98 protein-coding genes and 7 tRNA genes (2 of these 105 only partly in view) are annotated in these 114309 nt (G+C 69.3%); 60 read left to right on the top strand and 45 right to left on the bottom strand.

The features are described 5' to 3' along the window. Positions 1 to 645, top strand: partial view of an AI-2E family transporter gene (locus tag LZ199_RS31830; RefSeq protein ID WP_253997516.1) — the 3' portion only. 504 nt of this gene lie to the left of the window's left edge; 645 of the gene's 1149 nt are visible here — the last part of the coding sequence; its start codon lies beyond the left edge, outside the window; the stop codon is at positions 643 to 645. A 50-nt stretch (positions 646 to 695) separates the two neighbouring features. Here LZ199_RS31830 and LZ199_RS31825 read toward each other — a convergent pair whose 3' ends face one another. Continuing rightward, positions 696 to 2354: a lamin tail domain-containing protein gene (locus LZ199_RS31825; RefSeq protein ID WP_407667269.1), complete on the bottom strand. Its 1659-nt coding sequence runs from the start codon at positions 2352 to 2354 to the stop codon at positions 696 to 698. 193 nt (positions 2355 to 2547) lie between these two features. Continuing rightward, positions 2548 to 3018, bottom strand: a complete 471-nt coding sequence (locus LZ199_RS31820) for a YqaA family protein (protein WP_253997515.1) — start codon at positions 3016 to 3018, stop codon at positions 2548 to 2550. Positions 3019 to 3256: 238 nt separating this feature from the next. Here LZ199_RS31820 and LZ199_RS31815 point away from each other — a divergent pair, with 238 nt between their 5' ends. Further along, positions 3257 to 4408 (top strand): oxygen-binding di-iron domain-containing protein, encoded by a 1152-nt coding sequence (locus LZ199_RS31815; protein WP_253997514.1) that lies wholly within the window; start codon positions 3257 to 3259, stop codon positions 4406 to 4408. A gap of 40 nt (positions 4409 to 4448) precedes the next feature. Then, a complete protein-coding gene (locus LZ199_RS31810) occupies positions 4449 to 5510 on the top strand; it encodes a serine/threonine-protein kinase (RefSeq protein WP_253997513.1) in 1062 nt (353 codons plus the stop codon). Here the strand turns inward: LZ199_RS31810 and LZ199_RS31805 are convergent. The 3 genes from LZ199_RS31805 to LZ199_RS31795 all read right to left on the bottom strand — a co-directional run bounded on the left by LZ199_RS31805 (position 5494) and on the right by LZ199_RS31795 (position 8530). Further along, the gene (locus LZ199_RS31805; protein ID WP_253997512.1) at positions 5494 to 6168 is read right to left on the bottom strand and encodes a hypothetical protein; all 675 of its coding nucleotides are present in this window, start codon (positions 6166 to 6168) and stop codon (positions 5494 to 5496) included. The two genes, LZ199_RS31810 and LZ199_RS31805, sit on opposite strands and share 17 nt — an antisense overlap. 1 nt (position 6169) lies before the next feature. Further along, entirely contained in the window at positions 6170 to 6877 is a 708-nt protein-coding gene (locus LZ199_RS31800; RefSeq protein ID WP_253997511.1) for a DUF2339 domain-containing protein, read from the bottom strand. A 288-nt stretch (positions 6878 to 7165) separates the two neighbouring features. Beyond that, a complete protein-coding gene (locus LZ199_RS31795) occupies positions 7166 to 8530 on the bottom strand; it encodes an MFS transporter (RefSeq protein ID WP_323389998.1) in 1365 nt (454 codons plus the stop codon). Positions 8531 to 8600: 70 nt separating this feature from the next. On the opposite strand from LZ199_RS31795, the gene LZ199_RS31790 reads away from it, so the two are divergent. The 3 genes from LZ199_RS31790 to LZ199_RS31780 are packed head-to-tail and all read left to right on the top strand — an operon-like array spanning position 8601 to position 10962. Then, entirely contained in the window at positions 8601 to 9545 is a 945-nt protein-coding gene (locus LZ199_RS31790; RefSeq protein WP_253997510.1) for a LysR family transcriptional regulator, read from the top strand. Between the two features lie 52 nt (positions 9546 to 9597). After that, positions 9598 to 10386 (top strand): endonuclease/exonuclease/phosphatase family protein, encoded by a 789-nt coding sequence (locus tag LZ199_RS31785; protein ID WP_253997509.1) that lies wholly within the window; start codon positions 9598 to 9600, stop codon positions 10384 to 10386. Positions 10387 to 10416: 30 nt separating this feature from the next. Beyond that, positions 10417 to 10962: a TfoX/Sxy family protein gene (locus LZ199_RS31780; protein WP_253997508.1), complete on the top strand. Its 546-nt coding sequence runs from the start codon at positions 10417 to 10419 to the stop codon at positions 10960 to 10962. Here LZ199_RS31780 and LZ199_RS31775 read toward each other — a convergent pair. Together LZ199_RS31775 and LZ199_RS31770 are read right to left on the bottom strand one after the other, a co-directional pair. Beyond that, on the bottom strand, positions 10949 to 12592 hold the full coding sequence (locus LZ199_RS31775; RefSeq protein WP_253997507.1) for an AMP-binding protein: 1644 nt from the start codon (positions 12590 to 12592) through the stop codon (positions 10949 to 10951). The genes LZ199_RS31780 and LZ199_RS31775 overlap by 14 nt on opposite strands. Then, complete coding sequence (locus tag LZ199_RS31770) at positions 12589 to 13476, bottom strand: Fpg/Nei family DNA glycosylase (RefSeq protein WP_253997506.1); 888 nt, start codon at positions 13474 to 13476, stop codon at positions 12589 to 12591. Before LZ199_RS31770 ends, LZ199_RS31775 begins: the two co-directional genes overlap by 4 nt. Before the next feature lie 183 nt (positions 13477 to 13659). Here LZ199_RS31770 and epsC point away from each other — a divergent pair, with 183 nt between their 5' ends. Beyond that, positions 13660 to 14505, top strand: coding sequence for a serine O-acetyltransferase EpsC (epsC, locus tag LZ199_RS31765; protein WP_253997505.1), 846 nt, complete (start codon positions 13660 to 13662; stop codon positions 14503 to 14505). A 46-nt stretch (positions 14506 to 14551) separates the two neighbouring features. Next, positions 14552 to 15475 carry a cysteine synthase A gene (cysK, locus tag LZ199_RS31760; RefSeq protein WP_253997504.1) on the top strand — a complete coding sequence of 308 codons (924 nt, stop codon included), beginning with the start codon at positions 14552 to 14554 and terminating at the stop codon, positions 15473 to 15475. Positions 15476 to 15481: 6 nt separating this feature from the next. Here cysK and LZ199_RS31755 read toward each other — a convergent pair whose 3' ends face one another. Further along, a complete protein-coding gene (locus LZ199_RS31755) occupies positions 15482 to 16618 on the bottom strand; it encodes an aminotransferase class V-fold PLP-dependent enzyme (RefSeq protein ID WP_253997503.1) in 1137 nt (378 codons plus the stop codon). Between the two features lie 148 nt (positions 16619 to 16766). Here LZ199_RS31755 and LZ199_RS31750 point away from each other — a divergent pair, with 148 nt between their 5' ends. The 4 genes from LZ199_RS31750 to LZ199_RS31735 all read left to right on the top strand — a co-directional run bounded on the left by LZ199_RS31750 (position 16767) and on the right by LZ199_RS31735 (position 21365). Then, complete coding sequence (locus tag LZ199_RS31750) at positions 16767 to 18365, top strand: c-type cytochrome (RefSeq protein ID WP_253997502.1); 1599 nt, start codon at positions 16767 to 16769, stop codon at positions 18363 to 18365. A gap of 344 nt (positions 18366 to 18709) precedes the next feature. Continuing rightward, positions 18710 to 19996, top strand: a complete 1287-nt coding sequence (locus LZ199_RS31745; RefSeq protein WP_253997501.1) for a LamB/YcsF family protein — start codon at positions 18710 to 18712, stop codon at positions 19994 to 19996. Continuing rightward, a complete protein-coding gene (locus LZ199_RS31740) occupies positions 19993 to 20874 on the top strand; it encodes a 5-oxoprolinase subunit C family protein (RefSeq protein ID WP_253997500.1) in 882 nt (293 codons plus the stop codon). Before LZ199_RS31745 ends, LZ199_RS31740 begins: the two co-directional genes overlap by 4 nt. A gap of 14 nt (positions 20875 to 20888) precedes the next feature. Then, positions 20889 to 21365, top strand: coding sequence for a GNAT family N-acetyltransferase (locus tag LZ199_RS31735; RefSeq protein WP_253997499.1), 477 nt, complete (start codon positions 20889 to 20891; stop codon positions 21363 to 21365). Positions 21366 to 21368: 3 nt separating this feature from the next. Here the strand turns inward: LZ199_RS31735 and LZ199_RS31730 are convergent, their stop codons facing one another. Beyond that, positions 21369 to 22598: a sensor histidine kinase gene (locus LZ199_RS31730; protein WP_253997498.1), complete on the bottom strand. Its 1230-nt coding sequence runs from the start codon at positions 22596 to 22598 to the stop codon at positions 21369 to 21371. Between the two features lie 444 nt (positions 22599 to 23042). On the opposite strand from LZ199_RS31730, the gene LZ199_RS31725 reads away from it, so the two are divergent. Genes LZ199_RS31725 through LZ199_RS31710 form a run of 4 tightly spaced genes read left to right on the top strand, consistent with a single transcriptional unit; the run spans position 23043 to position 27816 of the window. Further along, complete coding sequence (locus tag LZ199_RS31725) at positions 23043 to 23594, top strand: RNA polymerase sigma factor (RefSeq protein ID WP_253997497.1); 552 nt, start codon at positions 23043 to 23045, stop codon at positions 23592 to 23594. Continuing rightward, positions 23591 to 24325, top strand: coding sequence for a hypothetical protein (locus tag LZ199_RS31720; RefSeq protein WP_253997496.1), 735 nt, complete (start codon positions 23591 to 23593; stop codon positions 24323 to 24325). The genes LZ199_RS31725 and LZ199_RS31720 overlap by 4 nt, the downstream gene beginning before the upstream one ends. 49 nt (positions 24326 to 24374) lie before the next feature. Then, positions 24375 to 24908: a hypothetical protein gene (locus LZ199_RS31715; protein WP_253997495.1), complete on the top strand. Its 534-nt coding sequence runs from the start codon at positions 24375 to 24377 to the stop codon at positions 24906 to 24908. Position 24909: 1 nt separating this feature from the next. Further along, positions 24910 to 27816: a CHAT domain-containing tetratricopeptide repeat protein gene (locus tag LZ199_RS31710; RefSeq protein WP_253997494.1), complete on the top strand. Its 2907-nt coding sequence runs from the start codon at positions 24910 to 24912 to the stop codon at positions 27814 to 27816. Between the two features lie 5 nt (positions 27817 to 27821). On the opposite strand, the gene LZ199_RS31705 is transcribed toward LZ199_RS31710, so the two are convergent. From LZ199_RS31705 to LZ199_RS31695, 3 genes are all read right to left on the bottom strand, one after another. Beyond that, on the bottom strand, positions 27822 to 28901 hold the full coding sequence (locus LZ199_RS31705; protein ID WP_253997493.1) for a hypothetical protein: 1080 nt from the start codon (positions 28899 to 28901) through the stop codon (positions 27822 to 27824). A gap of 92 nt (positions 28902 to 28993) precedes the next feature. Next, a complete protein-coding gene (locus LZ199_RS31700) occupies positions 28994 to 29728 on the bottom strand; it encodes an amino acid ABC transporter ATP-binding protein (protein ID WP_253997492.1) in 735 nt (244 codons plus the stop codon). Between the two features lie 8 nt (positions 29729 to 29736). Then, entirely contained in the window at positions 29737 to 31206 is a 1470-nt protein-coding gene (locus tag LZ199_RS31695; RefSeq protein ID WP_253997491.1) for an ABC transporter permease subunit, read from the bottom strand. A gap of 118 nt (positions 31207 to 31324) precedes the next feature. Between LZ199_RS31695 and LZ199_RS31690 the strand changes: the two genes are divergently transcribed. Next, a complete protein-coding gene (locus LZ199_RS31690; RefSeq protein ID WP_253997490.1) occupies positions 31325 to 32683 on the top strand; it encodes a hypothetical protein in 1359 nt (452 codons plus the stop codon). Between the two features lie 39 nt (positions 32684 to 32722). Here the strand turns inward: LZ199_RS31690 and LZ199_RS31685 are convergent, their stop codons facing one another. Further along, positions 32723 to 34327 (bottom strand): sigma 54-interacting transcriptional regulator, encoded by a 1605-nt coding sequence (locus tag LZ199_RS31685; protein WP_253997532.1) that lies wholly within the window; start codon positions 34325 to 34327, stop codon positions 32723 to 32725. 214 nt (positions 34328 to 34541) lie between these two features. Here LZ199_RS31685 and LZ199_RS31680 point away from each other — a divergent pair, with 214 nt between their 5' ends. The 5 genes from LZ199_RS31680 to LZ199_RS31660 all read left to right on the top strand — a co-directional run bounded on the left by LZ199_RS31680 (position 34542) and on the right by LZ199_RS31660 (position 38528). After that, positions 34542 to 35096: a peroxiredoxin gene (locus LZ199_RS31680; protein ID WP_141641619.1), complete on the top strand. Its 555-nt coding sequence runs from the start codon at positions 34542 to 34544 to the stop codon at positions 35094 to 35096. 6 nt (positions 35097 to 35102) lie between these two features. Next, complete coding sequence (locus tag LZ199_RS31675) at positions 35103 to 35627, top strand: carboxymuconolactone decarboxylase family protein (protein WP_253997489.1); 525 nt, start codon at positions 35103 to 35105, stop codon at positions 35625 to 35627. A gap of 130 nt (positions 35628 to 35757) precedes the next feature. Beyond that, the gene (gene dps, locus LZ199_RS31670) at positions 35758 to 36234 is read left to right on the top strand and encodes a DNA starvation/stationary phase protection protein Dps (protein ID WP_253997488.1); all 477 of its coding nucleotides are present in this window, start codon (positions 35758 to 35760) and stop codon (positions 36232 to 36234) included. Between the two features lie 175 nt (positions 36235 to 36409). Beyond that, the gene (locus tag LZ199_RS31665; protein WP_253997487.1) at positions 36410 to 37216 is read left to right on the top strand and encodes a hypothetical protein; all 807 of its coding nucleotides are present in this window, start codon (positions 36410 to 36412) and stop codon (positions 37214 to 37216) included. Positions 37217 to 37262: 46 nt separating this feature from the next. Next, entirely contained in the window at positions 37263 to 38528 is a 1266-nt protein-coding gene (locus LZ199_RS31660) for a pyridoxal phosphate-dependent aminotransferase (protein WP_253997486.1), read from the top strand. Positions 38529 to 38590: 62 nt separating this feature from the next. Here LZ199_RS31660 and LZ199_RS31655 read toward each other — a convergent pair whose 3' ends face one another. Beyond that, positions 38591 to 38995, bottom strand: coding sequence for a hypothetical protein (locus tag LZ199_RS31655; RefSeq protein ID WP_253997485.1), 405 nt, complete (start codon positions 38993 to 38995; stop codon positions 38591 to 38593). 193 nt (positions 38996 to 39188) lie between these two features. Between LZ199_RS31655 and LZ199_RS31650 the strand changes: the two genes are divergently transcribed. Further along, positions 39189 to 40466: an MFS transporter gene (locus LZ199_RS31650; RefSeq protein ID WP_253997484.1), complete on the top strand. Its 1278-nt coding sequence runs from the start codon at positions 39189 to 39191 to the stop codon at positions 40464 to 40466. Between the two features lie 97 nt (positions 40467 to 40563). On the opposite strand, the gene LZ199_RS31645 is transcribed toward LZ199_RS31650, so the two are convergent. The 6 genes from LZ199_RS31645 to LZ199_RS31620 form a co-directional block, all read right to left on the bottom strand. Further along, positions 40564 to 42828, bottom strand: coding sequence for a hypothetical protein (locus tag LZ199_RS31645; RefSeq protein ID WP_253997483.1), 2265 nt, complete (start codon positions 42826 to 42828; stop codon positions 40564 to 40566). A 159-nt stretch (positions 42829 to 42987) separates the two neighbouring features. After that, on the bottom strand, positions 42988 to 43278 hold the full coding sequence (locus LZ199_RS31640) for a hypothetical protein (protein WP_253997482.1): 291 nt from the start codon (positions 43276 to 43278) through the stop codon (positions 42988 to 42990). A 119-nt stretch (positions 43279 to 43397) separates the two neighbouring features. Further along, a complete protein-coding gene (locus LZ199_RS31635) occupies positions 43398 to 44546 on the bottom strand; it encodes a zinc-dependent alcohol dehydrogenase (RefSeq protein WP_253997481.1) in 1149 nt (382 codons plus the stop codon). 112 nt (positions 44547 to 44658) lie between these two features. Continuing rightward, the gene (locus LZ199_RS31630; RefSeq protein ID WP_253997480.1) at positions 44659 to 45330 is read right to left on the bottom strand and encodes a DNA-3-methyladenine glycosylase family protein; all 672 of its coding nucleotides are present in this window, start codon (positions 45328 to 45330) and stop codon (positions 44659 to 44661) included. 73 nt (positions 45331 to 45403) lie between these two features. Next, positions 45404 to 45892 carry a hemerythrin domain-containing protein gene (locus tag LZ199_RS31625; RefSeq protein ID WP_253997479.1) on the bottom strand — a complete coding sequence of 163 codons (489 nt, stop codon included), beginning with the start codon at positions 45890 to 45892 and terminating at the stop codon, positions 45404 to 45406. Positions 45893 to 45952: 60 nt separating this feature from the next. Next, the gene (locus LZ199_RS31620; protein ID WP_253997478.1) at positions 45953 to 47464 is read right to left on the bottom strand and encodes an FAD-dependent oxidoreductase; all 1512 of its coding nucleotides are present in this window, start codon (positions 47462 to 47464) and stop codon (positions 45953 to 45955) included. 456 nt (positions 47465 to 47920) lie between these two features. On the opposite strand from LZ199_RS31620, the gene LZ199_RS31615 reads away from it, so the two are divergent. From LZ199_RS31615 to LZ199_RS31605, 3 genes are read left to right on the top strand one after another with little or no spacing between them, the layout of a single operon-like run. Then, a complete protein-coding gene (locus LZ199_RS31615; protein ID WP_253997477.1) occupies positions 47921 to 50035 on the top strand; it encodes a PAS domain-containing sensor histidine kinase in 2115 nt (704 codons plus the stop codon). Beyond that, a complete protein-coding gene (locus LZ199_RS31610) occupies positions 50032 to 50442 on the top strand; it encodes a response regulator (RefSeq protein ID WP_163868129.1) in 411 nt (136 codons plus the stop codon). The genes LZ199_RS31615 and LZ199_RS31610 overlap by 4 nt, the downstream gene beginning before the upstream one ends. A 9-nt stretch (positions 50443 to 50451) precedes the next feature. Beyond that, entirely contained in the window at positions 50452 to 51441 is a 990-nt protein-coding gene (locus tag LZ199_RS31605) for a GvpL/GvpF family gas vesicle protein (protein ID WP_253997476.1), read from the top strand. Here the strand turns inward: LZ199_RS31605 and LZ199_RS31600 are convergent. The 5 genes from LZ199_RS31600 to LZ199_RS31580 are packed head-to-tail and all read right to left on the bottom strand — an operon-like array spanning position 51424 to position 57511. Further along, the gene (locus tag LZ199_RS31600) at positions 51424 to 52527 is read right to left on the bottom strand and encodes a hypothetical protein (protein WP_253997475.1); all 1104 of its coding nucleotides are present in this window, start codon (positions 52525 to 52527) and stop codon (positions 51424 to 51426) included. The genes LZ199_RS31605 and LZ199_RS31600 overlap by 18 nt on opposite strands. Then, complete coding sequence (locus LZ199_RS31595) at positions 52524 to 54395, bottom strand: Gldg family protein (RefSeq protein ID WP_253997474.1); 1872 nt, start codon at positions 54393 to 54395, stop codon at positions 52524 to 52526. The genes LZ199_RS31600 and LZ199_RS31595 overlap by 4 nt, the downstream gene beginning before the upstream one ends. Further along, a complete protein-coding gene (locus LZ199_RS31590) occupies positions 54392 to 55114 on the bottom strand; it encodes an ABC transporter permease (RefSeq protein ID WP_253997473.1) in 723 nt (240 codons plus the stop codon). Before LZ199_RS31590 ends, LZ199_RS31595 begins: the two co-directional genes overlap by 4 nt. Further along, positions 55111 to 56040 carry an ABC transporter ATP-binding protein gene (locus tag LZ199_RS31585; protein WP_253997472.1) on the bottom strand — a complete coding sequence of 310 codons (930 nt, stop codon included), beginning with the start codon at positions 56038 to 56040 and terminating at the stop codon, positions 55111 to 55113. The genes LZ199_RS31590 and LZ199_RS31585 overlap by 4 nt, the downstream gene beginning before the upstream one ends. A gap of 52 nt (positions 56041 to 56092) precedes the next feature. Next, positions 56093 to 57511 carry a TIGR01777 family oxidoreductase gene (locus LZ199_RS31580; protein ID WP_253997471.1) on the bottom strand — a complete coding sequence of 473 codons (1419 nt, stop codon included), beginning with the start codon at positions 57509 to 57511 and terminating at the stop codon, positions 56093 to 56095. Between the two features lie 30 nt (positions 57512 to 57541). On the opposite strand from LZ199_RS31580, the gene LZ199_RS31575 reads away from it, so the two are divergent. The 3 genes from LZ199_RS31575 to LZ199_RS31565 all read left to right on the top strand — a co-directional run bounded on the left by LZ199_RS31575 (position 57542) and on the right by LZ199_RS31565 (position 60508). Then, positions 57542 to 58513, top strand: coding sequence for an L-threonylcarbamoyladenylate synthase (locus LZ199_RS31575; protein ID WP_253997470.1), 972 nt, complete (start codon positions 57542 to 57544; stop codon positions 58511 to 58513). Between the two features lie 157 nt (positions 58514 to 58670). Then, positions 58671 to 59252, top strand: coding sequence for a hypothetical protein (locus LZ199_RS31570; RefSeq protein ID WP_253997469.1), 582 nt, complete (start codon positions 58671 to 58673; stop codon positions 59250 to 59252). A 233-nt stretch (positions 59253 to 59485) separates the two neighbouring features. Beyond that, the gene (locus tag LZ199_RS31565) at positions 59486 to 60508 is read left to right on the top strand and encodes a hypothetical protein (RefSeq protein WP_253997531.1); all 1023 of its coding nucleotides are present in this window, start codon (positions 59486 to 59488) and stop codon (positions 60506 to 60508) included. Here the strand turns inward: LZ199_RS31565 and hemH are convergent. The 6 genes from hemH to LZ199_RS31535 all read right to left on the bottom strand — a co-directional run bounded on the left by hemH (position 60444) and on the right by LZ199_RS31535 (position 68808). Continuing rightward, positions 60444 to 61550, bottom strand: a complete 1107-nt coding sequence (hemH, locus tag LZ199_RS31560) for a ferrochelatase (protein ID WP_253997468.1) — start codon at positions 61548 to 61550, stop codon at positions 60444 to 60446. The genes LZ199_RS31565 and hemH overlap by 65 nt on opposite strands. Continuing rightward, positions 61550 to 61936 carry a Co2+/Mg2+ efflux protein ApaG gene (gene apaG, locus LZ199_RS31555; protein ID WP_253997467.1) on the bottom strand — a complete coding sequence of 129 codons (387 nt, stop codon included), beginning with the start codon at positions 61934 to 61936 and terminating at the stop codon, positions 61550 to 61552. Before apaG ends, hemH begins: the two co-directional genes overlap by 1 nt. Positions 61937 to 62002: 66 nt before the next feature. After that, positions 62003 to 62953 (bottom strand): TerC family protein, encoded by a 951-nt coding sequence (locus LZ199_RS31550; protein ID WP_253997466.1) that lies wholly within the window; start codon positions 62951 to 62953, stop codon positions 62003 to 62005. A 111-nt stretch (positions 62954 to 63064) separates the two neighbouring features. Further along, positions 63065 to 65203, bottom strand: a complete 2139-nt coding sequence (gene glgX / locus LZ199_RS31545; protein ID WP_253997465.1) for a glycogen debranching protein GlgX — start codon at positions 65201 to 65203, stop codon at positions 63065 to 63067. Beyond that, a complete protein-coding gene (treY, locus tag LZ199_RS31540; protein ID WP_253997464.1) occupies positions 65200 to 68301 on the bottom strand; it encodes a malto-oligosyltrehalose synthase in 3102 nt (1033 codons plus the stop codon). The genes glgX and treY overlap by 4 nt, the downstream gene beginning before the upstream one ends. 189 nt (positions 68302 to 68490) lie before the next feature. Beyond that, positions 68491 to 68808: an SWIB/MDM2 domain-containing protein gene (locus LZ199_RS31535; RefSeq protein ID WP_163868142.1), complete on the bottom strand. Its 318-nt coding sequence runs from the start codon at positions 68806 to 68808 to the stop codon at positions 68491 to 68493. A 322-nt stretch (positions 68809 to 69130) separates the two neighbouring features. Here LZ199_RS31535 and LZ199_RS31530 point away from each other — a divergent pair, with 322 nt between their 5' ends. The 5 genes from LZ199_RS31530 to LZ199_RS31510 all read left to right on the top strand — a co-directional run bounded on the left by LZ199_RS31530 (position 69131) and on the right by LZ199_RS31510 (position 77934). Next, complete coding sequence (locus tag LZ199_RS31530; RefSeq protein WP_253997463.1) at positions 69131 to 70111, top strand: NAD-dependent epimerase/dehydratase family protein; 981 nt, start codon at positions 69131 to 69133, stop codon at positions 70109 to 70111. Positions 70112 to 70197: 86 nt separating this feature from the next. Continuing rightward, positions 70198 to 70863 (top strand): HAD family hydrolase, encoded by a 666-nt coding sequence (locus LZ199_RS31525; RefSeq protein ID WP_163868144.1) that lies wholly within the window; start codon positions 70198 to 70200, stop codon positions 70861 to 70863. Positions 70864 to 70877: 14 nt separating this feature from the next. Then, positions 70878 to 72488: a lactate racemase domain-containing protein gene (locus tag LZ199_RS31520; protein ID WP_253997462.1), complete on the top strand. Its 1611-nt coding sequence runs from the start codon at positions 70878 to 70880 to the stop codon at positions 72486 to 72488. Between the two features lie 8 nt (positions 72489 to 72496). Next, entirely contained in the window at positions 72497 to 76909 is a 4413-nt protein-coding gene (locus LZ199_RS31515) for an AMP-binding protein (protein WP_253997461.1), read from the top strand. After that, positions 76906 to 77934 carry an NAD-dependent epimerase/dehydratase family protein gene (locus LZ199_RS31510; protein ID WP_253997460.1) on the top strand — a complete coding sequence of 343 codons (1029 nt, stop codon included), beginning with the start codon at positions 76906 to 76908 and terminating at the stop codon, positions 77932 to 77934. Before LZ199_RS31515 ends, LZ199_RS31510 begins: the two co-directional genes overlap by 4 nt. Positions 77935 to 77980: 46 nt before the next feature. Here LZ199_RS31510 and LZ199_RS31505 read toward each other — a convergent pair whose 3' ends face one another. From LZ199_RS31505 to LZ199_RS31495, 3 genes are all read right to left on the bottom strand, one after another. Further along, entirely contained in the window at positions 77981 to 79534 is a 1554-nt protein-coding gene (locus LZ199_RS31505; protein ID WP_253997459.1) for an MFS transporter, read from the bottom strand. A 264-nt stretch (positions 79535 to 79798) separates the two neighbouring features. Next, the gene (locus LZ199_RS31500; protein WP_253997458.1) at positions 79799 to 79954 is read right to left on the bottom strand and encodes a hypothetical protein; all 156 of its coding nucleotides are present in this window, start codon (positions 79952 to 79954) and stop codon (positions 79799 to 79801) included. A gap of 2 nt (positions 79955 to 79956) precedes the next feature. Further along, the gene (locus LZ199_RS31495; protein WP_253997457.1) at positions 79957 to 80835 is read right to left on the bottom strand and encodes a diguanylate cyclase; all 879 of its coding nucleotides are present in this window, start codon (positions 80833 to 80835) and stop codon (positions 79957 to 79959) included. A 227-nt stretch (positions 80836 to 81062) separates the two neighbouring features. Here LZ199_RS31495 and glgC point away from each other — a divergent pair, with 227 nt between their 5' ends. Both glgC and LZ199_RS31485 read left to right on the top strand, forming a co-directional pair. After that, positions 81063 to 82292, top strand: coding sequence for a glucose-1-phosphate adenylyltransferase (gene glgC / locus LZ199_RS31490; protein ID WP_253997456.1), 1230 nt, complete (start codon positions 81063 to 81065; stop codon positions 82290 to 82292). A 6-nt stretch (positions 82293 to 82298) separates the two neighbouring features. Then, positions 82299 to 82832 carry a GNAT family N-acetyltransferase gene (locus LZ199_RS31485; RefSeq protein WP_253997455.1) on the top strand — a complete coding sequence of 178 codons (534 nt, stop codon included), beginning with the start codon at positions 82299 to 82301 and terminating at the stop codon, positions 82830 to 82832. Here the strand turns inward: LZ199_RS31485 and LZ199_RS31480 are convergent. The 4 genes from LZ199_RS31480 to add form a co-directional block, all read right to left on the bottom strand. Then, positions 82825 to 83292, bottom strand: coding sequence for a hypothetical protein (locus LZ199_RS31480; protein WP_253997454.1), 468 nt, complete (start codon positions 83290 to 83292; stop codon positions 82825 to 82827). The genes LZ199_RS31485 and LZ199_RS31480 overlap by 8 nt on opposite strands. A gap of 127 nt (positions 83293 to 83419) precedes the next feature. After that, positions 83420 to 84844: an RtcB family protein gene (locus LZ199_RS31475; protein ID WP_253997453.1), complete on the bottom strand. Its 1425-nt coding sequence runs from the start codon at positions 84842 to 84844 to the stop codon at positions 83420 to 83422. Between the two features lie 291 nt (positions 84845 to 85135). Further along, positions 85136 to 85915: an SDR family NAD(P)-dependent oxidoreductase gene (locus tag LZ199_RS31470; RefSeq protein ID WP_253997452.1), complete on the bottom strand. Its 780-nt coding sequence runs from the start codon at positions 85913 to 85915 to the stop codon at positions 85136 to 85138. Positions 85916 to 86020: 105 nt separating this feature from the next. Then, positions 86021 to 87184, bottom strand: coding sequence for an adenosine deaminase (add, locus tag LZ199_RS31465; RefSeq protein ID WP_253997451.1), 1164 nt, complete (start codon positions 87182 to 87184; stop codon positions 86021 to 86023). A 95-nt stretch (positions 87185 to 87279) separates the two neighbouring features. Between add and LZ199_RS31460 the strand changes: the two genes are divergently transcribed. Beyond that, positions 87280 to 88317 (top strand): outer membrane protein assembly factor BamB family protein, encoded by a 1038-nt coding sequence (locus LZ199_RS31460; protein WP_323389989.1) that lies wholly within the window; start codon positions 87280 to 87282, stop codon positions 88315 to 88317. Between the two features lie 235 nt (positions 88318 to 88552). Here the strand turns inward: LZ199_RS31460 and LZ199_RS31455 are convergent, their stop codons facing one another. Continuing rightward, on the bottom strand, positions 88553 to 90877 hold the full coding sequence (locus tag LZ199_RS31455) for an ATP-dependent helicase (RefSeq protein ID WP_253997449.1): 2325 nt from the start codon (positions 90875 to 90877) through the stop codon (positions 88553 to 88555). A gap of 114 nt (positions 90878 to 90991) precedes the next feature. On the opposite strand from LZ199_RS31455, the gene LZ199_RS31450 reads away from it, so the two are divergent. From LZ199_RS31450 to LZ199_RS31435, 4 genes are all read left to right on the top strand, one after another. After that, positions 90992 to 91477, top strand: coding sequence for a PaaI family thioesterase (locus LZ199_RS31450; protein WP_253997448.1), 486 nt, complete (start codon positions 90992 to 90994; stop codon positions 91475 to 91477). Positions 91478 to 91603: 126 nt separating this feature from the next. Next, positions 91604 to 92248, top strand: coding sequence for an RNA polymerase sigma factor (locus LZ199_RS31445; protein WP_253997447.1), 645 nt, complete (start codon positions 91604 to 91606; stop codon positions 92246 to 92248). Beyond that, positions 92241 to 92798, top strand: a complete 558-nt coding sequence (locus LZ199_RS31440) for an anti-sigma factor (protein ID WP_253997446.1) — start codon at positions 92241 to 92243, stop codon at positions 92796 to 92798. Before LZ199_RS31445 ends, LZ199_RS31440 begins: the two co-directional genes overlap by 8 nt. Positions 92799 to 92809: 11 nt before the next feature. Next, a complete protein-coding gene (locus LZ199_RS31435) occupies positions 92810 to 93976 on the top strand; it encodes an AraC family transcriptional regulator (RefSeq protein ID WP_253997445.1) in 1167 nt (388 codons plus the stop codon). A 54-nt stretch (positions 93977 to 94030) separates the two neighbouring features. Here the strand turns inward: LZ199_RS31435 and LZ199_RS31430 are convergent, their stop codons facing one another. After that, positions 94031 to 95218 (bottom strand): hypothetical protein, encoded by a 1188-nt coding sequence (locus LZ199_RS31430; RefSeq protein ID WP_253997444.1) that lies wholly within the window; start codon positions 95216 to 95218, stop codon positions 94031 to 94033. A 46-nt stretch (positions 95219 to 95264) separates the two neighbouring features. Continuing rightward, positions 95265 to 95936, bottom strand: a complete 672-nt coding sequence (locus LZ199_RS31425) for an RNA polymerase sigma factor (protein WP_253997443.1) — start codon at positions 95934 to 95936, stop codon at positions 95265 to 95267. Between the two features lie 433 nt (positions 95937 to 96369). Here LZ199_RS31425 and LZ199_RS31420 point away from each other — a divergent pair, with 433 nt between their 5' ends. The 4 genes from LZ199_RS31420 to LZ199_RS31405 all read left to right on the top strand — a co-directional run bounded on the left by LZ199_RS31420 (position 96370) and on the right by LZ199_RS31405 (position 100593). Beyond that, positions 96370 to 97077, top strand: coding sequence for a metallophosphoesterase (locus LZ199_RS31420; protein WP_253997442.1), 708 nt, complete (start codon positions 96370 to 96372; stop codon positions 97075 to 97077). 309 nt (positions 97078 to 97386) lie between these two features. Further along, positions 97387 to 99153 carry a vWA domain-containing protein gene (locus LZ199_RS31415; protein WP_253997441.1) on the top strand — a complete coding sequence of 589 codons (1767 nt, stop codon included), beginning with the start codon at positions 97387 to 97389 and terminating at the stop codon, positions 99151 to 99153. A gap of 29 nt (positions 99154 to 99182) precedes the next feature. Then, positions 99183 to 100202, top strand: a complete 1020-nt coding sequence (locus tag LZ199_RS31410; RefSeq protein WP_253997440.1) for a hypothetical protein — start codon at positions 99183 to 99185, stop codon at positions 100200 to 100202. A gap of 19 nt (positions 100203 to 100221) precedes the next feature. After that, positions 100222 to 100593: a hypothetical protein gene (locus tag LZ199_RS31405; protein ID WP_253997439.1), complete on the top strand. Its 372-nt coding sequence runs from the start codon at positions 100222 to 100224 to the stop codon at positions 100591 to 100593. Positions 100594 to 100601: 8 nt separating this feature from the next. On the opposite strand, the gene LZ199_RS31400 is transcribed toward LZ199_RS31405, so the two are convergent. The 3 genes from LZ199_RS31400 to nfi form a co-directional block, all read right to left on the bottom strand. Beyond that, the gene (locus LZ199_RS31400) at positions 100602 to 101099 is read right to left on the bottom strand and encodes a DUF2267 domain-containing protein (RefSeq protein WP_253997438.1); all 498 of its coding nucleotides are present in this window, start codon (positions 101097 to 101099) and stop codon (positions 100602 to 100604) included. Positions 101100 to 101203: 104 nt separating this feature from the next. Further along, positions 101204 to 103546, bottom strand: a complete 2343-nt coding sequence (locus tag LZ199_RS31395; RefSeq protein WP_253997437.1) for a GMC family oxidoreductase N-terminal domain-containing protein — start codon at positions 103544 to 103546, stop codon at positions 101204 to 101206. A gap of 192 nt (positions 103547 to 103738) precedes the next feature. Then, positions 103739 to 104440, bottom strand: a complete 702-nt coding sequence (gene nfi / locus LZ199_RS31390) for a deoxyribonuclease V (protein WP_253997436.1) — start codon at positions 104438 to 104440, stop codon at positions 103739 to 103741. A 296-nt stretch (positions 104441 to 104736) separates the two neighbouring features. Here nfi and LZ199_RS31385 point away from each other — a divergent pair, with 296 nt between their 5' ends. The 15 genes from LZ199_RS31385 to LZ199_RS31315 all read left to right on the top strand — a co-directional run bounded on the left by LZ199_RS31385 (position 104737) and on the right by LZ199_RS31315 (position 113447). After that, entirely contained in the window at positions 104737 to 105765 is a 1029-nt protein-coding gene (locus tag LZ199_RS31385) for a hypothetical protein (protein ID WP_253997435.1), read from the top strand. Positions 105766 to 105800: 35 nt separating this feature from the next. Next, positions 105801 to 107153, top strand: coding sequence for a hypothetical protein (locus tag LZ199_RS31380; protein ID WP_253997434.1), 1353 nt, complete (start codon positions 105801 to 105803; stop codon positions 107151 to 107153). Positions 107154 to 107261: 108 nt separating this feature from the next. After that, positions 107262 to 108371 carry a hypothetical protein gene (locus LZ199_RS31375; RefSeq protein WP_253997433.1) on the top strand — a complete coding sequence of 370 codons (1110 nt, stop codon included), beginning with the start codon at positions 107262 to 107264 and terminating at the stop codon, positions 108369 to 108371. Positions 108372 to 108511: 140 nt separating this feature from the next. Next, positions 108512 to 109807 (top strand): S8 family peptidase, encoded by a 1296-nt coding sequence (locus tag LZ199_RS31370; protein ID WP_253997432.1) that lies wholly within the window; start codon positions 108512 to 108514, stop codon positions 109805 to 109807. A 198-nt stretch (positions 109808 to 110005) separates the two neighbouring features. Beyond that, positions 110006 to 110254 (top strand): hypothetical protein, encoded by a 249-nt coding sequence (locus LZ199_RS31365; RefSeq protein ID WP_141642248.1) that lies wholly within the window; start codon positions 110006 to 110008, stop codon positions 110252 to 110254. Between the two features lie 9 nt (positions 110255 to 110263). After that, complete coding sequence (locus tag LZ199_RS31360; RefSeq protein WP_253997431.1) at positions 110264 to 110845, top strand: HesA/MoeB/ThiF family protein; 582 nt, start codon at positions 110264 to 110266, stop codon at positions 110843 to 110845. A gap of 97 nt (positions 110846 to 110942) precedes the next feature. Next, positions 110943 to 111101 carry a hypothetical protein gene (locus LZ199_RS31355; RefSeq protein WP_253997430.1) on the top strand — a complete coding sequence of 53 codons (159 nt, stop codon included), beginning with the start codon at positions 110943 to 110945 and terminating at the stop codon, positions 111099 to 111101. 92 nt (positions 111102 to 111193) lie between these two features. Next, positions 111194 to 111279, top strand: a tRNA-Tyr gene (locus LZ199_RS31350). Between the two features lie 50 nt (positions 111280 to 111329). Next, positions 111330 to 111400, top strand: a tRNA-Ile gene (locus LZ199_RS31345). Positions 111401 to 111407: 7 nt separating this feature from the next. Beyond that, a tRNA-His gene (locus LZ199_RS31340) sits at positions 111408 to 111478 on the top strand. Between the two features lie 79 nt (positions 111479 to 111557). Beyond that, a tRNA-Lys gene (locus LZ199_RS31335) sits at positions 111558 to 111628 on the top strand. A gap of 20 nt (positions 111629 to 111648) precedes the next feature. Continuing rightward, positions 111649 to 111719 (top strand) — tRNA-Gly (locus LZ199_RS31330). A gap of 19 nt (positions 111720 to 111738) precedes the next feature. Next, a tRNA-Gln gene (locus tag LZ199_RS31325) sits at positions 111739 to 111810 on the top strand. Positions 111811 to 111829: 19 nt separating this feature from the next. After that, positions 111830 to 111901 (top strand) — tRNA-Asn (locus LZ199_RS31320). A 991-nt stretch (positions 111902 to 112892) separates the two neighbouring features. Next, positions 112893 to 113447, top strand: a complete 555-nt coding sequence (locus LZ199_RS31315; protein WP_253997429.1) for a hypothetical protein — start codon at positions 112893 to 112895, stop codon at positions 113445 to 113447. Positions 113448 to 114226: 779 nt separating this feature from the next. On the opposite strand, the gene LZ199_RS31310 is transcribed toward LZ199_RS31315, so the two are convergent. Then, positions 114227 to 114309, bottom strand: partial view of a HEPN domain-containing protein gene (locus LZ199_RS31310; protein ID WP_253997428.1) — the 3' end only. 715 nt of this gene lie beyond the right edge of the window; only the last 83 of its 798 coding nucleotides appear in the window; its start codon lies off the right edge, out of view; its stop codon occupies positions 114227 to 114229.

The following is a 114309-nucleotide window of genomic DNA, read 5'->3' as shown; positions in this document are numbered from 1 at the left end:
ATGCTCATCGCCCTGTTCTTCTTCCTCACGGACGGGCGGGAGCTGGTGCAGTGGATTGAGAGCGTGTCTCCGCTGCGGCGCGGCGAGACGCTGGAAATCATGCGCGAGTTCCGCAGCGTGTCCGGCGCGGTGCTGCTGTCGTCACTGGCTACCGCGGGCGTGCAGGCCTTCGCCGCGCTCATCGGCTTCCTGATTGTCCAGGTGCCCGCGCCGCTGTTCTTCGCGGGCGTCGCCTTCTTCATGGCGCTCATCCCCGCGGTGGGCGCCGCGATTGTGGTGCTGGCGGCCTCGGCGCTCATGTTCTTCAGCGGACACCCCTGGGCCGCGCTGTTCCTGGCCATCTGGGGCACGGTGGTGGTGGGGCTGGTGGACAACGTCGTCAAGCCGCTGCTCGCCAAGCGCGGCATGCACCAGCACGGCGCCATCGTCTTCTTCTCGCTGCTGGGCGGCCTGGCGGCGTTCGGCACGGTGGGCCTGCTGCTCGGCCCGCTCATCGTCGCCTTCTTCCTGGCCCTGGTCCGCATCCACGAGCGCGACTACGGCCGCAACCACCCCGGCCCCGGCAGCCCGAGCACGCCCGGCCCCCAGGATGGACGAGGCCCTCCCCAAGAGGCGCTCGCGTCCCAGGCCCACGACAGCCACTGACGACCGCCGCGCTCCCCGTCTGGAGCGAGGAGCGCGGTGCTACGCTTTCGTCAGAACGACGCGCCGCTCGCGCGCCGGCCCGGCGAGGCCGACAGGCTGGACAGGCTGGACAGGCTGGAGTGCAGCACGAAGGTAGCGCTCGAGCCGATATCCGGGCTGCGGTTCGCGGAGACCCCATCGGTGCCGGCCATGGCGGCCGACAGCGTCGCCGTGGACACCACCGTGCCCGACGCGTTCTTCACCGTCACGGTGTCACCGCTGTTCGACAGGCCCAGCGTGCCCGTGGACGCGGCCACCGCGCCCGGCGTGCCCGACGGGATTCCCGCCGCGCCACCGAACACCACCACCACGCCGCCCGCCGCCACCGAGGCGCCGCTGGGGAACGTGTGCCGCACGCTCGCGGCGTCGGACACCGTCCACCCCGCGATGCTCAGCGCCGCCGTGCCGGTGTTGACCAGCTCCACGAACTCGCCATTCACGTCCGAGCCGGCCTCGTTCACCATCACCTCGTTGATGATGAGGTTGCCCGTGCCGCCGCTGCCGCCCGTCGCAATCGAGAAAGTCGAGTTGCTGGTGTCGGTGATGCTGGAGTTGGACGTGTCCGTCACGCGCACCCGCGCGGTGGTGCTCGCGGTGGCCGGCAGCGTCCACGAAAGGCTCCCCGCCGAGGCGGACGTGCTCGACGACAGCGTCGTCCAGGTGCTGCCGTTCAGCGTGTACTCCACCCGCACGTTCGCCACGTTCGACGACGTCCACGTAATCGTCCGCGCGCTGCTCGTCGTCCAGCTCTCACCGCCGTTGGGCGACGTCACCGTCACGCTGGCCGACACCGAGTCGCTAGGGATGAGGAAGTCCTTGATGATGCCCATGTGCTGCATGCCGGAAGCGCCGCTGTCACCGGAGACCGCGGGGGACAAGTCGCCGATGGGCGAGTACACCCGCGTGTCCACGACGAGGCCGTTGGCGAACGAGCTGCCGCCGATGACCACCGACGTCTGGTACTGCCGCAAGTCACTGTCCACCAGCACGTGGTCATAGGGGCTGTTGCGGCCCGCGTTGGTGTTGGTGTTGCCGTTGCGGTCGGCGGGGTACGGGCTGGCGGTGGAGACCACCTGCGAGAAGGTGCTGAAGCACGCCTCGGAGCGACTGCTGGTGTTGAAGTCGCCGCCGATGACCAGGTAGTCCCCCGCGGGGATGTTGGCCTGGATGCGGCCGACCAGGCTGGACGCCTCCGAGTTGCGCGTGCTGGCGTTCGACGTCAGCAGGTGCACGCTCACCGCCCACAAGTCCTTGGGCCCCGGGATGTCGATGCGCGCCCAGGCGAAGTCGCGATTGGTGACCTGCGGGTCATCCCACTCGCCCGAGGCGATGATGGGGTAGCGGCTGATGATGCCGTTGGGAATCTGCGCGCCGGCCTCGCGGTAGTACGAGAAGCCCGAGCCGAACGCCGTGTTCACGAAGCTCCGGATGTCCGCGGCGGAGTCCGTCAGGTAGTTGAACTCCTGAATCATGATGATGTCCGCGTCCGTGCCCTGGAAGATGCGGATGCCGTGGCCCGGGTCATAGTCCTGTCCGTTGCCGCTGGAGAGGTTGGCCGCCATGACGCGCAGGCGCACGCTGGCCAGTGAGTCCTCGCGCTCGGTGAGCGGGGCCTGCTCGGAGACGGGCTCCTCGCCGCCGCAAGCGGCGAGTCCCATGAAGAGCGACATGAGCCAGAAGCGCCACGACGACAGCACACGCGTGGATACGGCGAGGTTGTTTCGCACGAGGTCCGGTCCTGCTCCCGGTAGAGGAGCTGTTGAGTAGTCGGGCAATCAGTGCCCAAGGCCACAGCCTCAACTTACCCGGATGTCGTGTTGGGACGGCGCGTGAAACACGATTGAAACATGACGTGCCATCGCCCTACAGGGATGCCGCGGTGGAGATGGCGACAAATGCGTAACGCAAGCCCTTGCCCAGGGTGACGAACACGATGAAGGGCAAGGGCTTCACGCCCACCACGCCACCGGCGATGACGAACGCGTCGCCGATGATGGGCAGCCACGACATCACCAGCGCGGGCGCGCCCCAGGTGCGCAGCCGCGCCTCCACCTTCTGCATGCGGGGCCCCTCCTTCTCTCGCCGCCGGGCGTACCAACGCCCCAGGGGCCCACCTCCGCCGCGCGCCACCCACAAGCCCAGCACGTAGAGCGACAGCGCGCCGAGCACGTTGCCCACCGTCGCCACGCCCATGGCCAGCATCGGTGGGGTGCCGCCATAGATGAGCGCGGCGAGCAGCGCCTCGGAGGGCACCGGCACCACGGAACCCGCCAGCATCGCGACGAGGAAGAGACCTGGGAGCCCCCAGGTGGTGAGCATGGCTGCGTCGGGCATGGTGGGGTGGGTGCGAGAGGCCCCAGCAGTGTGCCACGCGAGAGCAGTTGGCGAGGAGATTCCTCGAAACCGCCTGCTCCCACCCCGCGTGCGAGCGTGTGCACCGCACGAAATGCGTGGCCCTGCTCGCGGACGCAGGGCTTGCGCGCGTGACGAGAGGCTTCGAGACGGAGAGGGCGGCGGCGCACCGCTTGCTATGGGCGGAAACCATCACCTCCCCCCGAAGGAACTCCGCGTCATGAGCAGCAGCGACCTTCCCGCGCCGAGCCTGAGCAACGACCTCCGCATCGTCCCCGTGGAGATTGCTCCCGAGACGTTCTGGGTGGGCAAGCGCGAGCCCGGGAACATCTTCTACGCCAACCCCTACCTCCGGCGGTTCCGGGGCACGGACGCGAAGACGCAGCGGGCCGCGGAGTTCAACCTCCTCATCGACCCCGGCTCCAGCAGCGACTTCTCCACCATCCACACCAAGGTGACGTCGCTCATCGGCGGCATGGAGCGGCTGTCGGCCCTGTTCATCAACCACCAGGACCCGGACGTGGGCTCGTCGGCGAGCATCATCTCCGCGCGCTATGCGCCCCGGGCAGGCCTGCTCTGCTCGGAGGACACGTGGCGGCTCATCGTCCACCAGAACCTGCCGCGCAACCGCTTCATCCCCACGGAGAAGTTCGCGCAGGGCCTGAGCGTACCCACCGGACACAAGCTGTTGCCGGTGCCCTCGCCCTTCTGCCACTTCCGGGGCGCGGTGATGCTCTATGACCCGCAGACGCGCGTGCTCTTCACGGGTGACTTGTTCGGCGGCCTCACCGACGCCAACGCCAAGGGCCTGTGGGCGGATGAGTCCGACTGGGCGGGCATCCGCGCGTTCCATCAAATCTACATGCCGGTGAACGCCGCCCTGGCCCGCGTCGTCGCCACCATCCGCAAGCTCACGCCGGCGGTGGAGATCATCGCGCCGCAGCACGGCCGCGTCATCCGAGGCCCGCTGGTGCAGCAGTTCCTGGAGCGCATGGAGAAGCTCCAGGTGGGCCTGGACATCATGGACGAGGCGCAGGACCGCACCCACCTCCAGGCCTGGAACTCGGTGGTGGACCGCGTGCTGGCGCTGGCGCGGGGCTACCTGGGCGACTCGGTGGACGTGAAGCTCGGAGCCAGCGAGGACCTGGCGGACACGTCGACGTTCGAAGGGAGTCGACTGGTGGTGAACAGGCTGGGCAAGTGGACCGTGGAGCACGTGGTGGACGTGCTGTGCAAGGGCGAGCCGCCTGAAATCGCCGGGCCCATCATGGTGGAGGCCACCAGCGCCGCCGCCGAGTACAACCTGCCCACGCCGCACCTGGACATCGAGGGCGCGGGTGCGCCGTCGCACATCTCGCTGTTGGACCCTTGAGCGCAACGGCTCGGGGCCAATGGACACCGAGGGAGAAGCGGTGGGCTCGACGGAAGAAGACTCCGGAGGCGTGGTGTACCTCGGAGGGCTGTCGCTGGAACCGGCGGTGACGGGAGCGCGGACACCGCCTCCCGTGCCCGTGACGACGCCGCCTCCCGTGTCGTTGGCGGAGACGCTGCGCGCGGTGACGCCCGTGTCACCGCATGGGACGTTGCTGCAGGGCATTCCCACGCCCGCGCCCGTGCCGGCCGCGTTGGTGCGCGGACTGCTGCCGGGACAGCTCGTGGCCGAGCGCTACCGGGTGGAGCGCTGGCTCGGCGCGGGAGGCAGCTCCACGGTGTACGAGGCGGTGGACCTGCACCAGGGTCAGCGCGTGGCGCTCAAGGTGCTGGCGACACCGCATGCGGAGCCATCCACGGTGGCGCGCTTCCGTCAGGAGGTGGAGCACGCGCGGGCCCTGGAGCACGTGAACATCCTGCGCGTCTTCGACGTGGGCCTGGATGGAGACCGGCACTTCCTCACGGTGGAGCTGCTGGACGGCGTGGACCTGCGCCACCGGATGCTGGAGCGACGGCCCACGCTCGCGCAGACGCTGCGCTGGCTCACCCACGCGGCCGTCGCGCTGGAGCACGCCCATGGTCGGGGCGTGCTGCACCGGGACGTGAAGCCCGCCAACCTCTTCATCACCCGTGCGGGGGTGCTGAAGCTGATGGACTTCGGCCTCGCCAAGAGCGCCCACGTGGCGGGGACGACGACGCAGGGGACGGTGCTCGGCACGCCGGAGTACATGGCGCCCGAGCAGGTGATGGGCAGCCCTCCCTTGTCCCCCGCCACTGATTTGTACGCGCTGGGCGTGGTGGCCTACGAGCTGTGCACGGGACAGCTTCCCTTCCGACACACGGACCCGGTGCCGCTGATGTTCCTGCACGTGCAGCAGGCGCCGGTGCCGCCCACCACGCTGCGCCCGAGCCTGCCGGGGCCATATGAGCGCGTGGTGCTGAAGCTCCTGGAGAAGCGGCCCGAGGACCGGTACGCCAGCGCGGCCGAGCTGCGCTCCGCGCTGGCGAAGCTGTGGCCCTGGGCGCTCAAAGAATCGGCTTGAGCGCGGCGGTATTGAGTCGCAGTCCGAGCTGGGGCCAGCGGGACGTGCGTGGGGTGAGGTCCGGCTGCTGGCACAGCGTGAGGACGCGCCCGCCCCCCGGGTGGAAGAAGTAGAGCGAGCGCGCGACCTTGAACTCGCTGGGGAGCGCTGCGTCGCGCTCGGGCCAGACGCGGCGGGTCGCCCACCAGGACTCCACCACGGGCCGCTCGCGCAGGTGGTAGTGGACCTCCACCACCACGGAGCGCACCTCTTCCGAGCCCCACTCCAGCATGAGCTTCGCGCCTGGGATTCTCCGCTCATCGAGCAGGTGGAGGGGACGGGCCCCCGCGTAGGCGATGGCATCCACCTTGGCGCCTCGCAGGGACGAGAGGAAGTCGAGCTCCAGGCGCGTCGTCCCTGGTTGGACCTCGAAGCGGAAGGCCATGCGGCCCGTGCTCACGTGCTGACCACCGAAGTACGTGCCCACGTTGGCCTCGCGCACGAGGGCCGGCTCTCCCGTGCGGAACTGGTCCACGTCCGCTGGCGCGGCCAATTGGGGCCCGGCCTCGGGAAGCTCCACGCGCTTCCAGCCCGGCGTCGCATCCTCGTGAGCCCAGCAGGGCGCGGGTGTCGCCTGCGTCAGCCACAGCGCGCCCATCCAGGAGAGCAGGGGCCCCATGTCACGCGCTCCGGGCGTTGGCCGGAGTGGACCGCGCGGAGAGCCAGGCCGTGCCGAGCATCAGCACGCCCGCGGCGGCGAGCCCCGCCACGCGCAGGGTGCCATCGAGATTCGCGGTGTCGTAGAGGAGCGTCTTGCCCACGGAGATGGCGACGAAGCAGAAGCCCGCGTCGCGGATGACGGGGATGCTCCGCTTGCGGCCCAGGAACACCATCACCACGCCGATGACGAGCCAGCCCAGCGTGAGCACCAGCCGACGCGCGATGTGGTCCTCCGCGACGCCCAGGGTGAGGAAGTGGAAGTAGAAGGCCCAGGTCGCGGCGATGGTGGCGGCGGTGAAACCAAACCAGACGAGCACATCGCGGACGCGCTCCAGCGTCGTGTCACTGTTCCGCTGCGTGCGCGGCAGCATGACGACGGAGGTGATGAGCGTCAGCGCGAGCCCCACGAGGAGCAGCGGCTGCTTGGTCGCCGCGTACCACAGACCGCCCGTCACGGAGGTGGCGAGTACTGCGATGGGGAAGACCAGCAGTCCTCCGCGAGGAACCGACAGGAAGGCCAGGGCCAGCGTCACGCAGGCCGCGACGATGAGGAGCGCCTCCGCGGGCACGTGGAGGTCCCTCCAGAGGAACACCGCCGCCAGGGCAAGCAGCGCACCGCCCAGTCCACCCAGCACCTTCACGTCCCACTTCGCCATCATCTCCGTCATCGCGAGTCCTCCAACGCCAACCCACGGCGTGCATGGAGGTTCCGACTGCATCCGTCCTGCCAAGCGCTGACGCACGTCGTCACGCGCGTTTACGCGACATGGCGAAGTCATGGTGTGCAGCGCACGGCACACCCTGGGGACGACGCTGCACACGACACTGGATAGAGCCCTTCGCGGGCTGGCGAAGTGTTGTGTCACGTGGCGTGCGGGAGTTCAGGCCTCGCTGGTCAGGTTGCCGGGCGCGGCCAGCATCAACGTCACAATGCCCGCCAGCATGTCCGAGACGATTCAGGGCTCGTTGGTCATCTTGCCCGGAGCGGCCACGGCCAGCATCAACGCCACCGTGCCCGCCAGCGCGCCAGCAATCGCGAACTGGAGCGCGAAGTGGCCTCGGGCGAGCGCCAGCGCGGCCACTGTCAGCGAGCCGCCCAGCAGTCGCGTCGCATAGAGGCTGCTCGTGACGATGCCCCGGTGGTGCCAGGGCGCGCGTGACTGCGGGCCGATGAGCGAAGTGCTCGCCGCCGGCCCCAACCCCATGCCCAGCACCGCGAGCGAGACGAGCGCCGCGGGCGTTCCCCAGTCATACGCCGCGGTGAGCGCCAGCAACCCGGCCCCCGTCGCCGCCACCGCGAAGCCCACGCCCGCGCTCAGCCGCATTCCTCCGCGCACCAGCAGCTTCACGCCGAACGTCGAGCCCACCGACCACCCCAGCAACATCGGCAGCAGCGTCAGGCCCGCGACGATGGGCGTCTGTCCACCCTGCTCCGTCATCCACAGCGGCACCCACGCCGCCATGCTGTACAGCAGCGCGCCACCCGCGATGCCACCCGCCACACCACTGAGCACGGTGCGGTCCTTCAACAGCTCCATCGGCAACAAGGGCGCCTCGGACCCGCGCTGCTGGTACACCAGCCCCGCGCCCACCACCACCGCGCCCAACAGGCACAGCCAGCGCAGCTCCGCGTGGCCCGGCTCCAGCGAGAACAACAGCAACGCCGCCGACGAACCCGCGAGCACCGGGCCCCAGCGGTCCAGCTTCACGTCCGTGCGACGCGGCGGGTCCCGATAGGAGAGGTACAGCAACAGCGCGGCGAACAGGCCCACGGGCACGTTGACCAGGAACACCCACCGCCACGAGGCGTGCATCACCAACCAACCGCCAATGAGCGGCCCCACCGCGTTGCCCGCGCCCCAAGCTCCGGTGAAGAGCCCCTGGACGGCCGCGCGCTCGCGTAACGTATAGAGGTCCGCGCTGATGGTGAGCGTGGTGGGTTGGAGCGCGCCCGCCCCCAGGCCCTGCAACACGCGGAAGGCAATGAGCCCCTCCACCGAGTGGGCGAGCCCGCACAGCGCGGAGCCGACGAGGAACAACCCCATGCCGGCGAAGAAGACCGGCTTGCGGCCCAGCCTGTCCGCCAGCTTGCCGGAGATGAGCACGCCCACGGTGGAGGCGAAGAGGAACGCGGAGAAGACCCACGAGTAGAGGTGCTGTCCGCCCAGCTCGCGGGTGATGGTGGGCATGGCGCTGGTGACCACCGTGCCCTCGAAGGCACTGACCACCAGGGCCAGCAGCACCGCGCCAGTGGCCATCCGCCGCGCCGCACCCGGCCGGGCGGAAGACACCGGCTCCACCGTCAAGCCGCTTCCATCCATTGCACACGTGTAACCGGGGGCTCCCCATGCGGAAATCGCAACTTCCGCATAGACTTCATGCGGATTCCGCATGACCCACGAACAACTCCAAGCCTTCCTCCGAGTGGCCCAGGAGGGCCGGCTCTCCCAAGCGGCCCGACGCCTGGGCCTGTCCCAGTCCGGCCTGTCCCGGCAGCTCCAGTCGCTGGAGGCGGAGCTGGGCACTCGCCTGCTCGTCCGCACGCCCGGGGGCGCGGTGCTGACGGATGCGGGGGAGCGATTCCTGCCCCACGCCCGGCGCGCGCTGGACGCCCTGGCGGCGGGCACCTCCGAGTTGGAGCGGCTGTCGGGCACACCTCGCGGTCCGGTGTCGCTAGGCACGCTGCACACGGTGGGGGCGTACCTGTTGCCGGACATCATCCCCGCATTCGCTCGGAAGTATCCGGAGGTGCGGCCCCGGCTCAGCGAGGACATGGCGGCGACGCTGGAGGAAGGCGTGGCCCGAGGGGCGCTGGACCTGGCCATCCTGTCCCTGCCCGTGCGGCGCGCGGACCTGGTGGCGCAGAAGCTGTGGGAGGAGGTGCTGATGCTCGCGGTGCCGCGTGGGCATCGGCTCACGAAGAGCAGTCGACCGGTGTCGCTCGGGGACGTGGTGGAGGAGACGTGGGTGGTCATCCCCAGCATGAGCGGCACGCGCGCGCTGGAGGCGGAGTGCGAGGCTCGCGGCGTGACACCCAGGGTCGCGATGGAGACAGACAACGCGGAGGCGATGCGGCGCATGGTGGAGCGCGGGCTGGGCATCGCGCTGGTGCCGGAGCTGATGGCTCGGGACCATGCCTCGCGTGGGTTCGACGTGGTGCCGCTGGTGAAGAGTGGCCTGAAGCGACAGGTCGCGCTGGTGCACCGGGGCGAGGGCTATCTCACGTCCGCGGCGCGCGAGCTGAAGACCTTCATCGTGGAGAGCGTGCGCGCGATGCCGGAGCCCTGGGGGGCGGGCAAGCGCGGAGGGGCCCCCTCGGTACAACGGGTGCGGTAGCCTGTCGTGGATGGGGCCGATGTCTGGAGCCCCCGGGCGAGAGGGAGGCCGCATGTCGCTGAAGGTGATGACGTTCAACGTATTGCAGGGAGGCGAAGAGCGATTCGACGACATCGTCACGTTCCTCGCTCGGGCCTCGCCGGATGTGCTGGTGCTCCAGGAGTGCCTGGGCTGGGACGACGGCGGGCGACTGCGCCGGGTGGCGGAGGCGCTGGACGTGCCGCAGGACGACGCGCACCTGGTGCTGGGCCAGTCCCGCTCGCGCGCCAGCGGGCGTTGCTACCACGTCGCGGTGGTGAGCCGCCCTCCCCTGCGCTCGCTGCGCATCCACAATGACCGGCACTTCCTGGGCCACTGCATCGTCGAGTGCGAGCTGGAGGCGAGCGGACCGGTGACGCTGTTCGGCACGCACTTCGACGCGCACCACGAGAAGCTCCGGTACGTGGAGGCGCGCTACCTGCGCTCGCTCATCGACCCGGCGAAGTTCCGTGAGGGGCAATATCTGTTGGCCGGGGACCTCAACTCGCTGTCGCGCAGGGACCCGTACCCGGTGGACCTGGAGGACAGGCTGCGGCGGGCGGGGACGGACAAGTACGGACATCCGCCGCGCTTCGACGTCATCGACGATGTGGAGGACTTCGGCTGGGTGGACACGCTGCCGACGCGGGCCGCATCCACACGGTGGGTGACGGCGCGGCGCAACCGGGGTGGCGTCACCATCGACTACCGCACGGACTATGTCTTCGCGTCGCCGCGCATGGTGGAGCGGTTGGTGTCGGCGGAGGTCATCGACGTGGGGGACACGTCGGACCACAACCCGCTGGTGGCCACGTTCCGCTAAGAAGCAGCACGGTGACGAAGGAGGAGCACGGTGGCTCGGACGGACAGCTTCGTGGAGTACACGCTGGAGTTGCTGGAGAAGCTCGGGCCGGTACAGGCGCGGCGGATGTTCGGAGGGTGGGGCCTGTACTTCGGAGGGCGCATGTTCGGCCTCGTCGGCGATGGCCAGCTCTACTTGAAGACGGACGACGTCACCCGACCGGACTTCCAGGCCGCGGGGTGCCGCCCCTTCATCTATGAGGGCGGAGGCCGACGCATCGAGATGAGCTACTGGACGGCGCCCGCCGACGCGAACGATGACGCCTATGAGTTGCTGCCCTGGGCACGCCGCGCCGTCGACGCGGCGGCGAGGGCCGCGCTGAAGAAGGCGCCGAAGAAGAAGCCCGCCGAGAAGAAGGCCCCACTCCCGGCGGCGAGCAAGGCCCCGGCGAAAGCAAAGCCGAAGGCCACCGCGAAGAAGGCCCCGGCAAGGAAAGCGAAGCCGAAGGCCCTCGCGAAGAAGTCGGCGGCGCCCCGGAAGCAGCCCGTCGCCAGGAAAAAAGCCGCGCGCAAGAGTCCCCGCGTCACGCGGTCTTGATGGACGAGGCCGCCTCCAGGCCCAGCTCCGCCACGGAGACCTCGCGCATCCGGAACTTCTGCACCTTGCCCGTCACCGTCATCGGGAACGCGTCCACCAGCTTCCAGTGGCGCGGCACCTTGAACGACGCGATGCGGCCCGTGCAGTGCTTCGTCAGCTCCTCGGGCGTGAGCGTCACGCCCGGCTTCGGCTTCACCCAGGCCATCACCTCCTCGCCGTACTTCACGCTCGGCACGCCGATGACCTGCGCTTCACTCACGCCCGGGTGCGTGTGCAGGAACTCCTCCACCTCGCGCGGGGAGATGTTCTCCCCTCCCCGGATGATGAGGTCCTTGATGCGGCCGACAATCCGCACATAGCCCTCCGCGTCCATCGTCGCCAGGTCGCCGGTGTGCATCCACCCCGCCGCGTCCACCGCCTTCGCCGTGGCCTCCTCGTTCGCCCAGTACCCCAGCATGACGCTGTACCCGCGCGTGCACAGCTCCCCCGCCGCCCCACGAGGCACCACCGCTCCCGTCTCCGCGTTGATGACCTTCACCTCCAGGTGCGGATGCACGCGCCCCACCGTGGACACCCGCTTGTCGAACGGGTCATCCAGAGAGCTCTGCGTGGACACCGGCGACGTCTCCGTCATCCCGTAGCAGATGGTCACCTCGCGCATGTTCATCCGCGACTGCACCTGCTTCATCACCTCCACCGGACACGGCGAGCCCGCCATGACTCCCGTGCGCAGCATCGTCAGGTCGAACTCACCGAAGCGCGGGTGGTCCAGCTCCGCGATGAACATCGTGGGCACGCCATACAGCGACGTGCACTTCTCCGCCTGCACCGTCTGGAGCACCGCCAGCGGGTCGAACGCCTCACCCGGAATCACCATCGTGGCGCCATGTGACGTACAGGCCAGGTTCCCAATCACCATGCCGAAGCAGTGATAGAAGGGCACGGGGATGCACACCCTGTCCTGGGGGCCGTATTTCAGCGCCTCGCCGATGAAGTACCCGTTGTTCAGCACGTTGTGGTGCGACAGCGTGGCGCCCTTCGGAAAGCCTGTCGTCCCGGACGTATACTGGATGTTGATGGGGTCATCGAACTGGAGCGACGCCTCGCGGTCCTCCAGCGTGTGCTCGCTCACGTGCTTCGCGTTGGAGAGCAACAACCGCCAGTCGTCATCCAACACCAGCGCCACGCGAAGCTGGGGACAGCGCGGACGGACCTCCTCCAACATCGACCGGTAGTCCGTCTGTCGGAAGCCGCGCGACAGCAGCAGCACACTCGTCCCCGACTGGTTGAGCGAGTACTCCAGCTCCGCCGTGCGATAGGCCGGGTTGAGATTCACCAGGATGGCGCCGATGCGCGCCGTCGCATACTGCGTCACCACCCACTCGAAGCGATTGGGAGACCAGAGCCCCACGCGGTCCCCCTTCTCCACGCCCATGGCCAACAGGCCCTTCGCCACCTGCGTGGTGATGTCCCACAGCTCCCGGTATGTCGCCCTGTATCCCTGGGAGACGACGACGAGCGCCTCCCGGTCCCCATGGCGCTCCACTGTCCTTCGCAGGTTCTGCCCAATCGTCTCCCCCAGGAGCGGGGTGGCGCTGGTGCCATGGACATACGAGGGAGTCTGGCTCATTCGCCCATCGTCACGCCGCCAGCGGGGTCGAGCAAGCGCCCCTGCCGCTTCGCCGGCTTCTTCACGCGGCGCGGACGGAGCACCGCGTCCACCCCCTGACACCCCGCGCAGAAGAAGAGGCCTCGCGCCGCCAGCTCCTGGCGACGCACCTTCGCGCCACACCTCGGACACGGCAGCCCCGCCCTGCCATACACACAGAAGCGCTCCGCGCGCTTGCGCCCCGGCACCCCCTCCGGCACGGGCGGCGCGCCCGGCGTGACGATGTGCCCGTCCCGCGACGCATCCGCCAACAACCTCCGCAGCACCTCCCACAGCCGCGCGAAGCCTTCTTCATCCAACGCCCCCGCCGGCATCAACGGCGGCAACCGCGCCAGGAACAGCCCTTCCGCGCGGAGGATGTTGCCCACGCCGGACAGGCGCTCCTGGTCCAGCAGCGCCTGCGCCAGCGGCTGTCGTCCGCGACACAGCAACTCCCTCGCCCGCTCCACGGACGCATCCGGACGCAACGGGTCCTCTCCCAGCCTCTCGCGCAGCGTCGCCTCGTCCTCCGGCGTCAGCAGCTCGCAGGCCTGCGGCCCGGACAGGTGCAACGTCGCGTGAGGCGACGACAGCCGCAGCCGACACGCCTCGGATGGCACCGGCGCCCCGCTCCGGAAGTGGCGGATGTTCCCGAACAGCCCCAGGTGCACATGCCACCGCACGCCCCCCTCGAAGCCATAGAACAGGTGCTTGCCGTGGGCCTCCACGCGCTGGAGCACCCGGCCGCTCAGGGCCCGAGCCCCCTCCGTGAACCGGCCCTGGGGCGAGTCCGCCATGAAGCGCCGCCCCGCCAGCCAGCGGCCGTGGACCCGCGCCACCCGGTGGATGATGTTCCCTTCAGGCATCCCCCTGGGTAACGGGCGGGCACCCCGGGCGCCCACGGCCCCCTCCCCCCGGCCGGGCACCAGCCAGGGCAGCCCCCGGGCGCCCCGCGCTGTCCACTTGTCCCACACCGGCCTGAACTTCCGCGCCAAACGGGGATTCAAGTGGTGCGGCCCCACCACGCACCGCATTAAATGGAGGGGTTCATGGATGACTCCAACGCCAGGCTTGTCGCCGCGCTGCTGGAAGCCCGACAGCGCCACTGCTTCCCCCCGGACGTGCGGCGGGCGGCCCCCGAGTTCGTCGCACAGGTCCTCGGGCTGCTGTTCCCCCACTTCGCCGAGCGCCTGGAGTGTACCGCCGCCGCCGTCCGCCGGGACGTCACCACCGTGGAGGCCAGCCTCCACCGCCTGCGCGAGACGCTCGCCCCCCTCTACCCGGACATCAACCCGAGCATCCCCTCGCGCTTCATGGAGCGGCTGCCGGACCTGTACGACTGGCTCCGCCAGGACTCCCAGGCCATCTTCGACGCGGACCCCGCGGCGCGCTCGGTGGACGAGGTCATCCTCACGTACCCGGGCTTCCAGGCCATCGCCATCTTCCGCGTGGCCAATGCGCTGCACGGGCTCGGCTTCCCGCTGCTGCCGCGCCTACTCACCGAGCACGCCCACCAGCGCACCGGCGTGGACATCCACCCCGGCGCCACCATCGGCCGCCGCTTCGTCATCGACCACGGGACGGGCGTCGTCATCGGCGAGACGACCGTCATCGGCAACAACGTGACTGTCTACCAGGGCGTCACGCTGGGCGCCCTCATGGTGGAGAAGGCCCTGGCCGACAAGAAGCGCCACCCCACGATTGAGGACGACGTCGTGGTGTACGCCAACGCCACCATCCTCGGAGGGGAGACGGTGGTGGGACACGGCAGCATCATCGCCGGCAACGCGTGGCTCACGCAGAGCATCCCTCCGGGTTCGGTCGTCACCCGCCGCAGCGAGATTCGCCCCCGTGGGGCCGACGGCGTCATGGACGCCATCGAGTTCCACATCTGATGCGTTCCGCAGCACCCCACCCGCGCAGCCCCCGACGAGGCCCGACATGAAGGCGAACAACATCCTGGAGACCATCGGCAACACGCCGCACGTGCGTATCAACCGGCTGTTTCCGTCCCGTGTCACCGTCCACATGAAGCTGGAGCGCGCCAACCCGGGCGGCAGCATCAAGGACCGCATCGGCCTCGCCATGATTGAGGACGCGGAGAAGAAGGGCATCCTCAAGAAGAACAGCATCATCATCGAGCCCACCAGCGGCAACACCGGCATCGGCCTGGCCATGGTCGCCGCGGTGAAGGGCTACAAGCTGGTGCTCGTCATGCCGGAGTCGATGAGCATCGAGCGCCGTCGCCTCATGGCCGCCTATGGCGCCACGTTCGAACTGACTCCGCGCGCCCTGGGCATGAAGGGCGCCATCGCCCGCGCCAACGAGCTGGTCTCCCAGGTCCCCGACGCGTGGATGCCGCAGCAGTTCGAGAACGAGGCGAACATCGAGGTGCACAAGCGCACCACCGCGCAGGAAATCCTCAACGACTTCCCGGACGGGCTCGACTACCTGATTACGGGCGTGGGCACCGGCGGCCACATCACCGGCTGCGCCGAGGTGCTCAAGAAGCACTGGCCCAAGCTGAAGGTCTTCGCGGTGGAGCCCGTCAAGTCGCCCGTCATCAGCGGCGGTCAGCCCGGCCCCCACCCCATCCAGGGCATCGGCGCGGGCTTCATCCCGAAGAACCTGCACACGGACATCCTGGACGGCTCGGTGCAGGTGGCCGAGGAAGACGCCTTCGAGTTCACCCGCCGCTCCGCGCGGGAGGAGGGCATCTTCGTGGGCATCTCCTCCGGCGCCGCGCTGTCCGCGGTGAACCAGAAGCTGGGCGAGATGCCGGACAACAGCCGCGTGCTGTGCTTCTGCTACGACACCGGCGAGCGCTACCTGTCCATCGACACGCTCTTCCCCTCGCAGACCTGAGCCGCGTCAGCCGCCGTAGCCCCGGACCAACTCCACCAGCCGGTCCAGCTCCTCGGGCAGGTTGTAGAAGTGGGGCGACAAGCGGATGCGTCCCCGGCGCACCGAGTGGGCGACGTGGTGCTCGGACAGGTAGGCCCCGAGCGCCCGCGCCTGCGCCCCGGGCGGCAGGAACGTGAGGATTCCCGCGCGCTGCTCCGGCGCGGGCCCCACCTCGCAGCCCAGCGCGAGCAGCCCCTTCTCCACGTGCGCGAGCAGCTCGCGGATGCGCGCCTCGATGTTCTCCACGCCCACCTCCTGGAGCAGCTCCAGCGCGGCGCCCAGCGCATAGAGGCCCGGGTACGCGGCGCTGCCTTCCTCGAACTTGCTCGCGTCGGGGCGCAGCTCGAAGTGGGTGCGGTTGAAGTTCCAGGCGTCGGTGGTGCTGCGCCAGCCCACCAGCACGGGGCGCAGTCGCGGCAGCACCTCCTTGGCCACGTACAGCACGCCGATGCCGGAGATGCCGAGCATCCACTTGTGGCTGTCCGCGCTCAGGAAGTGGATGCGACACTTCTTCACGTCCACCGGGACACAGCCGACGCTCTGGATGCCGTCCACGCAGAAGAGGACACCCGCGCGCTCGCACACCGCGCCCACCGCCTCCAGGTCCGTGCGGTGGCCCGTGGCGAACTGCACGGAGGACACCGCCACCAGTCGCGTGCGCGGCGTGAGGGCCTGGGCCACCGCCTCCGGGGTGACGCCACCGGACGGCGCCTCGATTTCGCGCACCACCACGCCCCGGTCCTTGAGGTGCAGCCACGGGTAGACGTTGGAGGGGTACTCCAGCGACGTGGCCACGGCCACCTCGTCTCCCGGCTTCCAGTCCAGGCCCTCCGCCACCAGGCCCAGGCCGTGGCTGGTGTTGCGCACGAAGGCAATCTCCCCGGGCTCGGCGTGGAGGATGCGGGCCGCCAGCGCGCGGATGCGCTCGCAGTGGGCCTCCCAGCCGCGCTCATGACGGATGCCGTGGTAGACGAGGTCGTCCATCCACTCGCGCACGGCCTCGGCGGCGCGCAGGCTGGTGGGCGCCACTCCGGCGTGGTTGAAGTAGAGCTGCTCCTGAAGCACGGGGAACAGGGCGCGGTAGGACTCGAGGGGACGCGTCATGCGGCCGAGTCTAGCCAGCCGTCTTCCCGGACGTCGGACGACCTGCCCGGCCTCGCGGGCTCGCGTTCACCCGCCATCAGGCTCCCCCTCCCAGGAGCGTGGGTGGATGAGATATGCATCGGGCCCCTGTCGGAAGTGAGGGCTGCGCATGCATCGCGAGGTCCGCGGTACCTTGAGGAGCACGTTGCTGCTGAGCCTCCTGTTGGCGGGCTGCGCCAGCACCGTCAAGGCGCCCTACCCGCCCATCCGCGCGGACACCTCGCCGGCGGCCCTGGCGCGCGGCGCGGCCATCTTCCATGCGAGCTGCGAGGCGTGCCACCGGGGCGGAGACACCGACACGGCCTCCGGCGCGCCGCTGCACGAGCTGCCGTCGTACATGGGGAGCTTCCACTCGTCGAACCTCACCTCCCACCCCACCGCGGGCATTGGCGCGGCGAAGGACGAGGAGCTGGCGCGCGCCATCCGTTACGCGGTGAGTCGCGACGGGCGGCTGATGGTGATGCCCAGCTACGGCATGGGGGACAAGGACCTCGCGGCGGTGCTGGGCTTCCTGCGCTCGGAGCATCCGCTCTTCAAGCCGGATCCGACTCCGGCGCCGCGCTCGGAGTTCAGCTTCATTGGAGGGCTGGGCTTCCGCGTCATCATGGGCAACGAACCGGTGCAGCGGCCTCCCCTCGGCATCCCCGTGCCGCCCAAGGCCCCCACGGTGGAGTACGGCCGCTACATGGCGCATGACGTCTACGATTGCGCCTCGTGTCATACGCCGGGCTTCAGTCCGAACAAGACCTCGGGCGACGACGTCTTCGAGGGAGGCATGGCCTTCAAGGACCCCGAGGGCCAGGAGGTGCACTCCAGCAACATCACCTTCCACGCCACGGGGCTCGCGTACTGGACGCAGGAGGACTTCACCCGCGCGGTGCGGGATGGGATTGCGCCGGATGGCTCCCCGATTCGCTCGCCCATGCCTCGCTTTCGCGGCATGGATGAGGAGGAGGCCAAGGCGCTGTATGACTTCCTGCGCTCGGTGCCGCCCCGGAAGAACAACGTGGAGGGCGCGCGTCCCCGGCTCACCGCCACGACGCCCCGCCCCGACTGGGTGGCCACCGAGACTCCGAGGGCCGACGACGAGGCCGCGACGGACGAGCCCGCGCCCACAACCGTGCAGGGCTCCAGCGTTGCGAGTCCCACCGAGCCCCCGTCATCGCCCACGAGCGTCGCGACCCCTGGCACCGGCACGACGCCGGAGGGACAGACGTCGAGCGTCGCCACGGTTGGCTCGGGAACGGCTTCCGGTGGAGTGAGCGCTGGAGACGGGACGCAGACGGGAGCCTCGACCAGCCCGTCGCGACCGAGCCCCCCCGCGCCCTCCTCGCATGCATCCACGGGAACCTCCGTGTCGCCCACTCCACGCGGCGGTGAGTCCACGTCGGTGGCAACGAGCGCCGCGACACCCAAGCCCCCACGCAAGCCCCGGCTCGTGGCTGCCCGCGTGGATGCCCCGAAGCTCTTCACGCAACTGGGTTGCGCGGGCTGCCATGCCCCGGGCGCGCGCTATCATGACCGGCTTGCTCGCGCGCCTGGCCGCTCCGAAGCGGAGCTGGTGCGCTGGGTGCGCAACCCGGAGAAGTTCCTTCCCGGCACGCCCATGCCCACCTATGCGGAGCTGCTCGACGAGCCCACCGCGCTGGCGCTGGTCCGCTGGGTGAAGGCTGGAGGCCCGGCCACCCTCACGCCCGTGTCTCACTGAATCGCCCATAACCCAGGGTCAGCTCCGTTCGTGTGAAGGCATGTCACGTCTGGCGCGAGCAGACACGCACGGGCAGCCCCGGCGCTCACGCGCTCAGCGCGCGTGCTCCAGCACACGGCGACTGAAATCCGGACGAAATGACCGGAGAAAGCGGCGCCCCCCGTATCTGGGTGGAGGTTCCTCGGGGTGTCATTCGACACGCCGGGGCGCGTGCCACCCCGGTGCCAACCGGCCCCTGCCCCGGGGTGGTGCGTGTCATCTCCCGAGCCTTTCGCCCCGTCGGCCGTCGCGGCCACGGTGGGGAGAAGGCTGCGTCCGGGACGCGGCTCGCATAGCGTGGACGCATGACGGAGTGCCTCCTCAACATCGACCTGGGTGAGCTGCCCGACGAGGATGCGCGGCTCTATGCGCTCGCCCAGGTGGCCAACATCGCCTGCGGCGCGCACGCCGGTGACGACGCCTCCATGCGCCGGGCGCTGGAGCTGTGCGCGCGCCATGGCACCCGCGTCGGCGCGCATCCGTCCTACGAGGACCGCGAGAACTTCGGACGGCGTGCGCTCGATGTGCCCCCTGAAGTCCTGCGCGGACAGGTGGCGGGCCAGTGCTCGCGACTGGCCAGGCTGGCCCAGGAGCAACGGATACCGGTCGTCTACGCCAAGCTCCACGGCGCGCTGTATCACGCGGCCAATGCGTCACCCGTGCTGGCGCGCGCGGTGGTGGAGGGAATCGTCGAGGCGCTGGGCTCGGACATCACGCTCATCGCCCCCGCCCAGGGCTGCCTGCACGACGCCGCGAGGAACGCCGGCCTGTCCCATGCGCGCGAGGGCTTCGCGGACCGGGGCACGCTGCCGGATGGCTCGCTGATTCCCCGAGGACAACCCGGCGCCGTGCTCACGGACGCCGCCCGGGTGCGTGAGAACACCGTGCGGCTGGCGACCCAGGGCACCGTCGATACAGTCTGTGTGCACGGCGACACGCCCGGCGCGGTGGAGCTGGCCCGCGAGGTGCGCTCCACGCTGGACGCGCTGTCGCTCCACGTCGAGCCGCTGGGAGACGGCGCGCTGCGACTGACGCTGCCCGACAGCCTGGAGCGAAGGGCCGCGCGCGAGGTGCTGCGCGCCCTGCCCCGCGTGGTGGACGCCGTCGTCACCGAGGAACACGCCTGCGTGTACTTCGACCCGGATGCGCCTCCCGACGAGCCGCGACTGGCGCTGGCGCGACTGCTGCGCGAGACGGTGGCCCCGCCGGAGCAGACCCTCATCACGTTGCGCATGCGCTACGACGGGCCGGATTTGGAGAAGGTCGCCGCGCGCGCGGGCCTGTCCGTGGACGAGGTGGCCCGCCTGCATGCGGCGCGCGAGTACACGGTGCGCTGCGTGGGCTTCCTGCCGGGCTTCGCGTACCTGGGTGAGCTGGACTCGCGCATCGTCGTCCCGCGACTTCCCACCCCGCGCATGCGCGTGCCAGCGCTCGCGGTGGGCATCGCTGGCGCGCGCACGGGGGTGTATCCCTTCGCGTCGCCCGGGGGCTGGAACCTGATTGGCACAGCGCTGGACTTCACGGCCTTCCACCCGGACCGGGGCGCGGTGTTGCAACTCGGTGACCGGGTGCGCTTCGAGCGGGTGGGATGATGGCGGGCTGGCTGGATATCGTGGGGATGGGAGGGCCCGCCACGGTGCAGGACGGCGGGCGGCCGGGGCAGATGCACCATGGCGTCCCTCCTGGCGGCGCGCTGGTGCCGGAGCTGCTCGCTCGCGCCAACCGCGCCGTGGGCAACCCGTGGGGCGCGGCGGCGCTGGAGTGCCTGGGTCCCCTGGAGCTGCGCGCGCGAGGCAGGGCCCTGCGCATCTCCGTGGATGGGCGTGACGCGCGAGCGCTGGCCGATGGAGAGAGCCTCCGGGTGCCCGCGCCCGAGCGCGCCAGCGTCTGCTACGTCGCGGTGGACGGTGGCCTGGACGTGCCGGAGGTGCTGGGTGGACGCGGCACGCTGCTGGTGGCGCGACTGGGCGGGCATGAGGGGCGCGTGCTGAAGCCTGGGGATTCACTTCCCTTGGGTGAGACTCGCGGCCCGCCGGAATCGGTGGACACGGACGCGGTCTGGGATGACGCGGCGCCCATCCGGCTGGTGCTCGGGCCCGACACGGAGAACTTCGACGCGCTGATGGCGGCCTCGCTGCTGGGCAGCACCTTCACCGTGTCGAGCGCGAGCGACCGCGTGGGGATGCGACTGCAAGGCCCCGCGCTGGCGCACGGCGACGAAGGCGCGAGCACCTCCCGTCCCATGGCTCGCGGCGCCATCCAGGTGACGCTGTCGGGTGAGCCCATCATCCTCGGGCCGGACCACCCCACCACCGGTGGATATCCGCTCATCGCCACCGTCATCCGCGCGGACTGGGGTCGGCTCGGCGCGCGGCGCCCCGGGGCCACCGTGGAGTTCCACGCCGTCAGCCAGGACGAGGCTCGCGACGCGTGGCGAGAACACCTGCGGCGCTTCCGTGGCGGAGCCTGAGCAGGAACAACCGCATGGAGCTTCGCACCCCACGGCTCGTCCTCCGGGACTTCCAGCGCGAGGACACCCCGAGCGTCTTCGCCTATCAGTCCAAGCCCGCGTACCTGAAGTACTACGGCCAGCCGCCACCGACGGAGGAGGACGTCATCGCCTTCGTCGCCCTGCTGTGCCGCTGGGCGGAAGAAGTCCCCCGCGCGAAGTACCAGCTCGCCATCACCGTGGAGGGCCGCGTCATCGGCACCTGCGGCGTGCGCAAGGCGGCACCCGACGACACCGTCGCCGAGTACGGCTGCGAGCTGGACCCGGCCTGCTGGGGCCACGGCTACGCGCGCGAGGCCTCACGCGCCCTGCTCGAATACGCCGTCCAGTCGCTCGGCGTCACCCGGCTGTTCGCGCTCACCCAGCCCGGCAACCTCGGGGCCATCCGGCTCGCGGAGTCACTCGGCTTCCTCCGCGTCGCCGACGGCCGCTACGAGCGCATCCACCCCTGACGCTCACCCTTCCATCGGGAGCGTGAAGGTGAACGTCGTCCCCAGCCCGACCTGGCTTTGCACGCGCACCGCGCCGCCGTGCGCCTCGACGATGCCCCGGGTGATGGAGAGCCCCAGCCCCACGCCGCTCCCCGGTATCTGCGTCGTCGGCCGCTGGACGCGGTCGAACAGGACGGGCAGGACTTCCGGCGCGATTCCCGCGCCCGTGTCCGCCACGCTCAGCTCGACACGGTCATCGTGGACCTCCGCCATGACGGTGATGAGTCCACCGGCGGGCGTGAAGCGGACGGCGTTGCCCACCAGGTTGGAGAAGACCTGGTGGATGCGGTCTGGATCACACGGCACGTCGACATCCCGCTCGGGCAGCCGCAGCTCCAGGCCAATGCCGCGCTCCTGCGCCAGCGGCCCCAGCTCCGACGCCTGCTCCATGAGCCGAGAGAGCGCCAGCGGCACGCGGCTCACCCGGAAGCCACCGGCCTCGATGGCCGCGAAGTCGAGCAGGTCATGGATGAGCCGCTCCATCCGCAGCGCCGAGCGATTGAGGGTGTCCAGGTGGTGCCGCGCGCGCCCGTTGAGCGGCGCCAGCAGGGGCGCCAGGAGCGACGACGTCATGGCGATGACGCCCAGCGGATTGCGCAAGTCGTGGGACACCATCGCCAGCAGCTCGCCGCGCAGGCGTGTCTCCGCCTCGGCGGCCCGCCGTGCCGAGCGCTCCGCCTCGTACAGCCGCCCGTTCTCCACCGCGACGGCCGCGGAGTCCGCGAGCGCCTGGAGCAGGGAGACCTCCCGTATCCCCGGCACCCGACGCTCCGCCCAGTACGCACCAATGGCGCCCACCGGGTCCGCGCGACGCACCGGCACCATGACCAGGCTCTTCACGAACGTGGTGCGGTAGACGTCATGCGGGATTCGCTCATCCGCGTAGATGTCCTCGATGACCGCGGGCTCCCGGTTCAAGATGGCCCACCCGGAGATGCACGAATGGATGGGAAACCGACACCCCTTCCACAGCGGGGCAATGGCCTCCTCATCCGCGTAGTGCACCATGTCGCCTTCGCGCAGCACGAACGTGACGCCATCCGCGCCACTGAGCTGGCGGGCGGCGCGGCGCACCACCGCCATCACGTCCTCCAGCGTCCGAAGGTGCGCCAGCTCCTGCACCACATCCAACAAGACCACGGTGTCGTCGAATGACAGCGCCTCAAGGGGAAGGTGCTCCTGAAACCTTCGCAAGGGACGACCTCCTTGGGAGAAGGACTCAGCCAACACACCTGGAAAGCAGGACGTTCATCCGCTCGTCGTGCCCGTCTGGAGAGCGTCCAGGCGGCCTGCCTCCTGTCGACTCACTCTAGATATAGGAACCCGAGCCACGGGTGGCCACGCCCCGACTCCCGCGACGGCCCGATGCGACGGCCTTTGCCCACGCCTCGACATCCGCCCACCACCCCCCGATTTCCACCTGAGTGGAAAACAGCACCGGCCCTCCCCTGCTGCGGGCGAGGCGATGGTGTGGGTGAAACTCCCAGCACTCCATCGTCACCTGCGGGTGAGGGGAAAAAAGCGGGAGGTCCGTTCAGGGGACAAGGACGCGCGGAGGGCTGTCGGTGGACCAGCGCTCACACTTGCCGTGGATGGGACCTTTCGATGACCATGAGTGCTTCCTGGAGGACCTTCCACGTGGAGTCGCAACCAAGGCCGGCCCAGGCCGTGGGTCCTCTGCTGAATCACGAGCTGGAGAAGCTCCGCAAGGACCTGACGCGGGCCGTCGAGCGCGTGTGTCCTCCGCGTCTGGCGGATCGCCGTGATGACCTGGTGCAGACGGCGATGATGCGCGTCATGGAGCTGCAGCGCCGCGAGCCGGACCGCTCCCGCCTGTCACCCGCCTATCTGTACCGCGTGGCGTACACGGCGCTGGTGGACGAGCTGCGCAACGTGGAGCGCCGTCGGGAAGTCGCCATGGAGGAAGTGGAGTCGCAGCCCCAGCAGCCGATGGCGTCGGGCGACCCGGAGAAGTCCGCGAGCGCCTCGCAGATTGCCCGGGCGGTGCGCGACTGTCTGCGCCAGCTCGCGCAGGACCGCAGGCTCGCGGTGACGCTGTACCTCCAGGGCCACACCGTGCCGGAAGCCGGCGAGCTGATGGGCTGGGATGGCAAGCGGGCCGAGAACCTCATCTACCGCGGGCTGAGCGCGCTGCGCCTCTGCCTCTCGACCAAGGGATTCGAGCCGTGAGCGAGCAGCGACGCGACGATGAGACGAAGCCCGACGAGGCCAGCGTCGAGCGCCTGCGCGCGGCGGTGCGCGACGAGGAGCCGGTGGCCGGCGGCGAGCCGGTGGACTCCGACCTGGTGTGGCGCGCGGTGAGCGGTGAGCTGTCCGTGGAGGAGCGCCGGGCCGTCGTCGCTCGCGTGGCGGATGACGCCGCCTGGGCCGCCGCGTGGCGACTGGCGAAGGAGCTCTCCTCCGCCGCCGCCCAGGCCGAGCCTGGCGTGACACTCGCGGCCGGGGGCGCGAGGGCCCGGAGGGACTCGGGTGACGCGCGGGAGCGACGCCGCTTCCGCTTCGCGTGGAGCCGGCCCGTCTGGGGAGCGGTGGCCACGGCGGCGCTGGTCCTGGTGGTGGTCGGCGTCTCGGTGCGGGAGGAGACGGAGCAGCACCAGATGCGGGGAGGCGACACGGGGACGCTCGCCTCGCTCGTGCCGGAGGCCGCGCCGCTCAAGCGCGACGACTGCGTGCTGCGCTGGAGTGGCGGGCCCGAGGGGACGCGATGGTCGGTGCGGGTGTCCACGGAGGACCTGAGCCTGGTCCACCGCGCGGACTCGCTGGAGCAGCGCGAGTACCGCGTGCCCGCCCAGGTGCTCGCGCCGGTGAAGCCTGGAACGAAGCTGCTGTGGCAGGTGGAAGCGCGGTTGCCGGACGGACAGGTGCTTCGCGGCGCCACGTTCGTCAACCGGCTGGAGTGAAGTCAGTGGTGCGAAACACGAGGGGGCAATCATGAGGACGAGGCCAGGAATGAAGACTCAATCGTGGATGCGAGGTGGACTGCTGGCGCTCGTCACGCTGGTGGGAGGGGTGTCTGGGTCCGCGCTCGGACAGACGACTGCCGTGTTGACGCACGTGGCGAAGACACCGCCAAGCCATGGTGAGGCCGGAGACCAGGTGGTCGCCTCGGTGGTGGATACAGGTATACGGACGGGAGGCAGCCAGGTCGTCACGCTCCAGCTCCTCGACAGCGCCGGCACCATCGTCGCGCAGACGTCGGGCGTGGTGGACGGAGACTCTCCCCTGCGAGTGAGCCACCGGGCCACGTCCGCGAACCCGCTGTTCGCGCGCGTCATCGCCGCCACGACGGGGACCACCCTGTCCGCGGCGGTGGTGACCGTGGAGCGCTGGTCGCCTCTCGCCCCGAACCCGTGGTCGGAGCCCGTCATCTGCTACTTCGAGATGATGAAGCCGAACGACAATCCCCGGCCCCCGCCCCCGCCGCCCGGGCCGATTACGCTCAAGTGCGAACCCGTCGTCCCTCCGCCGCAGCCCACCCGCTGAAGTGAAGACCCGGAAGCACTTCTCCTGTCTTCACGACCTGGGCCTCGCCGTCCTCACGGTGACGTTGGTCCTGGGAGAAGTGTGTCCAAGCTCCGCGCTCGCGAGCGAGGCGGGCCGTCCCCAGGCCCCCACGCTCGTGGAGTGCCGGGAGCGCTTCCTGGCGCATCCCGAGGCGCGGGAGAGCGCGATGTGTTTCTACCAGTGCGCGCAGGCGCCCCCTGCTCGCGACACCGTCCAGCGGGAGCTGACGGCCCTGGTGGAGCGACATCCGGACCACGGCTGGCTGGCCCTGGTGCTCGGCCACGTGGAGCACCTGACGGACCGCAAGGCCGCGGAGGCGCCGTACCAGCGCGCCGCGATGACGTTCCGTCGGCTCCAGGACGCGGAGGGCGAGGTGCTGGCGGGCATGAACCTGCGCGTCATCCTCCTGGCACAAGGGCGCACCGCAGAGGCCGCCGAATGGACCCGCCGCGTGGTGGAGGTGGCCAGCGCCTCCGGCCGACCGGAGCTGCATGCGCGCGCGCTCATCGTCGAGGCCAGCCAGCTCTACGAGGTGGAGCAGGACCTGGGCCGGGCCTTCCGTGTGCTCAAGCGCGCCGAAGCGCTCGTCTTCTCCGACGGTGGCGAAGGGCTGAAGAAGCAGTACCTGGGCGTCATGAGCACGGTGAGCGAGCGGCTCGGCCGGCTGGAGGAGGCCGCGGACGTCAACCTCCGCCTGGCGGAGCTGGCGCGAAGCACTCGCGACCTCTTCCTGGAGGGGCACGCGCGCTTCATGCTCGCGAGCCTCGCGACGCGGCGGCTCGAGCGCGACCCCACGCCGGAAGGACGGGCGCAAGCGCTGGTCCTCGCGCGGCAGGCCCTGGCCGCCGCGGAGAACACGGGGAACCAGACGCAGGTGACACGCGCGCTGCGCATCACCGTGGCGATGCTGGGGGACACGCCCGAGGAGCGGCGCGAGGCCGACGAATTGCTTCAGCGCTGCATGTCCCTCGCGGAGCTGCTGGATTCGAACGAGCGGCGACTCGCCTGCCTCTGGACACGGGCCGTGCGGCGCGTGGCCGTGGACCCGGCCGGAGCCATCCAGGACGCGGACGCGGCGCTGCGCCTGGCAGTCGAGGGAAAGGACCCGCTGTATCTCGCCTGGGCCCTTCGCGGACGCGGCACCGTGGCGTATCGGACGCAGCCCCTGCCCGAGGCGCTGCGCCACGCCGAGCGCGCCCTGGACGCGGCGGAGGCCCTGCGCGAAACCCAGAGCGACGCCTCCAGTCAGGCGGAGCTGCTCGCGACCTGGGTCGGTGACTACCACCGGCTCGCGGGCTGGACGCTGGAAGCCAGCGGCGCGACGGGCCGGCCCGCCACGCTCCCCGCGAGGGAGGCGCTGACCCGGGCCTTCGCGGTGAGCGAGCGACTGCGAGCGCGGACGCTGCTCGATGCGCTGGTCGCCTCGCGAGCGCTGGCATCCTCCGAGGACACCCCCGAGCGTCGCGCGGAGCGTGGCGAGGTGCAGCGCCGGTTGGTGGCGGTGCAGCGACGGCTGCTCGACGCATCTCTTGAGGGAGGCGGACGCGAGACGGCCTTGAAGGAGCTCCAGGAGCTGGAGCGGCACGAGCGGGACTTGCGGCCCGCGCCCCGCCACGGCACGCCGGAGTTCGTCTCGCTGGAGGCCGTCGAGCAGGGGCTGGGCGAGGACGAGGCGCTGCTGGCCTTCCTCGTCGGCGACGACGTGGACGTCTCCGGCACGTCGGCGGGAGGCGCATGGGTGCTCGCGGTGACGCGGGGTGGGACGCAGGTCCATCGCCTCCCCGAGCGCACGCGCCTGGTGGCGGCGGCCACGCTGTTCTCCGGGCTCGTCGAGCGCCGCGACGACTCCGAGCTCGGCGCCGCGGCGGCCCTCCATGCACAGCTGCTGGGCCCGGCCCTCGCGGGGTTGCCTCCGACGGTTCGCCGGCTGCTGCTGGTGCCGGATGGACCGCTCCATGACCTCCCATTCGCCGCGCTGCGCGAGCGGCCGGACGGTCCGCCGCTGGTGGCCCGCTACGAGCTGGCGCTGGTGCCTTCCGCCAGCCTGTGGCGCCATTGGAGACAGGCTCCCGCGCGTGCACCGGGAGGCGAGGCCCTGGTGTTGGCGGACCCCGACCGCGCCGTCCGCCGGCCCCTGGCCCGAGCGGTGGCGCGAGAGCGGGCCGGCGTCTTCACCGAGGCCGCGCAGCTCGGAGCGCTCCCCGAGGCCCGGCGGGAGGGACACGAAGTGGAGGACGTGCTGCGGGGCACCCACACTCCGGCGCGGCTGCACGTGGGCACCGACGCCTCCGAGCACGCGCTCAAGAGCACGGACCTGTCGAGCGTGAGGGTGCTCCACCTGGCGGCCCACGCCGTCGTCGATGCCGAGGCCCCCGAGCGCTCGGCGCTCGTGCTCGCCCCGGGCTCCGAGGAGGAGGACGGCATCCTCCAGCCGAGGGAAATCGCGGAGCTTCACCTGAAGGGCGCGCTGGTGGTGCTCTCCGCCTGCCGGAGCGCGTCCGGCACCGTGCTGCCGGGAGAGGGCGTCCTCAGCCTCGCGCGGGCCTTCTTCGAGGCCGGCGCCCACACGGTGGTGGCCAGCCTGTGGCCGCTGCGCGACGACGAAGCAGCGGCGCTGGTGGAGCGGTTCTATCGGCATCTGGCCACGGGGGTGAGCACGTCGGCGGCGCTGCGCGCGGCCCAGCTGGAGGCCATGGAGGACGGCCTGCCTCCAGCGGCCTGGGCGGGACTGGTGGTGTTGGGGGATGCCTCGCTCGTGGCCACCACGCCCCTGGAGCGCGGTGGGATGACGACGGGAGCGCTCGCCCTGGCGACGACGGCGCTCCTCGTCTTCATCGGTGTCGTGCTCGGGGCCCGCCGTCGAGCTCGCGGCGGGGCTCGTTCGTAGAGGGCTCAGCAGCCGAACGGCGTCCCGTTGCCGCCCGCGTCGAAGGGCGTCCAGATGTAGTTCGGGTCCAGCCCTTCATACGACTGCGCGTTGCAATACAGGTTCTTCGACTGGAAGTTGATGAAGCAGCCTCCCGCCAGGTTCGACAGCCAGTTGGTGCGTGTCTTCCAGTCGCTGCACGTGGACACGTAGTGCTGGTGGGTCCCGTTGTTGTTGAGCGTGGTGGCGCGGCTGTGGGCCTTGAAGTCGTTGTTCACGTTCACATAGGGGAAATAGTAGACGTGCCCCTGGGGAACGGTCTTCTTGTAGAGGACGCTCCAGTCGCACCAGCTCTTCAGGCAGTTGCGCTTCTGGATGTCCCAGAAGACGCCGCCGTTGATGGCGCGCACGTAGGCGCCATACCCAATCATGTCCGTCGAAATCCACTCGGTGACCTCGTCGATGTCCCGGTGCCAGTCCTCGCAGCGGCCGTGGTTCTCGTGCATGTTGCCCTGGCCATTGGCCTTCAGGCCGCCGCACGTGCCCAGGGAGCGAGGTGCACCCGCGCCGATGGCCGGCTCGGAGACGGACGGCGAGGTGCTGCCCTGCTTCCAGTTGCCAGCGGCGACGACCGCGTCGCTGTGGGCCTGGAGCGTGCGCGGCACCACGGTGCCCGTGGGAGACAGAGCGAGGTAGAGGGCCGCGGGGCTCGTGGCGGCGGACATCTGCGTCATCACCCGGTCGATGGACGTGGCCGACGTCTCGGGCCCGCCCACGGCGACGGCAATGGACTCGTCGTCCACCCGGATGAACTCGACGGTGACGTCATCGGGGGCCCGGAGCGTGGTCAGCACCGGCGCGGTGACGGCGTCGCCCGCGGGGCTCTGCACGACGCTGAGCGCCAGCGGCGGCAGGTTGTCATCCGGGTACTCCGGCTCGGGCGGGTTCGTGACGGAGGACGCACCCACGCTGTCCAGCGCGGGCAGGGGCTCCTCGACGCCCGATGCGGGGACGTCACAGCCGACGGACAGGGACCACAGCAGGCACAAGGGAGACAGACGCGCGCCCCAGGACACGGGACGACGCGACACGAAGTGAGGGGACATCGAGGCTCCACCACGGGCGCCTGGTCGCCGTCATGGCGAACCAGCCAATCGCGCCGATGTCCCCACCCAACGTCCCCCGCGCGAAAATCCCCTCACCGCTGAAGCAGCCGCGCGAGGAACTCACGGGTGCGCGGGTGCTGGGGCTCGCGCAGGACTTGTTGAGGCGAGCCCTCCTCCACCACCTTCCCCGCGTCCATGAACACCACGCGGTGCGCCACGTCCGCGGCGAAGCCCATCTCGTGCGTCACCACGCACATCGTCATGCCCTCGCGCGCCAGCTCGCGCATGACCTCCAGCACCTCGCCCACCAGCTCCGGGTCCAACGCGCTGGTCGGCTCGTCGAAGAGCATCAGCTCCGGCTTCATCGCCAGGGCCCGGGCAATGGCCACCCGCTGCTGCTGTCCCCCGGAGAGCTGGCTGGGGTACGCATCCGCGCGCGTCTCCAGATGCACCATGGCCAGCATGCGCCGCCCCAGGGCCTCCGCCTCCGCTTCCGACAGCCCCAGCACCTTGCGAGGCGCCAGCGTCACGTTGGCCAGCGCGCTCAGGTGGGGGAACAGGTGGAAGCGCTGGAACACCATGCCCACGCGGCGGTGCAGCGCCTGGAGCGCCTTGGGCTCCGCGCGCACGGGAATGCCCCCGACGACGACTTCACCCTCGGACGGCACCTCCAGGCCGCACAGGCACCGCAGGAGCGTGGACTTGCCACAGCCGGACGGGCCCACGAAGACCACCACTTCTCCGGGCTGCACCGAGAGGTCCACGCCCTTGAGGACCTCCAGCGCCCCGAAGCGCTTGTGCAGATTGCGAACCTCGACGAGCGCCATGTCGGTCCTCACCCCTGACGGTGGAGGCGCTTCTCCAGCGCCGAGGCCAGCCGCGTCAGCGGCAGCGTGGCCAACAGGTAGAACAACGCGACGAGCGGCCACACGGCCAGCGGCGCGGCGAGCTGGCTCGCCAGCTCCTGTCCCGCCCGCGTCAGCTCCGCCATGCCGATGATGGACACCAGCGAGGAGTCCTTCAGCAGCGCGATTCCCTCGTTCGTCAGCGGCGGCAGCACGTTGCGCACCGCCTGCGGGAGGATGACGTAGCGCATGACCTGCGCGCGCCCCATCCCCAGCGCCCGCGCGGCCTCCTCCTGCCCCGCGTCCACGGAGGCGATGCCCGCCCGGAAGATTTCCGCCACGTACGCCGCGCTGTTGAGCGTCAGCGCCAGCACCGCCGCCAGCATCGGCGCCAGGTCCACGCCCAACAGCTGCGGCAGCGCGTAGTAGATGAAGATGATTTGCACCAGCAACGGCGTTCCACGAAGCCCCTCGACGTAGGCCGCGCACAGCCACGACAGCGGCCGGAAGCGCACGCGCCGCCCCAGTGCCACCGCCAGCCCCAGCGGCATCCCGGACACCAGCGCCAGCACGGTGAGCCCCAGCGTCAGCCCCAGCCCCTGGGCCAGCCGCCACGTCACCTTGCCCCAGGGCACGGCCTGCGGTGTCGCCTGGGCCTTCTGGGCCGCCTCCCCGAAGTAGCGCTCCTCCAGCGCGGCGAACTTCCCGCTGTCGCGCAGGCGCTGGAGCGCGGCGTTGACGGCCTCGCGCAGCGCGGGCTCATCCGGGCGCATCGCGATGCCGTAGTGCTCCTCCGTCAGCAACCCGCCCGCGGCGCGCAGCCCCTGGAAGCCATGGGTCAGGAAGTAGCGCAGCGTCGGCCCGTCGCCCACCACGCCCGCCAGGTTGCCATTGCGCAAATCCTGGAGCGCCAGGTCGATGCTCGGGTACTGCCGCACCTCGATGTCCGGGAACTTCTCCAGCACCAGCGACGCGCTGGTGTTGATTTGGATGCCCGCCGTCTTCCCGCGCAGGCTCTCCAAGCCCGTGACGGCGGTGTCCGCCTCCCGCGCCACCACGAGCTGCCCCGCCGTGTAGTACGGCGCGGAGAAGCCCAGGCGCTGCTGGCGCTCGGGCGTCAGCGTCACGGCCGAAATCACCAGGTCGAATTTCCCCGCCATCAATGCGGGGAACACCCCGTCGAAGGACGTGTTCGTCCACGAGACTTTCGCGCCCAGCTCTTCGGCGACGAGCGCCCCCAGCTCGATGTCGAAGCCGACCAGCTCGCCGTCCTTCACCGACTCGAACGGCGGGTAGGTGGCGTCCGTCCCGATGCGCAGCGTCCGCCCCTTCCAGTCCCCTCCGGAGCCCGGCGCCTCACCCCGGCCACAGCCGAGCAGCACCGCCAACCCCCACGCGAGGCACAGCAAGCCGAGCCCGGGAGTGTGGGGCTGGCGACACGAAAGGCGGCGGCGCGACATGGAACGAACACCCCCCATGCCCAACTATCCTTGAGGCAGCAAGGGTTTCCACCAGGAGCGGACAACCCGTGACAGCCACGCAACTTCCGCCCTCCCCGGGCCGATACTCTTTCACACCATGAAGACCCCCATCTCCGGCCCCCGCGTCCAGCCCCGTCCGCTCGAGACTCCCGCCACCCCGGCTCCCGTCCGCAACGAGGTGAAGCCCCAGGCGCCCGTGGTGCGCGGCGACGCTCGCGACGTGTCCCTGTTCGACACGGGCGGCGCTCGCAAGCCGGCGGTGGCGCTGAACACGCCCGTCGCCCCGCAGGGGACGAACGTCGCCCCGGGCACCTACCCCAGCGTCGCGGATGTGAAGGCCATCGCCTCCATCCAGGACCCGGTGGCGCGCAACTACGCGATTACGCAGGGCTACTCGGACCTGTCCAACGGCCTGGGTCAGATGCTCGGCAAGGACAACGCCAACTGGTCCACCTTCGCGACATGGGCGTCCAAGCAGGCGGGGGTGAGCATCCGCAACGAGGACATGCCCAAGTTCTTCACCGATGCGCTCAAGGGCGCCGGTGACATGGCCGGTCCGCTGAAGCACGTGGACGACATGATGCGCAAGCTGGGCCTGCCCGCGCTGCCCCTGGCGGACATCGCCGCGGCCGGCAGCGAGGCGCTCAACAACGTCAGCAAGTCGATTGCGGACGGCAACCAGTTCGTCTTCAACGAGGTGGGCCAGGAGTTCGCCCGCTTCATCGAGACCTTCCAGGGCGACACGTCCTACGACGCCGCCAAGACGGCGAAGTACCTGGATGGCTTCGGCAAGGACAAGCCGCTCTTGAAGGAGGCCTTCGGCAACTACACCAAGGCCATGTTCGAGAAGGACCCGAACAAGAAGGCGGAGCTGATGCTGCTGGCCAATGACCAGATTGGCCTGCACGAGCAGACGCAGCTCCAGAAGCACGTGGAGAAGGCGCTCAACGCCCCGGTGAAGGACACCTTCCGGGACATCCTCAAGCAGAGCATCGAGTCCGGCATCAACGCGATGCCCTTCCCCGCCAACCTCGCGGGCAAGGCCGCCCTGAAGACGGGCCTCGTCGACGCGGCGCTCAACCCCCTGGTCGACGCGACGGCCTCCGTGTTCCGCCGGGTCGCCACCGAGCACATGATGAAGCTCGCGGTGCCGGGCGGCGCGCTGAAGCTGGGCAACGATTTGCCCCCGCCTCCGGGCATGGAGACCACGCTCTTCCCGCCGCACCTGCGCTCCATCGAGAACCCGGAGCTGCGCACCCTGCTGGGCAAGCTGGACTCCAGCTCCGACAGCCTCAAGGGCACCGCGGCCAAGGACTGGAGCAAGCTGGACCAGCGGATGAACTACATCATCGACCTGTTCCGCACGCGCCAGCAGGACCCGCACCTGTTCGACGCGCCCTTCGGCAAGACGGGCACCACCTACCCGCTGCCCGCCACCCAGCAGCGCGCGGGCTGAAGTCCCTCGGGGCGCCCTGTCAGCACGGGCGCCCCGACGTCACACCTCGTCCACCACGAACTGCTCCAGCCGGGCGATGCCCAGCTTCTTCATCCGGCTCTGGAGCGTGGAGGGCTTGAGGCCCAGGAGCGCCGCCGCACCGCCCGGGCCGTAGACGCGGCCCCGCGTGAGCGACAGCACCCGCAGGATGTGCTCCCGCTGCACCGCCGCCAGCGTCAGCACCGAGCCGGGCTTCATCGTCGCGTCCACCACGCTCGGCACCGCCGCCTCCACCTGCGCCACCGCCGAAGTGCTTCCGCCGTGTGCCACCACGTCGAACGAGGACGGCCCCAGCTCCGTGCCCTTCGTCAGGATGGTGGCGCGCTCCAGCGCGTTGCCCAGCTCGCGCAGGTTGCCCGGCCAGTCATACGACTCCAGCTTCGCCAGCCCCGCCGGTGACACGCGCATGCCCCGCCGCCCGGTGCGCCGCGCCTGCTCCTCCAGGAGGAACGTGCACAGCTGCGCCAGGTCCTCGCGCCGCTCACGCAACGGCGGCAGCCGCAGCGGGAAGACACTCAGCCGGTAGTACAAATCCTCGCGGAAGCGCTTCTCCGCGATGGCGCGGTGCAGATCCACATGCGTGGCCGCGAGGATGCGCACGTCCGAGCGCACCGTCTTGTCGCTGCCCACCGGCTCGAAGGCCTTCTCCTGGAGCGCGCGCAACAGCTTCGCCTGCAGCTCGACGGGCAGCTCGCCCACCTCGTCCAGGAGCAGCGTGCCTCCGCTCGCCATCTGGAAGCGGCCCGCGCGGTCCTTCGTCGCGCCGGTGAACGCGCCCTTCACGTGGCCGAACAGCTCGCTCTCCAAGAGGCCCGCCGGAATCGCCGCGCAGTTGAGCGTGACGAAGGGCTGGTCCGCGCGCGAGCTCCACTTGTGGATGGCCCGCGCCAGCCGCTCCTTGCCCGTGCCCGTCTCGCCCGTAATCAGCACCGGCGTGTCCGTCTCCGCCACCTGCCGCGCCCGCCGCGCCAGGTCTCGCATCACGGGGCTCAGCGACGCCTCCAGGATGCCCTCGGACTCTCCGCCGAGCTGCGCCTCCAGGAGCTTCGCGTGCTCGTGGTCCTGACGGTGCAGCCGCTCGAAGGTCGCTCGCTGCTCGGCCGCCTGCAGCGCCGTCGCCAGCATCTGGCCGTAGACCTCCACCAGGTCCACCACCGGCTGCGGATACGTCTCGCACTCGGCGCGGTCCAGCGTGAGCACGCCATAGGTGCGCTCGCCCGCGCACAGCGGCACCACCATGCACGCGTGGCCCGGCGGCAAATCCAGCACGCCGTCGAACGGGTCTCCGTCACCGTGCGAGTGGTCCTCCTCCGTGAAGGCCCGCGCCCGCCGCGTCTCCAGCGCCACGCGCAGCGAGGGGAAGTCCGACAACGTCAGCGCGTGGTGGCGCACCTTCGCGTTCGCCAGCGGACCGCGCGCCGCCACCGACACCAGCTTGCCGTCCCTCAACAGGAACAGCGTCGCCAGGTCGAAGCGCACCACGCGCGTCAACCAGTCCAGTCCTCGACGAAGCAGCTCATCCACCGAATCTTCAGTGGTTGCCAGCTCGACCAGGTCCCGAGCATCCTTCGCGCCCTCGGCAAGGGCTGACAGTTCATCCGACATGCGGCATGAATAATAGCGCTCCACCGAAATTGCAGTGGCGGTCATCACCGATATTTCGTTATTCACCGCCCCAGCAACACCGGCCAGTGGGGGCTAGAAGTCAAGCCCCTGGAATCATTGAAGTGGATTGACTGGCACGAGGTCTGCTGTAGCTGTTAGCAGAAGACACCTTCCCGAGGGTCCCCCCCGGACCCCACAACCCAAGGAGCAGTACATGCTGACCGTTGGCGACAAGATTCCGAGCTTCAAGGTCAAGGCCACCGTGAGCCTGGAGAAGGGCAAGGAGTTCCAGGAGATCACGAACGAGACCTACAAGGGCAAGTGGCTGGTGCTGTTTGCCTGGCCCAAGGACTTCACGTTCATCTGCCCCACGGAGATCGCGGAGTTCGGCAAGAAGAACAAGGACTTCAATGACCGTGACGCGCAGGTGCTGGGCCTGAGCACGGACAGCGAGTTCGTGCACCACGCGTGGCGCACGCACCACCCGGACCTCAAGGGCCTGCCGTTCCCGATGCTGGCGGACCTGAAGCACGAGCTGTGCAACGCGCTGGGCATCCTCCACAAGGAGGAGGGCGTGGCGCTGCGCGCGACGTTCATCGCGGACCCCGAGGGCATCATCCGCCACGTGACGGTCAACGACCTGTCCGTCGGCCGCAACGTCTCCGAGACGGTGCGCACGCTGGACGCGCTCCAGACGGACGAGCTGTGCCCCTGCAACTGGAGCAAGGGTGAGGAGACCCTGACCCAGAAGCTGGCGAAGGCGGGGTAGCGCGTCATGGCCTCGCTCGAAGTCGTCCGCTCCGAACTCGCGGACGCCCACAAGGACACCCGCCTCAACCTCCAGGCAGTCCTGGAAGGTGGCAGCCTCACCCCCGAGCAGCGCTGGGGCGTGGCTGTGGCATCGGCCTACGCCGTTCGGAATGAGCGGCTGAAGGAAGCGATGCTCAACGAGGCGCGGAAGGCACTCGCGAACCCCGAGCCCATCATCGAGGACGCGCGTGCAGCGGCGTCGCTGATGGCGATGAACAACGTGTACTACCGCTTCCGGCACATGATCGGGAAAGAGTCGTACTCGACCAAGCGCGCCGGACTGCGGATGAACAGGCTCGCGCAGGTGCTGACCAACAAGGTGGACTTCGAGCTGGTCTGCCTCGCGGTCAGCGCCATCAACGGCTGCGAGATGTGCATGCAGTCCCACGAGAAGGTCGTCCTCGAGGGCGGCCTCTCCGAGGACCAGGTGCACGACGCGGTGCGAGTCGCGGCGGTCATCCACGCCGCGGCGGTGGGCCTGGAGTCTTAAGCCTCGCACCCGCGAGTCATTCGCTGTGCTTCACCCGCGCCCTCCGGTGGAAACACCGGGGGGCGCTCCATTTGCGGGCCCAGCGCATCCAATGGGCATCCGCACAGACAAGAACGAAAGGACGTCACGTATGTACCGCAGCCCCAGCCCCCTCCCCGAGAAGACCCGCGCCTCCATCGTCGAATCGCTCAACGCCCGCCTGGCGGATGGGCTGGATTTGCACTCGCAAATCAAGGTGGCGCACTGGAACATCAAGGGCCCGCAGTTCGCGGCGCTGCACCCGCTGTTCGAGACCTTCGCCGTCAGCCTCGCCAACCACAACGACTCCATCGCCGAGCGCGCGGTGACGTTGGGAGGCAAGGCGTTCGGCACCAGCCGTCACGTGGGCAAGGCCAGCCGCCTGCCCGAGTATCCGCAGGAGACGACGCGAGATTTGGAGCACGTGAAGCTGCTCGCCGAGCGCATCGAAGTCTATCTGGACGGCCTGCGAGACAGCCGCAAGCTCTTCGTCGAGGTGGATGACGCGGACTCCGAGGACCTGGCCACGGGCATCATCGTGGAGTTCGAGAAGCACGTCTGGTTCCTGCGCGCGTCGCTGGAGACCTGAGGCCCGTGACACCCGGGGCGAGGGCGCCGTGAGTGTGCACGGCGCTATACGCGCTCAGCGAGCCTGACGGAGCCGGGGGGCCTGTTTTCGCGAGGTTGCGAAGGGCACGAGGGTTGCTCTACCAGGGTGCACCCCGCCGCGACGACGCGGTCCGGGCACCCTTGGAGACGTCCCCGTGCGAACCCTCATTGGCCTCTCTGTCGCCCTCCTGCTCACCGCGTGTGGTGGCGGTGCGCCTCCGGAAGAAGTGATTGAAGCCGCCAAGGCCCGTGTGGAGCGCGTCGTCGCGGCGGGGCACCTGACGCGGGGCGCGCTGGAGGTGCTCGGCTTCATGCCCGTGTACACGTGCGGCGAGCCGCGCCGCGCGTTCCTGAATGTCGCGGTGCCGGACGTGAGCACGCGCCTGGCGTGCGCCACCGCCACGCTGGAGCAGTTCGACGCGGTGACGGACGGCGTGGTGCTCTCCTTCAACGGGCCGAACTGCGAGGTCCATGGCCTGCGCCTCGAGGGCCGCGCCTTCTTCAAGTACAGCGGTGGTGAGGACCGGATGGAGGTGTCCGTGGACCTGCGCCAGCTGCGCGTGGACGGCGCGGTGTTGCCCGCCGAGGTCGGCTACGGCACCTGCGGAGACCAGACGAGTGTCTGGGCGAAGGCGGCCGGCGACGTCCCGGGACGCCCGGGCCACACGGTGCGCGTGGACGCGCGGGTGGGCAAGCGCGCGGGCATGCCGCTGTTGGGCGGCTCCTCGCTGGTGCTCGACGGTGAAGGGGAACTCACGGGCCCGGAGGGCGTGGACAAAATCACGCTCCAGGAACTCCACTACGAGGTGGGCGAGTACCTCCCCAAGGAGGGCACGGCCATCCTGGAGACGGCGGACGGGCGCTACGTGAAGGCGGACTTCCAGCCCGGCCTGTGGCGTCTGGGCAAGGTGGAGGTGACGGTGGATGACCACTCGTCGGTGACGGTGCCCATCCTCCGGTAGCGAGGGCTTGCGCGCGCGTCGTCGCTTTCCGCTAGGGTTCCCGGCCGTGAGCGACGACGTCACGATTCCCGCATTCCGCACCGTGCCTCGCACGGGCGTCATCTTCGTCACCGCCGAGGCCACGCGCCGAGGCTACCGTTCCAGCGACCCTGACTGGTGCAACCTGGGCCAGGGGCAGCCGGAGACGGGAGACCTGCCGGGCGCTCCGCCGCGCCTGAACACGGTGAACATCGACGTGGCGGACATGGAGTACGCCCCGGTGGCGGGGCTGTGGGACGTGCGAGAGGCCATCGCCAGTCTCTACAACCGCCTCTACCGCCGGGGGCTGCCCAGCCAGTACAGCGCGGAGAACGTGTGCCTGTCCGGCGGCGGGCGCGCGGCCCTCACCCGCGCGGCGGCGAGCCTGGGCTCCATCAACCTGGGCCACTTCCTGCCGGACTACACGGCCTACGAGGAGCTGCTGGACGTCTTCAAGGCGTTCACCGCCATCCCCATCCTCCTGGAGGGCGAGCGCGGCTACGCCTTCACCCACGAGGACCTGCGCCGCGAGGTGCAGGGCCGCGGCCTGTCCGCGCTGCTCTTCTCCAACCCGTGCAACCCCACCGGCAAGCTGGTGCAGGGAGACGAGCTGGCGCGGTGGGTGGGTGTGGCCCGCGAGCAGGAGTGCGTGCTGCTCATCGACGAGTTCTATTCGCACTACATCTGGACGGGCCGCCCCGGGCACCTGCCGGTGGAGAGCGCCGCGCGCTACGTGGAGGACGTGAACAAGGACCCTGTCGTCCTGTTCGACGGCTTCACCAAGAACTGGCGCTATCCGGGCTGGCGCATGACGTGGACGGTGGGGCCCAAGCAGGTGATTGAGGCCGTCTCCAGCGCGGGCAGCTTCCTGGACGGTGGCGGCAGCCGGCCGTTGCAGCGCGCCGCCATTCCGCTCCTCCAGGAGGAGCCCGTCATCGCGGAGACGCTGGCCATCCACACGGCCTTCCGCGAGAAGCGCGACAAGTTCCACTCGCGCCTGGAGCGGCTGGGCATCCGCACGGACCGCGCGCCGGACGGGACGTTCTATGTCTGGGGCAACGTGTCGGGCCTGCCGGCGCCGCTCAACGACGGCATGGGCTTCTTCCGCGCCGCGCTGGAGCAGAAGATCATCACCGTGCCGGGTGAGTTCTTCGATGTGAATCCGGGCAAGCGTCGCGCGCGGCCGTCCCGCTTCCGCGGCTACGTGCGCCTGTCCTTCGGACCGTCCATGGAGGTGCTGGACAAGGCGCTGACGCGGCTGGAGGCCATGGTGTTGAAGCACAGCCGCGCCTGACGTCCGGCCACGTCGGAGGCGCTCCACTCGCGCCTCCGACGTCGTGAATCAGTCCGACTTCGTCAGAGGTTCTTCTCGAAGAGCCCTACGATGCGGTCCCTGCGGTCCGGAAGGTCGTTCTCGCCACCACTGAAGTTGTGCCGGTACGACAGCGTCTTGTCGGCGAAGGTGTAGAACACCCGGTCCGCCGGCTCGATGCCGCTGACGAAGAACTTCTTGAAGCCGTCCTTCAGGGCCTGCTTGGAGAAGTCATCCACGGCGATGGCCTTGATGGCCAGCTCCACCGGCTGGAAATAGATGAGGTTGAAGCCCTCCTCGAAGGCGTGGGCCATTCCCTCCTCGCCCAACGTGTCCCACTCCACTTCAATCTCCAGGTGATACCCCAGGAGGTCGTCGAGCTTCTTCTGCCAGACGGGGAACACGTTTTGTTTGTAGTTCGCGATGGCCTTCCGCTCCGGCAAACCCATTCAAATTCCTCGGTTGTGATTCCAGTGATTGAAATTGGAAGGGCGACACGATTCTACTGGGAGAACGAGTTGTCAAACACTTCAAGTCTCAAGAAACGAGACACCGCCGATTGAAATGACTCACCAGCCAGGGGCTGGGCGACTCCCGGGCTCACCTGAAACGGGCCTGGAGGTTCTATGCTCGTCGGCGCCCATGAGAATCCCCGCCTCCCGGCTCGCGCTGCTCGGCGTCCTCTACTTCGTGCAGGGCCTGCCCTTCGGCTTCCAGGCCACCGCGCTGCCCGTGTATCTGCGGGAGCAGGGGGTGTCGCTCACCGCGCTGGGCTTCGCGGGGGTGCTTGCGCTGCCCTGGGGACTCAAGGCGCTCTGGTCGCCGCTGGTGGACCGGTATTACTCCACGCGGCTCGGACGTCGCAGGTCATGGATTCTGCCCATGCAGGCGGGCCTGACGCTCACCTGCGTGACGGCGGGACTGCTCGTGTCGGACGGGGGCTCGCTGAAGGTGCTCCTCGGGCTCATCCTGGTGATGAACCTCTTCGCCGCCACGCAGGACATCGCGGTGGATGGGCTCGCGGTGGACATGCTGAAGCCGGAGGAGCTGGGCCTGGGCAACTCCGTGCAGGTGGTGGGCTACAAGCTGGGGATGCTCACCGGCGGTGGGCTCCTGGTGTGGGCCAGCAAGTCCATTGGCTGGTCAGGGCTGTTCCTGGGCATGGCCGCGCTGTGCGCCGGTGCGCTCGTGGTGACGCTGCTCACCCGCGAGCCTCCTCCCCGGGAGGACTCGAGCGGGCGCGACAGTGCGCCGGCCCCGGAGGCGCGGCTGAGCTGGCGGCAACTGCGGGAGCGCATCGCCTCGGTGATGATGAAGCCGGGGACCGGGTGGGTGCTGCTCTTCATTGGCACGTACAAGTTCGGCGAGACGATGGCGGACGTGCTCTACAAGCCCTTCCTCGTCGACTCGGGCATTCCCGCCTGGCAGATAGGCCAGTGGGTGGGGACGTGGGGCAACGTGGCGTCCATCCTCGGCTCCGTCGGCGGAGGGCTGCTCGCCACGCGGCTGCCCATCGTCGGTGCCTTGACGCTCACGGCGTCGCTGCGCGTGCTGCCTCTCATGGGCCGCTGGTGGCTGGCGACCCACGGCGTCAGCGACGGGGGCGTCATCGGCGTCACGCTCGCGGAGGAGCTGGTGGGCGGCGCCCTCACGACGGTGATGTTCGCGTTCATGATGGCGCGCGTGGACCGGCGCATCGGCGCCACGCACTACACGCTGCTGGCCAGCCTGGAGGTCTGGGGCAAGGCGCCCGCCGCGCCGCTCGCGGGGTGGCTCGCGGACCCCATTCACGGGCTTGGACTTGGCTACGCGCCTGTCTTCCTTCTGGGTGCCGCGCTGTCGGTGGCCTTCCTCGCGCTGCTGATTCCCATCCGTCACCAACAGTTGCGACAGGATTCAACGGCCACAGCATTTCCATGAGCCGGTGTGCTCAATGGCAATCAAGACAGGGAGCGGACACGTGTAGACAGTGCTGGCCCGCGGTTCCGCCCTTTTCCCCTGCGGACAGCAGCGTCTCTCAGCGCCGTGCGCGCAGCTCCAGGCCCGCGGGAGGGAAGGTTCCCCCCAGGTGGGTCCACTCGAGTCGCACCTGACGGCGGCCCTCGGGCGGAAGCTCGAGGACCGCGAGCACCCTGCCCTCTCCTCGCTGGCTGAGGCGGACGTCCATGCGCTCGCCGTCGACCTTCATCGCCAGGTTCAGGACGCCTGCCTGGGGGAAGAAGCGCTCGGAGGGGTGGCGTCGCGGCGAGGTGAGCAGCAGCTCCACTTCGCGCGGCTCGGGGCCTTCGTTCTCCAGGGTGTAGGTCAGCTGATAGGTGACGCCTCGGGCTCCGTCGTGGGTCCGCTCGCCCTGGGAGGACGTGGCGCGCGAGGCCGAGGTGCCCGAGGTGGGCGTCAACGTCGGCGCGTCGGGTCCGGTGCCCGCGTTCCTGCGCGGCATGGACATGACGAGGTCACCCGCGAGCGTTCCGGGTGACAGGCTCAGCGTGCGCTCAGCGACGAAGACGCTGCCCGCTTCGAGCACACCTTGGAGTGGAGGGAAGGCCGTCGGGCCCGTGTCCTCGGCTCCCGCGGTGGCCAGGGGGTGCTCGCTTCGAGTGATGGCGGCGAGTTCGTCGGGCGTGAGCGGATACGGGCTGGACACGGTGGCCAGACGGAACCTCGCGCCCGCGTCCACCTGCCCCTTCGCGTCCAGGGCCTTGAAGTCCAGGAGGGCGCTGAGCGTGACTCCCTTCGGGTGACGTGCAGCGAGGACGACCACCGTTGCGCCAGGCTGCACGGTGAGGCTGCCCTCGAAAGCGCCTCGGGTTCCCAGGCGCACGTCGTCGAGGAGCAAGTCGAGGTCCTCTCGGACGAGCGGCAGGACTTCGCGCTCGGACTCGGAGCGGTCATCGAGGATGGCGTCGAGGAGGCCCGAGGCGAGGACAGCTTGGGGTCCTCGGAAGAACAGCCCTTCGGGGTCCGGTGTCTTGCCCTGTCCGGACTCCGCGTCGATCAGGTTCGTGAGGTCCTCGTCGAGGGGCTTCTGGTTCAGCGGGTTGAAGGGTTCGCCTTGTGAGTTCAGTGGGAACTGGGGCGTGAGGTACTTGGAGAAGAGGCCGCCTCGGACCTGGAGTTGGATGGGACGGCCCGTCGTGTTCCGGAGCACGACGGAGCAACGGCCCGTGCTCGCGGAGTCAGGAGAGGACGCGTCCACGCGCTGGACGGCACGAAGGAACAGCCGTGCCTGGCCGGAGAAGGTGTAGCCCCCTTCACTCTTTCCGGGCACGAGCCGTCCCATGGTGGAGCCGAGGACCCCCCAGGTTCGGATCGTCTCCGGGCTCGCGTGGACGAGCAGCGGGGCACCCGTGAAGGAGCCCTCGATGGGCACGAGGGCGGAGATGGGCAGCACCTCCGAGTCGAGGTCGCCCACGTCCAGCGGCGGTCGTGTGTGCGTTCGGACTTCCGCGCGGGGAGCCGGAGCTTCGAGTTCGATGGACGGCGGCTCCGCGATGGTCGCTTCTTCGGAGGGCTCCTCCTTGTTCGCATCGGAGCGCAGAGGCGGAACCAGCGAGAGCGACCGCGCGGGACGAACCTTCGCGCGTGCAGCGGGGGATGGGCTCGCGGCTGGCGTCTCCGAGGGAGCAGCCTCCTCCACCATCCTTGCTTGAGGCTTCGCTTCCTGCGCGCCATCACGGGACTTCTCTGGTGGCGTTGCCTCGGCGGGGCGCTCGGGGGACTTCGGTCCTTTACCCGCTGGCTTCACCTGGTCCTTCGCGGCCTGCTCCGTCGCGGATTGCTTCGCCTGCGCCTTCACGGCCTGCTCAGTCTCAGCCTGCTTCACTTGCGCCTTCGCTGCTTGGGACTCCTCGGCCTGTTTCGCCTGCGCCCTCGCACCTTGCGCAGCCTCAGCCTGTCTCGTTTGGGAGTCCTCGCCCTGCTTCGCTTGCGCCTTCGCCGCCTGGGAGTCCTCGACCTGTTTCGCCTGCGCCTTCGCCGCTTGGGAATCCTCGACCTGCTTCACCTGCGCCTTCGCCCCCTGCGCGTTCGCGGCCTGCTTCGCCTGCGCCTTCACGCCCTGCGCATTCGCAGCCTGCTTTGCCTGCGCCTTCGCCCCTTGCGCATTCGTGGCCTGCTTCGCCTGTGCCTTCGGAGCCGCTGCGGGCTCCGGCTTGCGTGCGGGCTTCTTCGCGGACTCCGCACCCTGCCCGGCCGAGGGCTTTCCCCCCGCGGACGACGCACGGGGCGCCGGAGGAACGGGTTTCGAGGACGAGCGTCGGGGAGGCGGCTTCGCGGGCGGCATGGTGGAGATCCTCACAGAGAACGCGGCCGGAGTCGCCTCGACTCGAACTTCCGGGCGCCAGGAACTCCCCCGGCGCCCCGGAAGGCTGGCGAAAACCCTTCGCCAGCGGGTCTCCCCCACCCCGGCGCCCTCCTCCTCCAGGGCGCCGAGCCCCTCACCTCACGCGCGCGCCCACTTCCGCCACGCCACACCCGTGAGCGCGAGCACCCCAGCGGTGGGCACCGCCCACGGCGCCGCCCTCGCCAACCGGTGCTCCCAGACGTCCACCCGGTCCGCCAGGAGCAGGATCATCCAGTGGCGCGCCCAGTGGTCCGGGTACCCATACGCCACCTTGCGCAGCAACCCGCTCAGCCCCCTCGGCGGCTGCGCGGTGCCGAACACCGGCGGGAAGCCGGCACGGCCCTTGTGCTTGAACACGCGCACATCCGAGTGCTGCGGACGGATGGGCATTCGCGCCCCCGCCATCGGTTGAGGCGCTCTCTCCATTGGCACGCCAGGACGGCTGGAGGGCTCCAGGTCCGCCGCTGCGCCAGGAATCGGTCTATCCGGCATGGTTCGGCTCCTTGTTGTCACGCGTGGCCAGGGGTGAGGACGCACTTGACGCAGCCGTCCTGCTTCTGGGCGAACAGGTGGTACGCCTTGGGTGCATCCTCCAAAGAGAACCGGTGGGTGATGATGCCCTTCGCGTCGATGCGCCCCTCGCGGATGTGCTGGAGCAGGTGCGTCATGTAGCGACGCACGTTGCACTGGTTCATCCGCAGCGTGAGGCCCTTGTTCATCGCCGTGCCAATCGGCATCAGGTTCCACGGCGGGCCATACACCCCGACGATGGAGACATTGCCGCCCTTGCGCACGGTGTCGATGCACCAGGTGAGCACCGTGGGAGCGCCGGCCTCCAGCTTCAGCCCCAGGCCCAGCACGCGCTGGCCCACCGAGCCCTCCGCCTCCATGCCCACCGCATCGATGCACACGTCCGGCCCGCGGCCGTCGAACAGGTCCTTCAGGTAGAGGACGATGTCGTCCACCTCCCGGAAGTTCACCGTCTCCACCTTCGCGTACCGCTCCGCGAAGTCGAGCCGGTACTGCACGCAGTCCACGGCAATCACCCGGCCCGCGCCCATCAGCCACGCGGACCGCATGGCGAACAACCCCACCGGGCCGGCGCCGAACACCACCACCGTCTCGCCGCCCTTGATTTCGCCCATCTCCGCGCCCATGTAGCCCGTGGGCAGGATGTCCCCGAGGAAGAGCGCCTCCTCGTCTTCCATGCCGTCGGGAATCTTCAGCGGCCCCACGTCCGCGAAGGGCACGCGCACGTACTCCGCCTGGCCACCGTCGTAGCCGCCCGTCGTGTGCGAATAGCCATACACACCACACGCCACGTCACTCGACGGGTTGCTGTTCTCACAGGACGCCGTCAGACCTCGCTGACAGTAGAAGCACGTGCCACAGGAGATGTTGAAGGGAACCACCACGCGGTCACCCTTGCGCAGCTGCGTCACCTCGCTGCCCAGCTCCTCCACCACGCCGGTGAACTCGTGGCCGAAGGTGTGGCCCACGCGGGTATCCGGTACCAGGCCGTGCAACAGGTGAAGGTCCGAGCCGCAGATGGCCGTCCGGGTCACCTTGAGGATGACATCCTGCGGGTGCTCCAACCGAGGGTCTGGCTTGTTCTCCACTCGGACCTTGAAAGGTCCCTGGTACGTCAAGGCGCGCATGTGTGGTCCTCTTTCCCGTTCACATACGGGTGAGGACTCCGCCGCCTCGCGGCAAGACGCACCAGAAGCAGGCCCCTGCTCGCTCTCTCTCCTGAGAGGAGCGCACCGCCGGTCAGTCGGCCACGGGCTCCACGGGAAGCTCCGTCGCCCGCCACAGGTACCAGCTCACCACGGTGCGCCAGGGCCGCCAGCGCTCGCCATATTCCAGGAGCGCCTTGGGGCGCGGCATCTCCGGCAGCCCATACGCGAGCATGAAGCCCTTGCGCACGCCGAAGTCGTCCACCGGCAACACGTCCGGGCGACCGAGCCGGGAGATGAGCAGCATCTCCACCGTCCACTGGCCAATGCCCCGCACCTGCGTGAAGTGGTCGATGAGCGTCGCGTCGTCCATGCGGCGCACCCGGGACAGGGGAGGCACGGTGCCGTCCAGCGACTTGCGCGCCAGGTCCTGGAGCGCGGCCAGCTTGTTGGCGGACAGGCCCGCCTCGCGCAGCACCGTGTCCGCCGTGGAGAGCAGCGCCTGGGGCGTGAAGCGCCGGCCCTTCCCCACGCGCTCACTGACGCGCGCGAAGATGGCGGCGGCGGCCTTGCCATGGAGCTGCTGGTAGACGATGGACTCCGCCAGCGCGGCGAAGGGGCTGTGCAGGGGACTCAGCTGGAGGCGAAAAGGGCCCACGCGCTTCATCAGCGCGCCGAGCTTCGGGTCCGCTCGCGCCAGGGCACGGCGGACCTCGGGAGTGAAGGCTTCGGGCAGGCGCGGGGCGGAGGGAGCGGAACGCGGCATGGGAGGGGCGGTATGCTGCCGCTCCCACCGCCCCGCGCAACCCGTTTCTTGTCATGCGGGCACGCGGGGCTGCTCAGAGCGGCGCGGCCTGGTCCGTCTCGGCGGGCACCTGGAGCCGGGGCTCGCCTTCCATCAACTCGTCGAACTCCTCCTCCATCTGGAGCCCCAGGTCCTCGAGCTGCTCCTTGGAGACGAGCTTGCGGACCTTCTTGAAGAGCTCCTCCTCTTCCTCCTTCACGTGGTGTTCGATCTGCTCCTGGAGCACCTTCATCTTCGCGTCGAAGTGCTCGTCGTCCGGCTCCAGCTCCATCAGGTCCGCGATGAGGCGCTTGGCGGACAGATGCTCCTCGGCGGCCTCGACCAGCAGGTCCTCGGTGTCGTTGGCCTTCGCCGCCGGGTAGAAGTACTGCTCCTCGATGGTGGTGTGCGCGCCGAGCCGGTCGGCGATCATCTCGAACAGCTCCCGACGCTTCGCATCGGCATGGTCCGGGAGCTTGCCGTACTGGGTGAAGAGCTTCTTCACTTCGGCGTGCTGCTGCTTCAGGAGTTCCAACGCGTTCATGGTCGTATCTCCGTGTCCGACGGGGTTCCTGCATCCAGATAGGTGAAGCTGAAGATGGGTTCAGCGAGGCAGCTTGCAAGAGGGCAGGTCCTTCACCGCGGGACCGTTGAGCACCTTGCCGGTGGGGCTGTAGCGCGCCCCGTGGCAGGGGCAGTCCCACGAGCGCTCCGCGCCGTTCCAATGCACGTGGCAGCCCAGGTGCGTGCACACCGGCGACACCGCGTGGGACGTGCCGTCCTCCTCGCGGTAGACGGCCACCTTCTGCCCATCCACTTCCAGAATCTTCGCCTCGCCGGGCGCCACCTCGGACAGGTGCTTGCCGTCGGGCCGCGCCAGCCGGTCCGCGATGAAGTGGAAGGCTGTCTCCGCGTTCTCCTGGATGAAGTCCTTCGCGCCCGCCAGCGGCTTGACGCGCGTGGCGTCGTACAGCGCGGCGTAGGGGTTCTGCCGTCCGAGGATGAGGTCGCTGATGAGCATCCCCGACAGCGTGCCGAACGTCATGCCCGTCCCGGAGAAGCCCGTGGCCACGTACACATGGCGGCTGGCGGCGTTGCGGCCGATGTACGGCAGCCCGTCCGCCGGCTCGATGACCTGACCGGACCAGCGATGCGTGAGCGCCTTCACCGGGAAGTGCTTGCGCGCGTAGTCCTCCAGCGCCGCGTAGCGCTGCCCGGTGTCCTCCTCCGCGCCGACCTTGTGGTCCTCGCCGCCGATGATGACGTACATGCGGCCGTCGACGGGCTGCGTACGGATGTAGTGATAGGGCTCCTGGGAGTCGTAGTACTGCGCCGGCTCCAGCGGGCCGTCGAGCGGCCCCGCCACCGCGTAGCTCCGGTACGCGTACAGCTTCGTCTGCAGCAGCACCCGGTTGAGCGGAGAGTGGGTGGCCTCCACCACGGCCGCCGCGGTGACGGTGCCCCGGTCCGTGACGACGCGACAGGGCGCGCCATCGTGGACCTCCTTCACCCGCGTGGACTCGAAGACGAAGCAGCCCTCACCAATGAGCCGGTCCACCAGCCCGAGCAGGTACTTGCGCGGATGGAACAACGCCTGGTCCTCCACCCGCAGCGCGCCCTTCACCGGGAAGGGCAGCGGCACCCGCTGGGTGAGGGAGGCATGAAGGCCCGCGTCACGCGCGGCGGAGAACTCCTGCTCCAGCGACGCCCACTGACGCGAGGTCTCCGCGTAGCGGAACATGGGGACGCGCTGGAAGTCGCAGTCCAGGCCCAGCTCCTCGACGAGCGTGGCCACCTGCTCCAGCGCGGCGCGACTGGAGGACGCCGCCAGCCGGGCCCCCTTCTCTCCGAAGTCCCGTCGCAGCGTGGTGTAGGGCGTGTCGAGCAGCTCCGTGAGGTGCGCGGTGGTCTGCCCTGTCTGTCCCGACAGGATGCGGTTCATCTCCAGCACCGCCACCCGCTTGCCCGCGCGCTTCAGCAGCCAGGCGGTGGTCAGCCCGGTGATGCCCCCGCCGATGACCACGACGTCCACTTCCAGGTCTCCCGCCAGCGCGGGGAAGTCGCGCGGCGGCGTCGTCAAGGTCCAGAGCGACCGGTGCGTCCGCGTTTCATCCATGTCGTCAACCTAGGAATGCGCCGGAGGTGCGATAACCCGCTACGGTGTGGAGCGGCGCCTGCCCGCCTGCCCGGCTTGGAGCCCCTCGGGATGTGCACGAGCGGACAGAGCCGGGGGTCGGGTGTTGGCAAGTCGCGCGGACGAGGAAGCGGTCCTGGGGTGGCAAGACTCCTCGCGCTAGAAATGAGCCGGGTCGGCCCCCCGAACCCTGCCGAAAGACCAGGGAGCTTCAAAGGATGCCCGTGGAAAGAATGGCTGGGAGCACCAGCCTCGTCGATGTCATGGACCGGGTCCTGGACCGCGGCCTTCGCTGGGACGACGGCGTCCACGCGGACCGGCTCCCTCCCGTGGCTCCCGAGCACGCCGCCCATGTCGTGGTGACCTTTCTGGAGGTTCGGACCGACGAAACTCCCCCTCCTGGCGACACACCTCGTCTCTCTCCTGGAGCCTGACGCATTGGCCTCTCCCGTTCCCGTCGCCCCGGCCCCCGTCACCTCCGCCGACGCCCGCCTCGCCCTGGCCGAGCAGCTGCTCGCCTGCGACACCGCGAGAGCGTGCGCGGAGGCCGTGGTGGCGTGGCTGCCCCGTCACGCCCAGGCCGTCGCCTCGGCCTGTCTGGCGCGCGAGGAGCCCGGGGGAAGGATGGGCTGTCTCGCCGCGAAGGGGCTGTCCGACGCGCAGCACGCCGCGCTCAAGGCCTGGTCCGATGACGACCTGTCCCACCCGCTGGCGGACGTGCTGGCCCAGGCCGCGCCCCGCTTCTTCCCGAGCGCCCGCGCGCCCCTGCCGTCGCCGGGGCCAGGAGGACTGCTCGCGGTGCCGCTGGGACGGCCCGGCTCGCCGCCGGTGGGCCTGCTCCTCGTCTGGGCCAGCGGCCCCACGCCGCCGCCCGAAGTGGCCTGGGTGGCCGGAAGCGTGGGCCCCTTCCTCGCGCGGCAGGCCACGTCGGGCCCGCTGGGTGCGAGCGGCAGCGCGCTGTTCCGCCGCATCATCGACGCGGTGACCGACCCGGTGCTGCTGACGGACCTGGAGGGCCGGCCCCGGCTGGCCAACGCGCGCGCGGAGGCCCTGCTGGTGGCGCATCCCGACGCGAGCCACGGCCGTCGGCGCGCCGTGCACCTCAACCAGCGCGTGTTCTCCGCCGCCGTGGCCAGCACCGCCAGCGGCGGCGTCCCCGGACTGAGCTGGCGGGAGATTCCGCTGGTGGACCCGGTGGAGGGACTGGACCTGCTCTTCGAGCTGGTCAGCACGCGGGTGTACGAGCCGGACGGCCGCGAGGCCATGGTGAGCGTGCTGCGCAACGTGACGGACCTGGGCCGGGCGACCCAGGCGCTGGGAGAGAGCTACCGCCGCCTGCGCGCCACCGAGCGCGAGGCGCGCAGCGAGCGCCACCGGTTGGACCGGGTGCTGGACTCCGTGGCGGACCCCATCATCCTGTCGGACCCGTCCGGCGGCACGGTGATGCTGAACGAGCCCGCGGAGAAGCTCTTCACCCTGCCCGTGGACGGAGGCCGCGCCGCCCAGCGACGCGTGCGCACCAACCACGCCACGTTCGCCTCGTTCCTCGCCAACCTGCTGGATGGCGGCAGCAACCTGCGCTGGCGCGGACAGCTCAGCCTGATGGACCCGGCCAGCGGCGACACGCTCCCGGTGGAGGCGGTGGCCAGCAAGGTGCTGGGTGACAGCGGCGAGCTGACGGGCATCGTCACCCTCTTCCGCGACAGGGGCGAGGCGCTGGCGAAGGCGCGGCTCCTGGAGCGGCTCAAGGAGGTCTCCACGCTGCTGGAGGCGCGCGTGCAGGTGGCCACCGCGGAGCTGGCGGAGCAGAACGAGAAGCTGCGCCGGCAGGCCATCCAGTTGGAGCAGGCGAGCGCGGCCAAGTCGCAGTTCCTGGCCAACATGTCCCACGAGTTCCGCACGCCGCTCAACGCCATCCTCGGCTACACCAACATGCTGCTGCAGGGCGTGTCGGGTGAGCTGACGCCGCCGCAGAAGCGCAACCTGGCGCGCATCGACTCCAACGGGCGGCACCTGTTGGAGGTCATCAACGAAATCCTGGACATCACCCGCATCGAAGCGGGACGGATGCCGCTGCACCTGTCGGACTTCGGAATCCCGGAGCTGCTCCACGAGGTCATGGCGGAGATGGACCCCATCATCGCGCGCAGCAAGCTGACGGTGAGCGCGCAGCTGGGCGCGAAGCTGCCGCCGGTGCACAGCGACCGACAGAAGGTGAAGCAGATTGTCCTCAACCTGCTCTCCAATGCCTTGAAGTTCACGCACGAGGGCGGCGTGAAGGTGCTGGCGGAGTACGCTCCGTCCACCTCCATGCTCACCATCTCCGTGGAGGACTCCGGGATTGGCATCGACCCGGCGTACCAGCAGAAGATTTTCGAGGACTTCCAGCAGGTGGACAGCTCGCCCACCCGGGCCTATGGCGGCACCGGGTTGGGATTGTCCATCTGCCGCCGTCTGGCCGACATGCTGGGGGGACGCGTCTCCCTCCAGAGCACCCCGGGACAGGGGTCGACCTTCACGCTGCACTTTCCACGACGCCCGAGGCGGACATGACGAATCCCTCCCCGAACCTCAAGCCGCTCGTGCTCGTCGTGGACGACTACGACGACGCGCGGGAGATGTACGCGGAGTACCTGGAGTTCTCCGGGTTCCGCGTGGCGCAGGCGAGGAACGGCCAGGAAGCCCTGGACCAGGCATTCGCGCTCACGCCGGACATCATCTTGATGGACCTGTCGTTGCCCATCATCGACGGCTGGGAGGCGACGCGGCGGCTGAAGAACGATGACCGCACGCGCGCCATCCCCGTCGTCGCGCTCACCGGCCATGCGATGACAGGCCAGTCGGACGAGGCGAAGGGCGCGGGCTGCGACTCCTTCGTCACCAAGCCGTGCCTCCCCGACGAGTTGGTGGCGGAGGTCCGGCACATCCTCGCGCAGCGCGGAGTCGCTGTGTCCCACTGAGACGTGCCCATGCCACGGACCTCCCGCCCCTCCAGCAAGTCGAAGACGTCCAGCCGGCGCGGCGCTCCGGCACGAAAGGCCGCGTCCACGAGCAAGCCCTCCCGACGCACCGCCACGTCCAGCGAGGCCCGCCCCACCGCTCCGCCGCCCCGGTCAGGCCGCGCCAAGCGCAACACGGTGAAGAACGTCCCGAAGGCCAAGGCGCCCCGGGCGAAGGACCCGCGCATCACCCGGCCCCCGGAGGAGCTGGCGGGTCCGCACTACCTCCATGGCGTGGTGCGCGCGGAAGGTCCGCTGGACTTCGGTGCGATTGGACTGGGAATGCCGCCGGCCCGCGTCCACGCGGTGCGCGAGGGCGGGCTCGTCGCGCTGGTGTCGGCGGTCCCCGCGCGCGTGGTGGACCCCACGCGGGCCAATCTGCTGGCCCACCAGCGCGCCGCCGAGGTGGTGCTGCGGGAGCACACGCTCCTGCCCGTGGCCTTCGGGACGGTGCTCGGCTCGGAGGCCGAGGTGCGAGGCTTCCTGCGCGCCTCCCAGGACGTGCTCACTGGAGTGCTGAAGGCCCTGGAGGGCAAGGTGGAGCTGGGCCTCAAGGTGCTCTACCACCGCGAGCACCTGGCCCGGCGCATGGAGCTGGAGGACCCGAGCCTGCGCCGTCGTGAGAACGAGGCGGAGGCCGAGCACGAGCGACGCCTGGGGCACGCGGTGGAGATGCGCGCCGCGCTGGACATGGCCGCGATGCAGGAGGGGCTGCGGCCGCTGGCCAGCGCGACTCGCACGGACGCGCCGATAGGCGAGCGGATGCTGCTCAACGCGTCCTTCCTCGTCGCCCGGGACGAGGTGCCCGCGTTCGAAGCGCGGGTCCGGATGCTGGCCGCGCGCTCGGACCTCTACGCCTTCCGCTTCACCGGGCCCTGGGCGCCGTACAGCTTCGTCGACGTGCGACTGGGGCTGGACGGCGGCGGCCAGGCACCGCCCGCGTCACGGCCCGCCGGCTGAAGACACCGGCGTCGTCACGCGCGCGGCCTCCGCGGCCAGCGGGTCCACGCCCGCGTGGAGCCGGACCCAGCCCGGGGTGTGCTCGGTGCGCGCGAAGAAGCCGTCCGTGCCCCGCGCCACCGTCAGCTCGCCCACGGACTTGCCCCCGCGCCGGTACTCCACGCGGAAGGCCTCCTTGGGCTCGCCTCCCGCCGGCGTCTCGTCGCGGCCCAGCAGGTCCACCGGCATCAACCGCCACACGCGGTCATGCCAGTTGCGGGTGAACTCGTCCGGCTTGTCCGGCGCCTCCTCTGGCGACAGCGCGACGGGGTTGGGCGCCTTGCCCGTGGCCCTGAAGGCGCGCGACGCGCCGCCCGAGGAGATGACCACCGCGTCGAACTCGCCCAGGTCGAACGTGTGCAGCCGCCGGTCCACCAGCCGGCTGCTCGCGTTCTCCAAGTCGGGCAGCAGCGCGGGGCCCAGCAGGAACACCTGGCCGTCCGACTCGCGCCGCAGGTAGGGCGTGCCCCAGCCTCCTGTCGTCGAGGCGAGCGCGAAGGTCTCCACCTTTCCGCCCAGCGTCAGCGTCAGCTTGCGCTGCGACGTGGTCAGCCCCACCTCCTCCAGCTTCTTCGTCTCCAGCACCCCCAGCGCCCGCGTGGCCCGCAGCGGGGCGAAGCGAGGGAAGAGCTTCTCCGCGACTTCATTGGCCCGAAGCTCGCGAGGGGGCGGAGGCGCGGGCGGAGCGGCCAGGAGCGACACCCCCGCGTCAGGAGTTCCCTGCGCCTGGGCCACGGCACCAGGAGCTGCCCCATCCGCGCCCGGCCCGGAGCCCGCGTCGGTGCCCGCCATGGGCTCCGCGGGAGGAAGCGGCTTCGAGGGCTTGTAGCCCAGGCGAACCCACAGCGTGTCCCGCGACTGCGCGTCGCGGTACAGCTCCACGTAGCGCGCCTCGTCCTCGTAGCGCACCTTGTCCAGCGCGCGCGCCGGCAGCTCCACCACCGCGTCGCCGGGAGCGCCCGCGGGGGCCCGCTGCCACACCAGGTAGGCGGCCACCAGCGCCACCACCGCGAGGGCGCCCTGGAGCGCCAGGTCCCGCGTCTTCATTGCGCACCTCCCGCCGCCACCGAGGCGCGCGGAGCACGACGGCCTCGCCGCCGCGTCGTCACGAAGCCCAGCGCCAGCACCAGCGCCGGGGCCACGAACACGGTGGCGTAGAACCACGCCACGTCCTGCTCCCGCGTGTGCTGGATGGGCACGTCCTCCTCCGAGGACACCGCGCCTGACACGGACTCCTCGCCCGTCAGCCACCGCAGCGTGTCCACCGCGAGGTAGGCATTGCCCATGTTGGACAGCACCACGTCGCTCACCACGTCCGCGTCCGCCATGACGACAGCGCGCGTCGGCTCCTTGCCGGCCGCCGCGGGCTGCTCCACCGCAACCACCAGCGGCCACGTGCGCCGCGTCTCCCCCGGGTCCGCCGTGAAGTTTCCATTGGCGTCCGCGAACGTCGCGCCATGCGCGCGCACGGAGATGTCGTGCATGACGTTGTTGGGCAGGGGCTGCACCTGGTCCAGCGCGCCCGCGCCCAGGAAGGCCACCGGCGACTGGCCGCCCATCGCCGTCAGCGACGTGACGGACGGATGCGAGCTGAAGCTCGCCGTACCCAGGTTGCCCCTGTCACTCTGTTGCCGCGTGGTGCGGAAGTACACCTGGTCATTCGCCAGCGGCGTGCCCGTGTACTTCAGGCCCAGCGGCTCCAGCAGCTTCTCGAAGCGCGGGCCCTCCGGCTCCAGCGCCAGCCACAGCCTGCCGCCGCGCTCCAGGTACTCGCGCACCGCGGTGATTTCCTCGGGCAGGAAGTCGCGCGTGGCGCCCAGCACCACCAGCGCCCCCGCATCGCCAGGCACCGCGCTGCCCAGGCCCTCCGCGACCCCCAGCGACCGGACGTCCACGTTCTGCGCGCGCAGCATCTCCTTGAACTGGGCGACGGGCGGCTTGGGCAGCTCGCCCGGCACCGGCCGCGTCTCCGCGCGCTCGCCATGGCCCGCCGTGAAGTAGACGACGCGACGGGGCTTCGCCACCGTCAGGAGCCGCCGTTGGACCTCCTGGTCCAGGCGCTGGAGCTGCCCCCGGGCGCGGTCCAACTCCAGGCCCACCGTGAAGGGCTCCTTGCGCTCACCCCGGGCCACGACGACGGTACCGTTGTTGTGGACGCCGAGCGCCCTCGCGCGGACGGGCTCCACCGCCTGGTCCAGCCGCTCCACGTTGAGCAGCTCCGGGCTCTCCACGGCCAGGTCCTGGAAGTACTGGCGCACCGCCTCCCCCACCTCGTTCGCGGGAGGGAAGAACATCGTCACCTGCAAGGGCTCGTTGAGCCCCCGCACCACCTTGCGCGTGGAGTCACCCGGCTTCGCGGTGCGGAAGTACGACAGGTCCCACGTCGTGTTCGCCTGCGTGACGACGTACATGGTCGCGAAGGCGAAGATGAGGACGAAGGACAGCCCCAGGCCGGAGAACAGCGCGCTGCGAGCGCGTCCCGTCTCCAGCACCGGCGCCCGCGTCATCGCCTGCGCCGCCGTCTCCACCAGCGCCAGCGGGACCAGGCAGCACGTCAGGAGCGCGGGGAACAGCGCCGCCAGCATCACCGCCAGCTTGGGCGACTTCTGCGACAGCGAGCCGTCGAAGAGAGACGTGCCCAGGTCGGACTGGAGGAAGTAGAGCGCCAGCGCGAGCAGGCCCACGCCGTACAGGCCCAGGACCCAGCCATCCACCGTGCGTCGGTCCGCGCCGGCGCCCCGGGAGCGCGCGAAGCGCCAGACCACCGCGGCCACCGCCGCGAGCACGCCCAATACGGAGAGGACACCACGGCCCGTCCCCAGGCCGAGGATGCGCTCGCCGATGAAGACGGACACCAGGCCCGCCACGAAGAGCAGCGTCGCCGCCAGCCCATTGCCCACCGGACGGGAGCTCATCGCCACCTCCGCGCTTCGAGCACCCGGGTGGCGGCGAACAGCGCCACATAGGTGACGACCAGGTAGTAGACGACGTCGCGCACGTGGATGAGCCCCGACTGGAACGGCGGGAAGTGCTGGTTCCAAAGGGACATCGCGCTGAAGACATCCGCCAGCGGCTGCTCGGTGATTCGCGCCAGCAGCCAGCAGAGGATGAGCGCCACCAGCATCACCGCGGACGTAATCGCCGCGAGCAGCTGGTTGCGCGCCAGCGCCGAGCCGAACGTGCCGACCGCGAGCGACGCGCTGCCCAGCAGCAGCAGGCCCAGGTAGCCCGCCGCCACGTGGCCGAAGGACACCTTGCCGTTCACCAGCACCAGCACCGGCATGTACAGCGTGCACAGCACGTACAGCGACAGGAAGGCGAGCCCCGCCAGGAACTTGCCCAGCACGATGTCGCGGTCTCTCAGCGGCGACGAGTACAGCAGGGGCAGCGTCCCCGTCTGCCGCTCCTCGGCCAACAGGCGCATGGAGATGAACACCGAGGCGACGATGGTGAAGCCGCTCGAGTAATAGAAGAACTGCGACAGCACCTCGGCGGAGCGCTTGCTCGCGCCGCCCAGGGCGTACGCGTTGAAGAACAGGCCGTTCAACGCGAGGATGACCGCGATGACGACGTAGCCGCTGAGCGTGCGCAGGTAGCCGGACAGCTCGCGACGGGCGATGAGCAGGGCCTTCACGCGCGCACCTCCTGACCGTGCGTCAGCCGCAGGAAGATGGACTCCAGCTGTCCCGCGCCCTGGTCCAACCGCAGCAACTCCAGCCCCGCGCCCACCACCGCCTGCGCCACGCGAGGACGCTCGTCCGGTGAAGCGCGCAGCGTCAGCGACACCACGCCGTCCGCCGCCCGGTCCACGTCCACCGCGCCAAACGGCTTGAGCACCTCCAGCGCGCGCGCCCGGTCTCCACGCACCTCCACCTCGATGGAGCCGCCGCCGCCCATCTTCCGCCCCAGCTCCTCCTCCGTCCCCTGCGCCACCAGCGTCCCCTTGTGGATGATGAGGAGCCGGTCACACGTCTGCGAGATTTCCGGGAGGATGTGGCTGGAGACGAGCACCGTGTGCGTGCCCTTGAGCCCGCGGATGACGTCGCGCATCTCGACAATCTGCCGGGGGTCCAGGCCGCTGGTGGGCTCGTCCAGGATGAGCAGCGCCGGCTTGTGCACCAGCGCCTGCGCCACGCCCACGCGCTGGCGGTAGCCGTGGCTGAGCGTGGAGATGAGCTCGCCGTCCACCTCGCGCAGGCCCGTCTTCTCCTCCGCTTCACCCACGCGCGCGGTGGTGTCCCGGGCCGTCACGCCGCGCAGCCGCGCGACGTACGTCAGGTACTCGCCCACCGTCATCTCCTCGTAGAGCGGCGGTACGTCCGGGAGGTAGCCAATCCGTTGCCGGACCTCGTGGGCATTGCTCACCACGTCATGGCCGTCGATGACGACGCGGCCAGCGGTCGGCAAGAGCACGCACCCGAGGACCTTCAACGTCGTCGACTTGCCCGCGCCATTGAGGCCCAGGAAGCCGATGACTTCACCCTGGCCGATGGTGAAGGCCAGGTCCCGGATGGCCGCGTGCTCACCGTAGTACTTGGTCAGCCCTTCGACCTGAATCATAGGGGGCCATTCCATCAGTCCCCCCAGGGGGCCTTGTCAAGCGCCGAACCACTCAGGCGTGGCGGAACTCCGGCCCCGCTGTGGTGCGGCCGAGCGTGAAGCGCAGCGCCTCCTCCAGGTCCGGCAGGAGGAAGGAGTAGCCGAGTCGCTCCGTGGCGGAGGGGAGCACCCGGGCACCCGCCAGCAGGGCCTCCTGCCCCATCTGCCCGAAGAGGGTGCGGATGGCCACGGCGGGCATCGGCAGGAAGGCGGGCCGTCGCACCACCCGGCCGAGCGTCTTCGCGAAGTCCGCCTGCCGCACCGCCCCCGGCGCCACGGCGTTGATGGGGCCGCGCGCCGCCTGGGTGAAGAGGCTGAAGTGGAAGAGTCCGAGGATGTCCTCCATCGACACCCAGGACATCCACTGGCGTCCAGAGCCGATGGGCCCGCCGCCTCCCGCGAGGAACGCGGGCAGCATCTTCGCCAGCGCGCCCTCTCGCGCATCCAGCACCGGGCCGATGCGCAGGTGCACCACGCGGATGCCGGCGGCCTCGGCGGGTGCGGTGGCCGCCTCCCAGGCGCGGCACACGTCCGCGAGGAACCCGGTGCCCGGCGCGCTCTCCTCGGTGAGCGGCTCGTCGCCCCGGTCGCCGTAGATGCCACTGCCCGCGGCGCACACCAGCACGCGGGGCTTCTTCTTCATGCGCGCCAGCGCCTCCGACAGCGTGAGCGTGCCCTCGGTGCGGCTCTTGAGGATGGCGTCCTTGTACTCGGGGGACCAGCGCTTGCCCGCGACGTTGGCGCCCGCCAGATGCACCACCGCGTCCACGCCCTCCAACGAGGCGGTGTCCACCTCACCCTTGTCGGGTGACCACGCCACCTCGTCGCGCGAGGCCTCGGCGCGGCCTCGCACCAGGCGCTTCACGCGGTGGCCGCCGGTGGTGAGGAACGGCACGAGCGACGAGCCAATCGAGCCCGACGCACCGGTGACTGCCACGGTGAGCGGCCCGGCCCCCGCGAAGGCGGCATGACGGCGCAGGTCTTCACGTGTCACCCGGTGGCGATAGGCGAACATCCGCTCCAGCGTGCGCCGGGCGATGCCGCCACCGAAGAGATTGCCCAGCGGGCCCACCGGCAGGACGTACTCCACCTCGTCCTCCAGGACGGAGGAGCTCGTCGCGGGCTCGGGCCACATCCGGTGGGTGTGGACCCACTTCGAGAACGGGCCGGACACCTGCGTGTCCTGGAAGAGCGAGTCCTGCACGTAGGCCGTGTGCTCGGCCACCCAGCGTCGGGGGATGGGGCCCACGCGCATCCGCATGACGACCCGGGCGCCCGGGTGGATGCCGTCACCGGAGCGCTCCAGCAGCTCCATCCGCTCCCAGGGAGGCGTCAGCCGTGCGAGCGCCCCGTCCCGGGCATGCCAGGCGAACAGCTCGGCGGCGGTGACCGGCATCCGACTGCGCGCATCGAAGACGTGCGACTTGCCCATGCTGCCTCCCAGCGCGACAGTGCGGCACGCATGCTAAATCCGGAGCTCGTCGAGCGCGCGGTGGAATTGCTTCGGCACGGCGGTGTCATCGCCCTGCCGACAGAGACGGTGTACGGCCTCGCGGCCAACGCCGAGGACGAGCTGGCGGTGCGCCGTGTCTTCGCCATCAAAGGCCGTCCCGCCACCCACCCGCTCATCGTCCACCTGCCTGGCGCCGAGCACCTGTCCTCCTGGGCTCGGGATATCCCCGACGCCGCGCACCGCCTCGCCGACGCCTTCTGGCCCGGACCCCTCACGCTCGTGCTGCCTCGCACGCCCAGGGCCACGGACGCCGTGACGGGCGGCCAGGACACGGTGGCGCTGCGCGTGCCAGGACATCCGGTGGCGCTCGCCGTGCTGAAGGCCCTGGGCGGAGGCGTGGCCGCGCCGAGCGCCAACCGCTTCGGCCGCGTGAGCCCCACCACGGCGGAGCACGTGCGCGCGGACCTGGGTGACGACGTGGACCTGGTGCTGGACGGAGGACCGAGCACCGTGGGCGTGGAGTCCACCATCGTCGACCTGAGCGCTGGCGCTCCCGCCATCCTCCGGCCCGGGGGCCTGTCCTCCGAGGACATCGAGCGAGTGCTGGGACATCCGGTGCCCGTGCGCCTCGCCTCCAAGGTCCGTGTATCGGGCTCGCTCGCTTCGCACTACGCGCCGCGCGCGGGCGTGGTGCTGACGGAGCCACGCGAGGCCGCCGCGCGCGTGCGCTCCCTCCGGGACCAGGGCCTGCGCGTGGGCGTGCTGGGGCCGGAGAGCCTGGAGCTGCCACCGGACGTGGCTCGCTTCGACGTGCCGGAAGACCCGGCGGGAGCCGCGCGCGTGCTCTACGCGAGGCTGCGCGAAGCGGATGAGCGCGGACATGACGTGCTCGTCGCCTGTCTTCCCGCCGCCAGCGGGCTGGGCATCGCGGTGCGAGACAGACTCTCTCGCGCCGCCGCGCCTCGCGACCCTCACTCCTGAATTGCAACGGCCGCCGGAGCATCCGCGCCGCTCACCACCACGCGACAACGACTGCCCGCCCCGCGCGATATGCGCTGAACCACCCCGCGTTGTCGTCACCGCACCGCGCGCACGGCACTCCCGTCTCGCGCGACCCACTCCAGCGGACGAGGCGACGATGATGGTGCGACAGCAGTGGCTCGCGGCAATGACGAGCGTCGTGGCGGCGCTGTGCTTCGCGGGGTGCGCCAGCCCCCAGAAGGTCCTGCTGGAGCGAACCAGCAGCCTCGTCGTCTACGACCTGCCCGCCATGGAGGTCATGAAGGCCGCGGAGAAGGTGCTCGCGGACCGGGGCTATGACCTGCTGCCCAGCACCGACCCCTACTTCCTCCAGACGCCCTGGAAGGTGACGGGCAGCTTCGACCTCGGCACCCGCTGGTCTCGCCTGTACGTCGAGGGCCGCGTCCGCGCCGATGGCCGCTTCTCCGTGCGCGCGTACGAGATGGCCGCCACCACCTTCGCCCGCACCCAGGCCCTTCCTGGCCTGGTCCACACGGGCTACGGCTCCGTGGACGACACGCCCAACGCCACGCCCACCGTCCTGGTGGGAACAGAGCCCTCCCTGCAGACGCGCTCCGCACGCCCCAACCTCCGCAGGCTCCTGGAGCTGGAGTGGAGCATCCTGGAGCGCGTCAACCCCGACTTCGCCGGGCGCGTGAAGGAGCAGGTCGACCTCTACGTGGCGCACGCACCCCAGTGACGCTCAGTCACGTCCACGCCGACGCATGACGCAGCCAGCCACACCCCGCACGAAGGGAGTTGGAGCAGCAAGGGGTTTGCGGGAACAGCGCAACCCCGACTTCGTCGGACACGTCAAGCAAGCGTCGCGACGAAACACGCGCCTTATTCGACGGACACGGCCGGGTGACGGACTTGAAAAGGCCTCCTGGGCTCCGGTATCCCGCATGTCCTCCAGAGGAGCGTCCCCGCGTGATGCGAAGCCTGTTCGGCATGGTCGTCGCCCTGTCTTTGATTGCCTGCAAGGAAGAGCCCCGAGGGCAGCTCGAGCCCATTCCCCGGCCTCCGGGCATGAAGGAAGCGCCCAAGGAGGAGGGCGCCGCGCAACCCGCCGCCGCGCCCGCCGCGGACCCGTCCAAGGTGGTGCTGCGCTGGAAGCCGCCCGCGGGCGCGCCCCTCACCTACCGCCTCACGCTGGACCGCACGGGCGCCGCGCCCGCCGAAGTCGAGGAGCCGGAGGCGAAGCCCGCCAAGGGCAAGAAGGGCAAGGAGAAGGAAGCGCCCAAGCCCGAGCGCGCCGCGGCCGCCACCACCGCGTTCCCCAGCGCGTTCACCTTCGTGCTGGAGCGCGGCGACTCCGGTGACTTCCGGCTGCGCGTCATCCCCGAGGGAAGCAGCGCCCCCGAGGACACCGGCACCGTGAGCGAGCGCGGCTTCGTGCTCGACGGCCTCCAGGGCATCACCCGCAACACGGCCTCGCTGGTGCTGGAGCTGCCCCTGGCGGCCGTGGGCCCCAACGACACCTGGGCGCTGGGCACGGAGCTGCTCATGCACGACGCCCTGGGGGCCACCGCCTTCACCGTCGGCAAGACGGAGCGCCGCAACCGCGTGAAGCTCACCGCGCTCACCCCCGGCGACGGCGGCGAGCAGGTGGCCACGCTGGAGTACGACTTGCTCGACCAGCTCTCCGGCAAGGCGGCCCCGCGTCGCCCGCCGCCCGCCGTGCCCGCGCGCGCCAGCGACCCGGAAGACGAGGACGCCCCGGCCTCCGCCGCGTCGGACGCGAGCGCCGAGGTGCGCATCGTCGGCCGTGGCGAGTTCCTGGTGAAGGCCGGCAAGTGGCGCTCGTGGGAGGGCAGCATCACCTCCTCCACACGAGGCATCTTCCCCGCCACCGCGCTCCAGGTGCCCCCCGGCACGGTGAAGCTGAAGCTCACCGCGCTGGAGTCGGCGCCCCCGCCGGCCGCGCCCCAGCCGACGGCGAAGCCCCAGCAGTAGGCGGCGCGCCGTCGGACTCGCGCACCAGCCGCACCACCGCGTCCACCCAGTCCGGGTGGGCGTTCAGCGAGGGGACGAGCGTCAACGACTCGCCCCCCGCCTCGACGAACTGCTCGCGGGCGCGCAGCCCCACTTCCTCCAGCGTCTCCAGGCAGTCGGCGACGAACGACGGGCACATCACCGCCAGCCGCTTCACGCCCTGCTTCGCCAGCTCCGGCAGCACCAGGTCCGTGTAGGGCTTCACCCACGGGGTGCGCCCCAGCCGCGACTGGAAGGACACGCTCCACCCGCTCGCGGGCAGACCCAGCCGCTCGGCCAGCCCGCGCGCCGTGGCGAAGCACTGGGCCCGGTAGCAGTGGCGGTTGGCGTCCGTGAGCGCGTCGCAGCAGCCCGCTGAAGCGAAGCAGTGCTGGCCTGACGTGTCTGTCTTGCGCACGTGCCGCTCCGGCACGCCGTGGAAGCTGAACAGGACATGGTCCGCGCGCGCGCCGGCAATCACCGGCCGGGCCACCGCCGTGAATGCATCCAGGAAGGACGGGTGCCCATGGAACGCCGGCACCGCGCGCACGTTGGGCACGTCCCAGCCCTCCGTCATCACCTCGTACACCCGGGCCAGCGACGAGGCCGACGAGGACGTGGCCTCCTGCGGATACAGCGGCAGCACGGTGAAGTCATTCACGCCGCGCGCGCGCATCTGGGCCACGGTGTCGGGGATGGACGGGCGGCCGTAGCGCATGGCCAGCGCCACGTCGTACTCACCCGAGAGCTTCTCGCGCACCGCCGCCTCCAGCTCCCGGCTGTACACCAGGAGGGGCGAGCCCTCCTTCATCCACACCTTGCGGTACGCCTCCGCGCTCTTCGCGGGCCGCGTGGGGAGGATGAAGAGGTTGAGCAAGAGCCAGCGCCCCACCGGGTGGATGTCCACCACGCGAGGGTCACTCAGGAACTCACGCAGGTAGCGCCGCACCGGCCCCGACTCGGGCGCGTCCGGCGTGCCCAGGTTGATGAGGAGCAGCCCCCGCTTCGGTTCCGGAGTCGTCATCAGTGCAGCGCGTTGGGAAGGGTGAGCGCGAACTCCGCGATGCGCGCCTCGAAGTGCGAGCCGTCCGGCCGCTCCATCTCGTAGCTGCCCCGCATGGTGCCGAACGGGGTGCGCAGCATCGCCCAGCTCGTGTACTCGAAGCGCTCGCCCGGGGCCACGCGGGGCTGGCGGCCCACCACGCCCTCCCCCTTCACCTCCTCCACCTTCCCGGAGGCGTCGGTGATGAGCCAGTGCCGCGCCTTGAGCTGTGCGGGCGCGTCGCTCTCGTTGACGATTTCCACCGTGTACATGAAGGCGTACTGCCCCGACTCGGGCGAGCTTCGCTCCGGCCAGTAGGCCGGCTTCACGGTGATGCGGATGCCGTCAGTGGTGGCGCTGGAAGACATGCCTCCACATTTGAAGGCAAGCCCCCCGGGTTGCAAGCAAAACCCCGGAGGGCCACCCGTCTGGGTTCAGGTTTTCGCGCTCTCCCGGTCATGGCCGGGCTCCGGGCTCTTGGGCCAGATGAGCGACGCGACGATGGCGGCCAGCAGGATGCCGCCAATCACACCCAGCGACAGGACGATGGGGAGGTGGATGCCGAAGTACGTAATCAGCATCTTCACGCCCACGAAGCCCAGGATTCCGCTCAGCCCCAGCTTCAGGAAGTGGAACTTGTCCATCAGGCTGGCCACCACGAAGAACAGCGAGCGCAGGCCCAGAATCGCGCACACGTTGGACGTGTAGATGATGAAGGCGTCCTGGCTGATGCCCAGCACCGCGGGGATGGAGTCCAGGGCGAAGAGCAGGTCCGTGGCCTCCACCACCAGCAGGACGATGAACAGCGGCGTCACCTTGCGGCGGCCATCCTCGGTGACGAAGAAGCGGCTGCCCTCGCCCAGGCGGGCCACCGGGAGCACCCGGCGCGCGAACTTGACGATGCCCTTCTGCTCCGGGTCCATCTCCTCGTCCTTGGAGACGAGCATCTTCACCGCGGTGAAGACGAGGAACGCGCCGAACAGGTAGATGAGCCAGTGGAAGCGCTGCACCAGGGCCGCGCCGGCGATGATGAGCACCGCGCGCATGATGAACGCGCCCAGGATGCCCCAGAACAGCACCCGGTGCTGGTGCTCGGCCGCCACCCGGAAGTAGCTGAACACCATCAGGAAGACGAACAGGTTGTCGACGGAGAGCGAGTACTCCACGACATACGCCGTCAGCCACTGGAGCGCCGGGGTGCTGCCGGAGAAGTGCCAGATGCCTCCGCAGAACGCGAGGCTGATGGTGATCCACACCACCGTCCAGATGCCCGCTTCCTTGGGCGTCACCGCGTGGTCCTTGCGGTGGAACAGACCAAGGTCCACGGCGAGCATCGCCAGGACGAAGAGGTTGAAGCCCACCCAAAGCGCGACTTGCGTATTCACGTGTGAATCCTGTTTCAGAAACAGCCGGCGCACCCTAGCGGCGGCGCGCCCGGGCGTCGACTCTTCCGTATAACCCCGGGGCCCCCGGCCTTCAGGGGCCCGGCCACCCCGCTATTCCGTCGCGGGTCGCCGCAGCACCATCAACGAGCGCCCCGCCACCTGCACCTTGCCGCCCGCGGGCGTGTGTGTGTGCAGGGACTCCCCTGAAGTGGCGGTGTCCACCACCTGCGCCCAGTCCGCGCCCCACTCCAGGGCCGGCAGCAGGAAGGAGATGGGCTCGTGGTGGGCGTTCATCAGGACGAGCACCGTGTCACCGACAATCCGGTTGCCCTCGTCATCCGGCGCGGCGATGGCATCACCGCCCAGAAGGAAGGCGAGCGAGCGGACGTAGGGCTTCTCCCAGTCGTCCTTCTTCATCTCCTTCCCGTCGGGCCGGAACCACGCCAGGTCCTTCAGCTCGCTGTCCCACATGTGCGCGCCGCGGAAGAAGCGGCGCTTGCGCAGCACCGGCTGCTCGCGGCGCAGGCGGGTGAGGCGGCTGGTGAACTCCAGGAGGGCGCGCTGCGTGTCGTTCAGCTCCCAGTCCACCCACGACAGGGCGTTGTCCTGGCAGTAGGCGTTGTTGTTGCCCTTCTGGGTGCGGCCCATCTCGTCGCCGGCCACCAGCATGGGCACGCCCTGGGACAGGAAGAGCGTGGCCAGGAAGTTGCGCTTCTGCTGCTCGCGCAGGGCGTTGATTTTCGCGTCCGCCGTCTCGCCCTCCACCCCGCAGTTCCAGGAGTGGTTGTCGTTGGCGCCGTCGCGGTTCTCCTCGCCGTTGGCCTCGTTGTGCTTGTCGTTGTAGGTGACGAGGTCGTGCAGCGTGAAGCCGTCGTGCGCGGTGACGAAGTTGATGCTCGCGGCGGGCTTGCGGCCTGACAGCGCGTACAGGTCCGAGCTGCCGGTGAGCCGGTAGCCAATCTCGGCGGCCTGCCGGTCATCGCCCTTCCAATAGCGGCGGATGGTGTCGCGGTACTTGCCGTTCCACTCGCTCCACAGCACCGGGAAGTTGCCCACCTGGTAGCCGAAGTCGCCCACGTCCCAGGGCTCGGAGATGAGCTTCACCTGACTGAGCACCGGGTCCTGGTGGAGAATCTGGAAGAAGGCCGCGCGCGTGTCGTAGCCGTGCCTGTCGCGTCCCAGCGTGGTGGCCAGGTCGAAGCGGAAGCCGTCCACGTGCATCTCCTCCACCCAATAGCGCAAGCTGTCGGCGACGAGCTTCAGCGCGTACGGGTGCGTGGCGTTCCACGAGTTGCCCGTCCCGGTGACATCCAGGTAGTAGCGCGGGTCCTTCTCCGTGAGGCGGTAGTAGGCCTCGTTGTCCACGCCCTTGAAGGACAGCGTGGGGCCCAGGTGGTTGCCCTCGCAGGTGTGGTTGTAGACGACGTCGAGGATGACCTCGATGCCGGCGCGGTGGAGCGCCTTCACCATGCCCTTGAACTCGTCCACCTGACCGCCCCGGGAGCCCGCGGCGCTGTAGCGCGAGTCCGGCGCGAAGTAGCCCAGGGTGCTGTAGCCCCAGTAGTTCGTGAGCTTCCTCTCCGCGAGGAAGGGCTCGTCAACGATGTGGTGGATGGGCAGGAGCTCCACCGCGGTGACGCCCACCTTCTTCAGGTGCTCAATCACGGCCGGGTGGCCCAGCCCCGCGTAGGTGCCCCGGACCTCCTCCGGCACGCGCGGGTGCAGCTGGGTGAAGCCCTTGACGTGCAGCTCGTAGATGACCGTCTGGTGCCAGGGCACGCGGGGCAGCGCGTCGCCTTCCCAGTCGAACGTGTCCTGGAGCACCACGGCCTTGGGCACGGCCGCGGCGTCGTCCCGCTTGTCCTGGACCAGGTCCTCGTCCTTGCCGCCGGACACGTGGCCGTAGATGGGGGCGCTGTAGTCCACGACGCCGTGGATGGCGCGGGCGTACGGGTCCACCAGCAGCTTGTGCGGGTTGAAGCGCAGGCCCTTCTTGGGCTCGAAGGGCCCATGGACCCTCAGGCCGTAGAGCGTCCCCGGCGTCAGGTCCGGCACATAGCCGTGCCACACCTGGTGCGTGTGCTCCAGCAGCGGGAAGCGGCGCGTCTCCTTCGACGGCTCGTCCGCGTCGTAGAGACAGACCTCCACCTTCTTCGCATGCTCGCTGAAGACCGCGAAGTTGACCCCATGCCCGTCATACGTGGCGCCCAGGGGAAACGGCTTCCCTGGAAGCACCTCGGCCCTCCTCATCCAGTGCTCCTCTCCAGCAGCACCACCGGGAACCCCGACAGGAGCGGCGCGAGAGGCAGCACCACGCCACCCGACCCACGCTCGGGCCGCACCTGTCGCCCGGTGAAGACATCGCGGAACATCATGCCCGCATATGCCTCCGGAAGGTCGAGGAACGTGTTCTCATACGCACCGGCCAGCCCCTCGGGGGACTCCAGCGCGGACAGGACGTAGCGCGGCGCGCACACCAGGATGACGGAGTCCTCCTGCTCGCGCACGAAGGCCACCGCCGCCTGGGCCCGGGGCCCGGACAAATCCAGCGCCTTGTAGCCACCGCTCCGGAACAGCTCCGAGTGACGCTGCCGCAACCGCAGCACCCGCGACAGCAGGAAGAGCTTCGCCTGGCCGTCGTCCAGGTGCTCCACCAGTCGCGCGCACAGTCCCGCCCGGTCCTCCTTCGCCTGCGCGTCCAGCGCGTCCAGCATCCGCGCGCGCAGGACGAAGTCCACCGGCCGGCGGTTGTCCGGGTCCACCAGCGACAAGTCCCACAGCTCGCAGCCCTGGTAGGTGTCCACCACGCCGGGCGAGGCGAGCTTCAAGAGCAGCTGGCCCAGGGCGTTGCACTGCCCGGCGCGCTCGATGCGCCGCTTGAAGTCGCGCACCTCCTCCAGGAACGTGGCGCCCTTGTCGGGGTCGAAGCAGGAGTCCACGAAGCCGGCCACCGCGTCGTCATAGGCGCTGTCCGGGTTGGTCCACGAGGTGCGGACCTTGGCCTCCTTGATGGCCTTGGCCATGTACTCGCGCACCCGGCGGTGGAAGTCCGCCATTGCCTCCGGGGACTGGGACTCGCCCATGGGCCAGGCGCCCACCACCGTCTGGAGGAAGAGGTAGACGTCGTTGGGGCTGGGCGCGGGGCCGGAGGGCAGCGGCGTCACGAACTTCTCGGTGAGCCGCATCCACCGCCGCGCCAGCTTGCGCCAGTCCTCGGGCAGCTCCGTCAGCACGTTGATGCGCGCGCGCACGTCCTCGCTGCGCTTGGTGTCGTGCGTGCTGGAGGTGAGCTGGCTGGCCGGCCAGTGCTCCGCGCGCTCCTGGTTGCGCAGGTGGAAGGTGTTGGCGCGCACCCCGAAACGCTCCGGCTCCCCGCCCACCTCGTTGAGGCTGACCAGCCGGTTGTAGATGTAGAAGACGGTGTCCTCCAGGCCCTTGGCCATGACGGGGCCCGTCACCTGCTGGAGCTTCATCGCGAAGCGGAGCATCACCGCGCGCTCGCGCTCGTCGGACTGCTCCGGGTAGCGGCCCAGGAGGATGTCGCGCAGGAAGTCGAAGATGGAGGCGTTGGTGGTGGCGTTGCGCTCCTTGGCGCGCTGAATCGTCCACTCCACGTACTGCACGTCGCGCGCGTCCAGCCCCGGACGCCAGCCGTCCACATACGTGCGGTAGACGGGGAACAGCGCGACGAACTCCACCAGCGCGCGCCGCAGCGAGTTGAGCGTGAAGTCGCGCGTGCGGCGGCTCATCTCGGAGATGCGGTTGAGCTCATGGGCCAGCACGTTGATTTCGCTGGCCATGGACACGCGCATGATGAGGAGCTTCTTCTGGTACACGAGCTCCGCGAAGTCGCCCTTCTCCCCGGTGAGCCGCTCGTACGTCTCCGTCAGGTGCGTCTCCGCCGCAGGGTGCACGAAGAGGCCGCTCACCGCGTTGGCGAACCGATAGCCGGTGGTGCCGTGCACCGCCCACGCCTCGGGAATCCGCTCGCGGCCGCCTTGAATCTTCTCCACCACCACGTACAGCGCCTTGCGCAGCGGGCTCGCCGGGTTCTCCGTCACCTCCGCGCGCCAGCGCTCGCGCAGCGCGGCCTCCACTCCCGGCCAGCGCGTGTCGTCCCCCGCCTGCTCCTGGAGGAACAGCGCGTGCGCGCGCTCCACGAAGTAGCGCTCCTGCAGGTCGAGGAAGTACGCGGTGGGGTCGAACAGGCCGTCCGGATGGTCGATTCTCAGCCCGGTGACGCAGCCCTCGCGCAGCCAGCGGAAGATGAGCGCGTGCGCCTCCTGGAAGACCTCCGGGTCCTCCACGCGGATGGCCGCCAGCCCGTTGATGTCGAAGAAGCGCCGGTAGTTGATCTCCTCGCCCGCCACCCGCCAGTGCGCCAGCCGGAAGCTGCAGGAGGACAGCACCGCGTCCAGCAGGTCGAACGAGCGCGGGTTGCCCGGCTCCCCGTTGAAGACGCGGACGTTGTCCTGGATGTACGCGAGGACCTCCTCGCTGGCCGCCGCCACCGCGGCCAGGCGGCGCTTGATGACCTCCTTCTCGCGGTGCCGCTCGATGACGCGGGGGCGCTCGATTTCCGTGCGCAGCGGCAGGTGCTCAATCGCGGTGAGGATGGAGAGCAGCTCCACCATGGGCGCGGCCTCGGTGCCCAGCCGGGCCTCCAGCCGCTCCAGGCCGTGGCGCAAGATTCGGCCGTACTGACGGGGCGCCACCGGCAGCAGGTGGTCGTAGTAGTGGAGGAAGAAGGCGCCCTCGCGGAAGGACAGCTTCAGCTCCCCGCGCTCCAGGACGACGCCGTACTGGTCCCCCAGAATCGGCAGCAGCACCTTGTCGCGCAGCTCGTCCTTCACCGGCGACCAGTCGATGTCGAAGTACTTGGCGTAGACGGATGAAGGGCCGTTCTCCAGCACGTCGAACCACAGGCGGTTGTCGCGCTCGATGCCCATGTGGTTGGGCACCACGTCCAGCACCTGTCCCAGGCCGTGCTCGCGCAGTGTCGCGCACAGCGCCGCGTGGTCCTCGGGCGAGCCCACCTCCGGATTGAGCTGCGTGTGGTCCACGCAGTCGTAGCCGTGGGTGCTGCCCGGCGTCGCCTTCAGATAGGGCGAGGCATAGAAGTCGCTCACGCCCAGGCGGGCCAGGAAGGGCACCACCTCGCGCGCTTGCTGGAAGGTGAACCCGCGGTGCATCTGCACCCGGTAGGTGGACAGCGGCGTGCGGGGACGCGGCCCCAGCTCCTGCTTCACGCGGGAGTACAGCCCTTCGGCCAGCGCCTCCGCGCTCAGGGTGGCACCCGACGCCCCCGTGGGAGCGGTTCCCTCTTCTTCCAGTCCGTCGAGCAGCATGGGGACGAGAGGTAGGGCGCCAGGGCGTCCGACGCCAGCGCGGGGTGCGACTTCCGCCCTCTATCCAACGCTCCAAGGGGCCGGATTGACGTGCATGCTTCACCCGCGTGCGCGCCAAAAAGCAGAGGGCTCGCCGGTACTTCCGGAGAGCCCTCGGGATGCAACTGCCGGGTGGCCCCGGCGACGGTGTCAGCTCAGCTGCTTGTTCACCAGCGAGGTCATCTCGAACATGGTGACGTTCTTCTTGCCGCCGAAGATCGGCTTGAGCTTGTCGTCGGCGTTGATCTGCCGCTTGTTCTTCGCGTCCTGGAGGTTGTTCTTCTTGATGTAGGCCCAGAGCTTCTTGACGACCTCGGTGCGCGGCAGCGGCTTGGCGCCGACAATCTCAGCCAGGGCGGCGGAAGGAGTCATCTCCTTCATGAACGACGCATTCGGCTTGCGCTTCGGGGCAGCGGCGGTCTTCTTGGCGGCGGGAGCCTTCTTCGCAGCAGCTTTCTTGGCGGCCATTCGTCTTGAGTCTCCTCCCCTCCGAAGGGGACGTTGTGCGGCCTCGCTTGTTTTTAAGCCAGTGCCGGTGGGCCGTAGGTAGCACGCCCAAGCCCGAAAAACAGCCCTCTCCTGCGTTTTTCCCTCTGGAAACGCCCTACGCAACGCGTTTCATGCCCGAGAAACCGGCTCCGCAGCACGATTCTCGCTCGGACGCCCCCCTCTCGCGGCGCGTCCCGACCCGAGAATCCGGCCTCGCGCGATGTCCGCCCTCGGAGGATTGCGACAGGGCACGTGGGATTCCGCTTGCGGACGAGGTGTACTTTTTCGGATGAAACGACCCATGCGAGCCCTCATCACCGGAGCCGGTGGCTTCCTTGGAATCTGGTTGGCCCGTGCCCTGGCGGCGCGCGGCGACACCGTGACGTGCCTCCTGCGCCCTCGGGGAGACGCCTCCGGACTGGCCGGCATCTCCTATACGCGCGTGGAGGGGGACGTGACGGACGCCGCCTCGCTGCGCCCCGCCGTGGAGGGTCAGGACGTCGTCTTCCACCTCGCCGGCGTTCGCCGCGGCGCGACACGCGAGGACTTCCTGCGCGTCAACGCGGAGGGCACGCGCCTGTTGTGCGACGCCATGGTGGCCGCGGGACACCGTCCGCGCCTGGTCCTGGTCGGCTCGCTGGCGGCCATGGGGCCGTCCTCCCCCACCCGCCCGCACGTCGAGGAGGACGCCTTCCATCCGCACGAGTGGTACGGCGAGAGCAAGGCGGAGGCGGAGCGCATCGCCTTCTCCTATGGAGACCGGCTGCCGGTGACAGTGTCGCGTCCGCCGCGCATCCTCGGCCCTGGAGACCGGGAGAACCTCACCTTCTTCAAGCTGGTGAAGAAGGGCATCCGGCTGGAGCTGGTGGGCGGCCCCCGTCCCCTCACCATGGTGGACGTGGAGGACGTGGTGGACGCGCTGATTCTGCAGGCCGAGCACCCGAGCGCGGTGGGCCAGGCCTTCTTCTGCGCGGGCCCGGGTGGGCCGCTCTCCTTGGAGGCGGTGCAGGACCTGGGGGCGAAGGCGCTGGGCCTGACACCCCGCACGGTGCGCATGAGTCCCTGGGTGCTGAGCACCCTCGCCTCGGCGGCGGACGGCGTGTCGCGGGTGACGGGCAAGAAGCTCCCCCTGAACCGGAAGCTGGCCCGACAGCTGCTCGCGCCCGCCTGGACCTGTTCCAGCGCGAAGGCCGAGCGCCTCCTGGGGTATCACCCCAAGAGGGATTTGGAGGACTCCATCCGCCGCAGCGCCGAGTGGTACCGCGAGCAAGGCTGGCTCTAGCCATGCTAGCAGGGGTGGGGGAGCCTTCCCCCGTCCCGGCGTCGTTGACCTCACCCCCCCTGGAGTGTCAGGAAGCCCGCTGCCACATGCCCTCGAAAGCCGCCTTTTTCGATGTCGACGGGACGCTCGTGAAGACGAACGTCGTCCACGTCTACGCGTACTACGCGATGAACCGGGGCTCCGTGTCGGGCATCGCGGGACGGACCTTGAGCACCGCCCTCAGCGTGCCCCTCTTCGGGCTCATGGATTCGCTGGACCGCAAGACGTTCAACGAGTTCTTCTACCGTTATTACGCGGGGTTGACCGAGGACCGCCTCGTCACCATCGCGGAGGACATGTTCGAGGACGTGCTGCAGCCCGCGCTCTTCGAGCAGTCCCAGGACCTCATCGACCAGGCCCGCCGCAGCGGGTGCAAAGTCGTGCTGGTGACGGGGGCGCTGGACTTCACCATGCGTCCGCTCGCCCGGCACCTGGGCGCCGATGACCTGATCGCCAACAAGATGCAGTTCGTGGGCGGCAAGGCCACCGGCAAGGTGATTCCGCCCATCATCGAAGGCGCGAACAAGGCCAACTCCATCCGTGCCTATTGCGCCAAGGAGGGCCTGACGCTGGACAAGTGCCACGGCTACTCCGACAGCGCCTCCGACTACGCCATGCTCGCGGTGGTGGGCCGTCCCACCGCGGTGAACCCGGACCTGCGGCTGCGCTCCATCGCGCGCGCCTACAACTGGCCCATCCTCGACCTCAAGTAGTCCCCCTGCCCGCCATGCGCCCGTTCAAGACGCTCCAGAAGCTGTACGACGAGGAAAGCCAGGTCGTCATCACCGAGAAGGGCAGCCCCCCGCGCGCCCTCTTCTACGGTGAAGGCTTCCTCCAGGAAGATTTGCCCGTGGGTACCCGGGTCATCTTCCCCCGCCCGCCCATGGCGGGAGTGCCCAACGTCAAGGCCGCCATCCGCTGGGCCATCAACAACCCGGATGGCATGGACCCGCTGCACGCGCTGCTCAAGCCGGGCATGCGGCTGACGTGCGTCATCGACGACATCAGCGTGCCGCTGCCGCCCATGGTGACGCCGGACGTGCGCCAGTCCATCCTGGAGGTGGTGCTGGAGCTGGCCGCCGACAGCGGCGTGGATGACGTGCACCTGGTCATCGCCAACGCGCTGCACCGTCGCATGACGGAAGGCGAGATGAAGCGGATGGTGGGCGAGAAGATCTACGACGCCTTCTATCCGGACCGTTACTACAACCACGACGCGGAAGACCCGGACGGCATCGTCGCGCTGGAGCGCACGTCCCACGGCGAGGAAGTCTCCGTCAACCGCCGCGTCGCGGAGAGCGACCTCATCATCTATGTGAACGTGAACTTCGTGCCCATGAATGGCGGGCACAAGTCCATGGGCACCGGCGTGTCCAACTACGCGTCGCTGCGCCACCACCACAATCCGAAGACCATCCGCGCTTCGGAAAGCTACATGGAGCCGAAGGCGAGCGCGCTGTACCGCAGCAACGAGCGCATCGGCCGCAACATCGACAAGCACCTGAAGGTCTTCCACATCGAGACCACGCTGAACAACCGCATGTTCGGCGCGCCCACGGACTTCCTCGCCAAGCGCGAGGAGGACTACACCGAGGGCGACCGGCTGAAGTTCCAGGCCATGCGCTACGCGTTGTCCAAGATGCCGCGCGCGGCGGCCCGCAAAATCCTCAACACGATTCCGGCGCCCTACGACGTCACGGGCGTGTACGCCGGGGCCACCGAGCCCGCGCACGCCAAGACGCTGGAGACCAGCTGGAAGCAGTACGTGGTGCCGGTGGAGGGGCAGAGCGACATCGTCATCTTCCCGATTCCGTTCGTCTCTCCGTACAGCGTCAACTCCATCCTCAACCCGCTGCTCGTGCAGGTGATGGGGCTGGGCTACTTCTTCAACCTGAACCGCGGCGTGCCGCTGGTGAAGAAGGGCGGCGTGCTCATCCTGCTGCACCCGGCCTACGACGAGTTCGACCCGGAGCACCACCCCAGCTACATCGAGTTCTTCCACCGGCTGCTTCCCGAGACGCGTGACTCCATGAAGCTGGAGCACAAGTACGAGAAGGAGTTCGCGGAGAACCCCAGCTACGTGCACCTGTACCGCAAGAACAACGCCTACCACGGCGTGCACCCGTTCTACATGTGGTACTGGGGCGAGAACGGTCGCCAGCACGTGGGCAAGGTCATCGTCGCGGGCGCGGAGAACAACCACGTCCCCGCGCTGCTCGGCTGGGACCGCACCGACACGCTCACCGAGGCCATCGAGGAAGCGCGCGGCTTCATGGGCCGCTCGGCCACCATCAGCCTCCTGCGCATTGCCCCCACGGTGATGGTGGACGTGAAGTGAGGTCGGACATGTCACCGCAACCCGAGCTGAACGTCTCCCAGGTCTTCACCGGCAAGCGCCTGTTGTTCGCGGGCGCCACGGGCTTCGTGGGCAAGGTGACGCTGTCCATGCTGCTGCACCGCTACGGGCAGGAGCTGGAGCGTGTGTACGTGCTCGTCCGCAAGGGCAGCGCGGCCTCCGCCGAGCGTCGCTTCTTCGACAAGGTCGCCACCAGCGAGCCCTTCCAGCCCCTGCGCGACACCTACGGGGAAGAGGGCGCGCTCGAGTTCCTGCGCAAGAAGTGCCAGGTCCTCGACGGCGACATCACCGACCCGTGGGTGGGCCTGGAAGAGGCCCAGGTGGCGGAGCTGACGGGCAAGGTGCACGCCTTCGTCAACTGCGCGGGCCTGGTGTCCTTCAACCCGTCGCTCGAAGTCGGCCTCAACGTCAACACCCACGGCGTGAAGTACGCGGTGGAGCTGGCGCTGCGCTGGGCGGTGCCCCTCATCCACATGTCCACGTCGTTCGTCGCGGGCAACCGCAGCGGGCTCGTGTTCGAGGACGAGGAGGTCCGCGGCTACTTCCCGAAGAAGGACGAGCTGGACGGGCGCGACTTCAGCCTGGAGCAGGAGCTGAAGGACGCGGAGCGAATCGTCGCGCGGCTGCGCGAGCAGGCCGATGACCGGGCGCTGACGTCCACCTTCCGCAAGAAGGCGTTGGACCGGCTGGCCGAGGAAGGCCGCGACGTCAACGACGAGAAGACGCTGCGGCTCGCGGTGGGCCGTGAGCGCAAGCTGTGGCTGAGCGGCGAGCTGGTGCGCGCGGGCATGGAGCGCGCGGCGCACTGGGGCTGGCCCAACACGTACACGTACACGAAGTCCCTGGGCGAGCAGGTCATCGCCGGCACGCCGGGGCTGCGCTACGCGATTGTGCGGCCCTCCATTGTGGAGAGCGCGCGCCACTTCCCCTTCCCGGGTTGGAACGAGGGCTTCACCACGTCCGCGCCGCTGGCGTTCGCCGGCATCAAGGGCCCGGGTGGCATCCCCGCGGGTGAGAACACCATCCTGGACATCATCCCAGTGGACCAGGTGGCGGGCGCGACGATTGGCATCACCGCGCAGTCCATCGACGTGGAGGAGCGGCGCGTCTACCAGCTGGCCTCCGGCGACGTGAATCCGTTCTACGCCAGCCGCTCCGTGGAGCTGGTGGGCCTGTACCGGCGGCGCTACTACCGGAACAAGGAGTCGGGCAACAAGGTGCTAAACTCGCTGCGCTCGCGGCTGGAGCCGCAGCCGGTCAGCAAGCTCGAGTTCGAGTGGATGAGCGCGCCCATGCTCGTCCGGGGCGCCAAGTTCCTGAGGAAGGCCATCGACGAGGTGCGGCCCGCGTGGGGCGCGCCCGCCGTGCAGGCGATGCTGGACAAGGCCAAGGTGTCGCTCGAGGAAGTGGAGACGAGCAACGCGGGCCTCATCGCGATGACGGACCTGTTCCTCCCCTTCCTCTACGAGAACCGGTACGTCTTCCGCTGTGACAACACGCGCTCCGTCTACACGCGCATGGTGCACGCGGACCGGCTGAAGATTCCGTGGGACCCGGAGCACATCGACTGGCGCGCGTACTTCATGGAGACGCACCTGCCGGGCCTGGAGAAGTGGGTGTTTCCCGGCCTGGAGGAGGAGCGCGAGAAGCGCACCGTCATCCCCGCGCACCGCGACTTGCTGGAGCTGTTCGAGGCGACGGTGCATGCGTACCGGCACCGGGTGGCCTTCCGCATGGTGGCGGGCGAGAAGGAGGAGCGCTTCACCTTCGGCGAGGTGCACCGCTACGCGGCCCGCGTGGGCAGCTTCCTCGTGCGCTCGGGCGTGAAGCCTGGAGACCGGGTGCTGCTGGTGTCGGAGAACCGGCCCGAGTGGGGCACGTGCTTCTTCGGCATCTTGCGTGCGGGCGCGACGATGGTGCCGGTGGACCCGGGCCTGAGCGAGGCGGAGGTCATCAACATCGCGAAGCGGGCGGAGGCGAAGGTCTGCCTGATGTCCGAGGACGCGTCGCGGGACTTCTCCGGCCTGTTCGGCGCGCTGGGTGACAACGTCATCATCGCGAGCCTCGCGGAGGCGATGACGGGCGACCCGGCGTACCCGGAGGACCGCATCGGGCCGGTGCGCAAGTCCGCGTCCGCGGATGACCTGGCGAGCCTCATCTTCACGTCGGGCACGACGGGCACGCCCAAGGGCGTGATGCTCACCCACCGCAACTTCTCCTCGCTGGTGGCGAAGCTGGCCGGCGTGTTCAACGTGGGCGTGGGCGACGGCGTGTTGTCCGTGCTGCCCCTGCACCACACGTTCGAGTTCTCCGCGGGCTTCCTCACGCCGTTCTCGCGGGGCGCGGAAATCACGTACATCGACGAGCTGACATCGGACCGGTTGGGCGAGGTCTTCGAGACGGGCCGCATCACCGCGATGATTGGCGTGCCGGCGCTGTGGCAGCTGCTGCACCGGAAGATGACGCAGGAGTTCGCCAGCCGTCCGCCGCTGGTGGAGCAGGCCATCAAGGCGATGATGGCCACGCACGGTGAGCTGCGGAACCGCGCTAACGTCAACCTGGGCAAGCTCTTGTTCTGGCCCGTGCACCGCAAGTTCGGCGGGCGCATCAAGGTGCTGGTGTCGGGTGGCTCGGCGCTGCCCGAGGAAGTGCACAAGGCCTTCCACGAGCTGGGCTTCAACATCACGGAGGGCTACGGCCTGACGGAGGCCGCGCCGGTGCTCGCCGTCGCGACGCCCGGCAACAAGCGCACGCCCGGCTCGGTGGGCAAGCCGCTCGCCGGAATCGAAGTGCGCATCCTCCAGCCGGACAATGACGGCATTGGCGAGGTGCTGGCCAAGGGCCCCAACGTCATGGCGGGCTACTTCGGGGACCGCGAGGCGACGGAGGCGGTGCTGAAGGAAGGTTGGCTGCACACCGGCGACCTGGGCCGCGTGGACGCGGAGGGCCGGCTGTACCTGGTGGGTCGAGCCAAGGACGTCATCATCGACCACAACGGGAAGAACATCTACCCGGACGAGCTGGAGGAGCTGTACCAGGAGCACCCGCACGTCAAGGAGCTGTCCATCGTCGGTCTGCCGGACGACGCGGGCGGTGAGAAGGTGGCGTGTCTGTGCGTGCCGGACTACGGCGACCGTCCCCGCGAGGAGGTGCGCCGCGAGTTGGAGGAGCACTTCCGCAAGGTGGGCGCGGGCATGCCCTTCTACCGGCGCATGAAGGTGCTGCGCTTCTGGGACGGCGAGCTGCCGCGCACCTCCACGCGCAAGGTGAAGCGCAAGCAGGTGGTGGAGGAGCTGCAGCGGCTGGAGCGCGTGGCGGCCAGCGCCACCAAGGCGCGCGACAAGGTGGCCGCCACGGTGGCGGGCACCGGCGGCGCGTCCGAGTGGCTCTATCCGCTCATCGCCGAGGTCTGCCACAAGCCGCTCTCCGACGTGCGTCCGGAGACGCACCTCACGGGCGACTTGGGCTTCGACTCGCTGATGCTCACGGAGCTGTCCTCCGCGCTGGAAGGCGCGGGCGTGCCGTTGCCGGCGATTGAGGATTTGACGCAGGTGCAGACGGTGGAGGACCTGCGCAAGGTGGTGCTTGCGTCGGGTCGCCGGCCGTCGGCGGAGACGCGGGCGAAGGAGATCTCCAAGGAGAACGCGAAGGCGGAGGAGGTGGAGATTCCGGTGCCAGACGTCGTCGCGGACGTGGGCCGGCAGCTGCTGACCTTCGGGCAGAAGGTCCTCTACGGCGGCGTCTTCGACGTGAAGGTGACGGGCCGCTCCTTCATCCCGATGAACCGCAACTTCCTGGTCATCGCCAACCACGCCAGCCACCTGGACGCGGGCCTGGTGCGCGTGGTGCTGGAGGAGCAGGGAGACCGGCTCGTCTCGCTGGCCGCGCGCGACTACTTCTTCGACACGCCGCTCAAGCGCGCGTGGTTCGAGAACTTCACCAACCTGGTCCCCATCGAACGGCACGGCTCGCTGCGCCAGTCGCTGCGCCAGGCGGGCGAGGCGCTGCGCCAGGGCTTCAACGTCCTCATCTTCCCGGAGGGCACGCGCTCGCCCACCGGAGAGCTGCAGGAGTTCAAGTCCACGCTGGGCTACCTGGCGCTGACGTACCGGGTGGACGTGCTGCCGCTCTACATCCACGGCGCCTTCGACGCGCTGCCCAAGGGCAGCGTCTTCCCCAAGTCCAAGGACCTCAAGGTGAGCATCGGCCCCGCGCTGGGACACGAGGCGCTGCGCGCGCGCGCACAGGGCATGTCGCGCTCGGAGAGCTACCGCTACGCCACCCGCATCGCCGAGGACGCGGTGCGCGAGCTGCGTGACGGCCGCGTCCTCAACCTGGGCGGACCGCCCTCGACGGACGTGGACGTCCTGCCCGCGCTTCCCTCGGGAGGGAAGAACTCGTGAAGCTGCTCGTCACTGGAGGCACGGGATTCCTGGGCACGCATCTGGTGCCCAAGCTGGTGGCGGCGGGCCACACGGTGCGCCTCATCGGACGCTCGCGTCCGACGGGGCCCGCGTATGCGGGCACGGAGTACATCGCCGGCGACCTGAAGGACCGGGACACGGTGCGCCGCGCGCTGGACGGCGTGGAGGGCGTCTATCACCTCGCCGGACTCGTCTCCTTCCAGCCGAAGGACGCGCGGAAGATGTTCGAGCTGCACGTGGACAGCACGCGCGAGCTCCTGCGCGACGTGCGCGAGGCGGGCGTCAAGCGCGTCGTCCTCGCGTCCACGTCCGGCACCACGGCGGTGTCGAAGGAGGAGGCGGTGCTCGACGAGTCCGCTGACTACCCGATTACCGTGGTAGCGCGGTGGCCGTACTACATCTCCAAAATCTACGAAGAGAAGCTGGCGCTGGAGTACTGCCGCAAGCACGCCATCCCCCTCGTGGTGCTCAACCCCAGCCTGTTGATGGGGCCCGGGGATGATCGGCTGTCGTCGACGTGGACGGTGGTGAAGTTCCTCAACCGGGAGATTCCCGCGATGCCGGGTGGCGGCATCTCCTTCGTGGACGTGCGCGACGCCGCGGAGGCGTTCCTCCAGGCGCTCACCCGGGGCGAGCTGTACGGCCGCCACCTGATGGGCGTGAACATGACGACCCGGGAGTTCTTCGAGCGGCTGGAGCGCCTCACCGGCGTGGCCGCGCCCCGGCTGCGGCTGCCCAAGCAGGTGAACATCCTGGGCGGCCAGTTGCTGGAGCGCTGGGCGAAGCTGCGCGGCACGCCCGCGCCGTTGGACCCGCAGGAAGTGGAGATTGGCGAGCACTACTTCTGGCTGGATGCCGCCAAGGCCCAGGCCGAGCTCGGCTTCCACGCGCGCGACGTGCAGGAGACGCTCGTCGACACCGTGAAGCACATCTACGCGAAGCTGCCGCCCGGGAGCCTGCCCGGCACCAAGGGCCGGCTGGGCGATTTGCGCGAAGGCACCTGAGCTTCTCGCGCACACGGGTGAGCGCCGCTTTACGACGGGCGGCGCGTCACCCGTCTCCGGTGTGGTGTCCCGGACGGACGTTGCGCAGCGTCACCGCCGCGAGGACGGAGAGCGCCAGGAACACCACCGCGCCAATCGCCGCCGCGGTGTTGAGTCCCAGGGTGAAGGACTCCCTCGCGGGCACCAGCAGGGCCTCCCGGAGCGAAGGGGAGAGCGAGGGCGCCACGGCCGACGCACCGATGAGGCTCTCGCGCACGCGGTCGGCGACCTCCACCGGGACTTCGGACGACACCACCGCGTCCATCCGCTTGCGGTAGATGAAGGTGCCCAGGCTGCCCATCACCGCGACGCCCAGGGCGAAGCCCAGCTCATTGGCGGTCTCCGAAGTCGAGGCCGCGGAGCCGGCCTTCTCCGGAGGCGCCGAGCCCACCACCAGGTCCGTGCCCAGCACGGCCATGGGCGCGAAGCCGATGGCCGCCACGACGGTGCCGACCACCAGCAACAGGCCTCCACTCACGCTGTCCGCCTGGGTCATCACCCCATAGCCCAGGCCCGACAACATCAGCCCCGCGGCCATGACGAAGCCCGGACGCATCTTCCGGATGATGAAGGGCCCCAGGAGCGAGCCCGCCATCATCCCCACCATCTGCGGCACCATCCGCAGCCCGGCGTCCAGGGGCGACAGGCCCGCGACCAATTGGAAGTACATGGGGACGAGCAGGGCCATCCCGCCCGAGCAGACGGCCATGAACAGCATGATGACCAGCGTCGCGCTGAACGCCCGGTTCGCGAACAGCCGGGGGTCCAACAAGGGATGCTCCAACCGCCGCTGCCTCCGGACGAACACCACGCCCAGGGCGAGTCCCCCCAGCAGCACGGTGGCGGGCAGCGGATGCCAGCCGTAGCGGGCCAGCTGCTTGAGGCCGTAGACGGTGGGGAGAATCGTGGCCAGGGACAACGCCACGCTGGTCAGCTCCACGCGGCCGCCCGAAGGGTCCTTGTATTCGGGGAGCAACAGCGGCGCCGCCACCAGCAACACCCCCATCACCGGCACGCCCATCAGGAACGCGGCGCCCCACCAGAAGTGCTGCAACAGCAGCCCTCCGAGCAGCGGCGCGATGACCATGCCCAGCAGGAAGCAGTTGAGCCAGACAGCAATGGCCAGCGAGCGCTGCTGGGGCACCTGGAACATGTTGCTGATGAGCGCCAGCGTGGACGGCATCAGCGTCGCACCGGCCATGCCCAGCGCGGCCCGCGAGGCGATGAGCATCTCCGGGGTACGGGAGTACGCCGCCGCCACCGACGCGAGACAGAAGGCCGACGCGCCTATCAGCAGCAGCTTGCGCCGGCCGATGCGGTCTCCCAGCGTGCCCATCGTCACGAGCAGGCCGGAGAGCATGAAGCCGTAGATGTCCATGATCCACAGCTGCTGGACGCTGCTCGCCCCCAGCTCCGCGCTCAGGTGCGGCAGCGCCAGGTAGAGCACGCTGACATCCACCGAGATGAGCAGCGTGGGGAGCGCGAGCACCACCAGGCCAATCCACTCCCTGCGTCCCGCCAGGAGAGGCGCTCCACCCACGGCATCCTGCGACTTCGTCATCGCATCACCCTCCCCTGCTTCAGGTGTTCCCATCCCGAGGACTCACGCTTCGACATCGTTGATTCCAACCCGTGCGGCCCAGACGCCAGGGACGTTGGACCATGACACCGAGGTGGCTTGTCCGGACACACGAGGCTCCCGGCCCGGACGCACCCGAGCACGCCGTGACGGCGAGGCGAGCGAGGACGCACTCCAGGCCTCGGACAGCGTCCAGGATGACGAGCGGTCAGCGGGAAATCGAAAGGGCGCGGGGCTTCAGCGGCCCTACCGCTCCACCGTCTCGCGGGCGCGGTCCACCATCTGCCCCGCCCAGGGCTCGGAGCGGTGGCTCCACACCCACGCGGCGCCCAGGAAGCCCAGCCCGAGCAGCACGAGCACCAGCCGCGCCAGCATGGAAGGGCCCTGCTCGCCTTGCGCCATGACTAGCCCACCACCCGGTTGCGGCCCGTCTTCTTGGCCTTGTACAGGTTGGCGTCCGCCACCTTGATGAAGTGGGTGGGCTCCGTCATGTCCGCCGTCATCTCCGCCACGCCGATGGAGATGGTAACGGGAATCTCCTTCTCGTCGTAGAAGAAGGCCTTCTCCGCGATGAGCTTGCGAATCTTCTCCGCGAAGAGGAGCGCCTTGTCCGGCCCGTCCTCGGGCATGACCACGGCGAACTCCTCGCCGCCGTAGCGCGCGAAGCACTGCTCACGGCGCACCAGCCGCTTGACGGACTGGGCCAGCTCCCGCAGCACGTAGTCCCCGGCCAGGTGCCCGTGGACGTCGTTGATCTGCTTGAAGTGGTCGATGTCGAACATCATCAGCGACAACGTGCGCTGGTACCTGCTGGAGCGACCCATCTCCCGCTCGAGGTACTCCAGGAAGAAGCGCTTGTTGTTCACGCCGGTGAGGCCGTCGGCGATGGTCAGCGTGTAGATGGTCTCGTGGTACTGGGTCTCGATGTTGTCGCCATCGAGGAACTTGAAGATGGAGCCCCCGACCTTGATGAGGTCGCCGCTGCGAAGCGGCTGGGCCTGGAGCACTTCCTGGTCGTTCAGGTAGGTGCCGTTGGTGGAGCCCAAATCCTCCACCAGCATCTTCCCGCCCCGCCCCAGCACGCGGGCGTGCCGACGGGAGACGTTGTCCAGGTCCACCACGATGTGGTTGTGCTGGTCCCTGCCAATGGTCAGCTCGGAGTCGACAAGGTACTTCTTGCCGAGCTCCGGGCCGTGAATCTGGACGAGGCAGCACTCGGTGCTGCGCTCAGAGCGCAGATCCAGGGAGGAAATCTTGGTGACGCGCGTTTCGTCGCCTGACATCGCCGCCAAGGCTAGCACGACCCCCTTTTCGGAAGCCAAGCAACCCCAGCGGGAACCGTGCATCCAGGCGCTCCGGGGACGCCCCCGACGGCGACCATGTCCCACATCTGGGGAGTCCCGCCCGGTGGGAAGGACGTGGCCGGGCGGTTGAGCACTCAACGAAGGCAACCGAGCAGGCCTCGGCGGCCTTGTCGCCCGAAGGGCGCGGACTAACGTCCGGCTCAACTATGTCCAAAGTCCTGGCGATGATTCTGGCGGGCGGCGCGGGTACGCGCCTGGAGCCCCTCACCCGTGAGCGGGCCAAGCCCGCCGTTCCCTTCGGGGGACGCTACCGCATCATCGATTTCGCCCTGTCCAACTTCACCAACTCGGGAGTCTACCGGGTCAAGGTGCTCACCCAATACAAGAGCGACTCGCTCAACAACCACCTGTCCCGCGCCTGGCGGATGTCGGCCTTCCTGGGCCACTACGTGGAAGCGGTGCCCGCGCAAATGCGCACCGGCGTGGACTGGTACAAAGGCAGCGTCGACGCCATCTACCAGAACCTCAACATCATCACCGACGAGGAGCCGGACTTCATCTTCGTCTTCGGCGCGGACCACGTGTACCGGATGGACACGCGGCAGATGCTCGACTTCCACGTGTCCAAGCGGGCCGCGTGCACCGTGGCGGCCATCCCCGTCCCGATTGAGCAGGGGCGCGACTTCGGCATCATCGACGTGGGCCCCGACGGGCGCATGCGCGCGTTCCTGGAGAAGCCCAAGGACCCGCCGCCCATGCCGGGCAACCCGAAGATGTGCCTGGCCTCCATGGGCAACTACCTCTTCACCACCGAGGTCCTGGTGCAGGAGGTGGTGCGCGACGCGGCCAACGAGACGAGCGCTCACGACTTCGGCAAGTCCATCATCAGCGAGCTGTACAAGACGGCGCCGGTGTACGTGTACGACTTCGCGCAGAACGAGATTGCCGGGCAGGAGGGCAAGGAGCGCGGCTACTGGCGGGACGTGGGGAACATCGACATCTACTACCAGTCCAACATGGAGCTGGTGGAGGTGGACCCCATCTTCAACCTGTACAACGACCGCTGGCCCATCCACACGCAGTCCAACAACTACCCTCCGGCCAAGTTCGTCTTCGCGGACAAGGACAACCAGCGGGTCGGCTACGCCACGGACTCGCTGGTGGCGGAGGGCTGCATCCTCTCCGGCGGGCGCGTGAATCGCTCCGTGCTGTCTCCGAAGGTGCGCGTCAACTCGTACTCGGAAGTGGAGGCGTCCATCCTCTTCGAGAACGTCACCATCGGCCGCCGCAGCCGCATCCGGAAGGCCATCATCGACAAGAACGTGGAGATTCCGCCGGGGACGACCATTGGCTACGACCCGGTGGAGGACAAGCGGCGCTTCCACGTCACGCCAGATGGCGTCGTCGTCATTCCCAAGGGCATGAAGGTGGTGTGAGCGGTCATGGTCTCATCGGGGGGCCTTCACCTGCGGCCAGCGCGCGACTCGGACCGTCGCGCGCTGTGGCGTGTCCACACCGAGGCGGTGGAGACGCTGTGCCAGGGTGTCTATGCCCCCGATGAGCTGAACACCTGGGTGAGCCTGCTCCGTCCGGAGGGCTATCTCCGGCCGGACCGGCCGCGCACGGTGCTGGTGGCGGAGCGAGGCCGGCGCCTCGTCGGCTTCGGCCAGCTCAACTGCCGCGCCGGAGAGCTGGAGGCCCTCTACGTGGTGCCAGACGAGGTGGGCCACGGCGTCGGCTCCCGGTTGCTCGCCGCGCTGGAGTCGGTGGCCTGGGGTGACGGCACGCCGCTGTTGGGCCTGGATGCCAGCCTCAACGCGGAGGACTTCTACCGGCACCGGGGCTACGTGTCGCTGCACCCGGCCAGCCGGCCGCTGACGCAGCGGGTGCAGCTGGCCTGCGTGCGGATGCAGAAGCGCAGGCCCATGGTCTCCTCGCGGCGCGAGCCGAGCGCCGGAGCGATGACGTCTACCTGAAGGCGGCCTTCACCTCGGGCTTGGCCAGGACCACCAGCGCCCAGATGCCGATGGGCAGGGCAAGGCAGCCACAGGTGCCACAGCATGGCACGAGCGACGCGATGGCTCCCGCCATGGCCAGTCCGCGGCTCTGGAGCTGCCGCATCTTGAACGCGCCGAAGAAGGTGAGCGCATTGAGGAGGATGACGGGGCCGAACATCGCCAACCGGCCGCCCATGGAGACGAACCAGTCGATGGTCCCCTTGTTCTGCTCCAGCACGTCCCGGTACTGCGCCAGGTTCGGGTCGTTGTAGAGCTGCTCCAGCTGCTCCGGCCCCACGGGCGTCGCCAGGTTGGTGAGGGCCCACAGGAACGTCACCGCGGAGGTGACCATCAGGAGGATGGCCGGCAGGGACACGGCCTCCTTCGGGTTCGTACCGGGGAAGCCATCTCCCGCGGGGACGCCGTATGTGTTCTCCATGTTTCCAGCTCCCGTGACGCGTGAAGGGTGCATGGGCCCATGGCCCAGGATGGCGTGCATTCCAATCAGGAGACGGTGCGGACACCAAGCGAAATGGCGCCGCACCGTCCCCCAGTCGTCGTCAGGCTCACGCCTTGAAGGTGAGCAAGGGCGCCAGACGCGCCACCTCGCGGACGATGCCGGCCTTCACCTGCGAGTCGACGACGGGACGGATGGGCTTGTAGGCGGCGGGGGCCTCCTCCACCCGTCGCTCCGAGCGCAGGGTGATGCAGTCCACGCCCTTCAGGCCCAGCGCCGCCTCGCTCTGGTCCGCCCCACCCCGTGACAGGGAGAAGCGCGAGCGCGCCCGTCCCGCGCCATGGGACGCGGACTCCAGCGCCCGCGCATCACCACACCCCACCATGAGGAAGGACGTGGCGCCCATGGAGCCAGGGATGATGACGGGCTGCTCGGCGCCCGCGGGGCAGGCGCCCTTGCGCGCCAACCAGCCCCCCTCGTACGGGAGGGTGAGGTTGTGCGGTACGTCGTAGACAAGCGGTGCCTCCACGTCGCCGAACAGCTCGCGCAGCGTCTGTCGCAACAGCTCCGCGAGCAGCAGGCGGTTGAGGAAGGCGTAGTTGGCGGCGGTGGCCTCGGCCTCCAGGTAGCCGGCGACGAGCGCCTCGTCCGCCAGCGGGAGGATGCCGCTCTCCGGGAAGGGAGCCCCCTGGGGCCAGGCCTTGCGGGTGCGCTCACGCCAGGCCACCCCGACGTGTTTGCCCACGTCGCGGCTGCCGGTGTGAATCATGAACGCCAGCTGCCCTTCGCGGACGCCCCACTCCCAGGCTCGCGCCCGGTCCTCGACGGCCTCCACGCGCTGCACCTCGACGAAGTGGTTGCCTCCGCCGATGGTGCCCAGGCCCGCGTCGCGCACCACGCCCTCGCGGGTGAGTGCGTCCGGAGCCCAGCTCGGGTTGCCGTGCAGCGCGCCGCCCAGGTGGATGCGGCCCACCTCCGCGTCGAGCTGCGCCAGGTCCGCCGCTTTCGCGCAGCCCAGCGGTGCGTCCAGCGTCTCCAGGAGCCAGCCTGGGATGCCGTCGCGCAGCAGGGCCGTGGACGCGCGCGAGGACATCGCCACGTCCCTCGTGCCGAAGAAGTAGTGGCCCTTCATGCGCTCGACGAAGTCGTCTCGTCGCGCCAGGAAGTCCTCCACGGAGAGGTCCGCGACATGCAAGCGCATGCCGCAGTTGATGTCGGTGCCCACGGCGCCCGGGACGACGAGCCCCCGCGTGTGCAGCACCGAGCCGATGGCCACGCCGGAGTCGCCCGGGTGGAAGTCAGGGGTGGCGCGCACGCGCAGCACCTCGCCACCACCCGGGTGCTTCAGGGCGGCGAGCTGAGCGAGTTGTTGGAAGGCCTTGCCCTCGACGGGCAGGTCAGGAGGAAGAAGCACCTCGGCGGGTGGCGCGTTCGCGTCACCGAGGAGGCGCACGGTGTAGAGATGACCGTCATAGGTCACCTCGAGCCCCTCGCGGGCAAGCGCCCGCAGGAGCCGATTCAGTTTCGGCTGCATGACCCAACTCAGGGAATGCCCCGGTGCTCGCGGACGAGCCTCTCGGGGAGACGTGGCGGAGAGAGATGGTGGACCTTGGGTCAGCAGCCGCGGTCGCCGGACGGCTCGAAAGCCATCCTCACCGCGCAGGGACGCGGACCGCGCCGCAGGCTGACGAAACAGTCCACCGGGGCGGCCTCATGGCCACCACACTCCACGCCAGGTCGCGGCCCGCCGTGTCCCGCGTCACACGACGGCAAGCACCCGCTCGGCCCAGCGGCACATGACCGCGAGCCGGGCCTCGCGTCGGGACTACATCGCCCCGGACAAGCCGCCGTCGACGTTGATGGCCGTGCCACTGATGTAGCCACCACGAGGAGACAGCAGGAAGGCGACGACGTCCGCGAACTCCTCGGCGCGGCCCACCCGACCCAGGGGGATGCCCGCGTTGCGCGCCATCTCCGCCTGGAACGACTCCACCGACTTGCCCAGCTCCTGCGCCCGGCGCACCCACTGGCCGCTCTCGATGATGCCCACGAGCACGGCATTCACGCGGATGTTCTTCGCTCCGAGTTCCTTCGACAGCGCCTTCGTCAGCGCCATGCCCGCCGCGCGCGACACCGAGGACGGCGTCGACTGCGCCCCAGGCATCTTCGCGCCAATCGACAGCACGTTGACGATGGACCCGCCGCCCGACTCGCTCAGGTGGGGCAGCACGTGCCGCGACGCGCGCACCGCCGCGAACAACTTGAGCTGGAGGTCCGTCTCCCACTCCGAGTCCGTCACCGAGGCGAACGGACGGGCCGCGGCGGTACCGGCGTTGTTCACCAGCGCGTCCACCCGCCCCCACCGCGCATGGGCCGCGTCCACGAAGTGCTCCACTTCCCACGCCTTGGACACGTCCGCCTGAACGGCGAGGACGTCACCGCCCTCCGCGCGCAGGGCCGAGGCCGTGGCCTCCAGCCGCTCCGCGCCCCGGGCACACAGGGCGACCTTCGCCCCTTCCCGGACGAGCCTCCGGGCCACCGCCGCCCCCAGCCCATCCGAGCCGCCCGTCACCAACACCACCTTGCCACCCAGCTCCAGGTCCATGTGCGCACTCCTTCGCGGGCCACGGCACCGGAAGCGCGCGAGCGCCTCCGGCCTGGACACCGGTGCGTGGCTGATGACGCCGCGCACGCACCGGAGGCTACGCCATCACGCCGGCTGCTTCACGGGCACATGCCGCTTCTTGTCGAAGGCGGCCAGCGTGGTGGCGATCTCCTCGTTCACCAGCCGCAGCATGTCCTGCTTCTCGCGGAACGGGAGGAAGGCGCTCTTGAAGCCGGAGACGATGATGGTGGCCAGGTCATCCAGCGACAGGCCGAGCTCCTTGTGGGCCACCCACAGCTCCTTCGTCACCGTGGTGTCGGTGATGAGGCGGTTGTCGGTGTTGATGGTCACCCGCAGGCCGTAGTCGAAGTAGAACTTCAGCGGGTGGGCGGAGAGGCTCGACACCGCGCCCGTCTGCACGTTCGACGTGGGGCAGACCTCCAGCGGAATCCGGTGGTCGTTGACGTAGTTGAGCAGGTCCCCGTCCTCGCGCAGCCGCGTGCCGTGGCCGATGCGGTGCGAGCCCAGGTTGTGGATGGCCTGGGAGATGGACTCGGGGCCGTACGCCTCGCCGGCGTGGGCGGTGCAGTTGACGTTGTTCTTCAGGATGAGCTGGAAGGCATCCTTGTGGTCCTTGGCCGGGAAGCTGGCCTCGGCGCCCGCGAGGTCGAAGCCGATGACGCCCCGGTTCTTGTAGGCCACCGACAGCTCCGCCAGCCGCATGGACGTCTGCGGATTGATGTGGCGGATGCCGCAGACGATGACGCCGCACTTGATGCCCGTCTCGCGCTTGGCCACCCGCAGGCCCTCGAGCACCGAGTCGATGACGGTGGTCATCTTCAGGCCCTTCTGCAGGTGCAGCGCGGGCGAGTAGCGCACCTCCAGCCACCGAACGTTCTCCGCCGCCGCGTCCACCGCCAGCTCGTAGGCCGCGCGGTAGAGGGCATCCGCCGTCTGGAGCACGGAGAGCGTCACGTCGAACGCGACGAGGTACTCCTCCAGGCTCTCGCAGACCTCACCCATGTGGATGGCCTTGGCCAGTCCGTCCACGGTGTCCGAGGGCAGCTTGACCTTCTGCTGCTCGGCGAGCTCGAGGATGGTCTTCACCCGCATCGAGCCATCCAGGTGGCAATGCAGGTCCGTCTTGGGCAGGGCGTGCAGCAGCTCTTCCGTCACCGCCAGCGTGGGGGGCGGGACGAAGTCCGTCCGCCGGGCTCCAGAAGGGATGCCGGTGGCGCTGGGAATCTCGTCGTCACGAATCGTAGGCATGGTCGAACTTCCTTCCTTACGCCATCCTCCAAACCATGTCGCCCCGCGCGTGTCCATGCAGGCACCTCGCCCCCGCCCTCGCCCTGACATTGGTGATGGCCGTGGGGTGCCGGGAACCCGCGGAGACGGCCTTCCGGTACTCCACGGATGCATCCTCCCGTGCCGGACTGACACCCCTGCCGGACGGGGTCCTCACCGGCAACGAGGCCGGCGCCGTGGTGCGGCTGGACCGCGCCGGAGCCGTGGTCTGGCGGGTGGCGCTCGGACGGGAGGTGGCGACGCGGCCCGTCGTGGCCGGCGACAGCGTCATCGTCGGAACAGTCGCCGGAGACCTGGTGCGCCTGGCCCTCGCGGACGGAGCGGAGCGCTGGCGCCTCACCGGCGAGCCCCCGGTCCTCACGCCCCTCGTCGCATCTCCCGACGGAGCCTCCGTCTACGTGGTGGCCCCGGATGGCGCGGTGCGTTCACACGCGGTGGACACCGGGAAGGTCCGGTGGAGGACGCCCCCGCCCAAGGCCGAGGAGGCCCACCTGGACGTCCGTCGCGGGCTCCCCTCCCCTGTCCTGGTCGATGGACGACTGGTGGTGGCGCTCGGGGACGCGGGGCTGGTGGCGCTGTCCTCGGAGGACGGGGCCAAGGCCTGGCGGCAGGAGGTCCGGGGCGTGCTGGGACTGGAGGTCTCCGGAGAGGTCCTCTTCGTCAGCACGCGAGACAAGCGCGTCTGGGCCTTGAAGGCCGGGGATGGCGCGCCCCTGTGGGAGCAGAGCCCCGCGAAGGAGCTCACCAGCCCGCCCTCCCTGGCCCTGGGCCTCTTGTGGGTGGGCGCGCGCGTGGAGGACGCCGCGGTGCTGGTGGCGCTCTCTCCGGAGGACGGGAAGGAAGTGGCGCGGGTGGGACTGCCGGACGCGCTCACCACCGGCGTGGCGGAGGCGCCTGGCGACATGCTGCTGGTGCCTACCCACGGACGACAGGGGCGGCTCGTGGCCTTGAAGCGGCCCACATGGGAGCGCGCGTTCTCCCTGCGCACGGACACGGCGCTGCGCTCGCGGCCGGTGGTCCTGGGTGAGCAGGTGTTCGTGCTCGGCCAGGACGGGCGGGTGCTGTCGTGGAAGCTGCGCCCACCGGAGCCCTGAGCGCGGGCCCCGCGGATTCTCGTCGCCGAGGTGTCAGGGAATTCGCGGACGGGCGTCCCCTCCTCCGCGCCCGGCAGAAGAGGCCCTACACGCCCTCGGACTTCGCTGGTTCGAATCCAGCTCCCTCAGCCACAGGAGGGATAGCCAAGTGGTCAAAGGCACCAGATTTCCATCTGGCGGTTCATCCTCACGGCTTCCTCACTCGGGCGCGGAAGAAACCCCGCGCGTCCCCCCGCTAGCCTGGCATCAGGAAGCGGGCGATGACGCGCTTGAGTCCCACGGCGCCGCCGAACTCCACCGTCACCTTGGCATTCGGCCCCGAGCCATCCGTGGCGACGATGCGGCCCACGCCGAACTGCTCGTGTCGCACGCGCATGCCGCGCACGTCCCCGCTCACCGCGTCCATGTCCGACGCCTGCGAGTAGGAGCGGTCGATGCGCGGCCCGTCGTCCTCGTCCCAGGTCCGCTTGCGCGGGGGGGCCATGGGCGCGGGCCGGGGCGGCTCCGGGATGTCCTGCTCGCTGATGCCGAACAGCTTGGGCGGCACGTCTCGCAGGAAGCGGCTGGGCTGGTTGTAGCGCAACTCGCCGAACAGCGAGCGGCACTGCGCCAGGCTCACGAAGAGCCGCTTGCGCGCGCGGGTGAAGCCCACGTAGCAGAGGCGCCGTTCCTCGGCCATCTCCTCCCCGTTGTCCGGGTCCTCGCCCTTCAGCGCGCGCGAGTGAGGGAAGACGCCGTCCTCCAGGCCCGTGAGGAACACCGCGTCGAACTCCAGGCCCTTGGCCGCATGCAGCGTCATCAGCGCGACCCGGCCCTCACCGACCTCCGCGTCCGCATCACCCACGAGCGAAATCTGCTCCAGGAACGCCTGGAGCGGAGGCGTATCCGCCGACAGCGGCGCGGCATCCACCTCGGGCGGCACCTCCGCGGGAGGATTCGCCGCGGCGGCCACCGACGCGGCCGCGCGGTTCAAGTCGAACTCCTGCGCGGCGCCCAGGAACTCGCGAAGGTTCTCCGCGCGCGTCGTCGCCTCGTCGCTGCCCTCGGCGACAAGCGTGTCCACCAGCTTCGTCTCGCGCAGCATCTCGTCCACGGCGCTCGCCGCGTCCGTCGTTCCCTCCGCGTAGGCGTTCAGCGACTTCAGCAGCGCATGGAACGTGCGCAGCCGCTTCACCGCCGTGCTGTTCAACGCGGGGATGCGCTCGGGCTCGGCGAGGACCTCGAACAGGCTCTGGCCCTGGGTGTTGGCATGGTCCGTCACCCGCTCCACCGTGGTGTCGCCGATTCCGCGCGCGGGCGTGTTGATGATGCGCAGCAGGTCCGCGTCCGAGCGCGGGTTCACCATCAGCCGCAGGTACGCGGAGGCGTCCCGCACCTCCGCGCGGTCATAGAAGCTGCGTCCGCTCACCAGCGTGTACGGCACGCGCGCCAGCCGCAGTCCCTCTTCCAGCACACGGCTCTGCGCATTGACGCGGTAGAAGACCGCCATGCTGGAGTACTTGATGAAGCCCTCCCGCTGGAGCGCGAGAATCTGCCGCGCCACCTCCTGCGCCTCCATCCGCTCGTCGCGGTTGAGCATGAGCTGGAGCGTCTGGCCCGGGGGCCGGTCCGACCACAGCTTCTTCTCCATCCGCCGCGTGTTCTTCCGGATGACCTCGTAGGCCGCGTCCAGGATGTTCCGGTCCGAGCGGTAGTTCTGCTCCAGCTTCACCACCTTCGCGCCCGGGTACTCGCGGGGGAAGTTGAGGATGTTGTCCACGTCCGCGCCGCGCCAGCGGTAGATGGACTGGTCGTCGTCCCCCACCACCACCAGGTTCGCCGACGGCGGCGGCGCCAGCTGCTGCAGGAGCGCGTACTGCACCGGGTTGGTGTCCTGGAACTCGTCCACCAGCACGTGGTGGAAGCGGCGCCGGTAGTTCTCCAGCACCTCCGGCCGCTTGCGGAACAGCGTCACCAGCAGGAGCAGCAGGTCGCCAAAGTCCACGGCGTTGGCCGCGCGCAGGCGGTCCTGGTAGGCCCGGTACACCTTGTGGACCAGCTGGCCGCGCTCGTCACCGGGCGCCACCTCCATGTCCTCGGGCAGCCGGGCCGCGTTCTTCTCCTGGTCGATGCGACTGAGGATTTCGCGCGGTTGCATGGACTGCTCCAGCCCCGCCTCCCGCATGGCCCGCTTCACGACGTTGAGCTGGTCCCCGTCGTCATAGATGACGAACGAGCGGGTGAGCCCCACGTGCTCCGCCTCGCGCCGCAGAATCATCGCCGCGGCCGAGTGGAAGGTGCTCACCACCAGGTCGTTCGCCTGGCGCCCCAGCAACTGCACCAGGCGCTCGCGCATCTCCCGCGCCGCCTTGTTGGTGAAGGTGACGGCGAGGATGCGCCACGGGAAGACCTCTTGGACCTTCACCAGGTGCGCCACCCGGCGGGTGATGACGCGCGTCTTGCCGCTGCCGGCGCCCGACAGGACCAGGAGCGGGCCCTCGCGGTGCAGCACGGCCTCGCGCTGGGGAGGATTCAGGTCTTCGAGGAGGGCGGATTCGTGGGCGTTCACGGTGGGACTCAAGGGGGAGCCTCTGCTTCTAACGTCTTTCTCCGTTTGGTGGGCGCCCTTCCGCCACCCCGGTACGCCCGGCCGGTCCCCTGGCTTTTCGCGCTCGGGTATATAGGGCGAAACACCATGTCCGACTCCTCCTCAGGTCCCCCTTCTCGGCCCACCCAGGCCGCACTGGAACGCTACGCGGAGCTCTTCAACCAGAGCCTCACGATGCGCCACTTCGGCGCCTCCGTGTCCTTCCCCGAAGGCCGCAAGGTCGTCGTCTCCCTGGCCGAGCTGCGGCCGGAGCACCGAGGGGGCGTGGGCAGCGCCGCCGCCGTCAACGGCGGCATCCTCGCCGCCCTCTTCGACCTGGCCATCGGCACCTGTGGCGCGCTGGTGGACCCCAGCCGCCGCTGCGCCACCGTGCAGCTCTCCATGAGCTTCGAGCGACCCGTCACCGGCGACCACCTCCGCGTGGAGGCCGAAATCGACAGCCAGGGCCTCACCCTCCTCTTCGCCACCGCCCGCGTGTACGACGCACAGGACAGGATGTGTGGGCGATGCCAGGGCGTCGTCCGCCTCTCCAACCTCCCCTGGTCCTCTGGGGAAAGCCCCGCCATCAACTGACCCTTGACCACCCCTCCGCACATCTTCCCGGTTTCCGACGATATGTCCGCCACGGACACACGTTACCCGGGCACCGGGGAGCGGCGGCCACGCCCCGGAGACGCTTCAGAGCGACGGGAAGACGGCATGAGTGCAGCCGTGCAGGGCCTGCGGATGACGACGGTTCGACTACCGAGGGAAGCCGAGGAGCCGATGGAGGCGTCGCGCGGGACGGACGAGGAGTCCCTGTCGCGCAAGGCCCTCGCCGGGGACCGGAGCGCGTGGGACGCACTGGTTGCGCGCCACCACCGCCGCGTCGTGGTATCGCTGCTGGCCCGAGGCGTCCGGGTGGACCGGGCGCACGAGCTGGCCCAGGAGACGTGGGCCCGGCTCATCCAACAACAGCAGCGAGGGCTGCTGACGGAGCTGCGCCTGCCCAACCTCGCCCTCACCCAGGCGGCCTTCCTGGCCGCGGACGATGCCCGCCGCGTCCGGCGAGAGTCCATCTCCGGGGCGGTGGAGGAATTGCCCGAGCGTCAGCACCCCGTGGACCCGGCCGTGTCCGCCGAGCGTCGCCTGCTTTCCGAAGAGCAGTTGTCCCGCGCCCATGCCGCGCTCGCCCAGGTGTCGCCGAGCGCGCGGAGCGTGTTTCTCCTGGCCTGTGACGGCCAGGAGCTACCCCATGCCGAAGTCGCCGCGAAGGTCGGTCTCTCCGTCCAGCGCGTGCGGCAGATCCTGTGCGAGGTCCGCAAGAAGCTGCGAACCGCGCTCGAGGAGGAGACCCATGCTTAAGCCCCACCTGACCCGCGACTCCGCGGAGCAATACATCCTGGGCGCACTGGCCCCGGAGAAGGCGGCGGCGTTGGAGGCCCACACCCTGGAGTGTGAGCCTTGCGCCGTACTGCTGCAGGAGGAGGCCCTCCTGTCCGAACAGCTCACCGAGGCGGCCAGCACCTTCCCCCGGGAAGAGCGCGTCGTGCGTCCCCTCGCGTGGCACGCCAGGCGCGCGGCGACGGGCGCGGCCATCGCGGCCCTGGCGGCCGCGGCCTCGCTTACGCTGGTGCTGTTGACTGGCGACAAGCCGACACATCCGTCGGTGCCCGACAGCCTGGATGCGAATCCGCCCACGCTGGCCCTGGAGCTGGATGAGGGCGACTCTCCGACGAAGTCGAACGTCGTCGCCTGTCCGGACCTGGCCACGCAGGACTTCTGCACGCGCAAGGCCGCCGAGCGCGGCCTGCTCGTCATGAATCCCTGGGGCACCGCCGAGGTCCCTCGCTACGAGGCCCGCACCGGCCTCCCCGAAGGCGCGCTGAGCGCGCGCCAGCCCGTGTCGCTGTGAGGACGCCCGCCATGGACTTCCGGAAGAACCTCGTCGCCCTGCTGCTCGCCCTGGCCGCTCCCGTGGCCCAGGCGCAGTCGTCGGGCGACACCCAGAAGCTGCCAGTCGGCTGGTACGTCACGGAGAGCGCGCCCAAGCGCTACGAGGCGGGTGTGGACAACAGCGCCCCCTGCGAGGGCGCCCGCAGCGCGTACCTGCGCTCGTTGTCTCTCGACGAAGCGGGCTATGGCACGTTCATGCAGGCCTTCGGCGCGCAGGACTTCCGCGGCAAGCGGCTGCGCTTCTCCGCCGCCGCGCGCGTGAAGGACGTGGACGGCTGGGCCGGCCTGTGGATGCGCGTGGAGGGGCCTGACCCGAAGCAGCCGCTCGCCTTCGACAACATGCAGTCACGCGCGCTGGTCGGCACCCGTGGCTGCAAGCGCTACGAGGTGGTGCTGGACGTCCCCAAGGAGGCCACCACCATCATGGCCGGCCTCATCATGAGCGGCACGGGCCAGGCGTGGCTGGACGGCGTGCGCTTCGACATCGTGGACAACACGGTGCCCGTGACGGACCTGCTCGCCGCGCGCCCGCTGGTGGCCTCCACCGGCCCCGCCGGGCTGGATGAAGTCGCTCCCGTGGCGAAGAACGAGCAGGTGCCCCTGGGCCGTGTGGGCGACATCTGGTTCAACCATGGCCGCGTCGCGGCGGACAAGCCGTACACCCGGCGCGCGGATGGCGTCTGGGTGAGCATCCTGTCCGAGGAGATCTACGAGCACGGCATCGAAGTGACGGGCACCTTCGGCCAGCGTCAGCTGGAGCTGAAGGTGAGGGCCGGCACCTCGAAGACGCTCATCGACGGCACGTGGGGCGGAGAGCCCGTCAGCATCCAGCTCTCTCCGGACACCCTCACCATGAAGTGGGGCCGGCTGACGCGCGAGCTGCAGCGGGACAAGAACGCCGCGGTGGACAGCACCTGCAACCGCTACCAGGTCAACGAAGGGCCGCGCGTCATGGACCAGATTGACGTGTGCGGCGCTGCGCTCGGCACCCGGCCTCCGGCGGCCCAGCTCGTCACGGCCTTCCTGGCCAACGGCTTCCGCCGCACCATGCCGGCTCGCAACTTCCCCATCCCGCAGCCGCCCGTGCTCAGCCGGGAGGCGCTCGACACGCAGCGCACCGGCACTCCGAATCAGTAGCAGCCCGGGAAGTGAGGGGCCCCGCGCTCACCGCGAGGGCCCCGTCCCGCGAAGTCAGAAGGCGAAGTCCCGCTCCAGCGTCTCGCCGCCAGCCTGCACCGTGAGGTGGGCGGAGCGCGCGCCGGTGGAAGACGCCGTGGACAAGTCGAACGCCAGGCCCTCGGGCCCGGACGTGGGCTTGAGCGAGGGACGGCCGGGACTGAGGAACACCGCCGCCGTCACCGTCCGGCCCGTCAGGGGCTGCACCAACAGCCGGACGCGCTGACGCTCGCGAACCAGCACCACTCGAAACTCCCGCCGCTCCTCCAGCACCTCCCGGTGCTCCGGGTGGCGCGCCGCGGAGGGACGCTGAGAGGCCGGCTCACGCGAAGAGCGCGCGGCGCGGGCCATCGTCCCGTCCCCCTCTTCCAGCTCCAGGGCCTCTTCAATCGCGTCGTCGCCCTCGCCCAGGGCCAGCACTGCCTGGGCGCATTCGCCACAGCGGGCCGTATGCGCGTCCATGCGCTCGCGCTCGTCGGCGGACATCATCCCCATGTCGAAGCGCCAGAGGTCATCTTGCGTGAGGTGGCGACGCGGGGGCGCGTCCACGGGCGCTGCATCCGCGATATCCGCGCGGCAATCGACACAGCCCTGGATGTGGGGAGTGGGTGCTTGGGGCCCGCCTGTCCAGGTGGCCACCAGGTCATCGCAGCTGGCCCGGGAACCAAACCACCAGGCCTTGTCCTGCTCCGCGGAGTCGAGCAACTCCAACTCCTGGCGGCGCTGCGGGTTGAGGGGGATGAACCAACGGGCTCTGGGACGAAGCGACGAATCCAGGCTCCCGAGCGACTCCAGATAGCGGTCTCGATTTCGAGCGGCCTCGCCATCCAAGGCACCGTGGAGACCCTCCCAGGCGGCCAGCGCAAATGCGGCGGAGGCGGCCCTGTCCCGAGCGGCAAGTCCCTCCAGCGCCGAGGCCCGCCACACCTCCGCCTCGTCACCCCCGTCCAGCGCCACCTCCATCGCTTCTTCCGCGGCCCTCAACAGCACGGGCTGGAGCGCCTGCGGTTTCTGCGCCTGGAGCCAGGTCTCCACCCCTGGTCGACCGAGACCTCGAAGGGCGGCCTCCACACCTTCCGCCCCCAACCGGGTCGCCCTCCGCAGAAAGTCCCCAGCGGCCTCGAGGACGACTCCTGGTGAGGTGGACCCGGCGGTGAGAACAGAACGACGGGCGGCGTAGCGAGACATGGCATCGGTCTTCATGACTTCATTCCTCCTGAATACCCCGGGGTGTGTCCGGGAAGGAGGCTCACGCTTCCTCCCCTCGTGGCGACTCTCGCTGGAGATCCAGCAGGTAGAGCTTCAAGTAGGCCTGGGCGCGGCTGACGCGCTTGTAGGAGTTGACCACGGTGATGTTCAGCCGACGTGCGCATTCCTCGTGATCCTCCACGTCCTCGTGGTGATACAGCTCCCATGCCGAGGCTTCCTTGGGGTGCTCCTGCTGGAGCCGGGCGAACGCGGCCCAGTACAGCTCCTGGGCGTCCGCGCGCTCCTCGGTCCTCCGGCCCAGCTCCACGGCGCGAGACCGCTCCGACGGAGACTCTTCCATGGCGTCATCGGGGTCCGACGGAGGCGCCGCGAGCTCCTCGCGGTGCCGCCGGTAGAAGTCGATGGCGACGTGCTTGACGATGCGCAGGAAGAACGTCTTGGGAGACGCGCTCCGGCCCGGCATCTGCTGGGAGATGCCACGGAACTGATCCAACCCGCGGTCGAGGAACTTGCCGACCGCGTCCTGGAAGAGCTCGTCCGAGTCCGCTGGGGACCCACGGCCGTAGCTCGCCTGAATCTTGCTGATGACGTACCGGGCAGGCCGGTTCCATCGCTGGACCAACGTACCGAGCGGGCCTCCAATGGGCTCGCCCGTGGCGCGGCGGCGGACCACCTCCGCGAACAATTCGTCATCCGTGAGCTGCTCGAACACCGGAAGGACCTGAGGGCTGTGCCCGGAGAACCACCCCGGGAGATGGGGTTACAGGGATGTGGCGCGGCAAGGTACCACGTTGGCATCCGCAGGCAGCCTCCGAGTGGAGCAGGGGACCCCGGCTACCCGGACGACCGGACAGACGGAGCACCCGAGGAGGCCCGACCCTCGACGCGCCGATTTCCTGACAAACTATCCCCCAGGAAATGCGGGCGGGGGAGCGGGAATTTTCCCCCGTCAGGAACCAGGGAAGGTCGCGTCCCTGGCCGCATCGCTTTCGAGCGCCCGGCCCGAGAGGCCCTACACGCAGTGGTTCGACTCCACGCACCCACCTCCGGGTGGATGACGCCGGGCGGTCCGGCACTGAACTCGAAAATCAGCCCACCGGCCTCTCGACTCGGGCGCTCACCCTCTCTTTTGAAGGAACCGCATCATGTCCCCCCGCACCATCGTCATCGGAGACCTCCATGGCTGCCACGACGAGGCCCTGGAGCTGCTCGCCAAGGTGGGGGCCACGGCCAGCGACCGCGTCATCTTCGCGGGTGACCTGGTGGACCGGGGCCCCAAGCCCCGCGATTGCGTGGAGCTGGCGATGCGGCACGAGGCCATCCTCGGCAACCACGAGGAGAAGCACCTCCAGCAGCGCCACCGCGCGGCTGACCGCCTGCTGCCGGACCACCTGGCGACGCGCCAGGCCCTCGACGCCACGCACTACGACTGGATGGCGGGGCTGCCCCACTACATCCGCCTGCCCGAGCACAACGCCCTCGTCGTGCACGCCGGCATGCTGCCCGACCTTCCCGTCGAGAAGCAGGACCCCTACCACCTGCTGCATGCCCAGTGCATCCAGCCGCCCGGCAAGAAGAGCTACTGGCCGTCCAAGGCACCGGAGGGCTGGACGTTCTGGACCCATCACTGGAAGGGGCCGGAGCGGGTCATCTTCGGACACACCGTGTTCGACCAACCGCTCGTCACCGAGCACGCGGTGGGTATCGACACCGGCTGCGTGTATGGCCGCTCACTGACGGCGGTGGTGCTGCCCACGTGGGAGATTGTCTCCGTGCCGTCCCGGCAATCCTCGCGGGCTGGCAAGGACGTGGCGCGCTTCCCCATCCACGGCGACGTGTCCGTCTTCTCCTGAGCACCGACAACATTTCGCGCCCGGCCGACGGGGCCAGACACGCCTGAGAGGTGCGGGTTCGAGTCCCGCCGAGGCCGTCAGGCCTCGTAGTTCAACTGGCAGAACACTGGACACTCAATCCAGCAACACAGGCCTCGTCACTCGGGCGCACCCTCTCTTTCCCTCTCATCCCAGCTTCGCGCGGGTGGCCGTGCCTTGAGCACGAAAGGCCCCCGTGCGTTCCACGCGCGGTGCACTCCCCTCACGCCCCTGGGCGCCTGGGGTCCGCCCCGCGCCTGACCCGCCGCACGTCCCGAAAGGTGGCACCCCATGACGACCACGACGCAGAACACCCCGCTGCTGCCCGAGACGCAGCGTGGCCCCGCCGAGCGCCTGTTGGATTTGGTGCTCAGTGGCTCCGCGCACCTGTGGCACAACCGGCCGGGACTGGACGTGGGCGGCACGTGGGTGGCCGCGGCGCACGCCACGCCTGCGCAGCGCGCGGTGGGCAAGCCGGTGAAGGCGGGCCTCTTCGTGCCGGCGGCGGTGAAGCTCTACCGGCAGCTCCTGGAAATCCACCGGCTCAACTCGGAGCTGATGGCGCACTTCGCGTCGTACGCGCTGACGCAGACGGACTGGCGTGACCTGAAGGTGGCCACGTGCGCGCTCATGCTGGTGCAGGAGCACGCGGGCCAGCCCGTGGTCGGCGAGGACGGGAAGGTGGCGTTCCACGACGACGACTGGCGGGCCATCGGCGAGGCCATGGTGCTGCACTACGAGCGCAAGTCCACGCGCATGCTCACGCCCAAGGCGGTGCTGCGAGTGGCGGAGCTGCTCGAGCTGCCGGACATCGCGCGCCTCAACCGCGAGGCGGGCTTCGGTGACCCTGCGTCCCGCAAGGCGCCCATGGGCCGCTGGAAGCGCGTGGCGTCCCGGTGGCTGGCGGCGCGTGAGGCCAACCTGCCGATGCTCCAGGGCCTGGTGAAGGCGGGCTACAAGGAGACGCTGAAGAAGCTGGCGCGCAAGGCGGGGTACAAGCCGCGCGCGCAGGGCTTCTTCGAGGTGCTCGGCTGGAAGCAGAAGCAGGCCGAGGGCGGGCACCGCACGGTGGGCCTGAGCGGGCTGACGTTGGTCAAGAGCCAGCGCTTCGACGGGTTGTCGGAGGCGGAGATCTGCGAGTGGATCGAACTGGAGCGCCTCTCCTACAAGGAGGTGGTGGGCCGGCTGCCGAAGGACCTGGGCATGACTCCGGCCATCATGGCGGCGCTGCTGCCTTCGTTATCGGACCGTGACCTGCGCCTGATGACGCCGACGCTCGAGGAGCTGGGGCTGTTGGCGGAGCCCTCCGTGCGCGGGCGCTGGGAGCTGGCCGTCCAGACGGCGACGGACCAGCGCGCGCTGAACATCGCGAAGAACGTGCGCAGCGACGTGCTGCGCCAGAAGCTGGAGGAGGCGAGCGACAACGCGGCACGACAGGCGGTGGCGGAGGCGACGTCGGAGACCGACGTGAGGGTGATGTTCCTCATCGACAAGTCGGGCTCCATGGAGGGCGCCATCGAGAACTCGAAGGAGGCGCTGGCGCGCATCCTCGCGGGCTTCCCGGTGGAGAAGCTGCACATCGCGGCGTTCGACACGATGGGCACCGTCCTCAAGCCGAAGGCCGCCAACCGCACGGCGGTGCAGCACATGCTCGAGCGGCTCAAGGCGTCGGGTGGCACGACTCACGCGGCCGGGGTGCACGCCCTGCACCGCGACGGCGTGAAGGTGCCGGAGGGGGCAAAGCTGGTGGTCATCGTGGTGGGTGACGAGGCAGGCGAGGCGGGCGACCAGTTCGCCCGGGCGTTCCGCGACTGCGGCTACACGGTGGCGGCGCTGGCGTTGCTGGTGAGCGTGGCGGGGGCCCGTGGCAACACGGTCCGCACGTGCTCGAGCTTCATGAAGGTGCCCTTCAGCGAGGTGAACGTGGACCAGTTCGCGGACCCGTACCAGGTCCCCCGGGTGCTCAAGGCGCTGCTGGATGCGCCGACGCAGCCCGGTGCCAGCCAGTCCGGCTGGGTGGAGCGGGTGATGCGCACGCCGCTGTTGAAGGTGGCGTGAACCTGAAGTCATGGTGACAAGGAGGCGGCGTGGACTACCGGAAGTTCCTCGGGAAGGTGGAGTCGGCGGTGCTGCCGTATCTGGGCGGCGGCACCGTGGACACCGCTTCGCGCCGCCTCCGTGTCACCTCCCCCGTGGCCCCGGGGTGGTGGCGCTTCGAGGTGAAGGGGCGGGAGGCCACGGCGCGCGAGCCGGCCAGTCCAGAAGGGCTGGACAGGCTGCCGCGCGTGCGCGGCCACATCTGGGGCTCGCGGCTGGTGCGCGAGGGCGCGGTGGCCGAGCCTCTGGAGTTGATGCCGGAGGAAGAGCCCGCCGTGCTCGCGCCCGTGAGTGCCCGGCGCTGGCATGACGGCTCGCTGCTGTTCGACGGGGTGGACTTCGAGGGCGAGGCCGAGGACCAGGCACGCCGTGCCTTGGAGGAGGGGCAGCCACTCTCCACCGTGAAGGGCGTGAGCGCGCCGCTGCGGGCGGCCTATGGCTACGCACTCTTGGGGTCGGCGTCGCGGACGCTGGGCATCCGCTTCGCACCAGCGGAGACGCGAGGCCGGGTGCTGCGGGTGGCCGAGCAGGGCCGGGCCGAGGCGGAGTCCTGTCTGCGGGACCTGGTGGCGGAGCGAGAGGCCCATCAGCGCGCGCACGCGGCGAGGCTGCTCGCGGCGAGCGTGCAGGCACAGGCGGCGCAGACAGCGGAGGCAGCGCGGGCACGTGCCATGGAGCTCGCGGAGAGGGCTCGGCGCCACCTTGACGGCGCGGGGGCTCGACATGGGCGGGGGGCGCCGGTGGGCGACCACTCGCGCGCGGAGGTCGCGATCCAGGGCGCGGGGGCGCGGTTGCTGAACCATCGAAGGATGGCGGGAAATCAACTGGAGGTGACGTTCGCCTTCATGGGGGAGCGCTTCATCTCCGTCGTCGATGCGGGCACGCTCCAGGTGTTGGACGCGGGCGTGTGTCTGGCGGGCGCGGACAGCGAGGTGACGCTGGAGAGCCTGCCCTCGGTCATCCGCGAGGCCATCGAGACGGACGTCCTGGTCATCACCCGGCACGGGTGACGTGCGGAGAGGAGGAGTCATGTCGATGCAAGAGGTGTGTCTGCTCATCGGTCAGGACGAGGAGGTGCTGTGGTGCGAGACCTCCGACAGTCCCGCCCTGTTGCCTGACTCCCGCACGCGGTGGGAGGCCATCTGGTACTGGCGTCATGAGCTGGTGGAGGTGGCGCACAGCCACCCCGAGGGCCCGCTCGGCTTCTCCACCGAGGATGAGACGACGATGGCGGCGTTGACGGAGGCGCTCGGTCGCGCACCGCGCTTCTCCGTCGTGGCCCCCGGCGGCATGGTCGCCCGCGTCGAGGGCCGCGACGTCTGGGTCTCCGACGAGCCCTGGTGGGCCGAGCCCCTGCGCGAAGTCTCGGGAATGACTCACTCGCCCATGGCTCGCGCGTAGGGCTCCGCTCAGCTCGGGTGACGCCACAGCTCCTTGAGGTCCTCGGGGAGCTGGTCCATGACGTCCTCGGCTTCGCCTTCGCTGATTTGATCTCTCACGGCGTTGAGGACCGCGCGAACCACGGGCGCCACAGCGTCCGGGTTGAGCGCCAGGTCCTCTCCCACACGCTTGAGCAGTTCCTCACGTCCGAAGCCGCCCGGCAGCTCGTCCTCGTGGCGCTCGCACCGGTGCAGCAGCTCCGTCAGTTTGGTGGGGAGCTGCGCCTCCAGGTCCTCTGTCTCTTCGCTGTTGATGCGCTGCTCCACCGCGCAGAGCACCGACACGGCGGCCTGCTCCGCCACTGCGGGCGACATGCCACCGCGCTCGCACAGGTGCTTGATGAAGGCCCGGTAGGTCTGGCTCGCGTGCGCGGCGCTTCGCCGGGCACGCCGGGCCTCGATGGGCAGCTCGCCGCGCGCGCCTTCTGGTGAAGCCCGCCGGCCCTCTTGCTCCCGCTTGTCCGCCATGACCTGTCCTCCCGATGTGCCTTCGTGGGCATCAGGTTGCCCACGGCGCCCGGGAGGAGCACCACTCGACCTGCACGGAGGACGGGCCGCCGCCTCCCCGCCCGCTACGCGGCTTTTCGCACGTAGGTGTCGTACAGCGCGCCAAAGAAGAACCGCCCGAAGCGCAGCAGCGCCGACAACCGTCGCTGCGTATCCCGAGCGCTCGGCACGCGCAGCGTGGAGAGCTGCACGGCGAAGTCCTTCGCGTTCAACCGCAGCAGCCCTCGCGCGATGCAGGGCCCCGAGGCGTCACTCCCTCGATGCACGGACACGAGCAGCCGCGTGGTGTCCACCCAGAGGTCGAAGCCCGCGTCGTCGTGGACGTCCTTGTAGCCGTCGAGGAAGAAGCGCTCGCCCGACTCCGCCACCAGGGGAAGCTGGTAGTGCATCCGCCGCCCGCCCGGTCGCGCCGCTTCGCGGGTCATCAGGTGGAGTTCACCTCGCTCCACCGTGAGGGGCCGAGGGGACAACGACAAGGCCTCCACCACGCCAGAGAGGCCCAGGGGATGCAGCGGGTCCTCCAGCGTGCGCTCCAGGTCATCCGTCTCCACCGTGAGGACGAAGCGCAGGTGGGTCGCATCGATGCGCTTCGGGTCTCCCGCGACGAGCGCGTTCTCATCCACCGCGCCCGAGATGGAGCCGTACATCGTCTCGGTGAAGCGCACGCCCACCGGCGCCCCAGCTCCCGCCTCCAGTTCCTCCGTCGCGGGCGTGTAGTCGATGTTCCACCCGTGCCGCTTCGCCATCAGCGCGACACAGCGCTCGGCCACGGCGGAGAGGGTGAACAGGGGATTGGTCCCCAGCGGTCTCGGAATCACCGAGCCGTCGCTGACATAGAGCCCGTCGTGCACCTCGGTGCCTGCCTCGCGGGAGAAGACACGTCCCTCGTGGTCCACGACCCCCGCGCTGGCGTCCTCGGCCATGACGCAGCCACCGAGCGGATGCGTGCAGAGGACCTCATGGCCGGTGAGCCGATTCCACAGCGGGTTGCGAACGAAAGTCCCCCCCAGGGCCGCGGTGGCCTCGCGCAGTCGCCGGTCCACCCGCTCCAGCTCCGGCTGCGTGCCCACGTCAGGCCAGCTCACCCGCACCCTGTCGCCCTCCAGCCGCAGCTCACCGGTGCCTGCGTCGTGGGACATGACGAGGAAGGTCTGCGTGTTGCGCATGGCCCCGTGGTACGGCCCGCGCACCGCGCTTTCCGCCACTCGCGCCAGTTCCTCCAGCTTGTCCCTCAACCCCTCGTCCGTGTCGTCCCCGGCCACCGCCGCCGCGGCCGCGAGCAGACCCAGCATCGGCCTTCCGAACGCGCCCGGCATGGCGCCGTTCTCGATGACCATGCCGTCCTCCTGCCGGGACGTCCCGCGCTCGTCGATGATGCCGCTGATGGTGGGGCCCACGGGCTCGCGGCCCTCCACCGGGTGGGTGCCATGGCCCACGCCGTTGATGGGGACATCCGTGTTGTAGCCGAACGCCATCACATCGCCGTTGGCGCTGAAGCGCTGGCCCAGCATCCGCGACAGCGGCAGCCCCAGGGCCTGGGAGCGCAGCAGGATTTCCGCCGTGCCCATGGTGCCCGCCGCGAGGACGACCATGTCCGCCGTCACCCAGAGGTCCGGCGCCTCGAAGCGCTCACGGCCGCTGTTCATCGGCCGGTAGTAGATGCGCCAGCGTGCGCCATCGCGCGCCAGGTAGCGCACGCCCACCTCGGTGAAGAGCTTCGCGCCGTGGCGGTGCGCATCCGGCAGGTAGTTCATCAGCACGGAGTTCTTCGCGCCCTGATTGCACCCGGTGAGGCAGTCACCGCATAGCGAGCAGGCGCCCTGACGCACGCCCGCTTCATTCACGCCACCCGCGAAGGAGACGGCCAGGGGCGGACGCCGGAAGGTGCCACCCAGGTGGCGTGCGGCGCGCTCCATCGCTTCAAGTGAAGCCAGGGGCGGCGAGGACTCCGGATAGGGCGTGGGACGCAACATGCGCTCGGCCCAGGTGAACCCATCCTCGAGGCGGCCGGGCACATCCTCGCGGAGCGCCTCCGGCCAGCGTGCGTCCTGGAACACGCGCGGGTCCGGCCGCAGCGTGACGCCCGCGTTGATGAGCGACGTGCCGCCCAGGCCACAGCCCGTCACGACGGCCACGTCTCCACCGCGGTGCAATTCGAAGAGGGCCGTGGAGCGTCCCAGGTCCACGCCGCTCTCGGCCTCCAGGTGTATCTGGAACTCCTTGGCGAAGTCCGCCTCCGTGCGTGGGTAGTCGCCCGGTTGCAGCTCCCGGCCCCGCTCCAGGACGCATACCTGACGCCCTGCTCGCGCGAGCCGGCTGGCGGTGATGGCGCCGCCATAGCCCGACCCGATGACGACCACGGAGTAATGGGACTCCAACTCACTCCACCGTGCTGACAGCCTCCGCATCGGCACTCCCAATGGCGACCCCCGCCCTCGCTTCACCACCCCCGGAGTACGGTGCCAACGCCCTGGCACTGCTTCCCGCGAAGGCGGCCGGGGCGACGTCCGCCCGAGCAGTCTGGCGCCCGGACCACGACCCCGTCATGAGGACTTCGGACATAGAGGGGGACGGGCCCGCGGTCAAATCCACGGGGGGCCTCACTCCAGCTCGGCCGCCTCGCCGTCCGCGCGCCTGAGCGCGTTCACCAGTCGGTGCGCCTGTCGCGTGGTCTCCGGCTCTCGGTACTTCGGACTCGCCCGCAGGACCAACTCCACCGCCGTGGGCAGGTCCATGAGGTGGCCTGGTGACACATACACGGGCTGCACCGCCTTGCGCGTGCGGACCGCCATCCCCACCACCTCTCCCCTGTGGGTGATGGGTGACGTCGCGCCCCGCTCCTCGCCCAGCTTGCCGTGTGTCCCCACCAACAGGGACTTGCCACAGCCGATGGAGGGGATACCGAACAGCAAACCGCCATGGCTGGCGATGCCCAACCTGCGCGGATGCGCGATGCCATGCCCGTCGAAGATGAGCACGTCGGGCCGCACCGTGAGCCGCTCCCAGGCGACCGCCACCACGGGCAGCTCCCGGAAGGACAACAGGCCCGGCACGTACGGAAACCCGAGAGTCACCGCCGAACCCGACTGAGCCACCGGTGCGAGCGTGGCCGCATCCAGCACCACGATGCCTCCGAAGCCCGTGTCCTTCCCCTTCTCCGTGGACACATCCGCGCCCGCGATGCGCTCCACCCGCAGGCCCGGCGGAGGCTGGAGCACCACCCGGTCCTTGAGCTGACGCTGCAGCGCCACCGCCTCCGTCGGCGAGACATTCCAACGATGCATCTCCGGCTGAAGCTCCATGCGGGGTCCACCTCCTCGTGCGTCTCCAGTCTGTGAACCCGCACGGACTCGGCAACCCATCACGACACTCGCGAGCGGGCCTCCGTGGACCATCCAACGTCTACACCGCCCCGGCGGGCCGACCACGGGTCCTCTCCAATACTGCCCTCCGGGTCCGGCCTGGAATGCCGAGGCACCGTGCCTACCGTGCTCGCTCCCAGGCATCGGTGAAGCCGCTCCCACGGACCTCCCCCGAGCCACGCCTGGGACACCAGAGGGGCCGGCCCACGGGAGCGTCGCATGTCCGGGAGTATCTGATGCGTCGAGTCCTCGCAGGCTGTCTGGCCCTATCCGCGCTGGGAACCACCCTCCCCGCCGCCGCGTCCGAGTGCGGCTACACCGCCGCGGGCTGGAACGCCCCCAACGGCGCGGTGGTGTTCAGTCGGAGTGATGACGGCCCCATCCGCAATGTGATTGACGCCATTGGCGAGTTCCGCACGCACTCCATGCTCTCGCATGGCGCGACGGGAGGCGTCACCCACGCCACCATGAAGGACCCGGACCAGCACTCGTTGCCCACCGTCTGCGGAACACCGCTCAAGGCCGGCCAACTCCAGAACGGCTACCCGGGGCTGGAGCAGATCAATCAGGGCGGCATCTATCATTATCTCTACGACGCGAATGGCCACGGGCCGGACTGGACCGCGTGGCAATTGGGAGACGCGGTGGGCGCGGCGCGCATCGCGGACAGCCTCTGGTTCAACCACCCCTATGTCAGCGATGTGTCCCGCTCCGACGGCAGCCAGCTCATCGACCGACCTCTGTGGAACGGGGCGCGCGTGCCGTATTCGTTGTTCCAGTACAGGGACGTGGAGTCGACGCACCAGATTCCCGGCAACGCGGCCAACAACGGCATGATGTGCTCCAGCTTTCTCGCCTATGCCCACAACTACGCGGGCAGGGGCGTTGTCACCACGCACACCTATCCGCACGAAGTCGTCGCCAACGCGGCCAACACCATCCACTGGGGCGTGCATGGCCAGTGCAAGTCGTCGCTCGGATGGTTCGAGAAAGCCGCGCTGACCGTCATCTGTCCCTTCTCGAACGTGTGCACCAACGCCGGCAACCAGGTGGCCAACTGCATGTCCGCCAATCGCTGTGACGTGAGCACCAGCGGCATCTGGAAGGGCGTGCGCGACAACCCCGCCACCACCGCGACCTCCATCAGCCCGGACCGCATCGGTGGCTGGAGCGTACACCCCTCCAACACCACGCTGTGGGCCAGCGACTACTCGCACCAGCTCCAGTGGAACTCCGGCGGCAACGTCTACGGCTGCTGGCAGTGAGCCCCCCTTTCCGCTGAATCGACAGGAGCCCTCGGATGAATCCCTCGGAACCGCCCTGGTGGCGCCGACGCCTCACCCTCATGCTCGGTCTCGGAATCGCGGCGCTGGTGGCCGGCGGGTTCCTCTCCCTGGAGTCCCCCGCGCCTCCCGAAGCCACGCCGCTCGCCGTGGCGGACCCACGCCCTCCAGCGGCGCCCGCGCGCACTGCCCCCATCCTGCCCACGGCGATGGACAGGACTGTTCGCCCCGCCCCGAAGCGTCCTCCCGCCCCCATCATCGACAGCGTGACGGTGGAGAAGCGGGAGGTCTGCTCCGGCGAAGACAACCTCATCAGCGTCCGGGCCCATTCACCCGACGGCAATGACGCGTATCTCCACACCACCGTCGGCGCGGGCATCGGCATGCGCGTTCCCCTGCGCGTCTGGCGTGAGCCGGATGGGACATACGAGCTGCCCACCGTGACGGTGTTCGGCAAGGACAACGTCGCCACCACCGTGCAGGTGCCCCGCTACACCGTGAAGGACTGCGAGCCCGAGCGCGTCGTCGAGGTCTTCTCCAGGCGAGCCCCCAACACCGAGGAGGACTTCGAGTTCCTCGCTCGCATCCTGGAGCCGCCTCGCCAGGACACCGCTGCACGGGCGCCCTTCAGCCCCGTGCGGTTCGTCTGGACCTTCGACGACAAACACACGGTGACGACGAGCACGCCCATGGTGACGCAGACCCTGAGCCCTGACGTCACCCAGCCTCCCTCCATGTACGTCCAGCACCTGGTGCGGGTGGACGTGTTCGACGCCACGGGCAAGAAGGTGACGGGCCGCTCCTCGCTCCAGCTCCTCGACAACACGTTCGAGAACTTCGACAAGAAGGGCGTCGTCACCGTGCTCGCGGCGGGCACACCGCGCTTCCCGGAGGAGGACGCAGAGGGCGTGGTCCGGCAGACCTTCCGCCTGTCCCACCGGTGGAAGGGCGCGGTGAAACTGGAGCGTGTCACCGCGCTGCGAGCGCGAGCGCCGGAGGCCGATGCCCCGCCCCTGCCCGAGGACACCGAAGAGGTGAGCCTGGGCGTGGACTCTCTCCCTGCAGGCCGGGGCGTGGACGTCTCCGTCACATTGGACACGCGGGCCGAGGCGGACGTGAGGCAAATCACCTACCTGCTGGAAGGCACCACCGTGGACGGACACCCCGCGCGCGGAACCTTCTCCGTGATGCGGCCCCCACCCCGCCCCACCCGGGAGAACAGCACGGCCGTGACGGACCCGCTGCTGCTCGCGAAGGTGAAGCGGGCGCGCGAGCTGCTCGGCCAGCCCTTCGTCACGGACGAGGACCTCTGGCGCCTGGAGCGGGAGGGGCACTTCAAGGACCTCAAGGTCCAGCGCGACACGCCGTGAGCCTCCGCCGTCCACCTGGCGGGAGCGACCACTCCCTCCGGACGGGCGACCGGTGAGCGCGACACGAGGACTGGGGCCTGGAGGGCGTGCTGTCCTTCCGGGCCGCCCATGCCTCGCTCCCTCCTCCGAGCCCTGCCTCCACTGCTGGCCCTGCTGACCGCGAGCCCTGGCGCCGCCGAGACGCCCTCTGGCTCGTCCGCGCCCGACCTGAACGTCCCGTCGGTCCAGGCGCTCCAGGCGCTGGAACAACGCATCCTCGGCCGCGGCTGTGAGCCCCAGCTCCTGGGCGACGCGAGCCGGCGATTCTCCGAGGCGCAGCTCCTGTGCGCGGCGCACCTGTCCTTCCTCCTGGTCCAGTTGTCACTGGATGGCGGTGCTCCACCCGAGACTCCCCGACGGGTGAAGGCCCTGCTCGACAACGCGCTGACGAAGGGCCGCGCGCCCTTCCTTCCTGACGGCACCGCGCGCGTGGAGAAGCACCACCTTCCCCACAGCGTGCTCTACCGGGGCTATGTGCTGTTGATGCTCGCGGGGATGGAGCGCGCGGGCCTGGCGGATGCGGAGTCCACCGCGCTGTTCGATGCCCTGGCCGCGCGCCTCGTGGAGGCCCTCTCGAAGCAACTCCTGCTGCCTTCCTTCGGCAAGTCCATCTGGCCCTGTGACAGCGCTCCCGCCGCCGCCGGCCTGTTGCTGCACGGGCGGCTGCGCGACAACGCCGAGTCACTCGCGATGGGAGAGCGCCTCACGGCCCGACTGGTGGAGCTCGCCGCTCTGCCCTCGGGCTTTCCCACCAAGGTGAACGCCAAGGGTCGGCTCGTCGAGCCTACGCCTCGCGGCACCACGCTGGCGTGGACAGGCGCCTTCCTCGCCATGGGCTCGCACGCCTCCGCCGCCACCTTCACCACCGCGCTGGTGAAGGGCTACTGCGACCACCCGGGCGGAGAGCTGCTTCCCTTCGCCGCCTGTCGGGAGTGGCCCCGAGGCGTGAACGGCCGCGAGGATGCCGCGAGCGGCCCATTGCTGCACGGCGGCTACTCCGTGGGCGCGAGCGCCCTGGCCATCGCCGCCACCCGGCTCTCTCCAGCGCACCGCTCCTGGCACCAGGACCTGCTCAATGCCGCACGAGAAATGGGCATCCGACCCATGCTCGAAAAGCCACACATGCACCCGCTGGAGACCGCGCTGTACTGGTGGGGAGCCAACGGTCGCCCCTGGTAGGCAATGCCCCCGCATGTCGGCATTCACCCCGGACGTTCAATGACGAACCGCAGTCTCATCCCAGAGGGCTAAATCAGGATTAAGCCGAATTAAAAGTCGATTCGTATCATTCCGCGTAACCCATTGCAGGGGGATGAGACATGAATCGACGGATGACGACGCTGACCCTGGCCATGAGTGGACTGGCGATGCTGGGGGCCTGCTCGAGCAGCCGGCCGGTCTGCAAGGACCCGTCGGCCGCCGCCGCGCTCCGTGCGCCTCCGACGGGGAAGTTCCTCACGGTCAGCAAGAAGGTACCGGGTGAGTACGTGGTGGTGCTCAAGGCGCCCGAGCCGGGATTTCAGCCGCTCGCCGTCACCCAGGCCACGCAGGACCTCACGCAGCAGTACGGCGGCACCGCGTTCGCGGTGTACGAGCACGCGCTGCGCGGCTTCGCCAGCCGGATGAGCGAAGACCAGGCGCGCGCCCTCGCGGAGGACCCCAAGGTCGCCTACGTCCAGGAGAACGGGGTGATGTCCATCCGAGAGAGCCAGCCGAGCCCCACCTGGGGCATCGACCGCGTGGACCAGCGCACGCTGCCGCTCGACAAGCTCTATATGTACAACGCCACCGGGCTGGGGGTGCACGTCTACATCCTCGACACCGGCGTGCGCTTCTCCCACCGCGAGTTCGGCGGCAGGGCCTCCGTCGGGTTCGACGCCATTGGCGACAGCATGAAGGGCAATGATTGCCATGGCCACGGCACGCACGTGGCGGGCACGGCGGCGGGCAGCACGTATGGGCTGGCCAAGAACGCCACCGTGCACTCCGTCCGGGTGCTCGCGTGCAATGGCTCCGGCTCCACGTCCCAGGTCATCTCGGGCATCGACTGGGTGACGAAGAACCACCAGTCCCCGGCCGTGGCGAACATGAGCCTGGGCGGAGACTCCGACCCGGCCATCGACGAAGCGGTCCGCCGCTCCATCGCCTCGGGTGTCACCTACGTGCTCGCCGCGGGCAACGAGTCCGGCGATGCCTGCAGGCACTCTCCGGCACGGACGGAGGAGGCCATCACCGTGGCCGCCACCGACACCAGCGACAAGCGCACGCCGTTCTCCAACTACGGCGACTGCGTGGATGTCTTCGCTCCTGGCAACAGAATCACCTCCGCCTGGCACTACAGTGACAAGGAGTCGCGCGAGCTGAGCGGCACCTCCATGTCCGCGCCCCACGTGACGGGCGTGGCCGCGCTCTGGCTGGAGCTGAATCCCAACTCCACGCCCGCCATCGTCGCCAGCGCGCTGTTCGAAAACGCCACCCTCGACAAGGTGCGCAGCCCCGGTGAGTGCACGCCCAACCGGATGGCGTACTCGGGCTTCATTGGCGCCGTGCCGCTGCTGCCCACCGTGAGCACCGAGTCCGAGTCATCGCCGGTGAGCGGCGAAAGTTCGAAGTAAGCGTCCGGCCGCGAGGCCCCCTCCCCCTCGCGGCCCCCGAGGGCCGGACTCCGTCAGTACGACGGAGCCCGGCCTTCGTCTTTTCACGGATGCCCTTTCACCGAGTCAGGACGCCCCGCGTGCCCCCGTCCCGCGAGGTGCCCGGCCGGCCGCCCTTTCTCGCAGCCCCTGGCACGCGCGAGGAGGCGCGAGACGACCATGGCGACCCTGAACATCACCTATGACGGCATGTCCGCGGACGTGCCGGTGGAGCTGGACCGGCCGGTGTCGGACTCCGACGTGCGCCGCATCGCCGCGGAGCTGATTCGCGCGGGCGGGGTGCCCGGCCTGCACCTGGCGCACCTGCGCGACGACGCCTTCCAGCACTTCGTCGTGGACCGGTTCCGGGGTGCGCGCGGCGACGAGCGCATCTACCTGCGCCCCAAGGTGCCCTTCGGCGCCCGCTGAGGAGGAGCCATGCGCATCCTCTTCTGCGGTGTGGGCGCCATCGGCTCCCAGGCGGCCGTCCTGTGCCGCAACCTGGAGGCCACCCTGGTCTTCATCGACTTCGACCGGGTGGAGTCCAAGAACCTGCTCGCACAGGCCTATGTGAAGCCCTCGGTCGGGAAGAACAAGGCCGAGGCCCTCAAGCTCCAGCTCCTCAACCTGCACGGCGTGAAGACGGAGTCCTTCGGCGTGCGAGTCACCCGCGACAACGTGGCGGCGCTGTGTGGCGGCGCGGACCTGCTGGTGGACTGCTTCGACAACCAGGACAGCCGCCAGCTCCTCAGCGAATTCGCCCGGGGAGCAGGCAAGCCCCTGGTGCACGGCGCGGTGAGCGCGGACGGGACTTTCGGGCTGGTCCGCTGGGATGAGCGCTTCGTCCCGGACGCCGAGGACACCGCCGGGCAGGCCACTTGCGAAGGGGGCGCGCACCTGCCCCTGCTGGGCCTGCTGGCCGCGACGCTCGCCCGCTCCGTGCAGGACTTCGTCAAGCAGGGAGTGAGGCGGGATGCGCTGGTGAATCTCTCCTCTGTCGTCCCCACCTCGGGCCCCTGAAGTTCGCCGACGAAATCGACGCCGCGACGAAAAGAATCGCGGCGCTGTCAGGGATGAAAATCAACCACCGTAGATTCCCCCAGAAAGGAGCGGTGACATGACAACGGCGAAGATGCAGTCGAACGAGACGAAGCGCAGCTATCGACACAACCTCTGGTCCCAGTTCGACGCCGCCTCCTGCTCCTTCTCGAGCACCGGCTCGATTCGCAACGTGGGATTCGGCCACCTTCACGGCCATCCGCCCGTACCCTGCTGACGCTCGCGCTTCGTCACTGACGCGCCAAGCCACGCAGAGGCCGGGCTCCCATCCAGGGGACCCGGCCTTTCGGCTTTCGGGCCTCCGCTCCAGGGGACGTAGAGCGTTACGGCAGACGCGCGGGCCTGTAGAGCCCGAGCCCGACAGGGCCTGCTGGGTTCAACTCCCAGCGTCCCCATGCTCCACACGAGCAGGGTCCGCCGCACCCAAACCCAGACACACTTTTCCAGGGGTATAGCTCAAAGGCAGAGCACTCGCTTGATAAGCGGGTGATCCCGGTTCGACTCCGGGTACCCCGACTCCATGTTGGCCGAAGGCGATTGGTGAGCCACCGGGATGTGACCCCGGGGAAGAGGGTTCGATTCCCTCCGGTCAACCTGACAGTCCCAGCTCTCTGACAACTGAATCGTCGTGGTGAATGCACGCCGCCCGCTCGCACGGGGGTGGCGGCAAAATGCCTCCGTAGCTCATTGGTAGAGCATCCGCCTCTTAAGCGGACGGCGAGGGTTCGAATCCCTCCGGAGGTACTCGAAGCAGCAGCAGCAACGCGGGTGTCGTCCAGCGGCAGGATGGCGGTTTCCCATACCGTCGACACGGGTTCGAATCCCGTCGCCCGCTTCACATGTGTCCCTTCCATACCGGAGTCGTCTAATCAGCAGGATGGCGGACTCTGACTCCGCAGGTGCAGGTGCGATTCCTGCCTCCGGTTCTCTCAACACGCAGCACATTCCCCGGTAGCTCAATGGCAGAGCGCGCGGCTGTTAACCGCGAAGTTGGGGGTTCGAGTCCCTCCCGGGGAGCTGAATAGAAGGCCCTGCCAACTGGCAGGGCCTTTTTGTTTAACACGGGCCTCGCGATGAACATCGCGGGGCCTTCGTGCTTAAGCCGCTGAATCCCAAGGGATTCTGGCTCGCGGTGCTGAAGAGGGCCCTCACGGCGCTCTACCCCGCAGAGCGAGCTGCCCCCTCTTCTCCGCCGCCGATTGGGCTCTCTGGACCGCTCTTTCACCCGTTTTGGGGAGAGAGAGGCCGAGAGTGGTTAACAGTTTTGTTAACCACCAAGGGCAGCCGATTCTGACAATCCAGGGCTTTCGATGTCGTACCTTCCAGGGTTACTTCGTTTCCCTGGCTCTAGGACGGCCCGGAGCCTTTTGAGGCCAGTCCGGTCCTTCGTTTCTGTTAACCGAGAGAGCGAAACGCCCCCAGTCCTTACTGGGTACTCCTGATTTCGTCGCGCGCGCAGACTCTCCGAGACGACTCTCAGAAGCTCTTGGCCGAGTCCTCGACCAGCACGGCCCCTCTGCCCCGCCTCTCAACTCGTGTCCATGGAGGTAACGAGCAACGGGGTCCAGACGAATGGCTCGCCACCTTCGCCGGCTCGATGTGTGCCCAGGCTGCCATCGACCGATTCACAAGCAAGGCCCACAACTTGGTCACCGAGGGGGAGCCCTACCGCCAGCCTGAAGCATCCCCTCATTGTCGATTTTCCTTCTGGGATTGCTCGCCCGGCTGGTCATGCTTTCTCCGAGGAGAACATCCCAATGAGCGGATAGCTCAGACCGCCAGCACCAGAAGTCAATGGGATGAGCGACGGCACGAAGAAGGCTAAATGGAACCGCTTCAACCGTCACGCGACGGGGCACCCTCCCTGAGGCAATGGTTTTGAGAAGGTAGGGGTCAATGGCCGTGAGAGCCGACACACTGGGCGGTCACATCACCCGCAGTCTCGATACTATTCGGGGCGGTACAGTATCTTGGAACGCGCACATTTAAGGAAAGGAGCTAGAGGCCAATGAGTCACCCCTTTGAATCCCTGCCACGCAGGATCTTTCTTGACTCATGCACCGCCCAGACACTTCGGAATTATGGCGGGCAGATCTTCGAGAACGAACCAATTTCTGCATCTGACCGCATCCACAAAGTGACGGACGGAATTGAACATATCGAGGCCCTTCGAAACATATTCTCAATCAACGAACGAGCACAGTTCGAATGGATCGTATCTCACCACAGCCTTCAAGAAGCCCGGGGCAAATCCGATCCAGGCCACATGCAATGGCTCTGGGACATAGCCGACCATACCGAAGCATGCCTGGAAGGCGATGGTCCGACACCGGAGAGCAGGGCATTGGCTGCGCAACTCGGCGAGCCCAGGTTTGGGTATCTCAGCAGGAAGGACAAGCTACTTTTACAGGACGCCATTTATCTACGCTGCGAAGCGTTCTTAACAGTAGAGATACGGCTACCTCGCAACGCCATGCACATCGAGAGCGCGCTTGGCATTCGAATTCTTACGCCGCCCTCCTACTGGAACCTTCTACGGCCATGGGCAGCACTTTGGCGATAGTCTCTCGTCCAAACAGAAACGTCCAGGACGAGAGCGATGCTTTCCCAGACTCGATTCATCTCTGTCAAATCGGACACGACAAATGCGGTACGAAACTCGTGCGGGAGCGCATCTTCAACGCCATGCAAGGGTGCTCGACGTGTACTAGTCGAACCAAGTGGGCACCTGATGGAAGACTGCCTCTGCACTGTCCAGGCGCAATTGGAACACCCAATCGTAGTTGTGGAAATTCACAAAGGACTCGGAATCCTGTGTAGTTGCTGCCGCGTATTCTATTTGAGGACTGGACGCCCGTTGTCGCCTGCACTGGTTGAGGGGCTCCCTTCCGGAGACTCCAAAGATGCCATCACGGAGCCGGACCAGCGGAAGTCATGCTCGTGAGAGGGCTCAACTCCTTGACGCAACAGCAGCTTCCGCGACAAGCGGAACTGATTGCTCCCCTCCTACGGTTCTCCTGTCGGGTCAGGGCTGCCCAAAGGACACCGCCGGAAGCGGCTAAGGCATTGACGCGACTGCAGAACCGTGGAGCCAATGCCATCAACCAGCCAGTTCATCGCCCATCAATCAATAAAGGTGCGCGGCAACATTGGGGATGCTTCCAGCAGGGTAGTGTCGAGGCAGCGACGATCGGCCCAGACGCCGGTGGCTTCACGCACTAAAGCATCCATTCGCCGAGATGGGCCCGGCAGGGACTGATGCGGTAACAAGTAGCCAAACTACAAGCCAACCTAGTGGCTCAGCGCCCTGGCGTGCTACAAACACGAGTTCTACCGTGATGTCTACGGCGAGGTGGTTGCGGATGCCCCAGGGACTTGGCCCGCCGCCGGTACGCCGACATGAGCGGTCGTTGCGGGCGTCACGC

Origin of the sequence: Myxococcus qinghaiensis (assembly GCF_024198215.1) — a bacterium.
Lineage (GTDB): Bacteria > Myxococcota > Myxococcia > Myxococcales > Myxococcaceae > Myxococcus > Myxococcus qinghaiensis.
Note: the sequence above shows the minus strand (reverse complement) of the source record. Positions and strands in the feature narration are given on the sequence as shown.

Coding starts and splice junctions, on each gene's coding strand:
- LZ199_RS31825 (WP_407667269.1), bottom strand. CDS start 2,354: ATGTCGCTCTTCATGGGACTCGCCGCTTGCGGCGGCGAGGAGCCCGTC.
- LZ199_RS31820 (WP_253997515.1), bottom strand. CDS start 3,018: ATGCCCGACGCAGCCATGCTCACCACCTGGGGGCTCCCAGGTCTCTTC.
- LZ199_RS31815 (WP_253997514.1), top strand. CDS start 3,257: ATGAGCAGCAGCGACCTTCCCGCGCCGAGCCTGAGCAACGACCTCCGC.
- LZ199_RS31805 (WP_253997512.1), bottom strand. CDS start 6,168: ATGGGGCCCCTGCTCTCCTGGATGGGCGCGCTGTGGCTGACGCAGGCG.
- LZ199_RS31800 (WP_253997511.1), bottom strand. CDS start 6,877: ATGACGGAGATGATGGCGAAGTGGGACGTGAAGGTGCTGGGTGGACTG.
- LZ199_RS31795 (WP_323389998.1), bottom strand. CDS start 8,530: ATGGATGGAAGCGGCTTGACGGTGGAGCCGGTGTCTTCCGCCCGGCCG.
- LZ199_RS31790 (WP_253997510.1), top strand. CDS start 8,601: ATGACCCACGAACAACTCCAAGCCTTCCTCCGAGTGGCCCAGGAGGGC.
- LZ199_RS31785 (WP_253997509.1), top strand. CDS start 9,598: ATGTCGCTGAAGGTGATGACGTTCAACGTATTGCAGGGAGGCGAAGAG.
- LZ199_RS31775 (WP_253997507.1), bottom strand. CDS start 12,592: ATGAGCCAGACTCCCTCGTATGTCCATGGCACCAGCGCCACCCCGCTC.
- LZ199_RS31770 (WP_253997506.1), bottom strand. CDS start 13,476: ATGCCTGAAGGGAACATCATCCACCGGGTGGCGCGGGTCCACGGCCGC.
- epsC (WP_253997505.1), top strand. CDS start 13,660: ATGGATGACTCCAACGCCAGGCTTGTCGCCGCGCTGCTGGAAGCCCGA.
- cysK (WP_253997504.1), top strand. CDS start 14,552: ATGAAGGCGAACAACATCCTGGAGACCATCGGCAACACGCCGCACGTG.
- LZ199_RS31755 (WP_253997503.1), bottom strand. CDS start 16,618: ATGACGCGTCCCCTCGAGTCCTACCGCGCCCTGTTCCCCGTGCTTCAG.
- LZ199_RS31750 (WP_253997502.1), top strand. CDS start 16,767: ATGCATCGCGAGGTCCGCGGTACCTTGAGGAGCACGTTGCTGCTGAGC.
- LZ199_RS31745 (WP_253997501.1), top strand. CDS start 18,710: ATGACGGAGTGCCTCCTCAACATCGACCTGGGTGAGCTGCCCGACGAG.
- LZ199_RS31740 (WP_253997500.1), top strand. CDS start 19,993: ATGATGGCGGGCTGGCTGGATATCGTGGGGATGGGAGGGCCCGCCACG.
- LZ199_RS31735 (WP_253997499.1), top strand. CDS start 20,889: ATGGAGCTTCGCACCCCACGGCTCGTCCTCCGGGACTTCCAGCGCGAG.
- LZ199_RS31715 (WP_253997495.1), top strand. CDS start 24,375: ATGAAGACTCAATCGTGGATGCGAGGTGGACTGCTGGCGCTCGTCACG.
- LZ199_RS31705 (WP_253997493.1), bottom strand. CDS start 28,901: ATGTCCCCTCACTTCGTGTCGCGTCGTCCCGTGTCCTGGGGCGCGCGT.
- LZ199_RS31700 (WP_253997492.1), bottom strand. CDS start 29,728: ATGGCGCTCGTCGAGGTTCGCAATCTGCACAAGCGCTTCGGGGCGCTG.
- LZ199_RS31695 (WP_253997491.1), bottom strand. CDS start 31,206: ATGTCGCGCCGCCGCCTTTCGTGTCGCCAGCCCCACACTCCCGGGCTC.
- LZ199_RS31690 (WP_253997490.1), top strand. CDS start 31,325: ATGAAGACCCCCATCTCCGGCCCCCGCGTCCAGCCCCGTCCGCTCGAG.
- LZ199_RS31685 (WP_253997532.1), bottom strand. CDS start 34,327: ATGTCGGATGAACTGTCAGCCCTTGCCGAGGGCGCGAAGGATGCTCGG.
- LZ199_RS31680 (WP_141641619.1), top strand. CDS start 34,542: ATGCTGACCGTTGGCGACAAGATTCCGAGCTTCAAGGTCAAGGCCACC.
- LZ199_RS31675 (WP_253997489.1), top strand. CDS start 35,103: ATGGCCTCGCTCGAAGTCGTCCGCTCCGAACTCGCGGACGCCCACAAG.
- dps (WP_253997488.1), top strand. CDS start 35,758: ATGTACCGCAGCCCCAGCCCCCTCCCCGAGAAGACCCGCGCCTCCATC.
- LZ199_RS31655 (WP_253997485.1), bottom strand. CDS start 38,995: ATGGGTTTGCCGGAGCGGAAGGCCATCGCGAACTACAAACAAAACGTG.
- LZ199_RS31650 (WP_253997484.1), top strand. CDS start 39,189: ATGAGAATCCCCGCCTCCCGGCTCGCGCTGCTCGGCGTCCTCTACTTC.
- LZ199_RS31645 (WP_253997483.1), bottom strand. CDS start 42,828: ATGCCGCCCGCGAAGCCGCCTCCCCGACGCTCGTCCTCGAAACCCGTT.
- LZ199_RS31640 (WP_253997482.1), bottom strand. CDS start 43,278: ATGCCCATCCGTCCGCAGCACTCGGATGTGCGCGTGTTCAAGCACAAG.
- LZ199_RS31635 (WP_253997481.1), bottom strand. CDS start 44,546: ATGCGCGCCTTGACGTACCAGGGACCTTTCAAGGTCCGAGTGGAGAAC.
- LZ199_RS31630 (WP_253997480.1), bottom strand. CDS start 45,330: ATGCCGCGTTCCGCTCCCTCCGCCCCGCGCCTGCCCGAAGCCTTCACT.
- LZ199_RS31625 (WP_253997479.1), bottom strand. CDS start 45,892: ATGAACGCGTTGGAACTCCTGAAGCAGCAGCACGCCGAAGTGAAGAAG.
- LZ199_RS31620 (WP_253997478.1), bottom strand. CDS start 47,464: ATGGATGAAACGCGGACGCACCGGTCGCTCTGGACCTTGACGACGCCG.
- LZ199_RS31610 (WP_163868129.1), top strand. CDS start 50,032: ATGACGAATCCCTCCCCGAACCTCAAGCCGCTCGTGCTCGTCGTGGAC.
- LZ199_RS31605 (WP_253997476.1), top strand. CDS start 50,452: ATGCCACGGACCTCCCGCCCCTCCAGCAAGTCGAAGACGTCCAGCCGG.
- LZ199_RS31600 (WP_253997475.1), bottom strand. CDS start 52,527: ATGAAGACGCGGGACCTGGCGCTCCAGGGCGCCCTCGCGGTGGTGGCG.
- LZ199_RS31595 (WP_253997474.1), bottom strand. CDS start 54,395: ATGAGCTCCCGTCCGGTGGGCAATGGGCTGGCGGCGACGCTGCTCTTC.
- LZ199_RS31585 (WP_253997472.1), bottom strand. CDS start 56,040: ATGATTCAGGTCGAAGGGCTGACCAAGTACTACGGTGAGCACGCGGCC.
- LZ199_RS31580 (WP_253997471.1), bottom strand. CDS start 57,511: ATGGGCAAGTCGCACGTCTTCGATGCGCGCAGTCGGATGCCGGTCACC.
- LZ199_RS31575 (WP_253997470.1), top strand. CDS start 57,542: ATGCTAAATCCGGAGCTCGTCGAGCGCGCGGTGGAATTGCTTCGGCAC.
- LZ199_RS31570 (WP_253997469.1), top strand. CDS start 58,671: ATGATGGTGCGACAGCAGTGGCTCGCGGCAATGACGAGCGTCGTGGCG.
- LZ199_RS31565 (WP_253997531.1), top strand. CDS start 59,486: ATGCGAAGCCTGTTCGGCATGGTCGTCGCCCTGTCTTTGATTGCCTGC.
- hemH (WP_253997468.1), bottom strand. CDS start 61,550: ATGACGACTCCGGAACCGAAGCGGGGGCTGCTCCTCATCAACCTGGGC.
- apaG (WP_253997467.1), bottom strand. CDS start 61,936: ATGTCTTCCAGCGCCACCACTGACGGCATCCGCATCACCGTGAAGCCG.
- glgX (WP_253997465.1), bottom strand. CDS start 65,203: ATGAGGAGGGCCGAGGTGCTTCCAGGGAAGCCGTTTCCCCTGGGCGCC.
- treY (WP_253997464.1), bottom strand. CDS start 68,301: ATGCTGCTCGACGGACTGGAAGAAGAGGGAACCGCTCCCACGGGGGCG.
- LZ199_RS31535 (WP_163868142.1), bottom strand. CDS start 68,808: ATGGCCGCCAAGAAAGCTGCTGCGAAGAAGGCTCCCGCCGCCAAGAAG.
- LZ199_RS31530 (WP_253997463.1), top strand. CDS start 69,131: ATGCGAGCCCTCATCACCGGAGCCGGTGGCTTCCTTGGAATCTGGTTG.
- LZ199_RS31525 (WP_163868144.1), top strand. CDS start 70,198: ATGCCCTCGAAAGCCGCCTTTTTCGATGTCGACGGGACGCTCGTGAAG.
- LZ199_RS31520 (WP_253997462.1), top strand. CDS start 70,878: ATGCGCCCGTTCAAGACGCTCCAGAAGCTGTACGACGAGGAAAGCCAG.
- LZ199_RS31515 (WP_253997461.1), top strand. CDS start 72,497: ATGTCACCGCAACCCGAGCTGAACGTCTCCCAGGTCTTCACCGGCAAG.
- LZ199_RS31505 (WP_253997459.1), bottom strand. CDS start 79,534: ATGACGAAGTCGCAGGATGCCGTGGGTGGAGCGCCTCTCCTGGCGGGA.
- LZ199_RS31500 (WP_253997458.1), bottom strand. CDS start 79,954: ATGGCGCAAGGCGAGCAGGGCCCTTCCATGCTGGCGCGGCTGGTGCTC.
- LZ199_RS31495 (WP_253997457.1), bottom strand. CDS start 80,835: ATGTCAGGCGACGAAACGCGCGTCACCAAGATTTCCTCCCTGGATCTG.
- glgC (WP_253997456.1), top strand. CDS start 81,063: ATGTCCAAAGTCCTGGCGATGATTCTGGCGGGCGGCGCGGGTACGCGC.
- LZ199_RS31485 (WP_253997455.1), top strand. CDS start 82,299: ATGGTCTCATCGGGGGGCCTTCACCTGCGGCCAGCGCGCGACTCGGAC.
- LZ199_RS31480 (WP_253997454.1), bottom strand. CDS start 83,292: ATGGAGAACACATACGGCGTCCCCGCGGGAGATGGCTTCCCCGGTACG.
- LZ199_RS31475 (WP_253997453.1), bottom strand. CDS start 84,844: ATGCAGCCGAAACTGAATCGGCTCCTGCGGGCGCTTGCCCGCGAGGGG.
- LZ199_RS31470 (WP_253997452.1), bottom strand. CDS start 85,915: ATGGACCTGGAGCTGGGTGGCAAGGTGGTGTTGGTGACGGGCGGCTCG.
- add (WP_253997451.1), bottom strand. CDS start 87,184: ATGCCTACGATTCGTGACGACGAGATTCCCAGCGCCACCGGCATCCCT.
- LZ199_RS31460 (WP_323389989.1), top strand. CDS start 87,280: ATGGCCGTGGGGTGCCGGGAACCCGCGGAGACGGCCTTCCGGTACTCC.
- LZ199_RS31450 (WP_253997448.1), top strand. CDS start 90,992: ATGTCCGACTCCTCCTCAGGTCCCCCTTCTCGGCCCACCCAGGCCGCA.
- LZ199_RS31445 (WP_253997447.1), top strand. CDS start 91,604: ATGAGTGCAGCCGTGCAGGGCCTGCGGATGACGACGGTTCGACTACCG.
- LZ199_RS31440 (WP_253997446.1), top strand. CDS start 92,241: ATGCTTAAGCCCCACCTGACCCGCGACTCCGCGGAGCAATACATCCTG.
- LZ199_RS31435 (WP_253997445.1), top strand. CDS start 92,810: ATGGACTTCCGGAAGAACCTCGTCGCCCTGCTGCTCGCCCTGGCCGCT.
- LZ199_RS31430 (WP_253997444.1), bottom strand. CDS start 95,218: ATGAAGACCGATGCCATGTCTCGCTACGCCGCCCGTCGTTCTGTTCTC.
- LZ199_RS31420 (WP_253997442.1), top strand. CDS start 96,370: ATGTCCCCCCGCACCATCGTCATCGGAGACCTCCATGGCTGCCACGAC.
- LZ199_RS31415 (WP_253997441.1), top strand. CDS start 97,387: ATGACGACCACGACGCAGAACACCCCGCTGCTGCCCGAGACGCAGCGT.
- LZ199_RS31405 (WP_253997439.1), top strand. CDS start 100,222: ATGTCGATGCAAGAGGTGTGTCTGCTCATCGGTCAGGACGAGGAGGTG.
- LZ199_RS31400 (WP_253997438.1), bottom strand. CDS start 101,099: ATGGCGGACAAGCGGGAGCAAGAGGGCCGGCGGGCTTCACCAGAAGGC.
- LZ199_RS31395 (WP_253997437.1), bottom strand. CDS start 103,546: ATGCGGAGGCTGTCAGCACGGTGGAGTGAGTTGGAGTCCCATTACTCC.
- nfi (WP_253997436.1), bottom strand. CDS start 104,440: ATGGAGCTTCAGCCGGAGATGCATCGTTGGAATGTCTCGCCGACGGAG.
- LZ199_RS31385 (WP_253997435.1), top strand. CDS start 104,737: ATGCGTCGAGTCCTCGCAGGCTGTCTGGCCCTATCCGCGCTGGGAACC.
- LZ199_RS31380 (WP_253997434.1), top strand. CDS start 105,801: ATGAATCCCTCGGAACCGCCCTGGTGGCGCCGACGCCTCACCCTCATG.
- LZ199_RS31375 (WP_253997433.1), top strand. CDS start 107,262: ATGCCTCGCTCCCTCCTCCGAGCCCTGCCTCCACTGCTGGCCCTGCTG.
- LZ199_RS31370 (WP_253997432.1), top strand. CDS start 108,512: ATGAATCGACGGATGACGACGCTGACCCTGGCCATGAGTGGACTGGCG.
- LZ199_RS31365 (WP_141642248.1), top strand. CDS start 110,006: ATGGCGACCCTGAACATCACCTATGACGGCATGTCCGCGGACGTGCCG.
- LZ199_RS31360 (WP_253997431.1), top strand. CDS start 110,264: ATGCGCATCCTCTTCTGCGGTGTGGGCGCCATCGGCTCCCAGGCGGCC.
- LZ199_RS31355 (WP_253997430.1), top strand. CDS start 110,943: ATGACAACGGCGAAGATGCAGTCGAACGAGACGAAGCGCAGCTATCGA.
- LZ199_RS31315 (WP_253997429.1), top strand. CDS start 112,893: ATGAGTCACCCCTTTGAATCCCTGCCACGCAGGATCTTTCTTGACTCA.